The organism is Pseudoxanthomonas sp. F11, assembly GCF_037046485.1.
GTDB lineage: Bacteria > Pseudomonadota > Gammaproteobacteria > Xanthomonadales > Xanthomonadaceae > Pseudoxanthomonas_A.
Window position 1 is genome coordinate 446,122 of record NZ_JBANLZ010000001.1, and the last position, 113,716, is coordinate 559,837.

Here is a 113,716-nt window from a genome sequence, read left to right on the forward strand (position 1 = left end):
CACCCGCGGGCACGCATGGCTTCGATGAAGCGGCAGGCGTCGTCGAGGTTGGCGATCACCGCGGTTTCGGTGATCTCGAAGCACAGCCGCGCCGCCACACCCGGATGGCGGTCCAGCAGCGCGCCGGCATGCTCGAGGAAGGCCGGATCCGCGACGGACTGGGCGGAGACATTGATGTGGCAGAGTTCCACGCTGGCCAGACGGCCCGGATTGCGCGCGAAATGCCGGCACACGGCCATCAGGACGAACCGGTCGACCGCCATGCCCTGGCCGTAACGCTCCATGGCCGGCAGGAACACGCCCGGCGCATGCAGCCCCCCCTCGCGGTCGCGCAGGCGGACCAGCACCTCGTACTGCAGGCGCGGCGGACCGGCGAGCGGCACGATGCGCTGCGCGTACAGCACCAGCCGGTCTTCGGCGATCGCCAGCTGCGTGTGCGCCACCCATTCAAGGTCGTGGCGACGACGCGACAGGCGGGGGTCCGCGTCGCGGTAGCAGCGGATGCGGTTGCGCCCCTCTTCCTTGGCCACGTAACACGCCGCATCGGCCGCCCTCAGCAACCAGTCGGCATCGATCGCCCCGTCGTTGATCTCCACGACGCCGATGCAGCAGTTCAGGCCGAACGCGCGTCCGTTCCATCGGAAGGCCTGCTCGGCCAATGCCGCGTGCACGCGCGCCATCGCCGCTTCCGCTTCGTCCAGCGTGGTGTCGTGCAGCAGCACGGCGAACTCGTCGCCCCCCAACCGTCCCAGCCAGTCCCCGCGGCGCAGCTGCGACGCCAGGCGGGTGGCGAAATGGCACAGGTAACGGTCGCCGGCCTCGTGACCGCAGGTGTCGTTGACCAGCTTGAACTGGTCCAGGTCGATGAAGCACAGCGCATGCCGCTGCCCGCCGCCCTGTGCGGTTTCCAGGGCGCCATCCAGCCTGCGCGATATCTCGCGTCGGTTGATCAAGCCGGTCAGTTCGTCATGGCTGGCCTGGTGGGCGATCTCGCAGGCCAGTTCGTGCGCTTCGGACACGTCCTCGGCCAGCGCGAACAGCTGCTCGCCACGCCCACCACGCACGCCGACCCACGAAGCACTCCAGCGCACCCAGCGCACCGTGCCATCGCGGCGCAGCAGGCGGCGCTCGCCCGGCTCCTGCAACCGCGCCCAGTCGATGGCACCGCGCTCGTCCACGGGCAGGTCATCGGCGTGGAGCACATCGGCCAGACGCTGCATCCGCAGCTCCGTGAGCGACATGCCCAGGATCCGGCCCAGCGCCTCGTTGGCCTGGGTGAAACGTCCCTGGCGATCCAGCTTGAGCATGCCGACCATCGACCGGTGGAAGGCCAGGCGGAACTCGCTTTCCGTGTCGCGCACGCGACGCAGGGTGCTGCGCATCACGTGCAGGGCGTATGCACACAGCAGGACGAAGGCGGCCGCACTGAGCGCCAGCAGCATGCGTCGAAGGAAGTGCGCGCCCTCGGCCAGCGAGCGCGAGAAGGCCAGTTCCTTCGGTCGCAGACGCGCATCGAGGGCGGTCAGCTGCCGCTTGTAGGCGAGCACGCTGGCCTCATCGGGCACGCGCCGCGCCCGATGGGCTTCCAGCGTATCGGCCAGCACGACCAGCTGGTCGATTTCGGCCTCCGCCTCCCGCCACAGGCGCACCGAGTCGCGGAAGTACGGCGCATCGTGCAGCAGGCGGTACATCCAGATCAGCCGTTCGATGTCCTGCGGCGCATTGCCGCCCTGCAGGAATCCCGCGCGCGCCGCCGCGAGATCGACCGGGTCGCGCTCCAGGGCCTGGCGGCCGGCGCGATCGCCCAGCGGAACACGCAGCGCTTCCCGCGCGTCGGCCAGGTCCGCCGGGTCGCCATGGCCGGCATAGCGGTAGAGGCTGTGCACGGCGCGCTGTTGTGCCTTGGACCAGTGGCCCTCGCCCACGATGTACGCCGTCGCGCCCGCCTGCGTCTCCAGGATCGCGGCGATCAGCAGCGCGCCCAGCGCCGACAGGGCGATGAGCACGGCCACGCGGGCCGGCAGCCGCCGCAGGTTGCGGTCGGCCGGTGACGGGGCGGCTTCGGTCGTGGGGACGTCCGTATGGGTCACACCTGGCTCCTTTCGGTCCCGGCGCAGAAAAGACCTCTGCGCTGGGTTCCACTCCGCTTGATCGGCCTGCCTTTGACGCACTTGAGGCCCCGGCCGACGTTGCGCGAGGAGGACCGGACCCTCAGCCTTCGCCGTCGGGCGTGGACCCAGCTTCCACCACCCGGTCGCGACCGGCGCGCTTGGCCCGGTACATCGCTTCGTCGGCACGCCGCAGCAGGGACGCCGCGTCGGCGTCGTCGGGCGTCAGGCTGGCCAGGCCGATGCTGGCGGTGACCGCCAGCCCTTCGATGCCGAGGGCGGCCCCCGCGGCCCCCACCCCGGTCCGCATCGCGTCAAGGCGCGCCCGCGCGGTCGCACCGCCGATCCCGGGCAACAGCACCAGAAACTCCTCGCCGCCCATGCGGATGACGTCGGCGGGATCGCGCACCGCCGAGGTCAGCGTGGCCGCCACGGCCACCAGCACGCGGTCGCCGACGGCATGGCCATGGACATCGTTGATGCGCTTGAACAGGTCGATGTCGAGGAAGCCGACCGCCAGCAGCCCGCCGTCGGCGCGGGCCGCGTCCATGTGCTGTTCCAGCCGCTTCAGGCCGGCGCGACGGTTAGGCAGGCCGGTCAGTCCATCCGTATCGGCCAGCGCGCGCATCTCGTCGCGCTGGCGCCGCAGCTGGCCCAGGCGCAGGTTCAGCACGTAGGCGCTGACGGTCAGGAACCAGGTGATCGAAAGCTGGATCGCTTCCACCCGGTATTCGATCAGGATCCGGTTGTCGGCCATGTCCATGAGCGTCATCGCCAGGAACGGCAGCACGGCGGCGATCGCGGCCAGCGCGTCCCCCCGGCGACGGCGCAGTCCCACCAGGCTCAGGACCAGGATCGCCACGCAGCCCACCGCGAACCCTGCATCCATGCCCGTGGCCAGCCGCGACAGCGCGCCCTGCGGCAACCACACCGCCAGCAGTGCCGTCGCGCAGAACGCCACCGTCGCGCGGGCCAGCCAGCGGCCCGCTGCCCGCCATGCACGTGCGGCACCGGTCAGCAGCCACATCACGTACAGCAGCACGGGCAGGCCCAGGCACGAGAGCACCACCAGCCAGCGCGATTCCTGGTCGCCGATCGGCAGCCAGGGTTCCGGATAACCGCTCAGGCCGCTGAGCACGGCCTGGCCCAGCACCGTGAGCGTGCACAGCAGCGTGTAGCCCAGGAAAACGCGGTCGCGCGTGCTCAAAAAACCCATCAGCGCCATGAAGGCCAGCGCGATGGCGATGGCCACGCAGGCCGTGCGTACCAGCAGCCGCGCGGTATCGAACTGCTGGATCGGGCTGGGCGCGCCGATGCGAACGGTCGGGATCCAGCCGGCTTTCAGCGGCGTGGCCCAGGCGACCTGGATCGGCTCACGGCTGCCCGCTGGAGGTACGGCCACCATGCCGACGCCGGCGCGGAAGCGGGAATCGCGCGTGCGGGCATCATGCATGCGTCCGCAGACCTCACGATCGCCATGATGCACCCGGACTTCGCCGGCGAAGATGTTGAAGACATTGACCGCCTGCGGCGCGCCCGACCAGCCTTCCGGTGGCGCGGGAATCTCGACCCGCTCGGTCAGTTCGGCCTGCATGGCGGGCGTACAGTGACGCTGCGGGGCCTGTTCGGACGTAGGGGCGCCGGTGACCAGGTAGTCGCGGCCGACCTGGGGGGTGGCCGGGGCCACGCACGGCCAAGCACAAAGCAGCATCAGCCACCCTGCGATCGCGCCCCGTTGCCTGCCCCATCCCCTCACAAACACTCCGGTACGTCGCCGCTTCCCGACATCCGGTGCGCTGGCCCGCCTCTACGAAATGCAAACTCCGTGCCACCTGCCGGCGTCCCCGCGCCGGCCGGCCGTCATCCCTCGCGGGGAGGGCCCTTGCGGTGCGGCCTGGGACCGGGCTTGCCGGCGCCGAACGGCTTGTCGCCCCGCGGCTTGCCCTTGCCGGCACCCGGCCCGCCGAAGCGGCGAGGCGGCGCATCACCGCCGCTCTCGCCCGGCTTGTGGATGCGGAGCTGCTGGCCGGACACCCAGACCTTCTTCAGATGCATCAGCACCTCGCGCGGCATGCCCTCGGGCAGGTCCAGCGTGGTGTGGTCGTGCTGGATGTCGATGCGGCCGATGTAGCGGCTTTCCAGTCCTGCCTCGTTGGCGATGGCGCCGACGATGTTGGCCGGCTTCACCCCGTGCATGTGGCCCACCTCGATGCGGTAGGTCTCCATGCCCACCTCGGGCTTGTCGCTGCGCGGCGGCTTGTCGGCGCGCGGACGGTCGGTGTCGGGGCGTTCGATCCTCGAACGCTCGGGCTTGTCGACACTGCGTGCCGGACGCTCGCCATGGCTGTCGTCACGGCGTGGACGCTCCTCGCGCTCACGACGGGGCGCGTTGCCGTAGGTCTCGCTGCGCGCCGGGCGCGCCTCGCGCGGCGTGCGCTCCTGCGAGAGAAGCAGCGGCGTATCGCCCTGCACCAGCTGTGCCAGCGCGGCGGCGATGTCCACCGCCGGCACGTTCTGCTCGCGCTCGTAGCGCTCGATCAGCGCGCGGAACTCGCCCGCCCTGCCGGAGGCCAGCGTGTCGGTGATGCGGGCCAGGAACTTCTCCACGCGGCGGTCGTTCACCGCTTCCACGCTGGGCAGCTGCATCTCTTCGATCGGCTGGCGCGTGGCGCGCTCGATCGCGCGCAGCATGCCCTTCTCGCGCGGCGTGACGAACAGGATGGCGTCGCCCGTGCGGCCGGCGCGGCCGGTGCGGCCGATGCGGTGGACGTAGCTCTCGGTGTCGTACGGGATGTCGTAGTTCAGCACGTGGCTGATCCGCTCTACGTCCAGGCCGCGCGCGGCCACGTCGGTGGCCACCAGGATGTCCAGCTTGCCGTCCTTGAGTTGCTGGATGGTCTTCTCGCGCGCCGCCTGCTGCATGTCGCCGTTGATCGCGGCGGCCGCCAGTCCTCGCGCCTGCAGCTTGTCGGCCAGCTCCTCGGTCGCCGCCTTGGTGCGGGCGAAGACGATCATCCCGTCGAACGGTTCCACTTCCAGGATGCGGGTCAGCGCATCCAGCTTATGCATGCCGCTGACCCACCAGTAGCGCTGGCGGATGTTGGCCGAGGTGGTGGTCTTGGCCGCGATGGTGACTTCCACCGGCTGCTTCAGGTAGGTCTGCGCGATGCGCCGGATCGCCGGCGGCATGGTCGCCGAGAACAGCGCCACCTGGCGCGTTTCCGGGGTCTTCTTCAGCACGGTCTCGACATCGTCGATGAAGCCCATGCGCAGCATCTCGTCGGCTTCGTCCAGCACCAGCGTGGTCAGGCCGGACAGATCCAGCGAACCGCGCTCCAGGTGATCGATCACGCGGCCGGGCGTGCCGACGACGACGTGCACGCCGCGCTTCAGCGCCTGCAGCTGCGGGTAGTAGCTCTGGCCGCCGTAGATCGGCAACACGTGAAAGCCCGGGATCTTGGCCGCGTACTTCTGGAACGCCTCGGCCACCTGGATGGCCAGCTCGCGCGTGGGCGCCAGCACCAGCGCCTGCGGGCGCTCGGCATTCAGATCGATGTTCGACAGCACCGGCAGCGCGAACGCTGCGGTCTTGCCGGTACCGGTCTGCGCCGTGCCCAGCACGTCGCGGCCGGCCAGCATGGCGGGAATGGTGGCCGCCTGGATCGGCGACGGGCTTTCATAGCCCACCGCGGTGACGGCGGCCATGACCGACGCGGACAGGCCGAGATCGGCGAACAGCAGGGGGGCGGACGAAGGGGATTCGGTGGACATGCGAGAGACTCCGGGGCGTCGCGGAGCCGCACGCCGAGCCGCGTATTGTGCGCCTTCGGGGGGCTCCTGTCGCGCTGCAGCAGACCAGGGCCGGAATTCTGCCGGGAGCGGCGTGATTTTCCCGCCACGGCGGCGAATCACCTTCTGACCGCACAATCGACCCGGTGCCGGAATGGAAACGACGCTCGCCATGACTACTCCCACGGACACGGACGCCCGCGCGGGCTTCCAGGCCCTGCTGCAGGCCCATCGCGGCATCGTCGCCAAAGTGGCCGGCACCTACGCCTGGCACCCGGACGATCGCGACGACCTGATGCAGGAGATCGCCACCCAGCTGTGGCGTGCCTGGCCCGGCTACGACCCGCAGCGTCCTGCCGCCACGTGGATGTACCGGATCGCGCTGAACGTGGCGATTTCCTATGTGCGCGGCCGGACCCGGGGCGTGCAGCCGGAGCCCTTCGGCGACCACCACGGCGAGGTGGCCGATCCGCACGCCCACGACCACGAAGCGGTGCAGCAGGTGGACCAGCTGCACCGCTTCATCCACGCACAACCCCCGCTCGACCGCGCGCTGCTGCTGCTCTATCTGGAAGACCGCAGTTACCGCGAGATGGCCGACGTGCTCGGCCTCAGCGAGACCAACGTCGCCACCAAGATCAGCCGGCTGAAGCAGCGCGTCCGCAACGAACTCTGACCGCACCCGTTACAGGAACCTCCTCATGGAACTCGACGAACTCAAAGCCGCCTGGCAGGTGCTGGGCGATCGCCTGGAGCGGCAGGAAGCCATCCAGTGGCAGCTGCTGCGCGACCGCAAGCTGGACCGGGTGCGCGCGAGCGTGCGCCCGCTGTTCTGGGGCCAGGCGCTGCAGGCGATGCTGGGCATCGGCCTGCTGGTGTTGGGCGTGGCCTGCTGGGGACGCAATACGGATGTGCCGGGCCTGTTCGCCACGGGCATCGTGCTGCATGCATTCGGCGTGGTCACGATGGTGATGGCGTTCATCACCATGGGGCTGATCGGCACCATGGACTACACCGCGCCGGTGCTGAAGATCCAGAAACGGTTCGCCTTGCTGCGGCGCTTCCATGCGATCAATGCGACCGTCTGCGGCGCGCCCTGGTGGGTCATGTGGGTGCTGGTGGTGGTGGGTTTCGCGGGCTTGAGCAAGGTCGACCCGGCGGCTGGCACGCCGGCATGGATCACCTGGAGCCTGGTGCTGGGCATCGTCGGCTTCCTGGGGACGGTGGGCGTGCTCCACTGGCGGCGCGCCCGCCGGCCGCCGACGGCCACCGGCTGGGAGGAAAGCGGGGGTATCCGCCGTGCGCGCACACAGTTGGAGGAGATCGCACGCTTCGAGCACGAGTGAGCGTGGCCTGTCTTACACTGCCCGCATGCACACCATCGACTTCGACCTGGACCGCGAGCACGTGGAACTCAACCAGCTGCTGAAACTGGTCGGCCTTGCCGACAGCGGCGGTCAGGGCAAGGCCATCGTCGCCAGCGGTGAGGTGACGGTGGACGGCGCGGTGGAACTGCGCAAGACGGCAAAGATCCGTGCGGGCCAGATCGTCCGCGTCGGCGATGCCGAGATCCGGGTGCTGGCCGCCCACGGCTGAGCCGGCCGCAGCCTTCCGCACAGCGCAGCCCCTCGGGCGATGCGCGCGAAGCCGGTACTACTCACACAAAGACCTGGCATTGAGGTTTTTCCCGACGCTTGAGCAGAAAAACTTCGCCGGCGCCATGCGTCCGAACAGATTGCGCCGGCTCAGGGTGCGGTGCCCGCCTCTGACCCGGGGGCGCCGGCGGCGTCCTCCGGTGTGGCTTCCACATCGGCCATGCGGTCGAACTCCGACAGCGGGCTGTCGGCCGGGCAATTCGCGTCGGGGAAGCGGAACTGCTCACGCAATGCCAGGCCGCAGGCCTGCATCTCGTCCAGCCCGGCGCCGGCGGTCTTGCACTGGCTGTCGAAACTGCGCATGAAGGCGTCGCGGCGCAGCACGAAATCCTCGCCGCATCGGCGCATCAACTGCAGGCGGTCCAGATCGTCCTGCGCCGCGTTGGTGCCGTCCAGGCCGTACTCCTGCAGTTCGTCCTTGTCGAGCAGGCGCAGCCGGCGATTGGGCACGGTCATCATCAGATCGGCCACCGCCACCGCCACGCCGTTGCGCGACAGGTAGTCCTTCACCCGGTCGTAGACGCCACGCAGTTCCTCATTCAGCTCGCTGCGCGTGGTGGCGGTGGAACTCATCCGGATGATGCGGTGCACGCCGACCTTGCCGGAGATCATCCGGTTGTCGCCGGCCCCCAGCACGAACACGCACGCACTGTGGCAGATCGAACCTTCGCGCACCCAGATGGTCCAGCCGCTGGCACCGATGGCGTCGCCGGCACGGATGGCGTCCTCGACCTGGCCGCCGGCCGAATCCAGGTCCAGGATGCGCTTGTGGATGCCCATGCGGTCGGCAATGTCGGCCACCCGCGTGACCAGGTCGGTGAAATCGGCGGCGATCTTGCCCTGGTAGCGCAGGCGCAGCACGCCGCCCTTCTGGCACGGCGACAGCGCGTCCACCACGCTGAAGAAGGCCAGCGACTCCAGCGGTACGCCGTCGCCCTCCTCGGTGGTGTAGTCGGCCTGGCAACTGACCTGTGCGGTGCCGGAGGTGACCCGTGCGGTGGGCCAATCGGTCGGCAGTGCCCTGTCCTCCCCACGGGTACCGGTGGGAACGGGTCCGCTGGAGACCGCGCCATCCCCACGCTCGGCCTGCTGCGCGGGCGTGTCCTTCGGCGGCTCCACCGGTGCCTGCGCCAGCGCATCGGGCGCCATGCCGGGTGAGTCCATGCGGCAGCCGGCCAAGGCCAGGACGGCCAGCAGCACCAGGGAGATCAGGGATGAAGGGCGGGACAGCATCGTTCGGTCGCACAACGCCCGCGCGCACGCACGCGGATCTGAGGGGGGCGCCCTAGTCTAGTGTCAATCCGGCGACACAGGCCTGCCCGGCGATGAACCCGCGCCCAGCGTGGTCACAGCAGCGCCCACAACAGCTGCAGCAGGCCCCACAGCGACACGCCCCATACCACCGTGCGCAGGTATGGCACTCCGGCCGCATACAGCGGCACGTACGCCAGGCGTGCCCAGAAATAGCATTGCGCGCCCAGCGCGGTGCTGGCGTCGCCCCGCTCCAGCACGACGACCGCCAGCACGGCGGCGGCGAAGAACGGGAAGGTCTCCAGGAAGTTGCGCAGCGCCCGGTCCACGCGGGCGGCCACGCCGGTCAACGGCGGCAGCACCGCATCGCGTGCGCCCACGTTCCAGCGCAGCCCGCGCTGCCGCGTGGTCAACGCCGCACCGAGCAATACGTGCGCCAGGCCCAGGGCCACGGACCAGGCCAGCATCTTCAGTTCGATCGGCATGACAGGCGCTCCCATGAAGGTACTCGGACTCTAGCGCACCTGCGCGCCGACGGCGCCTGCGCCTGCGCCTGCGCCTGCGCGCCAAGAGCATGAAGCCGCATCTGCGCACGCCGGTGCAATCGGCAAGTGAACGCGGATGGGAAGGTGGACGCCGTCCCACCCGCCCGGATCCTCGTCATGCCGGATATCCCCCGCGACATCGACCTGCAACGACGGCAGCTGATGCTGGCGGGCGCCGCCCTTACCGGCGCCGCCTTCCTGCCGCTGTCCGCCTGCGGACGTACCGAACCGCCCGCCCCCACCGCATCGCCGCTTCCTTCCCCCTCCTCCACCGTAGAGAGAACCACCATGGGCCTGTTCACCACGAAAGACGACGTACAGATCTATTTCAAGGACTGGGGTCCGAAGGACGGTCCGGTCGTCACCCTCAGCCACGGCTGGCCCCTGAATGCCGACAGCTGGGAGTCGCAGATGTACCACCTGGCCGCGAACGGCTGCCGCGTGATCGCGCACGACCGTCGCGGCCACGGACGCTCCAGCCAGCCGTGGGACGGCAACGACATGGACCACTATGCCGACGACCTGGCGCAGCTGATCGAGCACCTGGACCTGAAGGACATCGCGATGTTCGGCTTCTCCACCGGCGGCGGCGAAGTGGCGCGCTACATCGGCCGCCATGGCACGAAGCGTGTGAAGAAGGCCGGCCTGGTCTCGGCGGTGCCGCCGCTGATGCTGAAGACCGCCGCCAACCCCGGCGGGCTGCCGATCGAGGTGTTCGACGGCATCCGCGCCGGCCTGCTGGCCAATCGCGCGCAGCTGTTCAAGGACATCCCCAGCGGCCCGTTCTTCGGCTACAACCGTCCGGGCGCGAAGCCGTTGCAGGGCGTCATCGACGCGTGGTGGCTGCAGGGCATGATGGGCGGCCACAAGAACACCTATGACAGCATCAAGGCATTCTCGGAGACCGATTTCACCGAGGACCTGAAGAAATTCGACGTGCCGACCATCATCATCCACGGTGACGACGACCAGGTCGTGCCGATCGACGCGGCGGCGCGCGCGTCGGCCAAGCTGGTGAAGAACAGCCAGCTGGTGGTCTATCCGGGCGCCCCGCACGGCATCACCGACACCCACAAGGACAAGCTCAACGCCGACATGCTGGCGTTCGTCAAGGGCTGATGCGCGACCGCCGCCGGCGCGCGTGACGGCGCGCCGGTTCTGCCCGTCCTGTTCACCGATTGCGCCGCCCGCGCTTGCGGGGCGGCGGCGATTTGGGTATCACAGGGGCACGGGGTGTCGGCCCCGCAGGGGATGGCATTGGCGATACACCAGGACCTATGGCGGCCCGTCCAGTGGGCGCAGCGTTTCGCCGCCGCGCTGGCATGGGCGATGGCGGCCGGCTTCATGCTGGCGAACATGGGCAGTGGCCGCTTCGTCGACGAAAGCGTGCCGCTGGTGGGGGTCCTGGTGGCCATCGCCACCTGGCGCAGCGAATACCGCCAGGTGCGCGGCGCGGTGGCGGGCCTGCTGTCGCTGATGTTCGTGTTGCATCTATGGCAGTTCCACGGCCTGGGCACCTGCCTGGTGCTGGCGGCCGCGGCGGTGATCGCCTGGGCCCGCCTTTGGCGGGGGTACTGGCCGGAGTTCGTCATGCGCGTGTCGGCGGCGGCGTTGCTGCTGCTCGCCGTGCAGCCGGTCCTGGGCGCACTGCAACCCGATGCCCCGCCGGCCGATATCGGCTGGTCGCTGGCGCTCTCGGCGCTGGCGATCTTCTTGCTGGTATACACGCCGTCGCTGCGGGCGGGACAGACCCTGGACACCAGTGCCGAACTGATCGCCTTCGTGCTGGCGTTCGCGGTGCTGGCGCTGGTGGGCTGGCACCTGCCTGGCAGTCTGGTGGGCAGGATGGGCGTGGACTATCCGCCCATGCGCCCGGTTTCGACGCTGGCCGTCGCCCTGCTCGCGCTGGCGCTGCTGCTGCGCCAGCGCGATCGCGATCGCGCGGCTTGGTTCCTGATGGCCATCGTGGCCGTGCCACTGCTGCTCACGCTGCTGCAGACGCTGGGTCAGGTCACCACCCCGCTCAACGCCTTGTTGCACCGGCTGGGGTGGCTGCCCCGCGCCGGTTCGCCCCTGATCGGCGGCTATACCGACTACGGCGTGCTGACCACCTGGGTGGCGGTCGCGCTGCTGCCGCAGGCGCTGCAGCGCTGGGAGAACGTGCGCTGGGGGATCGTGCGCGGGCTGGGCATCGCAATGGCATCGGTGGCGGGGATGGCCGCGCTGGGCCTGCTGATCCAGCTGCCTTACCCCCGCGAGGGCATGTCGGTCTACCAGATCTCGCTGACCGCCACGGCGCAGCTGGTCGCCATGGGCCTGGCACTGGCGGTCGCCGGCGAGAACTCCCTGCGCGAGCGCCTGTTCGGCGTGTTGCCGATGGCCGCCGCGCTGGCGCTGGGCGGCATGTTCTGGCTGGCCGCCAGTGCGGACCGCGATGCGATGGCACGCCGGGTGATGGAAACGCAGACGGCGAGCGCGTCGGCGACGTTCCTGCGCGGCGTGGAACTCCGCCGCGGCGCGTTGCGGCAGTTGTCGTCGTCGCTGGTGGCCGCGCGCCCCGAGGCGGCGGAGGCGCTGTTCGATCACCACGTCGCCGACATGGTCCGCGCGTTCGCCGCGTTCCGGGTGGTGCGCAGCGTGGGCGATGCGGGCGAGTTCCGCTGGGTCGAGCCCGGGTTCGATGCGCCTGCCGCGCCGTCGCCACCATCGCCGGTCGCCGACGAAGGCCTGCTGCAACCGGTGCCGGGCGGCTGGTGGCTGACGGTGGACGAAGCCGGGCGGCGCACGCAGGCCTTCATCGCGTTGGACGGCTTCGTCATGACGCTCAACAGGGCGGTGTTCTCCGATCGCCCGGTCCGCGCGACCGCCGACGGTATGGCGACGGTGGAACAGGGCGAGCCGTTCGGCGAGCCGCTGTCGGTGCAGACCGTCGCCCTGCCCGGCCACGAGGTGGAGCTGTCGTTGTGGGCACCGCCCTCGCTGACCTCGTTCGCGTTGCCGCGCGCGCTCGTCGTCGGCGGCCTGAGCAGCGGCCTGCTGATCGCGTTCGTGCTGTTCCTGCTCGACCTGTCGCGGCGCCGCTCCACCGAGGCGGCGGAAACCGCGCGCTCGCTGCTGACCGAGACCGAACGCCGGCTCGATGCGCAGCGGCGGCTCAACGATGCGGCCGCGATGGACAGTGCCACCGGCCTGCCGCGGTTCTCCGCGCAGGCGACCCTGATCACCGAACAGATCGGGACGCAGGCGCCGTCGGGGCACGGGCTGGCCATCGTCGACCTGGATGGGTTCGGCATGGTCAACGATTCGTTCGGACACGACGGCGGCGACGAAGTGCTGCGCCGCATGGGCCAGCGCATCTCTGGCGCGGTCGGCGGACAGGGCCGCGTGTACCGCTATGGCGGCGAAGGCTTCCTGGTGCACTTCATCGATACCGACATCGACCACCTCAGCCGCTGGGCGGAGGATATCCGGCGCGCGGTGGGACAGCCGATCGCGCTGTACTCCACCCATCCCTCGTTCACCGTCACCGCCAGCATCGGCCTGGCGCATGCGCCCGAACACGGCATCGACCTGCAGAGCCTGCTCCGCAGTGCGGACGACGCGCGCCACCTGGCCAAACGCGCGGGACGCAACCAGGTGCGGCTGCCTTCCGCCGGCGCGCAGCAGGATGCCAACGACCGCCTGAGCCGCGTCACCGCTCTGCGCGAGGCCGTGGCGCGTGGCCAGTTGCGCCTGGCATACCAGCCCGTTGTGGCGGGCGACACCCTGCAACTGATCGGCTTCGAGGCGCTGGCACGCTGGCGCCATCCGGCATGGGGCGAGGTACCGCCTTCGGTCTTCATCCCGCTGGCCGAAAGCGCGGGCCTGATGGAGGACATCGGCCATTTCGTGCTGGAACAGGCCTGCCAGCAACTGGCCCGCTGGCGGGCGATGGGGCTGCGCACGCTGTGCATGGCGGTCAACCTGTCGCCCAGCCAGCTGGGCCAGCCGGCGCTGGCGCCGTGGATCGCCGACTGCCTGCAGCGCCACGCGCTGCCCGCCGATGCGCTGACGCTCGAACTCACCGAGAGCGTGCTGGTGGAGGACATGGGCGCCGCGCAGCGCATCCTGCAGTCGCTGCACGAACTCGGCGTGCGCCTGGCGCTGGACGATTTCGGTACCGGCTATTCCAGCATGTCCTACCTGCAGCGCCTGCCCTTGGACGTCATCAAGATCGACCGCAGCTTCGTGGACGGCATCGCCGCGGAGGACAGCACCGATCGCGCCATCGCCCGTACGATCCTGGTGCTGGCCCACGAAATGGGACTGCGCACCATCGCCGAAGGCGTGGAGACCGTGGAGCAGATGAACGCACTGCAGCAGATGCGGTGCGATGAGATGCAGGGCTACTTCTTCGGCCGGCCGATGGAAGTGGACGAAGCGACCGCGTTGGCGCGCGGGCAGTTGCGCCAGCCCATGGGCTGAGCGGGCGCCGGATTCAGCCCACCCGCAACTGGTCCATGAACGCGCGTCCCGCCGGTCCGGGCGGTGTGTCCTTGCGCCAGACCGCGCGCATCGGCATTTGCGCGTAACGCGGATCGGCATCGGCGATGCGCAGGCGTTTCAGGCGGCCGGCGGCGAGATCTTCCTCGACGATGTGCAGCGGCATGTGGCCCCAGCCCAGGCCCGCGCGCAGGAAGGCGTGCTTCGCACCCAGGTCGGCCAGGCGCCAGGTGAGCGGCGACTGCACCGCGAAATCGCGCCCGGCCGTCAACGGCGTGCGGTCGGTCAGCACGAGTTGCACATGCTTGGCCGCGGTCTTCACCGGCACCGTGCCGCGCTGCGCAGCCATCGCGTGCGTGGGCGCCGCGACAGTGACGAAGGGCACCGCCAGCAGCGGTTCGGCCACCACCTCGGCGGGCAGGTCCGGCAGCGAGCCCACCACGCCGATGCGACACGTGCCCTCCAGTACGGGCTGGATCACGCCCCCCAGTACCTCCACATACAACCGCAGCGGCGTGTGCGGAAACACAGCGCGGCTGTGGGTGGCGGCGCGCGTCAGCGCATCCATGGGGAACATCACGTCCACGGCCACAGAGAGTTCGGGCTCAAGTCCTTCCGCCACGCTGCGGGCGCGCGCCTTGAAGGTATCCATGTGCTCGGCCACCGCGCGCGCCTCCACCAGCAGCACGCGGCCGGCCTCGGTCAGTTGGGGATAGCGACTGCTGCGGTCGAACAGGCCGACACCGAGCTGCAGCTCGAGATTGGCCAGCGTCTGGCTGACCACCGATTGCGCCCGCCGCAGCTTGCGGCCCGCGGCGGAGAAGCTGCCCTGCTCGGCGGCGGCGATGAAGGTACGAAGCTGGTCGAGCGTGACGGCGTCGAGCATGTATCGCTCCAGACGATGGTTTTCATCGAAATATATAGGCTTCCGGGATGCATCGCCACGGCCTAACCTGCGCTCCGTACCCGCTGCACCCACCCCTCATTCCCCGGAGTCCACCATGTCCAGCCTGACCGCTACCCCCAGCACCACCCGAGTTCCCGCCCTGCGTGGCGCCGCCGACCTCGTCGGCCGCAGCCTGCTCGCCTCCCTGTTCGTCATCTCCGGCCTGGGCAAGCTGGCCGCCTACGCCGGCACCGCCGGCTACATGGAATCCGTCGGCGTCCCCGGCGCCCTGCTGCCGCTGGTCATCGCGCTGGAAGTGTTGGGCGGTCTGGCCATCGTTGCCGGTTACAAGACCCGCATCGTCGCCAGCCTGCTGGCCGTGTTCTCGATCGCCAGCGCGGTGCTGTTCCACAGCAACCTGGGCGACCAGATGCAGCAGATCATGTTCCTGAAGAACTTCGCCCTGGCCGGCGGCTTCATCACCCTCGCCGCCCGCGGCGCCGGCGGCTGGAGCATCGACAACCGCTGAAGCAGCATCGCTTCATGCACCATCCGGAACGCCGGCCCATGCCGGCGTTCCTCGTTTCCGGCACGTGCCCGCACGCGGGTACAAGCCAGCCCGCAAGCAGCATGCCAGCGTGCCCCCTGCCCCTTCGGGAGCCCACGCATGCGCCGCCACCTGCTCGCCCTCGTCATCGCCGCCCTGTCGACCGCCGGACCTGCTGTCGCCGCGGATGCCGGTCGCCTGCCGGTGGCACCGTTCGCCACGTTGCCTGCCGACGTGCGGCATCCGGAAAGCCTGGACGTGGACCCCGCGACCGGCGAGGTCTACGTGGGCACCTTCGACGCACGCGCACCGGAGTCGGCGCGCAACAATCAGCTGCTGCGCCTGGCCGCCGACGGCCGCGTGCTGGCGCAGCGCCGCTTCGGACCCACGCCACTGACCGGCGTGGCTTTCCACGACGGCCACGTCTACGTCCTGAACTTCGGCGCGTCCAAACTGCAGCGCTTGCCCGCACGATTCGATGCGGACAGCGCGATCGAGGATGTCGCCACCTTCGCCGCACTGTCGCCCCCCGCGCCGCCAGCGCGGCGCATCGACAATCCCGATGGCAGCCACGACACGATCACGTTCGGGTCGCAAGGCTTCCCTGCCATCAACGGCCTGGTGTTCGACCGCGCCGGCACGCTGTACGTCTCCGACTCGTTCCAGGGCGCGGTCTACCGCATCGCGAATGCGGCGACCTGCCGTCCGTGCAAGGTGGATGTGTTCGCACGCGATCCGCTGCTGGCGACGACCGGCGCATTGCCGTTCGGCGCGAATGGCATGGCCTTCAACGCCAACCAATCCATCCTCTACATCAACAACGCCGGCGACGGGCGCGTGCTGCGCAAGCGGATGCCCGACGGCGCCATCGAGGTGCTGGTCGACAGCGTCTATGGTGCCGATGGCCTGCTGTTCCACGAAGGCCTGCTGTGGGTATCCGCCAACCAGATCGACACGCTGGTGGCACTGGATGAGCGCGGCCGCGTGCGCCATCGTGCGGGCGATTTCCGCGGGATGGATGCGCAGGGCGCACCGCGTGGCCTGCTGTTTCCTGCGGCCAGCGCCGTGCAGGGCCGCCGCATGATCGTCGCCAACCTCGCCCTGCCGCTCAGCGCCGCGACCGGCGACGAGTGGGAAGAAGACGTCACCCGCTGGAACCTCATGCAGTTCGATCTTCCCGATCCTTCGCCTGCCCCTTGAGGAACATCCCATGCTCAATATCACCCCGTTCGGTTGGTTCCATACCGCCATCAGCCTGGTTTCGCTGTTCGGCGGCCTGTACGCGCTGCTGCGCCACCATGAAATCCGTTACGCAACGCCGCTGGGCAAGACGTATACCTGGTTCACCGTCGCCACCTGCCTCACCAGCTTCTTCCTGATGCGGACCGGCAAGCTGAGCGAAGCGCACGGGCTGACCGTACTGACGCTGGTCGTGCTGGCGGCCGCCGTGTTGCTGGGACGCAATACGGTAATCGGCTCCTGGCGGCACGTCGCCTCCGCGCTGGCGTTCACGCTGACCGTGTACTTCCACTTCATCCCCGGCTTCACCGAAACGCTGACCCGCGTGCCGATCGGTGCGCCGCTGGTGTCCGGGCCGCAGGATCCGCTGCTGCAGAAACTGGTCGGCGGCACCCTCCTGATCTTCCTTGTGGGCATGGCGTTGCAGGTGCGTGCATTGCGCCGTGGGCGCACGACGTTGGCCCAGCCTGCGACCTGAGCGGCGGACGCGGCCGTGCTGACCGCGTTGCCCACGCTGGACGCGCTGCTGGAAGCCCACGCGGCGGCGCTGGGCAACGATGCCACCGGATACCGCCACCACGCCTACAGGGTGGCGAATTTCTATTGGTTGCTCGCGCCGGGCGATGCCGATGCGCTGGAGAAACTGAGCATCGCCATCGCCTTCCACGACCTCGGTATCTGGACCGCCGGCACGTTCGACTACCTGCCGCCTTCGCGGGTGCTCGCGAGGGACTACCTGCGCCAGACGGGAAAGGCGGCCTGGATGGTCGACGTGGACGCGATGATCGAATGCCATCACAAAGTCATGCGCACGCCTGCCGGCACGTCGCCCGCGGTGGAAGCCTTCCGCCGCGCCGACTGGATCGACGTCAGCATGGGCGTGCGCCGGTTCGGCCTCGCGCGGCTCGCGGTGCGCGAGGTGATGGCGGCCTTCCCGGACGCGGGCTTTCACCGGCGCCTGGCGATGCTGACCCTGCAGCGACTGCGCCACCATCCACTCGATCCACTGCCGATGGTGCGGTGGTGACATGGTGGGCCTGCCGCATCGTGCCGACGGACGGTCCTTGACATATATCGTTAGGACTCCTAACTTATTTGCCATAATGGATACTCCCTTCCAGCGCAGACAGGCCACGCGCGGCTTGGAACAGCTCACCCACCTGGTGCGCGCCCAATCGTGGCGCCAGGACGGCACGCCCTCGCTGCCGCCGACGCAGGCGGCGGTGCTGCGCATGCTGCAGGGTGTGCAGGAAGGTCTGCGCGCCCGCCATATCGCCGAGCGCCTGGGCGTATCGCCCGCCAGTCTCAGCGACTCCTTGAAGGCGATGGAGGGCAAGCAGTGGATCCGTCGCACACCCGACCCTGACGATGCGCGCGCCGCTCGTGTGAAGCTGACCCCGGCCGGCTCGCGCGTGGCCACGCAGTTGCAGCGCCCCGACCAGGGTATGGGTTCGCTGATCGAATCGCTCGACGAAACCGACCTCGGCGCGCTGTTGCGGGTCACCCAGTTGCTGGTCAACGAAGCGCAGGAACAGGGGCTGGCCACCGGCCTGCGGACCTGCCTGGGCTGCGAGTTCTTCCGGCCGTTCGCCTCGGGCGAACGCACGGCGCCGCATGTCTGCGCCTTCCTGGACAAGGCCTTCGGCGACAGCGAACTGCGCGTGGACTGCGCAGAACAGCAGCCAGCCAACGACGAACAACGGCTTGGAAGCGTGGCCCGCTTCCGCCAACCGACTCCGCCCTAGGCGGAAAAAAGAAGGACGGCGCCCGACTGCAATCGGACGCCGCCCGGTACCTCCCACCCACCCTACGAGAGCAAGCAAGAGGAATTTCATTATGCGCCAGAACACCACCCGACGTTTCGCGTTGGCCGCCGTACTCACGCTGGCCATCGGCGGCGTGCACGCCCACGACGGCAAGGCCCACACCGGCGGCATCCTGTCCACCGCCAACAAGGCAGTGACCGCCGATTTCGACATCGTCCACACCAAGATCAGCACCGACAAGAACGTCGCCACGTTCCACATGGCCGTGTCCGGCAAGGCCGGCAAGAGCACGCCCGCCGCCAGCGGCAAGCTGGCCGGCAGCGATGTGTTCTCCTACGTGTGGCCGACCACCATCGATCCGTACGAAGTCGGCTTCGAGAAAGGCGCCGGCATCCTGGCGATGGCGGTCACCGCGCACCCCGACTTCGACGACACGCCGCTGTACGACGAGAACGGCGACGGCAAGCGCGACAACGATGGCAACCTCTGGCACAGCCACTGGGTCGTACTGAAGCCCAACGAGGCCTGCGGTCCCGGCGCACTGGGCGTGGTCGACATTCCGGAAGGCAGCAAGCCGCGTCTGCCGAAGACCTGGCCGGGCTTCCCCATCCTGCTCGACAGCCCGGGCTGGAGCCCCACGCTCAATGCCGAAACGGTGGAAGTCAAAGTGCCGTTCGAAGACATCGGCGTGGTCACCGCCGGCAGCTTCGACGGCGTCACTGCCGGCTTGCGCGTCAACGCCAGCGTGCATGCGCCACTGTTGTGCGTGGTGGACGTGTTCAAGGTCGCCTCCGGCAACCTGAGCCTGCCCGGCAAGCCGAACCAGTAATCGCACCCTACTCGCTCCGGTCCGCACGGGCCGGCTGCGACCCCACGAGAATATTGCCATGAACGCCATGGATCGCCCGGCGCCACCCTGGCAGGTGGACCGCTGGTTCAACACATCCCGTCCCTTGTCGCTGGAAGCGCTGCGCGGCAAGGTCATCGTGCTGGAGGCCTTTCAGATGCTGTGCCCGGGCTGCGTGTCGCACGGCCTGCCGCAGGCGTCGCGCGTGCACGCGGCGTTCCCAACGGACCAGGTCGCCGTCGTCGGCCTGCATGCCGTATTCGAACACCACGCGGCGATGACGCCGGTGGCGCTGGAAGCCTTCCTGCACGAATACCGCATCTCCTTCCCGGTCGGTGTGGACCGCCCCGGCGCGCGAGGACCTATCCCGCAGACCATGGAGGCCTACGCCATGCGCGGCACGCCGACACTGGTGCTGATCGACGCGCAGGGCCGTCTTCGCCACCAGCATTTCGGCCAGGTCAGCGATTTGGTGCTGGGAGCGCAGATCGCGGCATTAGTACGTGAGACCACGCAGGACCTGCGGGACCATCGGAGGGCAGATGAGTCGACGCCAGACAGCTGCTTTCACGGCTGCCAGGCAGGCCCCTGAATACATAAACAGCCAAGGATGCTGCGCGGGCTTAACGTCAGCGGAAACGCGCGCACCTGGCCAATGGACCATACATCCCTGCAACGGAATGCGTATGTCCCACGGAATGTGGGGCTAGCGCGTTCCTCGTTAGACCGACGGGAGACGTTGGGATCGCCGCTCTTCTCGGCACTCCAAGCCAAGCCTCTGAACGTTCCTTCCATGTCGACACGCGCGCCAACAACGTCCGCACCATGTTGACCGCACGCATTCGCCACCCGAGGAAGGAAGACCGTGCGTTCCGCCGCGTCCCCGCGTCCAGCCTGGCACTCGATATGTCGGAGCGATAACTTGCGCTCCCACCAGTCGGATTATCACTCAAGGAACCGATAAGTGATTGAGGGACGGCGCCTCCAATTCCCGCCGCAGGCGGCAATCGCGGCTGGCTTCCGTTCACCCTGATACCGTCGCGCCGCCCGGTACCGAACAGGAATAGGAGCTTGTCACCGCTGCCTTTGAACACGTCCAGGTACCCATCATTGTTCAGATCACCTACGGCGAACGTACCTGTATCCACCGGATCCGTCGGAAACGCCTGGTAACGGACTTGCGGCGCCAGCCCGCGTCCGTAGCGGTTCTGGTAGTAGCCCAACGACCAATGCTCGACATTCAAGACGAGAAGATCATCCAGCATGTCCCTGTCCAGATCGACGGCAAGCAGTGCCGCGGGCTGAAGCGTGGCGTCCAAGGGCGTAACGGGCTGAAGTCGACCGTACGCGTCCTGATGGAACATATGAATCAAGGTGCCGGCCTGGTACCCGACCCGCGTGACCGCGAGGTCATTCCTGCGGTCGCCATTGAAATCGCCCGATGCCACCGACGCGCGACCGCTTCCGGCCACAGGGTAAAGCTGGACGGGCAGGAAGCCTGCGAGTCCATCGTGGCGTAGAACGGCCGCGCCTGCCGTGCCGCTGGCAGCATCCTCATAACCCATCACCAAGTCGGCACGTCCATCTCCGTTCACGTCTGCCGCGCGGAGGCTCGCCAGATCGAACGGTAAACGGATAAAGCGGAACGATTGTGCCAAGCCGCCGCGAGTCCCCAAATAGATGCCCAGACCGAAGCTCTGCGATCCGGGCGCCTCGATGGTCCATGCCACGACATCGGGGATGCCGTCACCATTCACATCAGTGACGGCCAGTTCATCCGCCGGCTGGTTCCAGATATTGGAGAAACGCCGAGCCCGAAAATCTCGGTTACGACTCCCGGCGACGATCCCGATTCCGCCCGGTCCACCCACCAGAACGTCACTGACCCGATCACCATCCATATCTGCCACGGCCAGGCCGACGCCGCGGAATGTCGCGGAAGGGCGAGGCGGAACAGCGGTCGCGGGCATGTTGATGCAACTACCATCCTCAAAGCCTCCAAGAGTCTGCAGAGCAATGCAGACTGCGTCGCCTGCCCAGCCCTGGTAGTCGTAGAGGCCCGGCTTGGCAACGGAGGCGATGTCATCCAGTCCGTCCCCATTGAAATCGCCAACAACGGTGGCACCGGTTGCAGCGGAATATCTGATCACCGGCGCCCTCAGCGCGAACATGCCGGCGGGCGTTTCCGGTTGCGCAACCGGGGTGATTCTTCGCACTCGGGCATTCCCATTGTCTGCGACGAAGATGTGACCGTCGCCCATAACAGCGATGCCCAGCGCATCCTTGAGCATTGCCTGTACTGCGACACCTCCGTCGCCGGCGTAGCCGCTTTGCATGTTGCCGTAGCCGTCGCGGGTATCCCATGTGCCAGCTACAGCGTGTATCGCTCCGTCCTGCGTGATCATCTTCACCAAAGCACCCTGGCTCAGATAAAGATTACCGCGCGTGTCCGTGGCGACGTCGGTTGCATATGGCAACACGACATTCCTGGCCATGGCATCGGAAGCGAAAAAGCCACCGCCAGCCACGGTCGACACTTTTCCATCGGCCCCTAGACGCATCACGCGCTGGTCATCGCTGACCATCAACAGCGCACCATCCAGGGCAATGCCGAGTCCGACGACCCCAGCGGACATGTCTACTGCCAGACCGCCTTCCTGGAATTCTCCGGCAAAACTGCCATTTCCAGCGACGGTCGAGATGATGCCCCGCGTATCCACTTTACGGACACGGCGATTGCCGCTATCGATGAAGTACAGGTTTCCCTGTGCATCGACCTCCGGGTCGAGCGCGTTACTGATGCTGGCCGACAACGCGCTCCCCCCGTCGCCAGCGAAGCCCCTGATGCCATTACCCACGACGGTGTTTATGGTGCCGCTGGGTGACACTTTGCGAATCCGCGTCGTCTCGGAAATATACAGATTGTCGTAGGTATCCACGGCCAAGCCTGTGGGCGTCACCGAGGCGCTGGCGGCCGGAATTCCATCTCCGTTGTAGCCGCTTGCCCCCGTGCCCGCGAAGGTGCTGATTACGCCCGCCGCGTTCACTTTCCGTACGCGGGCGCGACTCCGGTCGGCAATGAAGAGATTGCCGCGGCTATCCACCGTCACATCCACCGCAGACCCGAGCTGGGCTTGGTTCGCGGGACCGCCGTCGCCTAGTGTTGAACCACCCCCGGCGACCGTGGTTATGGTCTGCAACATTGCTGAAGATGCCGGGCCCAAACACGCCAGCAACATGACAACCGCAGCCGACTGAACGGCGCGCCTGGCACCTAGCCCACCATTTGCCCCCCAAAGGAACCAGCTTGTGGCCAGCTTCGAGCGTCCTTGCAAGATCATATTCACCCCCCGTGAAGACCCGAGTCTAGGCTTTTGCCACGGGCACTGTCCAACGCAGCTGGCCGGTACCTGCCGGACGCGGCGTTAGAGCTGATACAGGGGCTTCACGGCGCGTTCGCGCCACTCAGGTTTGGATAGCACCATGCACCGCGCGCGCGCCCCCTTCTCGCTGCTCCACCGACTGGCTTTCATGGGGCTGGGGATGACGCTGGCGGCGCTCAGTGGGGCCTTGTTTCTCTAGAGGTTCAAGGCGCGGGAGTATGCGGATCGAGTTCCGCAGCCCATGCGAGCGCGAGTACGCGCTCGTCCTGCGCGAACGTACGCACCTGCGTATTCGGCATCAGGTGCGCTGCGAATTCCGTCACGGTCACCAGCCACCGCTTGTCGGTGACGATCGCCGCGCGCGCGAACCGACCGAACTCGCCCAGCTTCGATGCTGCATAGCGCAGGTCCTTCCCGATCGCCCGATCGCCTCCAGCGACACGCCCTGCATGTCGCTGAGGTCGCTCAGCACGGCAATGCGCGGAAACTGCGCCAGCCGCGCTTCCAGGTCGGCGATGCAGGCATCGTAGTCCTCGCTGCTGAGCTGGCCGGTGAACCGGTACGCGGCCAAATATGGCGGGCTGGTCAGGGTTTCGATCATGCAGTCACTCCCTCATGCGGAAGCGGCGACCATAGCCGCCGCCGTGCACGAGGGCGTCAAAACGACTTCACGAAGCTGGATCGCGGGTCAGGTCGCGCCCCATCACCATTTCGATGACGCGTGAAGAGCCGCCTTCGTGGAAGCCCGTCTGCGAAGCGAACTCGCGGGGATTGTGGAAGGTACCGAACAACAGGTCGAACACCGGAAGTTCGGAGTAGTTCTGCCGGTGCAGGCCGCGCGCATGGTGCCAGGAATGCATCTCCGGCCGCTCCACGAACCAGCCCAGCCAACGCGGGGTGCGCACGTTGGTGTGGGTCAGCATCGCCAGCAGCGTGGCCGCCAGCAGCGCCGCCGTCGTGGCCTCCGGACTCAGGCCGACGATCACCGTCAGCGCCAGGCTGCCGACGGCCGTCCAGCCCAACGTGTCCAACGGGCTGAACCAGAAGGCGCTGAAGGTATCGAGCCGCTCGGTGCTGTGGTGCAGCTGGTGGCCGAAGCGCCACAGCCAGTCGTTGCCGTGGATGGCGCGATGCCAGGCGTAGGCGCAAGCCTGGTAGACCAGCAGCCCGACCAGCCCGCCGACAGGCCAGGCCAGATGGCTCAGGTCGAACAGTTGCAACGGCAGCAGGAACTGCGTCCACAGCATCGGCAGATAGGAGGACAGCAGGAAGTAGAACACCGCCGCGAGCAGGCCGCGCGTACGCCAGCGTGCGATGCGCGGCAGGACACGCGCGGGGGCGATCGCCTCCCACAGCATCAGCACGACGTACATGCCGAAGAAGGCGAAGGACAGCGGATGCAGAAGGACTTCAAGGGGCGTTGGCATGGCGGTAACGGCTCTGTTCTACTACGGGGGAGGCGGCACGATACGGGCCGCTGCACCTCGACACCGCAGCCATTTCCGCCGCCAACCTGACATTTCCGTCATGCCGCGCCGTGAACGCCCCACCATCGCCCTGCTCGCCACCCACGGCGCCGCCGCCTCTGTGCTGTACGGCATGTACGATCTGTTCCACTCGGCCGGCCGCGACTGGCCGCCGATGATCGGCCTGCCGCCGGGCGAATCGGCCTTTCATCCGCTGATCGTGGCACGCGACACCGCGCCACTGAACGTCGTCAACGACATCGTGGTCACCCCCCAGGTCGCCCTGCGCGACCTGCCCGCGCCGGACTACATCTGCATCCCCGACCTGGCGATCTATCCCGGCGACATCGCCCTGCATGGCTACGAAGAAGAAGCCCGCTGGCTGCGCGACTGCCACGAACGCGGCAGCGTGATCGCCGCGGCCTGCACCGGTGCCATGCTGCTCGCCGAAACCGGGCTGCTCGATGGCCACGACGCGACCACGCACTGGGCCTACTGCGACGCGCTCGCAACGCGCCACCCCAACGTGCGCGTGCACCCGCAGCGTGTCGTCGTCACCGCCGGCCCTGACCAGCGGCTGGTGATGGGCGGCGGCGGCTCCAGCTGGCACGACCTTTCGCTCTACCTGATCGCGCGCGTGGCCGGGATCGAATGCGCGATGCAGACCGCGCGCGTGTTCCTGATCGACTGGCACCAGACCGGCCAGCAGCCGTTCGCCAGCCTGGCGCGCACGCGGACGACCTCCGACGCGGCCGTCTCGCAGGCGCAGGTGTGGATCGCGCAGCACTACGACACACCCGCGCCCGTCGCCGGCATGCTGCAGGCCAGCGGCCTGGCCGAGCGCACCTTTGCGCGCCGCTTCCAGCAGGCCACCGGATTGTCGCCGCTGGAGTACGTGCACACGCTGCGCCTGGAAGAAGCCAAGCAGCACCTGGAAACCGGCGACGAGGCCGTCGAAGCCATCGCACAGGCCGTGGGTTACGAGGATGCCGCGTACTTCAGCCGGCTGTTCCGGCGGAAGGTGGGCTTGTCGCCGGCCCAGTACCGCCGGCGCTTCGGCGGCATGCGCCGGATGCTGCGGGACGCGGGCGCACGTTAGCCCGCGTCGATCCGGCGCAGCGACCAAAACCCGATGTCGCGCCGCACGCGGTAACCGAGGCGTTCGTACAGACCCAGCGCACGCGGATTCTCGTAGCTGACGTGCAGGAACGGCTGCCGACCTCGCGACAGTGTGTCGTTGGTCAGCCAGGTGGTGAGGTGACCCGCGTAGCCAAGCCCATGGAACTCGGGATGCGTGCAGATCGCGCTCATCTCGCGATGGCCGTCGTCGCCCAGGCGCTCGCCGATCATCGCGGCCAGGCGGCCGTCGCGATAGATGCCGAAGTAGCGCCCCAGGTCCATCGTCTTCACGCGGAAATAGTGCGGGTACACCAAGGCGGTCAGCGCTAGCACGTCGGCCCGCCGTGCATCGCCCAGCGGCACGATCTCCGGACCCTCCACCGATGCCAGCGGTGCGTCGCACACCATCTGCGCGAGCGGGCGGAACGCCTGCAACTGCCATCCCGCCGGCAGCGTGGGTACCACCCCAAGCAGATACACCGACTCTCCCGGCGCCACCAGGGAGCCGAGCGCATCGCCCACGCGCACGGCCGCGTCGGGCACGCCCAGGAAGGGCGCGTAGTCGGTCGGATAGCGTGCCACGTCGCCGGCGCGCAGGGCGATGCTGTTGTGGATCGAAGCGAGGGCGGACCAGAACGGGTTGTCGAGGGGCGTCGTCATCGGCGTGCACGCGGGAGGAATCAAGATTATCCCTGCAGGGGACCCCGGTGCATCCGGCGGGGGCGCTCCGTATGCTGCGCGCATGCCCATATTGCCCGCCTTCCGTTCCCTGCTCCGCGCCGCGGCCTTCACGTCCGTGCTACTGCTGGCCGGCTGCGTCACCGCCCCGCCCACTCCCACGCGCGCCCCGGCCGACACGCGCAGTGAGATCGTGCGGCGCATGCCGGCCAAGGTGTCCGACCGCGAGGGGTGGGCGGCCGACATCGAGACGGCGTTCGCCGCGCAGCGCATCGAACCCACCAGCGAGAACATCTGTGCGGTGCTGGCCATCACCGAACAGGAATCCGGTTACGTCGCCAACCCGTCGGTCGCCAATCTTCCGAAGATCGCCCGTGGCGAGATCGACCGCCGCGCCGCCGCCCTGCATGTACCGAAGTTCATGGTCGACGCGGCACTGGCAGTGCGCTCGCCCGACGGCCGCCGCTATGCCGAGCGCCTGCGCGAGGTGCGCACCGAGCGCGACCTCAGCGACCTCTACGAAGACTTGATCGGCAGCGTGCCGCTGGGCAAGCGGCTGTTCGCCGACTACAACCCGGTGCAGACCGGCGGGCCGATGCAGGTGGGCATCCCGTTCGCCGAAGCCAATGCCTCGCGCTATCCCTATCCGGTCGAAGGCAGCATCCGCGACGAAGTATTCACCCGGCGCGGCGGCCTGTACTTCGGCATCGCCCATCTGCTGGGCTACCAGACGCCGTACACGCGCAAGGTGCACCGCTTCGCCGACTACAACGCCGGCTGGTACGCCAGCCGCAATGCGGCGTTCCAGAACGCCGTGGGCATCGCCGCCGGCGTGACCCTGGCGCTCGACGGCGATCTGCTGAACCCGGGCGCCCCGATGGACAAGCCCGGTCAGACCGAACGCGCCGTGCGCCGCCTGGCCGGCGAGCTGCGCATGGACGAGCGCGAAATCCGTGAGGCGCTGCAGCGCGGTAGTCGCCTCGATTTCGACGACACCCTGCTGTATGCGCGGCTTTACGCGCTGGCGGAAGCACGCGCCGGCAAGCCGCTGCCGCGCGCGATGATCCCGGGCATCACGCTGGAGAGCCCGAAGATCACCCGCGAACTGACCACGGCGTGGTTCGCCACCCGCGTGGACGAACGCTACCGCCGTTGCATGCAGCGATAGATCGCACTCAGCCGCCCAGCGCCGCCCATCCGTGCGCGAACGACTGCCACGCCTGCGTTCCCGGCACGACGTGCATCAGCACGAAGTTCAGCGCGAACACCGCGGCGACGAAGCGGAACACGCCGCGCCCGCGTGGCGCTGCGCGATCGAAGGCGATCAGTACGGCCAGGATCGCGAAGGTCAGCGCATAGCCGCCCCATGACGGATTGAAACGCGCGCCTTCGGGCAGCAACGCCAGCATCAGGCGCGCGGCCGCCGGATCGATCATCACCAGGGCCGTGGCGACCATGTAGCGCGCGTGCAGGGCCGGTTCGCGCCGGTGGACGATGGCCAAACCCCAGAACAGCGCCAGCATCAGCGAGGCGGCGGTGCCCAGATACAGCAGCATCGATTGCAGGCCGAACATCTCCGGCGGGGCGGCCGCGATCCGCAGGTGCGACAGCCACAGTGCCGTCAGCAGTACACCGGGCATCACACCGTATGAGAACTGGCCGATCTGCCGGTGCAGCGCCATCCGCCGCGTGCGGATCAGCCAGGGCTGCACCAGCAGCATCGCCATCCAGACCAGCATCAGGCCGGCGTGCAGATGCGTGACCGCGTCGGCCAGGCCCAGGCGGCTGAAATAGGTCTTCCAGAAGCCCACGCCCACCAAGGCCACCAGGCCCCACATCCACGCGCCGCTGCCGATGCCCCACAGGGCCGCTCGGCGCGGCACCGCGCCCGTTGCAGAAACCGCCATCACGCCACCTTCGTCTTGATCGTGGCAGGTTGAACGCCCCCGTTGGCGGGCACCGGCCAGCCGCCTGTCGAATTCCGTCCTCCCCGTTCGTCATGTTCAGGAAGGCGTCATTCCGGCGCCCTGATTCCGGAGGTTTCCCCATGCCGTACATCGATGGTTTCGTGGCCGCCGTGCCCAGCGCCAACAAGCAGAAGTTCATCGACCACGCCCACCTCGGCGACCCCGTATTCATCGAACAGGGCGCAACCCGCGTGGTCGAGTGCTGGGAGGACGATGTGCCCGATGGCAAGGTCACCGACTTCCGCCGCGCCGTGCAGGCCAAGCCCGAGGAGAGCGTGGTGTTCTCCTGGATCGAATGGCCGGACAAGCCGACCCGCGACGAGGGAATGAAGAAGATGATGGACGACCCGCGCATGTCCCCGGAGAACAATCCCATGCCGTTCGACGGCAAGCGCCTGATCTATGGCGGCTTCGTGCCGACGCTGGAACTGGGCGACGGCGCCACGCCTTCGTCCTACGTGGACGGCTTCGTCCTCGCCGCGCCGACGAAGGCCAAGGCCGCGTTCACCGATTACGCCACCACCTTCGACACGATCTTCATGGGCTTCGGCGCCACGCGCATCATCGAGGGCTGGGGCGACGACGTGCCGCGCGGCACGCAGACGGATTTCTTCCGCGCGGTGGAAGCGAAGGACGACGAGACCGTGGCGTTCTCATGGGTGGAGTGGCCGGACAAGGCCACGCGCGATGCCGGCATGCAGAAGATGATGGAAGACCCGCGCATGGATCCGTCGAACAAGGACAATCCGCCGATGCCCTTCGATGGACAGCGCATGGTGTTCGGCGGATTCACGCCCGTAGTGGAGCTGCGCGCCTAGGCTTCGTCCCCGGCCATCGCCGGCCCCAGGCGGGCGATGGCATGCCGACCCGGCCGTCGCGAGTCTCAGCGATCCTCCGACAGCGCATGCAGGATGTCCACGTAGGACTTCTCGATGTCGGCCAGGCCCGCCGCTTTCACGCCCTGCGCGGGATGGATCAGCATGAACTCGTCCGGCCCGTGCGCGCCCGTGCCGTATCCCAGCCCGCCGAACACGAACGGCAGGCCCAGCGTGCGCGTGAACTGGTAGAACGGCGCGCTGCCTCCCAGCCACGGCGACACCCGCGCAGGCGCCCCGTACTTGTTGAGCACGCCCAGCATGGCCTGCACCAGAGGGGCGTCGACCGACGTGGACGCGGCGGGATATCCGGACAGGGGGCGTATCACGATGTCGTCGAAGCCCTTCGCATCCAGGTGCGCACGGATCATCCGGTAGGCATCCTCCGGCTCGAGACCGGGCGGCAGGCGGGAGTCCATCTTGGCCGTCGCGACGTGCGGCAGGATGGTCTTCATGCCTTCGCCGGTATAACCGCTCCACAGCCCATCCACATTGAGCGTCGGCTCGAACAGGTCGCGCACGATGGCATCGCGTCCGGTCAGCCCATCGATCCAGCGCGATACGCCCAGGCTGCGTTGCTGCGCGGCATCGTCGGAATCGGCTGCCAGCGCATTGACCAGGCGCTGCTGCTCCCGGGTGGGCGGCCTCACCGGCGCGTAATAGCCCGGAATGGCGATGGTGTTGCCGTCCGGCGTGGTCATGGAGGCGATGGCCTGCACCAGCCGCAGCGTGGGCGAATCCACGAGCGATTTCACCGAACCATGCACTTCGGACCGGGCCGGCCCTCCCCAGGCGCCTCCCTTCGATTCGAGTTCGAAGTACACGATGCCCTTCACGCCCAGGTTCAGCGACGCGGAGCCGTCGGGCCGCTGGATATTCATCGGAAAGAACGCGCCATCGGCCTTGCGGAGCCGATCCAGCCACGGCTCGAAGATCCGTCCGACGTTCGGCGAGCCCAGTTCCTCCTCGCCCTCGGCGACGACGTACAGGTTCACCGGCAGCGTGCCTGTGGTCTTGATCATCGCGTCCAGTGCGTTGAGGAACGCCCGCTGCGGTCCTTTCTGGTTGGTCGCGCCGCGCGCCATCAGCACCGTGCCGTGTTCGTTCTCCACCAGCGATCCGGCGAAGGGATCCTCGATGCGCCAGTTCTCCTCCACCGGCTGCACGTCGTACATCATGTATACCACCAGCGTGCGGGCGGCTCCGGCATCGTAGTAGCCCAGCACGCCGGGATGACCGGGCGTCTCTACCTGCCTCACCTCATCGAACCCCAGCGCGCGCAGATCGTCGGCGACCATGGCCGCCATCGCATCGATGCCATCGTCCTGCGCGCTGATGGAGCGTTGCCTTACCCAACGCTGCAGGTGGGCGACATGCGCCTCCAGGTCCGCCTCGATGCGCGCGTACACCGCATCGTGGCGCCCCGCATAGGCCGGCACGCGCGACGCGTCGAAGGCCTCCTCGGTTTGCCATGCGTAGGCGGGGCGCGGGGAATCCGCGGCGCGGGCGGCAAGCGCGGTCGCGCACGACAACGCAAGGACAATACTGGCCGAAAGCGCACGCATGCCGGGCATCACGACTCCCTGTGGGTTGCAATGCCCGGACCTTACACGAGCGAGATCGCACGCGTCGCGACGCAGACGACGTTTCGCGACAGGCCCCGCGACTCAGGGCGGTTCAATCGTGTGGCGCGCCATGCCGCCGGCTTGTGCAGGCCGGCGGCCACGCGGGATCGGCTCCGGGCACGAGATCGACCAGGAAGAACTCGCCCGATGCCGGCCCGTCGGCTTGCGCGAACATCAGGCGCTTCGCATCCGGCGACAACAGGGGGCCGACCTGGAACACGTCCTCGCGCGCGGGTACGCGGCCGCGTTCGCGCCAGCCGTCCGCTTTCAGATCGTAGACGTACAACTGCGAACGTACGCCACGATTGGCCACGACCACCAGCACGCGGCCATCGCGCGACAGGTCGGCCTCGTACTCGTCGCCGGGCGTATTGATTGGCGCTGGCAGCGGTTCGACGTCCCAGCGACCATCGTCACGCGGCGTGGCGAAGTAGAGATCCCTGCCCCCGATCCCGCCGGGCCGGTGCGAGCCGAACAGCAGGCGGCCGTCGGCCAGCGGGCGCGGCAGCAGTTCGGTCTGTGGGGAGTTGACCGGTCCCGGAAGGCGCTCGGGTTCACCCCACTGTCCGTCGGAACCGCGCGCCACGCGCCAGATATCGAGATCGCCCGCATTCGCCCGGTCGCTGGCGTAGTAAAGCCATCCGCCGTCGGGGCTGTAGGCGGGATCGGTCTCCAGCGCGGCGCCGGGGCCGGAGAACGCGGGTTCGCGGTCTTCAATCCACTGCCCGTTTTCGCAACGCGACATGCGCAGCCGGTATCGATCGAACGCCGGGGGCGCCCGGAAGAACATCAGCTCGCGTCCGTCGGGAGAGAACACGGGCGATGACTCGTACTGATCGGTGCTGAGAGCATGAGGCGTCCAGCGCGCCGGCGGCGCCGGCACCTGCAGATCGCCGGCCGACACATCGCGACACCAGAGTCCCAGCACGATCCCGCAGGCGGACGACAACAGGCGCATCCTCATGATCCGTCTCCCTTGAGCCGGCGCCACCCTACCCGGGTTCGCCCCGTGCGCGTAGCGAGCATTCCACAACGCAGCCTTGAGCTCGATTCAACGGACCGCCGCTTCCGCTCAAGCCGGCAGGCCTATACGGTATTCGCTTCCCGAGACGGAGGTGGACCATGAACCGAACAGGTGGCTGCCGCTGCGGCGCAGTGCGCTACACACTGAGCGCGGCGCCCTTTGCGGTGCGGTTGTGCTGGTGCCGCGACTGCCAGTACTGGAGCACCGGCAATGCGGCGGTGAATATGCTCGTCCCGCGCCATGCCGTGCGGGTGGACGGTGAACTGGAAGGCTGGGACAGCATGGCCGAGAGCGGAAACCACATGCGGCGCTCGTTCTGCCCCCGGTGTGGGACCCCGATGTTCAGCGAGGCGCGCGAGAACACCGAACGCATGGTGATCCGCGTGGGCACGCTCGACGATGCCACCGGCATCGTGCCGACCACCGTCATCTGGACCGACTCGGCGCCAGCATGGGCCCCTATCGATCCGGCCCTGCAGGCGTTCCCGCGACAACCCTGAATCAGTCTTCCCGCTTGCGCAGGCGTTCAGGAATGCGCCGCCGCGGCGCCTGCGCCTGGCGCTCGTCCATCTCGCGCACGCGCCGGCCGGCCTCGCGGACCAGGTCCGGCAACAGGTGCGTCTCGGGCAGATGCTTCCAGTATTTCTGCGGCATCTCCTGCCGCATCATCCGCGTATTGAGGCGCGCGGGATTGAAGATGTTGGCGTAGTAGGTGCGCCAGAGCGCATCCTCCGCATCATCGGCCGGCGCGTCGGCGCGCACCGCACCCTCGCCCGCCCACAGATGTTCGCCATCCCACTGCACGCTGCGATAAGGGGTGAGGATGGCCCAGCGCATTCCGGCGAAGCGGCGCATGAAGAACGGCGCCACGCGATCGACGATGTAGTGGTCCGGCTCGAACCAGGCGATGTAGGCATCGTCTTCGCCCTCAACCTGGCGGAAGCGCACGAACGCCTTCATCTTGTGCGTATCGCGACGGACGGCCTGGGCCCAGCGCGCCGCGCGATGCACGTCGGCATCGGTGGCGCGATCCAGCAGCGCGCGCTCCCCGTTGCCGATGCGCCACAGCAGACGGTACAGCAACGCGTGCCGGCCCGGATCGCGATGGCAGAGCACCGAGGCCGCGAACGCCATGAACTCCGCCGGCACCGACAGGCCCTGCCGGCGTGCCGGCTGATCGGTGACGGCGGCGCTGGCAAGTAGTTCTCCCTGCGCATCCGCCTGCCATTCCACAACGTCCGGCGGCAGGCCGGCCTCCCATGCGTGGCGCGCCTGCGCACGCCACGCATCCAGATCCCAGGCCGGGGTGACGGTGGCGCGGAACATCGTGTGCTTCAGCCGAACAGATCGGCCTGGCGCGGCGCCGGGGCCAGCTCGCGACGCAGGCGCCCCGGATCGTCCAGCCGCTGGCGTGGGTGGTGGTCCAGCAGCACCACGAACGGCAGCAGCTTCTGCAGCGGCGCGCGCAAGCGCGCAAGGTCGGCCACGCGCAGCCTGCCCTGGCGGCGCGAATCGACGATGCGCTGGACGTTGCGTGCGCCCAGCCCGGGGACGCGCAGCAGCATCTCGCGCGGCGCCGTGTTGAGATCGACCGGGAAGCGATCCGGATGGCGCAGCGCCCATGCCAGTTTGGGGTCGATGTCCAGATCCAGCATGCCGCCCTGCCCCGGAACGTCCTCGACGATTTCCTTCACGTCGAACCCGTAGAAGCGCAACAGCCAGTCGGCCTGGTAGAGGCGGTGCTCGCGCAGCAGCGGCGGCGCGCGCACAGGCAGTTGGGTGGAGGCATCGGGGATGGGACTGAAGGCGGAGTAATACACCCGACGCATGCGGAACTGGCGGTACAGCGCGTCGCTGCTGACCAGGATCGCGCGGTCGTCCGCGGCATCGGCACCGACGATCATCTGCGTGCTCTGCCCGGCCGGCGCGAATTTCGGCGGTCGGCGGCGTTTCGGCTGCGCTTCCTGCTTGCTGGGCCTGGCCGCGAGGATGCGCGTGTGCAGCTCGCCCATGGCGGCACGGATGCCTGGCGCATCTTTCTGCGGCGCCAGCTGCTTCAGGCCGGCTTCCGTCGGGAGTTCCACGTTGATGCTCAAGCGGTCGGCGTAGCGACCGGCTGCGGCCAGCAGTTCGGGAGACGCCTCGGGAATCGTCTTCAGGTGGATGTAGCCGGCGAACCGGTGGTCCTCGCGCAGGCTCCGCGCCACTTCCACCAGCTGCTCCATGGTGTAGTCGCCATTGCGGATGATGCCGCTGGAGAGGAACAGCCCTTCGATGTAGTTGCGCTTGTAGAACTCCAGCGTCAGTCGCACCACCTCGGCGGTGGCGAAGCGCGCGCGCGGAACGTTGCTGGATACGCGGTTGACGCAGTAGGCGCAGTCGTAGATGCAGAAATTGGTCAGCAGGATCTTGAGCAGCGATACGCAACGCCCGTCCGGCGTATACGAATGGCAGATGCCCATGCCTTCGGTGCTGCCGATGCCGCCCTTGCCCAATGAGTGCCGCTTCCCCGCGCCGCTGGATGCGCAGGAGGCGTCGTACTTGGCCGCATCGGCCAGGATCGCCAGCTTGTCTTTCAGTTGCATGGCGGGATTCTAGCGAGCGACCGCATGCAGGGAGTGAGACGATCCGTCATGACCCTGAAGCCGACGGCACATACCGACGACTTGCGGACAGGACGCGACACGTCCTGTCCGCGAAGCCGTCACAAGCGCGGCGACGCGTTCAGAAGTCGAAGCGTGCCGCGATGGAGATCGGCACCGAGACGCGCTTGCCGGTGTCGTTGATGGAGCCCAGCCCCAGTCCGCCGATGGCGCTGTCGTCGCCTTCCAGGTCGGCGACATAGCGCACGCCCGCCTGCGCGGTGATGCTGAAGGCCTCACTGACCGGGATCAACACGCCCACGTCCACGCCGGCGGTGGCCGCCCACTTCTTCTCGGTGAACGGCGCGTTGGCGATGGTGATGGCGGCATCGGGTATCTCGAATGTCGCGCGGATGTCGTCGGTCTGGGTGGCGCCCAGACGACCGGCGACGAACGGACGCGCCGAACCTGGCTGCATGAAGTAGTAGCGATAGCCGGCTTCCAGGCTGAGCGCCTTGTAATCGCTGAACGTGCCGTACACCGGCAGTTCGGTATTGAGCGCCGGCACGAAGGCGCCGCCTACGCGTACCGTGCCCGGGTCGGCTTCGGTACGGCGCACCTGACCGAAGACTTCCGCACGGTCGCTCAGCCCATAGGAGAACTCCAGACCGTAGGTGAGTGCCTGATCGTAGATGTCCTCATGACTGCGCGGCTGGATACGCAGTTCGGCGCTGACGCCGGCCAGGTCGGGATTGAGCGGCCCCAGGTCGGGCACGGGCGCCACCGCGCCGTCGTGCACGTCGCCGCTGATGGGCGTGTCCGCGCCGCCGAACAGCGACATCGAGAACTTGCCTTGTTCCGGGCCTGCCGCAAACGCCGGAGCGGAAACGGCAAACAGCATCAAGCCAGCCAGCCTTGTGTTCATGGTGATGGTATCCAGAGGTGATGGGTGGAGTTCCGCGGCGATATGCACACGGCCTTTCCCCTACGCGGCATCGCGCCGCTTGGATTCACTCCGATGCAGAAATCGCGGCGAGCACACTGCATTCACGCGTCGTCGACGTGCATTAACAGGCATGTATGGAAGCGGGATGTCCCGCACGCGCAGAGCGCTCCACAACGCCGATGAAGATAACCGCTGTGTGCGCGGCGTCTCCCATCGAGCGGGGAGCACGGAATGGCGCCGACATCCGCGTTGAAACGATGCGCATGCCAACACGGCGACGCCGGACGCGCGATACCGCGAAGGGCGATGGCATGCAAGAATCGCGCACCCCGACCGGAGGCGACCGTGCCGACATTCCCCGCCCTTTCCGAGACGCCCCCGCTGCACGCCACGTTCAATCCGCTGATCCGGTCGTACCTGGTGGCGATGGTGGCGTGGTACCTGCTGTTGTCCATCTTCGGCGCACCGCTGATCCTGGTATGGGTACTGGGGCCCGGACAATGGTGGGCGAGGCACTATTTCGACCGGCTGGGCTGCACGCTGGACGACCGCACGCTGCAGTTCCGCAAGGGCATCCTGTTCCGGGTGGAGAAGACGATCCCGCTGGAGAACATCCAGGATGTGACCTTCATCGAAGGCCCCATCCTTCGGCTTTACCACCTGAGCATCCTGCGGGTGGAAACCGCGGGCCAGAGTCCCGGCCAGGCGCACAGCATGCAGCTGGTCGGCATCGTCGACGCGCATGCGCTGCGCGACGAGATCCTCGCCCGTCGCGAGCGACTGCGGATGCAGCGCGCGATGCCCTCCTTCGATGCGGGAACGCCGCATGAGACGCTGGAGGCGATACGCCTTCGCCTGGATGAAATCGCCGCCATGATGCGGGCGCGCCAGAGAGCCCCGTGAACCCCAGGGCGCCAGCGCGTCCCGCTACAGCTTGAACAGCGGCTGCAGCCGTTGCGCCAGCCAGCCGGGGAAGCGCAGCGGCGCGTCCAGCGCGGATACGCAGATGCAGGCGGTGCCGGGCACGGTGACCGGCTGGTGTTCGACGCCGCTGTCGAGATCGGCGATGTCGCCCGGTGCGAACTGACCCAGCGCATCGTGGTAGGCGCCGCGCAGGATCTGGGTCAGCTCGGTACCGCCGTGGCTGTGCACCGGCATGCTGCGGCCGGGACCGATCTTCAGCATCAGCAGGGTGCCGCTGCGAGTGCCGGCAGCGCGGATGCAGTGCACACCCGGCGCCATCCAGCGCCACTTCAGTGCGCGGTACGAGGCGCCGAAGTACGGATGCAGGGGCGCCGGCAGCCGGTCGTCGTCCTCGTAGGGCGTGCCACGAGGGGCCGCGATGGGTGCCGGCGGCAGCGGTGCGTCCAGCTGTTCCAGCATGGAGGCACGCAGGCCGGCCAGTCGGGACGACGACAGCGCCGGCTGCTGGTGTTCGACCAGCTGCCCGCCGATGCGTTCGGCCTCGTCCACACGCGCGCGGCAGTGCGCGCAGGTCTCCAGATGGGTGGCGGCGACGACGGCCATCTCCACGGCCAGCGCGCCGGCTGCGTAGCTGACCACGGTGGAGGGGTCGAGATGATGGTGCGGGTTCACGGCTGACCTCGTACTTGGCCCTGCAGGCGCAGGAACGCGCGCCGCAGGTGCGACTTCACCGTACCCAGCGGCATCTGCAGCTCGTCGGCGATTTCCTGGTGGCTCTTGGCTTCGAAGTAGGACATGCGCATCAGCCGCGCCTGCACGGCCGGCAGGTCTTCGATGCGGCGCTGCAGGTGCACGTGCTCGGCATAATCCTCGGCCGACGTGAACGGCCGCGCCAGTTCCTCGTCGCTGGCGGGCGCAGCCTCTTCCAGCACCTGCACCCAGCCCGGCTCGCGCCGGATGCGGTCGATGTGCAGGTTGCGGCCGATGCGGAACAGCCAGGTGGAGACCGCACCCTGCTGCGGGTCGTACATGGAGGCGCGCTGCCACACGCGCAGCAGGGCTTCCTGGGCCAGTTCCTCGGCCACGGCCTCGGGACTGCCCAGACCGCGCAGGTACAGGCACAGGCGCGGCATGAAGTGGTCGTACAGGCGCATGAAGGCCGCGCGGTCGCGCGACCGCGCCACCGACAGCATGTCGGCGGTCCAGTCGTGCGCGTCGCGCGTTAGGGGCGTAGGCGTGGACACCGGGGATGCGGCCCGAAGGGGCGGCGGTCTCCTTGTGAAGTCGGTGGGCATGGTATGCCAGGTCCCGGTGCGTGCGTGATGACGGTCTCTACGAAGATGACCGGGGTTCGGATGCAGACCGGGGCCGGTGGCATAGGCATCCGCTGGCCCTCCCCCGCCGTACAGGCCTCCGCCCTACCGTACGGTGCCGCCCATGTCCCGCCAAACCCTGCGCCTGTTGGCCACGCTGCTGCTGATCACGCCCCCCGCCCTCGCCGGCACCGATGTCCTGCGCCAGGAGGCCATCGCCTACGCCCGCAAGGGCGACACCGTGCTCTATCGCGAATCCCACTGGCGCTACCGGCAGGAGGGGGTGGCGCGGCGCCTGGTGCTGTACCGATGCCCCGACGGCCGCGCGTTCGCCCGCAAGACCGTGGTGGAACGGCCTGCCGCGCAGGCGCCCGACTTCGACTTCGAGGATGCGCGCGACGGCTATCGCGAGGGGGTACGCACCGGCCCCGGCGGGCGCGTGGTCTACGTCAGGGACGTCGGGAACGCCCGTCCGAAGGAGCGCACCCTGTCGACGCCGCCAGGTGCCGTCATCGATGCCGGCTTCGACGCCAGCGTGCGCCAGCACTGGGACGCGCTGCGTTCGGGGCGCGGGGTCACCCAGCCCTTCCTGCTGCCGAGCCGCTTCGCGTTCGTCCCGGTCAAGCTGCAGCCGGGCCCGGCCGTGCGCTGGAACGGCGTGCCCGCCCAGCGCCTGTCGATGAAGCTGGACCGCTGGTACGGTTTCGTGGCGCCGACGATGGAACTGACGTATGCCAGCGAGGACCGGCGCCTGCTGGAATTCGCCGGCATCGCGACCATCCGCGACGAAGACGGCCGCCACCAGGACGTGCGCATCGTGTTCCCGCAGGCGGCCGCGCCTGCCGATGCACGTGCGTTGCAGGGCGCGCTGGCGACGCCGCTGGTGCGTCAGTGCCGCGGATGACCAGGCGTCTTCACGCATCCAATACCGCCGCTGCGCCGTAGTGATGAACGACGCAACCGAGACCCCCGCGATGCCGGCCAGCGATTCCTCCCCTTCCATGCCGGTCCGCCGTGCCGCCTCCGTCTTGCGCCGCTGGTTCGACACCCAGGCCCACGGCGACGACGGCGGGCAGCCGGACCGCATCGACTGGCTGCGCGTCGTGCCCTTCATCGGCCTGCACCTGGCGTGCGTCGCCGTGGTCTGGGTCGGGGTGTCGCCGGTCGCCGTGGCCGTGGCGGCGGTGCTGTACGCGGTGCGGATGTTCGCCATCACCGGCTTCTACCACCGGTACTTCTCGCACCGCACCTTCCGCACCTCGCGGGTGCTGCAGTTCGTGTTCGCGCTGATCGGCGCCTCCAGCGTCCAGCGCGGACCGCTGTGGTGGGCCGCGCACCATCGCAACCACCACCGCCACGCCGACACCCCCGCCGACCCGCACTCACCGAATCAGCGCGGGTTCTGGTGGAGCCATGCGGGCTGGTTCCTGACCCGTGAAGGCTTCCGCACCGACTGGTCACGTATCCCCGACCTGGCGCGCTACCCCGAGCTGCGCTGGCTCGACCGCTATGACACGGTGGTACCGGTACTGCTGGCCGCTGCCCTCTACGGGCTGGGCGCACTGCTGGAACGCACATCCCCGCAGCTTGGCACCAGCGGTCCGCAGATGCTGGTGTGGGGCTTCTTCGTCTCCACCGTCGTGCTGTTCCATGCCACGGTGACCATCAATTCGCTGGCCCACCGGTTCGGCCGCCGCCGTTTCGACACCCACGACGACAGCCGCAACAATCTCTGGCTCGCCCTGCTGACCTTCGGCGAGGGCTGGCACAACAACCATCATTTCTTCCCCGGCACCGCACGCCAGGGCTTCCGCTGGTGGGAGATCGACCTGACCTGGTACGGCCTGCGCGCGATGGCGCTGCTCGGGCTGGTGCGCGACCTCAAGCCGGTACCCGAATGGGTATTGGCCAAGGCGAGGCGCTGAGCATGCGCATTGCGGTCATCGGATCCGGCATCGCCGGCCTGGCTTCGGCGTGGTGGCTGTCGCAGCGGCACGAGGTGATGCTGTTCGAAGCCAACGACTACCTCGGCGGCCACACGCATACCCACACCGTCGAACAGGCGGGCCGCGACTACCGCATCGACAGCGGCTTCATCGTGTTCAACCCGGACCACTATCCGCTGCTGTGCGGATTGTTCGACGAACTCGGCGTGGCATCGCAGCCGACCACGATGAGTTTTTCCGTGCACAGCGAACGCAGCGGCGTCGAATACAACGCGACCTCGCTGGATGCGCTGTTCTGCCAGCGCCGCAACCTGGTGTCGCCGCGGTTCTGGGGCATGCTGCGCGACCTGGCGCGTTTCTATCGGGAGGCGCCCGCGCTGCTCGAGGGCGATGCCACCGGACCCACTCTGGGCGACTGGCTGCAGGCCGGCGGCTACGGCGACGCCTTCCGCGACGAGCATCTGGTGCCGATGGCGTCCGCGCTGTGGTCCTCGCCACCGCAGGGCATCCTGGCGTTCCCGGCGCGGTACCTGGTGCAGTTCATGGCCAACCACCACATGCTGACGCTGGGCACCCGTCCGCCCTGGCGCGTGGTGGCCGGCGGCTCGGCGACGTACGTGGAAGCGCTGCGCCGTCGCTGGCACGTACAGGAGCGACTGTACACGCCCGTGCAGGTGGTACGGCGTGATGCCGATGGTGTCGAACTGGATACGCTGCGCGGCCGCGAGCGCTTCGACCACGTGGTGCTGGCCTGCCACAGCGACGATGCGCTGCGGCTGATGCACGACGCCGACGCGCGCGAGCGCGACATCCTCGGAGCGATCCGTTACCAGTCCAACGACACCGTGCTGCACACCGACGCGCGCCTGCTGCCACAGCGCCGCAAGGCCTGGGCCGCATGGAACGCGCACGTGCCGCGCGACCCGTCGGCGCCGTGCACCGTCAGCTACTGCATGAACCTGCTGCAGGGGGTCCAGTCGCCCGAGCCGTTCGTGGTGACCCTCAACCGCAGCGAGGCGATCGATCCGGCGCGCATCTTGCGCCGCATGCATTACCGCCACCCCGTTTACGACCATGCGATGGTGGCCGCGCAGCGCCGCAAGAGGGAGATCCAGGGACGCCGGCGCACCTGGTTCGCAGGCGCCTACTGGGGTTGGGGCTTCCACGAAGACGGCATCCGCAGTGCACGCGAGGTGGTCGATGCCATCGAGGCGGTGCCCGTCGATGCGCCTGCCCCCCGCCACGTTGAAGCGGTGAACGCGTGAACGCGCCCCTGGCGAGCGCCGTGTATGAAGGGTGGGTACGGCATCGCCGACATACACCCCGCCCGCACGCCTTCCGCTATCGCATGGCCCAGCTCTATCTGGACCTGGACGAAATCGACACGCTGTTCGACCGCCGCTGGCTGTGGTCGGTGAATCGCCGCAACCTGGCCGAATTCCGTCGCAGCGATTATCTGGCGCCTCACGACCGGCCGTTGGCCGAGGTCGTGCGGGACCGCGTCGGGCGCGCGTCGGGCCATCGCCCGCAGGGACCGGTCCGCCTGCTGACGCACCTGCGCTACGGTGGCTACGTCTTCAACCCGGTCAGCTTCTACTACTGCTTCCAACCGGACGGCACCACGCTGGATGCCGTACTGGCCGAGATCACCAACACACCGTGGCGCGAGCGGCACAGCTACGTGCTGCCGGTTCGCGATGGCGTGGCGTACGGCGATGGCTGGGAGTGGGGCTTCGACAAGACCTTCCATGTGTCGCCTTTCCTGCCGATGGACTGCGCCTACCGCTGGCGCCTCGCCCGGCCCGACGACGCGCTGCGCGTGCACATGCAGGTCGACCGCGAAGGACGGCGCGCCTTCGACGCCACCCTCACCCTGTTGCGCCAGCCGCTGGACGGCCGTTCGCTGGCGCGTGTGCTGTGGCGCTATCCGCTGATGACGGCGCAGGTGATGACCGGCATCCACTGGCAGGCGCTGCGCCTGTGGCTCAAGCGCACGCCCGTCCACGACCATCCTTCCCTTGCCCGCGAGACCCCATGAACCAGATCGCCGACGTCACTGCCGTTTCCTCGTACGGCGCGCTCGACCGCCTGTTGCGCTCGCAACTGCTTGCGCGACTGGACGCGCTGGATCACGGCCTGCTGGTGGTCCGCGACGCGCTGGGCGAGCATCGCTTCGGACGCACCGGCGGGGACGCGCTGCCCACCGTGCACCTGTGGATCGACGATCCATCGTTCTACCGCGCGGTCGCGGCACAGGGCAGCGTCGGCGCAGGCGAGGCCTACATCGCCGGACAATGGCGATGCGACGACCTGGTGGGCCTGGTGCGCCTGCTGGTACGCAATCGCGAGTTGCTGGACGGCATGGAGGGCGGGCTTGCGCGGCTGGGGGGCTGGGCGCTGCGCAGCTGGCACGCACTCCGCCGCAACACGCGCGAGGGCAGCCGCCGCAACATCGCGGCGCACTACGACCTGGGCAACGATTTCTTCGCACTGTTCCTGTCCGCGGACCTGATGTACTCCTCGGCGATGTTCGCGTCCCCCGACGAGGATCTGGAAACGGCCTCGTACCGCAAGCTCGATGCCGTATGTCGCAAGCTGGCGCTTTCGCCGAGCGACCGGGTGATCGAGATCGGCACCGGCTGGGGCGGTTTCGCCCTGCACGCGGCGCGCCACTACGGTGCGCATGTGACCACCACCACGATCTCGCGCGAACAGCATGCGCTGGCCAGCCAGCGCGTGGCGGACGCCGGCCTGCAGGACCGGGTGACCCTGCTGCTGCAGGACTACCGCGACCTGCAGGGACAGTACGACAAGCTGGTCTCCATCGAGATGATCGAAGCGATCGGCGCGCCTTATCTGGAGACGTTCTTCGGCAAGCTGGGGTCGCTGTTGCGGCCCGGCGGACAGGCGCTGCTGCAGGCCATCACCATCGAGGATCATCGCTACGTGCAGGCGCGCGACTCGGTGGACTACATCAAGCGCTTCGTCTTCCCGGGCAGCTTCATTCCTTCGCTCAATGCCATGTACGGCGCGAAGACCCGCGCCAGCGACCTGCAGGTCGTCCACCAGGAGGACTTCGGCCTGTCGTATGCGTACACCCTGCGCGCGTGGCGACGCCGCTTCATGACCCGGCTGGCGGAGGTGCGCGCGCAGGGCTTCGACGAGCGCTTCATCCGCCTGTGGGAGTTCTACCTGGCCTATTGCGAAGGGGGCTTCCTGGAGCGGTCCATCGGCGTCTCGCATGTGCTGATGGCCCGTCCCGGCCACCCCTCGGGGGCCGCATGAGTCTCCTGCACTCGCTCGGCTGGGTGGCCCTGGTCGCCGCCGCGGTGATGACGCTGGGCTGGCTGTGGCAGCGGCGCCACCAGAACGCGGGCATCGTCGACGTGCTGTGGTCGGCCTGCGTGGGCGGCAGCGCGATCCTGCTTGCTGTGCTGGGCGACGGCGCGTGGCAGGCGCGCGCCACACTGGCGGTGCTCGGCGGCGTGTGGGGTGCGCGACTGGCGTTGCACCTTTGGCATCGCGTGCGCAGCGAGCCCGAGGACGGACGCTACCGCTACCTGCGCGAGCATTGGCAGGGGCATCAGGGCAAGTTCTTTCTGTTCTTCATGGCGCAGGCGCTGTTGGTGGTGCTGTTCGCCTTGCCCTTCGCCGCCGCGGCGCGCAGTCCGGTCGATGCCGCATGGCCGTGGATCGTGCTGGCGGTGGCCATCTGGGTGGGCAGCGTGGCCGGCGAGACCATCGCCGACCGCCAGCTGGCGCGCTTCCGTGCCAATCCGGCCAATCGCGGCAGGACCTGCCGCGAGGGCCTGTGGCGTTACTCGCGCCATCCCAACTATTTCTTCGAATGGCTGCACTGGTTCGCCTATGTCGCGTTGGCCGTCGGATCGCCCTGGCAGGGGTTGTCGTGGTGCGGGCCGGTCGTGATGTACGTATTCCTGCGCTGGATCAGTGGCATTCCCTATACCGAGGCGCAGGCGCTGCGCACCCGCGGTGACGAGTACCGCGAGTACCAGCGCACCACGCCGATGCTGTTCCCCTGGTTTCCCAAATCCGCCACCAAGGAGGCGACACGATGAACGCGATGGTGGAAGAACTGGCGGCCGACCGGGCCGCTCCCGGCCTGCTGGGCCTGGCCGAGCGCGGCCTGTTGCCCGATGCGCTGATCCGTGCCGGCATCCGGCGGCTGTGCGCGCAGCGGCTGCGCGACGAGACCGCGGGCGGCCAACAGGCGCAGTCGGCGCTGCTGGCGCAACGCCTGCGCGCCTTGCGCCAGGGCGCGCTGGCCGTGCACACCGATGCCGCCAACCGGCAGCACTACGAACTGCCGGCCGATTTCTTTCTGCGCTGCCTAGGCCACAGGCTCAAGTACAGCAGTTGCTACTACCCCACGGGCCTGGAAACGCTGGACCAGGCGGAGGACGCGATGCTGGCGCTGTACGGCGAACGCGCTGCGCTCGCCGACGGCCAGGACATCCTGGAGCTGGGCTGCGGCTGGGGTTCGCTGACGCTGTGGATGGCCGAGCGCTATCCGAGCGCGCGCATCACGGCGGTCTCGAACTCGCACTCCCAACGCCAGTTCATCGAGGCACGCTGCGCCGAGCGCGGCCTGCGCAACGTGCGCGTCATCACCTGCGACGTGAACCAGCTGCAGCTGGAACCGCGGGCCTTCGACCGTTGCGTGTCGGTGGAGATGTTCGAGCACGTCAGCAACCACGCCGCCCTGATGCGCCGCATCCATGACGCCCTGCGCCCGGGCGGCGCACTGTTCGTGCACATCTTCGTTCACCGCCACCTGATGTATCCGTTCGAGACCCAGGGCGAGGACAACTGGATGGGCCGGCACTTCTTCACCGGCGGCATGATGCCGTCGGCGGACCTGCTGCTGTTCTTCCAGGACCATCTGCACCTTCAGGAACGCTGGCTGCTCGACGGCACGCACTATCAGCGCACCGCCAACCACTGGCTGGCCAATCATGATGCGCGACGGGGCGAGGTGATGACCGTACTGCGCGCTGCCTACGGCGACGCAGCGCCGTTGTGGAATCAGCGTTGGCGGATGTTCTGGATGGCCTGTGCGGAACTGTTCGGCTATCGCGACGGTCAGGAATGGCTGGTGGCCCACTATCGCTTCCAGCGGCCGGCGCGGGAGCACTGACATGCGTACCCTGCCCTTCGTGCTGCTCGCCCTGATGGTCGCCACCACCACCGCCGCCTGCCGCTCCGGCAACGTCAAGCCGTCCATCCCCACCGCGGCACCGGTCGATGTGGACCGCTTCATGGGCGACTGGTACGTCATCGCGCATATCCCCTCGTTCCCCGAGCGCGACGCCTATGCCGCCGTGGAGTCGTACGCGAAGCTGCCGGACGGCCGCATCCAGACCACGTTCCGCTTCCGCAAGGGCGCATTGGACGGACCGGAGAAGACGATGCATCCGGTCGGCACGGTCACCCCCGGCACGGGCGGTGCGGTGTGGGGCATGCAGTTCATCTGGCCGATCCAGGCCGAGTACGTCATTGCGTACGTGGACGCCGACTACCAGCAGACGATCGTGGGACGCAGCAAGCGCGACTATGTGTGGCTGATGGCGCGCACGCCGCGGATATCCGACGCGGACTATGCGGCACGGATCAGGCAGATACAGGCATTGGGATACGACGTATCGAAGATCCGGCGCGTGCCGCACGCACTGTAAATCCCAACTGTGTAATCAAGCTTACTTGGCCACGGGTCAGCACCCGCTTCCTGCGCCTTGCCGCGCGCGCTAATGTGATGGGACCGCAGCCTGCACCACGCTGCGTCCGTCGCCTCAAGTCGCGCGTCCTCCCGCCGATGCCATGGGGAATGGACTCGACGATGACGGGGTCTGGCAAGGTTGCACTGGGGGCTGCATGGCGACACCACAGATCCACACTGCGGACGCGCTGCGCCAGCGCATCGCCGACGCGGTGTGCCACGAGAAGATCCATCCCGCCTACCAACCCATCGTCTGCCTGCGCACCCGTGCCATCCACGGGTTGGAAGTGCTGGCGCGTTGGCACGATCCCGACTTCGGCGCCGTGCCACCGAAGGATTTCATTCCCATCGCGCTGCAGGCTTCGTTGTTGCCGCTGCTGACCCTGAATCTGGTGCGCCGCGCCTGCGCGGAAGCCAGCGCGTGGCCTGGCCGCTTCTGCCTGGCGTTCAACGTGCCGCCATCGCTGCTGCAGGACGCACCGGCGGTGCGCCTGCTGCTGGAGGCGATGGCCGAGTCGTCGTTCCCGCTGGACCGCATCTGCATCGAGATGACCGAGGACGAGCTGGTCGAGGACGAACCCGCGGCCGAACGGGCTTTCGGCTACCTGAAATCCCACGGCATCCGCGTGGCCCTGGACGATTTCGGCACCGGATTCTCCAGCATGGTGCGGCTGAGCCGCTTCGGCTTCGACGAACTGAAGATCGATGGCAGCCTGATCCAGCGACTGACCACCGACCGCGAGAGCCGCAAGGTGGTCTCGGCCATCATCGGCCTGGGCCACAGCTTGGACGTGCCGGTCGTGGCCGAGTGGGTGGAGACCGATGCACAGGCGGACGTGCTGCGCGAGCTGGGCTGCGATTTCGCCCAGGGTTGGCTGACGGGTCGGCCCATGCCGGGCGACGCCGCGGCCCGTCTGCTGGCCACGGCACCGGTATCCGCCGCGTCGCCCGCATCGCAGCCGCTGTCGCCCTACCTGCGCCAGCACCAGCTGTCCTCGCTCTACAACAGCGCACCGGTGGGCCTGGCGTTCCTGGACCTGGACATGCGCTACGCGGCGGCGAACACGCAGTTCGCGCGCATGGTGGGCCGGCCGCCCTGCGAGATCGTGGGTTCGCATGTCCGACAGGTCTACGCGCCGGACATCGCGGAGTGGATCGTGCAGGCATCGCAACGGATCCTGGACAGCGGCGACACCTCCCGCATCGAGTTCCGCTTTCCGGGCCGCGAAGAGACCTTTCTGGTGGTCGGCTCACGGGTGACCGATGAAACGGCCCAGCCCATCGGCATCTCCGTGGTCAGCATCGACATCACCGACCGCAAGCGTGTCGAGGAAGAGCTGCGCGCCCGCGAAGCGACCTATCGCGCCGTCGTGGAACTGGGGCCCTACGTGCTGTGGGTCAGCGATGCCGCCGGCACCCTCACCTACATCAGCCCCGTCCCGCAAGAGCCGGACGGCTGCTCGATGGAGGCGCGCATGGCCGCCTGGTATGCACGCATGGACGCGAACGACCGCGTGCGCGTGCGCGCCGAATGGCTGGCCGCCGTACACACCCGCGACGCCTTCGAGACCCGCTTCCGCCTGCGCTGGTTCGACGACCGCTGGCGCTGGGTCTCCAGCCGGGCCACGCCCCGGACAGCCCCCGACGGTACCCGCAGCTGGTTCGGCGTGTTTACCGACATTTCGCGGCAGGTGGAACTGGAGCAGCAGTTGGCAAGGCGGGATCAGGTGCCTCCCACACCGGACTGACGGGGCGGACCGTCGTATCCGCCCCCGGGAGGAGGATGAAGGAGGGCTCCTTCCAATGCAGGCGGCAGAGGTACCCTCGCATCTCATCGGGACGCATAGGGGCCGAACACCGCCTTTATCTTCATCGTCTCGTCCGCATCGTCCAGTACGAATACCCGATAGCGCGCGCCCCCCTTCTCCACCCTGATGACGACATGGCCCCGCGTACTGGCTGCGGCGCTCACGCCATAAGTCGTCTTCGCGGTCGCATCCGACAGGTGGGTGATGAAGATGTCGCGCGGTCCGGACCAGACGGCTTGCGAGGTCATCCGCTTGTAGGCATTCACCGCCGGGTGACCGTCGGCGCGCGTGGCGATGACGATCACCCGCGGCTGCAGTGCGGCCAGGAAGGGGATGCTGTTGGCATCCCAACTGCCGTGATGGTTGGCCTTCATCGCATCGACCGGGCCGCAGGCACGCCCCACTTCGGGCTCGACGTTCTTCCACGCCGCAGGCCCGTACGCGACCTCTTCGTCGAGGGAGGAGAGATCGCCACCGGTGTAGTAGTCGAACCCGCCGTAGCGCACGCGGAACGCGATGCTCAGCTTGTTCTCGCCCGGCACGCCTTGCTCCGCCATCCGTTCCGCCGAGGGGAACAGGGCGCGCACGGTTTCTCCCTCGCCCGTCCAGAGCACGCCGTTCGCATAGAGATTGCGGATCTCGAAACCGGGATAGGCGCCGGCGTCGTGCACCGGCACGATCTGGTCCTTGCGGCCCGGCTCGAACCTCTCCACCTTCATGCCGCGGTACCGCGCCTGCCAGTCGAGGAACCGGCGATAGTTGTCCATGGTCGCGCCGTGCAACGGCACCGGGTCGTCGTAGCCGGGCCATCCGCGATCGATGACCTTGGCGATCGGTACGGACTCGGCGACCTGGGTGATGCCGCTGAGCTGGTAGCCCTTCGCCGATGCGGGGGAGTCCGCAGTGATCGCTCCCATGTGGTCGCCGTGGAAGTGGCTGACGACCGCGTAGTCCAGCCCCTTCGCTTCCCCGGGCAATACCCGCCTGACGTAGCGTGCCACCCACTCTCCCGGCGCGCGGGATGCGTCCGGCCGGGTGGGCAGCGAGAACGGCGCCTGCTCGTTCGTCTTGCCGCTCATGTCCACCAGCACGCTGCTGCCATCCGGCAGGATCATGAGCTGGGCCTCGCCGCGTCCGGTGTTGATGTGGTGGATGTCCAGTTCGCCCTCGCGCCATGCGGGCAGCGTCCGGCCAGGTCCGGACGCGGCATCGGAACCGGCCAGCAGGGGAAGTGCCAGCAGGAGCAGCACCGGCGAAAGCAGGCAGGCTGCGTGTCCGTTCGCCCGACCACGATGCCCGCAGAGCCTGTCGTGCGACCGGCCGGAATTCCGGAAGCGGCGGCGTCCGATCGCGGCGGTCATGCCGGCTGGATGCCTGGCTTGCCGTGCTCCACCGCCAGGCGGGCGATCACGGTCTTCGTCCCTCCGGGGGCCGACACCTTGTCCACGCCGATCACCTCCGTACGCCACAGCCGGGGACCGATGTCGAAGACCTGATAGCCACGGCGGTCATTGAGCAGGAGGGTGTGGGGATTCTCGGATGGCACATGCTCCCAGCCGGAAGGGATATCGCTGCCATCGCCGCCGGAGGCGATCGAGGTGGTGACGAACTCGGTCGCCACCGGCGTGCTGAGCAGATCGCCATCCACGGAGGGGATCACGCCGGCATGATGCTTGTGCACGTCGCCCGTCGCGACCACGACATTGCCCCGCCCTCTTTCCCGGAGGGTGTCGACCAGACGCGCGCGCGCCGCCGGGTAGCCGCTCCAGGAGTCGGTATTGGTGGGCCCGGATTTGCGGCTGTCCGGATAGGCGTAGGGCATCACCATCACTTGCTGCGCAAGCAGGTGCCAGTGCACGCCGCTGTCCAGGCCGGCGCCCAGCCACTGTTCCTGCGCGCTGCCCAGCATGTGCTCCGGTCCGGCCAACGCATCGGTGCGGCAGGGCCTGGTCGTCCCCCGTTCGCACCGCTGCTTGCTCCGGTACTGCCGCGTGTCGAGCAGATGCACCCTCAGCGTCCGCCCATAGTCCAGCCGCCGATACAGGGTGATGCCGCCCTGCGGTGAGGGAAACAGCGCGCGCCGCACTGGCATGTTCTCGTACCAGGCCTGCATGGCGGCGAATTTCCGCAATGCGAAGACCTCGGGAGGCGTGCCGTCCTGGTCGAGCGCAGCGGCCCAGTTGTTGTCGAACTCGTGGTCGTCCCAGGTGGACAGGAAGGCGGTGGCGGCGTGGGCGGCCTGCAGGTCGGGATCGCTCTTGTACTGGGCGTAACGCCGGCGGTAGTCGTCCAGCGTGTAGATCTCGCCGCCCACGTGCCTGCGATCCGCTGGGCGTCCGTGGGTGTCGACAAAGGACAGCGCGCCCTCCTTGCCCGCCCCCTCGTAGATGTAGTCGCCGTAATGAAACACCGCATCCAGGTCCTGCTCCTGGCTCAGGTGGCGGTAGGCGGTGAAGAGCCCGGCCTCGTGGTGCTGGCAACCGGCCACGCCGATGCGGACGCGCTCCGGCGAATCCGCTGACGCGGATGCGGTACGCACCGTTCCCACCGGACTCGGCGGCTGCCCCGCGACATGGAAGCGGTACCAGTACGGGCGACGCGGTCGCAGCCCCTGCACATCCACGTGGATGCTGTGGCCAAGCTCGGGACGCGCCAGAGCCTCTCCCTTGCGCACGACGGTGGCAAAGGCCTCATCCTCGGCGACTTCCCAGCGCACGGGAACGGCGACCATGGGCATGCCGGCATGTTCATCCAGCGGGCGCGGTGCCAGGCGCGTCCAGATCACGAAGCCATCCGGCACGGGATCGCCTGACGCGACGCCCAGCAGGAACGGGTACGCGGGAAAGGGCACCGAGGCCCACACGCGCGCGGCCGGAGCCAGTCCCGCGAACAGGGCCAGGTGGCCGGCGGCCTGCAGGAAGGTGCGACGATCGAATCGGGTAGACATGAGAGATCGGTCTGCTGTCTGGAAGTGGAGATGAGGCATGGCGCGACGCCCTGCCGCCGGCGACCCGCACCTGCGGCATGCACAGCCGCCGCCATCGGATGCCTAGAAGCGCGCCCGGATGCCGAGCGAGGCGCGACGGCCGCTGGTGATGTAGATCTGGCTGTGGTGCCCGCCCGCCCCCAGCCCGACGGGGCCATTCGAATAGACGGTGTGGCGGTTCTGGTTGAAGAGGTTGTTCGCGCTGAAGTACACCTCCAGCCCCAGCCAGTTGTCCCGGGTCTTGGGAATGAGGGTGTAACTGCCGGACAGGTTCACCTCCAGGTAGTCGTCGAAGGGTTGCTCCTGGACGACCGAATAGGCGCCATTACCGTTGTTCACGCTCACCGCGCTGGTCGGGCCGCGATCCTTCTCATCGCTCCACACGCTGTTGAGGTTCAGGCGTATGGGCCCGTACTTCCAGCCGAAGCCGAGGCCCGCCACCTGCTGGGCCACGCGCGAAAGCTTCTTGGACGGGTTGGTGTTGGTGAAATGGCCGCGCAGTGTCAGTCCGCTCAATGGACCCGGCAGGTAGTCCATGGCGTGGTTGAACTCGAACTCGTAACCGTTGACGGTGATGTCCGCCGCGCTGTTGGTCGCGGTGCTCACCAGGTCGACGGGCTCGTCGCCGTCGTAGCCGAACTCCTCCGGCGTCAGTGTGGCCGTATCGATCAGGTCCTTGATCCTGTTGTGGAACACGCCGAACGCCACCAACCCGACCGGCTCGAAGTACTGCGTCGCGCGCAGGGAGAAGTTGTCCGAGTATTCCGGCTTCAGGTTGGCGTTGGGCGCACTGAGCACGTTCCCGTCTTCGGTGCCGTAAGCGATGGACCACACGCCGGCCAGGTCGCCGACCTCCGGACGCATGATGGTCTTGCTGTAGCCTGCATGGATGTCCAGGCTGCCGGTCACGCTGTACTTGAGCGACGCGCTGGGAAAGAAGTCGTCGTAGCGGCCCTCGGTTTCCTTCCGCGGGTTGGTCAGATACTGGTACTTCAGGCCGTCGACCGTGGCGGCCCGGCCCGTGGCGGCGGAAACGGCATACCCGGCAGCGCGCACCTGGTCGGGGCTGAGCGGGTCGAAATCGTAGCCGATCTCACGGGTCCTCTCCCAACGCAGGCCGGCCTGGCCCTTCAACCGTTCGGTGAAATCCGCGGTTCCCATGAAATAGAGCGAGGTGATCCGTTCGTCCAGTTCGTTCACGTTCGCGATATGGGCGTTGTACCACTGCGCGGGCGTCTCGCTGCGTATCCACTGCTCGGGGTTGGCCTGCATCATCTGGTGGATCCTGGCCAGGCTGTACAGGTACAGGTCGCCACCGCTCAGCGTCCTGATGTCCATGCCGCTCTCGCCCCCGTGCCATACGTTGTGGCTCTGCACGGCGCGCAAGAACTCCGCGTTGCTCAACGGGCCGTTGTAGGTCCAGATGTTGGCGTCGGAGGTGTTGCCGAACTCGTAGCCGGCACGGGTCGCCTTGACGCCGGTCTTCCATGTGACCGGAATGCGGCCGATGTCCTGGTAGAACTCCACGTTGAGCGCCCCGCCCCGATAGTCCAGCTCGGCCGAACTGCCGCTGGTGGTGCGGATGGACGGCCTGGTGGACGCACCGAGCGCACCGGCATACGAGCCCAGCGTGAATGCGTCGGGGCTGGCCCAGTCGATGCCGTCGATCTGCTGGATCTGCCAGTCCTGGTGCATCCAGTCGCTGCGCGAGGCGCTGTAATTGCCGCGCGCGCTCAGGGTGTTGAGCAGATTCGACACCTGCCCCTTCTTGCCGGAGTCGTACCGGCTGGTGGACGTGGCGGAGAACAGATTGCCATCCACCTTCAGGTTCTCGTTCTGCCAGACGAAGCTCGGCACGAAGTTGCGCGAGTAGCCGACCTTGTAGGTGTAGCTGTGGTTCAACGCCAACGTGTTGGTGCTGGCGGGATACCGCGTCGTCCACTGCAGCGAGGGGTCGCCCTCATGCGGATTGGCGGCGGTCGCGCGGCCGTTGGTGAAGGTGGGCGTGATGGTGTTGGGATCGATGTCGCCGCGGCTCAGGTTGGCCGAGAGCGACAGGATCAGCGTGTCGGTCGCCTTGAAGTCCGCGTTGAAGGACGCGACCCGGCGGTTGTATTCGCGGTCGTAGCCCGACGCGGCGATCGATGTCACGGCATACGGATAGGGACTGGTGGCCGTCGCCACGTAGTTCCGGCCGGCCGTGATCTGCGCCTGTTCCACCAGGTTGGTGATGCTGCTGACGCCGGCGGCGATGCCGAGGCGCTTGTCGAAGAACACGTCCGAATACGTGATTGAGCTGCTGGGCAGCCACTTGGTGTCGTAACCGCCCTCCATCCACCCGGTGTTCCTGCTGTCCCATAGGCCGGAATGCGTCGTGCCGCCGAGGGACACGACGACCCGCCGCCCCTTGGCATCGAACGCCTTCCTGGTCCGGATGTCGATGGTGCCGGCCGGTGCGTTCGCATCCATGTCGGCAGAGGTGGTCTTGTTGATGCTGATCGAATCCACGCCCGCCAGTGCGCTCTGTTCGAAGCTGAAGGTACGCGAGCTAGACGAGTTGGCATCTATCCCGGGAAGACTGACGCCGTTGAGCGTCACTCCCGTGTACTTCGCCGGCAGACCGCGCAGGCTGATATTGCGCGGCGCATCGTCCGCCACGACATCGAAGTCGACACCCGGCATGTACTTGAGGAACTCGCCCGGATTGCCATCGCCGATCTCGCCGAAGCTGTCGGCCGACAGCGTGTTGGTGATGTTCATGGCGGCGCGCTGCTCCATGATCGCCCTGGCATCGCCCTCCCGCACCCCGACCACCTGCAGCGAATCCAGCGTACGCGTGCCGGAGGTGCCTGCCTCCACCGACGTGCTGCGCAACTGGAACTCCAGCCGCTCGCGTTCGCCCGGCTCAAGTTCGATGGTGCGCCGCTCCTCGTGGAAGCCGGTATAGCTCACCGTCACATCCACCGTGCCCACCGGCACGCCGGCCAACTGGAACTCCCCCCGCTCGCCCGAATGGACGACACGCGTGCCGGCGCTGCTGGTGATGCGCACGACGGCGTCCCGGAGATAGCCGCCCGTCGCCGGATCCAGCACGCTGCCCAGTACCGTTCCGCTTCCCGCGCCCGGTTCGCCGGATCGCGAAGGCTGCAGCAGGATCACGCGACCGTCATCGGACTTGATCTCCAGGCCGGTATCGCGCAACAGCGCACGCAACGTCTGCCGCGCATCGCCTTCGCCCACCACCGCCTGCGTGTTGACGCCATCCAGCGCATCCGCGGGTGCGATGATCTGAAGCTGCGCCTGGCGCGCGAATTCCGGGATGCCGGTCACCGCCGGCTGCGTGGGGACGTTGAACTGGCGCCGTTGCGCCATCGCGTGCGGCGCGGAGGTCAGCGCGATCGCGATGGCAGTGGCCAGCAGGAGCTTGTTGCAGCAGTTCATCAGGCGAGCACTCGCATTGTTGGCCGCAGGAATTGCGGACCTCGAATGCTTGAGATGCCGTCGCCCGGCTTCCGCCATGCGTCATGAAAATTTAATCTTCCGGAACGATGACGATCTCGCGACTGGTGTGCTGGCGCACGTCCGCGCCGAACACGTCCGCCACCGCGCGACTGAATCCTGCCGGGTTGTTGGCGGCGAACAAGCCGGTGACGGACGCATTCGCCAGGCGTGGATCGGGAATGACGATCCGGACATCGCTGTAGCGCGCGAAGGCTTCGGCGGCTTCGGCCAAGCGTTGCCCGTGGAAGGCGAGCTTGCCTTCGCGCCACGCCAGTTCGCGATGCATCTGGTCCGCCGACAGCGAGGCCACCTCGACACGGTCAGACGTGGTCTTCCACGATCCGCGCTGGTGCGCAGCCAGCGACTTCACCGATCCATTGGGCGCAGGCAGACCCACTTCGCCGTCCTGCACGACGACCTGGGCCGGCTGGCCATCCAGCTTGCGCACCACGAAGGCCGCGACACCCGCACGCAGCTGCACTCCATCGACTTCCACGAGCAGGGGTTCGCCGCTTCCGGACGCTTCCACGAACACCTCTCCGCGCCGGACCCTCACGCGCAGGCGGTGCTCCTCTTCATAGACGTCGACGCGGCTTTCGGTATTGAGGGTAAGCGTCGACCCATCGATCAGCGGCACCCGGCGCATCTCTCCCTTCGCCGTCGCATAGGCCGCCGGCATCGGCATGCTGGCGACCACCAGGACGAACAGCATGATCGACGCCGCCAGCGCGGCGACCCCTCGACGCAGTGCCGGACCACTGCGCCGTGGTGAGCGATCCGTGCGATTCCCACGAGGACTGGCGGGCGCGGGCACCTCTTCCAATGGGTGCAGAACCGGGGGGGGCGCCATGCTGGCGATGGCGTCCGGGCGGCACCACAAGGCCCGCGCACGGATGAATGCGCCGCGCCTGCGTGCGTCGCCGCTCAGCCAGTGCTGGAGTTCTTCCTGTTCCTGCGCCTCGAGCGGCCTGCGATCCATCCGCGCAACCCATTGCGCCGCCTTCCGCTCAATCGCCTGACTGGTTTCGCGACCGTCCATAGGCCCTCCTGGTATCCCGACCACTTCCCTTGGAGACGTTGAACACCCCGTTTCCGCCATCGGCCAGCCGTTCGCCCAGCCATCGGATGCCACGCGCGATGTGTTTTTCGACGGTGTTCTCGGAAATCCCCATGCGTCGGGCGATCTCCCGCTGGGGCAGTGCATGGACGCGGCGGAGGACGAAGGCCTGGCGGGCCTGTTCGGGCATGCCCGCGATCAGGTCGGCCAGGTGGCGGAGATCGTCCCGGCCCATGGCATTGCGTTCCGGCGTGGCCGCCTTGTCGGCCAGTTCGACGCTGCCCAGCTCCTCGATCGCCAGGATCGGCACGATCCGCGCGCGGCGGATGTTGCGCAACATCAGCGAGTGCGCGACCTGGAACAGATACGCGCGGGGATTGAGGATGTCGTCCAGCCGCTCGCGTTCCAGGAGCAGCGCATAGCTCTCCTGGATGATGTCCAGTGCGTCCGGATCCTGGACCCGAAGCCGTGTCAGCCAGCGCCGCAGGGACACTTCGTGGGGCAGGATGTTGACCGCGAACCAGTGCTCGCGCCCGGCGTCGTCGGGCACGGCCTCTTCGACCGGATGTTGGAGCGACAAGACGGATCCCCGAACGTGCCCTGGGGGAGGACAGGCACGACCGCTCCATTCTGGGCAGCGGGGATGACGCGGATATGACGATGTGCCGCGCCCGAAGGACAGCCCGCCGCGGCGGGCCGTCTTCGATCACGACAGACGATGGTTCACAGCATGGGCAGCTTCAACCCCTGCTCCTTCGCGCACTGCACGGCGATGTCGTAGCCGGCATCCGCATGGCGCATGACGCCGGTGCCCGGGTCGTTCCACAGCACGCGGGCGATGCGCTTGTCGGCCTCTTCTGTGCCGTCGCAGACGATGACGACGCCCGAATGCTGCGAGTAGCCCATGCCGACGCCGCCGCCGTGGTGCAGCGACACCCAGGTGGCGCCGCCGGCGACATTGAGCATGGCGTTGAGCAGAGGCCAATCGGATACGGCATCGGAGCCGTCCTTCATCGCCTCGGTCTCGCGGTTCGGCGAGGCCACGCTGCCGGAATCGAGGTGGTCGCGGCCGATCACCACCGGCGCCTTCAGCTCGCCGTTGCGTACCATTTCGTTGAACGCCAGGCCCAGCTTGTGACGCAGGCCCAAGCCCACCCAGCAGATGCGCGCCGGCAGGCCCTGGAAGCTGATGCGCTCGCGCGCCATGTCCAGCCAGCGATGCAGGTGCGCGTCGTCGGGGATCAGTTCCTTCACCTTGGCGTCGGTCCTGTAGATGTCTTCCGGATCGCCGCTCAGCGCGACCCAGCGGAACGGGCCCACGCCTCGGCAGAACAGCGGACGCACATAGGCCGGGACGAAGCCGGGGAAATCGAACGCGTTCTTCAACCCCTGGTCGAACGCCATCTGCCGGATGTTGTTGCCGTAGTCGAACGTCGGCACGCCCATCTGTTGGAACGCCAGCATCGCTTCCACGTGCACGCGCATGGACTGCTTGGCCGCATCGCGCACGCGCTCGGGTTCGGCCTTCTGTTCGGCCAGCCACTGCTCCACCGTCCAGCCGATCGGCAGGTAGCCGTGCACGGGGTCGTGCGCGCTGGTCTGGTCGGTGACGGCATCCGGGCGCACGCCACGCTTCACCAGTTCCGGCAGGATCTCCGCGGCGTTGCCGAGCAGCGCGATGGATTTGGCTTCGCCCGCCGCGGTGTACTTGGCGATGCGTGCGAGCGCGTCATCCAGGTCGGTGGCCTGTTCGTCCACGTAGCGCGTGCGCAGGCGCATATCGATGCTGGACTGGCGGCATTCGATGTTCAGCGAACTGGCACCGGCCAGCGCCGCCGCCAGCGGCTGCGCCCCACCCATGCCGCCGAGGCCGGCGGTGAGGATCCACTTGCCGGCCAGGTTGCCGCCGTAGTGCTGGCGCCCCATCTCGACGAAGGTTTCGTAGGTGCCCTGCACGATGCCCTGGCTGCCGATGTAGATCCACGAGCCGGCCGTCATCTGGCCGTACATCGCCAGACCCTTGCGGTCGAGTTCGTTGAAGTGCTCCCAGGTGGCCCAGTGCGGCACCAGGTTGGAATTGGCGATCAGCACGCGCGGCGCATCGGGATGCGTGGGGAAGATGCCGACCGGCTTGCCGGACTGCACCAGCAGGGTCTCGTTGTCGTCGAGTTCGCGCAGCGACTTGAGGATGGCGTCGTAGCAGGCCCAGTCGCGCGCAGCGCGGCCGATGCCGCCGTACACCACCAGCGATGTGGGGTCTTCGGCGACTTCCGCGTCCAGGTTGTTCTGCAGCATCCGGTACGGCGCCTCGCTGAGCCAGGACTTGCAGGTCAGCGTGTTGCCACGGGGGGCGCGGATGACGCGGGAAGGGTCGTGGCGGGGATCGGACATGACAGGTTCCAGATGCAGGTATGCAGCCATTATCGGCGGGAGGCCCCGCCCTGCGCGAGCCGCGGCGATGCTGCAGTGCGCGAAGGCATGCGTGGCAGAATCGGGCCATGAATCTTTTCCGCCGCGCTTTCCCGGCCCTGCTGGGGGTCGGCCTGCTGTTCGCCGTGCCCGTGCAGGGCGCCCCACCCGACCGCGTCCTGGTGTTCACCAGGACCGAGGGTTTCCGCCATGACGCCATTCCGGCCGCCGTGGAAGCGCTACGGCGGCTGGCGGCGGACGAGGGCATGGCGCTGGACCACACCGAGGATGCGCAGGCGTTCCGTCCGGCCAACCTGGCGCGCTATCGCGTGATCGTGTTCGCGAGCACCACGGGCGACGTGCTGGATGAAGCACAGCAGGCGGCGATGGAAGGCTTCGTGCGCCAGGGGGGCGGCTTCCTCGGCGTGCATGCGGCCGCGGACACGGAGTACGACTGGCCCTGGTACGGTCGGCTGGTGGGCGCGTACTTCAAAAGCCATCCACCGGGCCTGCAGTCCACCTACGTGCAGCCCGAACGCGATGGCAAACCGGTGGGCGCGCGCTGGTCGATCACGGACGAGTTGTACAACTACCGCACCCATCCGCGCGGACGGGTGCAGGTGATCGCCACGGTGGACGAGCGGCACTACGAGGGCGGCACGATGGGCGCGGACCATCCCATCGCGTGGTGCCATGCCTTCGATGGCGGTCGCGGCTGGTACAGCGGCCTCGGGCACGATGTGGCGGTCTATGCCGACCGCCACTTCATCGCCCAATTACGGGGCGGCTTGCGCTATGTCTCGGGACGTTCGGACGACTGTTGACGCCTTCACCTTGCACGCGCACGGAAAAAGCGACAGGCGACCTCAACGAATCGAGGGGTCCAGGGTACGCAAGGCCTCGGCCAGACTCGGCTGGCCCGTGCGGTCCAGATCGTCCTTCGAGTAAGAACGCCCCGGTTGGCCGTTGCACGCGGTCTTGGCATCGCGCTGGCGGATGCGGCTGCCGGTCTGCCGGATGCAGGTGAGGTCGGACAGGCGCGGCGCGTCCTCGTTCTTCGCCGGCATGGCGGCCGACGTGGCGGCATCCCGCGGCGGGTCGACAACCGGCGCAGGCGTGGGCGCGGGTGACGGCTCCGGCGTCGATGCGGGGGACTGGGCCTGCGCGGTGGTCGCCATCAGGCAGGCAACGAGGGCCAGGAGGGGGAGGTACTTCATGAGGGGGCTCCGGAGGAACGTGGTCTACACGGTACGCCCCGGCGCGCGCCCGCGTCGCACGCTTCCATCCTGCGGTTCAGGTGCTCCTCATGCCGCCGGACACTGTTCCCGGCGCCCCTCGTGGAAGCGCTGGATGGCCGCGGCATCGGCTTTCTGTGGCGACACGCCGTCGTCGAACAGGACGCGCCACACGCCATCGTCGCCGCGATGCCAGACCGAGCCGAAGCGGCCGATGCGGCTTTCCCCGGTCTTGGGATCCTCGTACAGCGCCGGCCCGCTCGAATACGCCGTGCGGCCGTCGCCTCCCAGGGTCACCACGGCAGGGTACCAGCTGAGCTTCAGCGTCGCGCCCTGGATCAGCGGCGTCCACTCGCGGGTGATGGCGTCGCGCCCGCGCGTGGGTGTCCGGCTGACGCCGAAGGCCGCCTCGGGATGCAGGTGCTCGGCGAAGGCCACCGCATCGTGCTCGGCCACGGACCGGGCGAAGCTGAGTTCGCGCTGCCAGACCTGGCATTCGGCCGGCGGGCCAGTCTCCGGCGCAGCGGCCAGCGCGTGGCTCGCCACCAGGCCCAGGACCAGCGTGGACGAAAGTCGCAGGCGCGTTGTCATGCGGAATGTCCCGGAGTCTGCCAAGCTGTCTCCGTTCTAGAGTGATTACGTAGCCTATGCACCTGCCAATCGTCAGGGGGGCGTGGCTGGTCATGCTGGTGTTGCTGGCCGCCTGCAGCTCTCCCGCCCGACGCGCCGCTCCCGCACCTGCCGCCGCTCCCGCTTCGCCGCCCACCCTGCTGCTGGTCTCCATCGATGGCCTGCGCGCCGACATCCCCGGCACCGGCCGCATGCCCACGCTCGATGCGCTGTTCGCACAGGGTGCGCGGGCGGCGTGGGTCAATCCGTCGTATCCCACGCTGACCTTCCCCAACCACTACACGCTGGTGACGGGATTGCGCCCGGATCGGCACGGCATCGTGCACAACGACCTCCAGGACTCGATGCTGGGCCGGTTCGAGTCCAAGAAGGCGTCGGGGCGGGACGGCAGGTTCTGGGGCGGCGAGCCCATCTGGGTGGGCGCGCGTCGTACAGGATTGAAGACGGCCACGATGTTCTGGCCCGGTTCGGAAGCGGAAATCGCGGGTACGCGCCCCGACCACTGGCGGCCGTTCAACGGCAAACTGACGCCCGACCAGCGCGTGGACGAAGTACTGGCATGGCTGGATCTTCCGGCGGGGGAACGCCCGCGGTTCATCACCCTGTACATGGAACAGTACGACGTGGCCGCGCATGCGTCGGGAACCTTCTCGCCCCCGGCCATGGAGGCCATGAAGGCCATCGATGCCGCGCTGGCCAAGCTGCTGGGCGGACTGGATGCTCGCGGCCTTCGCGCCGACACCAACCTGATCGTGCTGTCCGACCACGGCATGGCGGACGTACGCACCTCGGACACGGCCTATCTTGACGATGTGGTGCCGGAATCGCTCTATGCGTGGACATCGTTGGGCCCTGTCGCCCACATCACACCGCGCCCGGGTCAGGAGGCCGAAGTGCGCCGCCGGCTGGTCGGGCGCCATGATCATTACGCCTGCTGGGACAAAGCTTCCCTGCCGCCCGCCTGGCATTACGGCCGCAATCCCCGCATCGGATCGATCGTCTGCCAGGTGGACACGGGCTGGCGCCTGCAACTGCGCCGTCACCCGCTGCCGCATCAACCCCTGAAGGGCGAACACGGCTTCGCGCCCGAAGACCCGCAGATGCGCGCCTTCTTCGTGGCCTCTGGCCCCGATTTCGTCCCGGGCGCGACATTGCCCGCCTTCGACAATGTCGACGTCTATCCGCTGCTGGCCCATCTGCTGCGCATCCGCGCAGTGCCGAACGACGGGACGCTGCAGACGTTCGCTCCGGCGCTAAAACAGCGGGCGGCACCGGCGCATTGATGTCCGGAAACGGTGAGTCGAGGCGTGGATGCGGTGCTAGCCTGCCTCCATGGTCCCGTCCGATGCCACCGCCCTGCCCGACCGCCACGTCTGCGAACAGGCGCGCCTGAGCCGCGACGCGCGCTTCGATGGGCTGTTCTTCACGGCCGTCACCAGCACGCGGATCTACTGCCGGCCGGTGTGCCCGGCACCGGCACCGAAACCGCAGAACATCGTCTACTACCGGAACGCGGCGGCCGCAGAAGCCGCGGGCTTCCGGCCCTGCCTGCGCTGCCGTCCCGAACTGGCACCGGGCGATGGCACGTGGCGGCGTGGCGATGAGGTCGTGGCGCGCGCGTTGAAGCTGATCGACCAGGGTGCATTGACCGAGGCGCCATTGTCGGACCTTGCGCAGCGCGTGGGCCTGGGCGAACGGCACCTGCGTCGGCTGTTCACCGATCGCCTCGGCGCCACCCCGGCCGACGTGCACGGCACCCGCCGTCTGCTGTTCGCCAAGCAACTGCTGAGCGAAACCACCTTGCCGATCACCCAGGTGGCCCTCGCCGCCGGCTTCGGCAGCCTGACCCGCTTCAACACCGCCTTCCGCGAGGAATACCGCATGGCACCGCGCGATCTGCGCAAGCGCGAACTGCCGGTCGCCCGCGACGCGATGACACTGCGGCTCGGTTACCGGCCGCCGTACGATTTCGGCGCCATGCTCGATTTCCTGCGCGGTCGCGCCTTGCCCGGCGTCGAAGCCGTCGACGACATCAGTTATCGGCGCGTGATCGGCACGTCCGATACGCCCGGCTGGTTGCGGGTCAGCGCCTGGGAAGAAGGCGCGCATGCGCTGAAGCTGGAACTGCAGGGCGGTGCGGCGACGGATCTGCTGCAGATCGTCAACCGCCTGCGGCGAATGTTCGACCTGGATGCCGATCCGCAGGCGATTGCGGCGGCGCTGGGCCACGACGACCGCCTGCGCCCCTTGCTGAAGGCGCGGCCGGGCCTGCGCCTGCCCAGCGGCTGGGACGGTTTCGAGATCGCGGTGCGTGCGGTGATCGGCCAGCAGGTCAGCGTGGCCGCCGCGCGCACGCTGACGGCGCGCCTGGCGCAACGGCACGGGACGCCGCTGGCGATCCCGTTCGGGGGGCTGACGCATCTGTTCCCGACGCCGGAGGCGCTGGTGGATGCCGACCTGACCGAGATCGGCCTGACCCGCGCGCGGGCCGAGACAGTCCGGGGGCTGTCGCGCGCCCTGCTCGATGGCCGCGTCGATTTCCGGCCGGAACGCACGCTGGAAGACTTCACCACGCGCTGGGTCGCCTTGCCCGGCATCGGTCCGTGGACGGCGCACTACATGGCGCTGCGCGCACTCGGCCATCCGGATGCGTTCCCGGCCGACGATCTGGTACTGCAGAAGGCCGTGCCCACCGACGGCACGCGGATGACGGCGAAGGCGCTGACCGCGCGCGCGGAGGCCTGGCGCCCATGGCGCGCCTATGCGGTGGTCCACCTGTGGAAGGCCAGTATGCCGGCGCAGAAGGCAATGCCTTCTGTAGGAGCGACGTGAGTCGCGACCGGGATATTTCGGGTCGCAACAGCATTTCAGTCTTGCGGTCGCGACTCACGTCGCTCCTACATCGAACGCTCTTATGCTGCCCACCATGATCCTCTATCGCGAACTCGACAGCCCGGTCGGCACGCTCACCGTCGCCGCAACGGACGCGGGTCTGCATGCCATCGAGTTCCCGCGCAACCGGCACCCGGCAGACCGTGAGGGATGGATGCCCGGCGATCACCGCCTGCTGGATCTGGCGGCACGCCAGCTGGACGACTACTTCGCCGCGAAGCGGTGCGTGTTCGACCTGCCGCTGGCGCCGCGCGGCACCGAGTTCCAGCGCACGGTGTGGATGACGCTCGCAGGCATCGGCTACGGCGAAACGATCAGCTATGCGCAGCTGGCGCAGCGGGTGGGCAAGCCCACCGCGATGCGCGCGGTGGGCGCGGCGAACGGGCGCAACCCGTTGCCCATCGTGTTGCCCTGCCACCGCGTGATCGGCGCGGACGGCGCATTGACGGGATTCGGCGGCGGCCTGCCGACCAAGCAGTTCCTGCTGGAGCTGGAGGGCGCCCTGCCGAAGTCCCGCGACCTGTTCAGCTGAGCGCGGTCACATCCCGCGGAAGCGCTGCTGGAACGCGCCGCTGACCGGCAGCACGTCGTTGCGTCCCTTCACGCTGAGCTGGTGGCGGCCCAGTTCATCCTTGCGCACGCGGTCGATCGCCTGCACGCGCACCAGTACCCCGCGGTGCACCTGCCAGAACACGTCCGGATCCAGGCCGCCGAGCAACTCCTTCAACGACATGCGGATGATGGCTTCGTCTTCGGCGGTCACCACGCGCACGTACTTGTCCTGCGCTTGAAAGAACAGCACCTCGTCGATGGCGATCATGCGCACGCTATCGCCGACGCTGGCGGTGATCCAGCGGATCAGGCGGTCGCCCTGCGGCCGCAGGCGCGCTTCCAGGTCGTCGATCAGCGAGCGCATGTCCGGCGCCCGCGCCTCGGCCAGGCGCGCCCGCATGCGCTGCACCGCCTGCGCCAGCCGCGCATCCTGCACGGGCTTCAGCAGGTAGTCCGCCGCGCCTGCCTCGAAGGCGCGGACCGCGTAGTCCTCGTAGGCCGTGGTGAACACCACCAGGCCTCCATGCGCGACCACCTGCCGGGCGACATCCAGACCGCTGACGCCCGGCATGCGGATGTCGAGGAAGGCGACCTTCGGCCGGTGTTGCGCGACGGCGTCCAGCGCCGAGAGCCCATCCTCGCAGACAGCCACGACCTCCAGCTCCGGCCAAGCCGCGCGCAACTGCTGCTGCAGCGCGCGTCGCTGCGGCGCTTCGTCCTCGGCGATCAGGGCGGTGACGGTGGTCACGCGACCGACCCCAGCGGCACGCGGATTTCCGCACAAACGCCACGACCTTCAGCGGCCGGCGACAGGACGAAGGCCGCGCGCGCGCCGTAGCGTGCCGCCAGCTGTTCGCGCACGTTCGCCAGACCGACGCCGGTACTCAGGCCAGGCTGAAGACCCGCGCCGTCGTCGCGCACCTGCACGCGCAGCGCGTCGCCCTCGCGTACCGCGTCGATCTCGATGCGGCCCGGACCGGGCCGTGGTTCGATGCCGTGCTTGATCGCATTCTCCACCAGCGTGATCAGCAGCGACGGCGGAAACGGCGCCGCACGCAGCGCCTCGTCGACCCGCACGTCATAGGTCAGTCGACCGCCCATGCGCACCTGCATCAGCGCGAGGTAACTGCCGCACAGGTCGAGCTGCTGGCCGAGCGTGGCGTGCAGGCCGCGGTCCTCGCGCAGCTTCGGAATCGTGGCGCGCAGGAAGTCGACCAGCGCATCCAGGGTCGCTTCGGCCTGGGCCGGATCCTGCCGCACCAGCGCACGAACGGAGGCCAGCGTATTGAACAGGAAATGCGGCTCCACCTGCGCCTGCAGCACCCCCAGGCGAAGGTCGGCCTCATGCACGCGGCTTTCGAGCGCGTTCAGTTCGCGCACATGGCGGTGCTCGTCCCAGCGGCGGTGTTCGCTGAAGTAGGCACGCAGGGCGAGGCCGCCACCGAACAGGCCGTAGATCACCACCAGCGCCGCCACGTTGATGGCCAGTCCGATCGCCTTCACCCATGGCGGCGGCGGCGGGGGATTCATGCTCAATCCCGCGGCCTCGAGACCCGGCTTGATGAGTTGTTCGATGTAGGAGGAACCCAGCCGATCGATGAAGAAGCTGAGCACCATGCCGATCAGCACGGCGATCACGACGGCCTTGCGCTCACGGCTCAGCGGCCACGCACGATGACGCACCGCGGTCGCCAGCGCGGGACCGAGCGTGGCCATGGAACTGAAGACGACGAACTCGGTGATGGCCACCTTGATCGCAACGCCGACGTCCTGGGCGACGACGCCCGTACCCATGCCGATGAATGCGGCGACCACCGCGATCACGCCGCAGAACAACAGGCTGCGGCCGAGCAGCCAGCGCAGGCCAAACACCGGGTACTGGCGATAACGGCTCCACACCGCGTTCCCGCCTACCAGCACCTCGGCCGGCAGCTTGTGCCGCAGTGGATAGGTCCGTTCCATGCTTACTTCCTTTCTCCACGCAACTGCTGGCCTGCCTGCTTCAGCGTCAGCGCGATCACCTTGCCGGCCGCATCACGCTCGAAGCGGATCTCCGCGCCCACGGCGTCCATCACGAAGACATCGCGCGCCACCGCCTGCACGGGCAGCGCGGGCTGGCCGGTGCCCTGGATGGTCAAGGTGTCGCCCTGCGCCTTCACCGCGAGCGAGAACGCGGGCATGAGCGGATAGTCGCCCTCATAGTCGCGCAGGGCATCGGCGTCGACCTTCAGCACCGGCGCCGATGCGGCGGCATCGATGCGCTTGGCCGGCAGCGCGGCGCCCATCTGCATCCAGGTGAAGGACTGACCTTCCGCCGTGCGCCGTGGGCGCAGCACGGCATCGAACTCGCGCGGATAGAAATCGCCTGCACTGTCGTAACCCATCGCATACGTGCCCTGCCCGGCCGGCTGGATCTCCAGTGCGTCACCCTGCCTGCGCAACGTCATCTTCAAGCCGCCCGCGAGTTCGTATTCGCCAGCCAGCGCATCCAGCAGCGTGCCGTCCGGCCTGGCTTCGCGCCGCGGCGCGCCCAGCGGAAAACTGGCATCGACCAGGTGCAGTCCCAGGGACCCCAGGCTGCCGATCGAGTTCCAGGTGGTGTCGGACAGGATCACCACGCCACGCTGTTTCTCGATGTCGAAGGACACGAACGACGAAAAACCACCGGTGCCACCCTCGTGCACGTGCACCGTGCGTCCGCCGACGGGCATCAGCATCCAGTTCATCGCCATCGGCGGTGCATCCGACAGCTTCTGCTGCGAGCGCCGCAGCGCCGCCGAGATCGGCGTGGGCTCGGCTCCCAGTTGGCCCTGCACGTAACGCACCATGTCGTCTAGCGTCGCGCGCACGCCGCCGACGCCGGCGAGATTGGTCTGGAAATGCCAGGCCGGCGTGGCACGCATGTTCGGCGTGTGGCCCACGGCCGCACGCACGCCGTCCGGCGCTGTATTGACGTAAGCATGACGCATGCCCAGCGGCGCGAACAGGCGCTGCTTCAGCAGCGTCTCCATGTCGGCGCCCGCGCGGCGGGCGACGGCGTGCGACAGCACCATCGAGGCGAAGTTGGAATACTCGAACTTCGTGCCCGGCGCCGCGGTGAGCGTGACATCGCCCAGCGAGGCGAGCAGTGCCGCTTCGTCCAGTTTCGCGTACGGATCGGTCATGTCGGCCGCGCCCATGCGCGAGGGCAGCGCCGGCAAGCCGGAGGTGTGGGTGACGATGTGGCGCAGCAGGATGGGCGTGCCCTGGTAGTCGGGCAGCTTCGTGCCTGCCGGAAGCCAGGCGGACAGCGGATCGTCCAGCGACCCCTTGCCCTGCGCGATCAGGTCGGCCAACAGCGCCGCCGTCATCGTCTTGCTGACCGAGCCGATCTCGAACGCGCTGTCGGGCCCGATGCGCGCCGCCTCCTTCGGATCCGCGCACTGGTACGTGCGGGCTACGGTACCGGTCTCGATGACCGCCACCGCCATGCAGGCGCCGGTGCGGTCGCCCTGCAGGCGTTGTTTCACTATGCCAGCCAGGGCCTGGTCGCTCATCGCATGGGCGGGCGTGAAGACGGTCAGGCCGGCGGTGGCCAGGGTGAAGGCGAGCGAATGGGCGTAGGCCATGGCGGTTCTCCTGAGGGGGCGGTCGCCATGCTGTCGAAGGACATCGCCACGCGTGCGGGTCTGCGATGGGCGTACCGCTGACGGCGACGAAACCCGCGATCCGGACGACGGCCGGCCCGTCATGAGTCAGTGCTCCAGCAACCGGCGCACCGTCGCACCGTAGCGGCCGGCAATGGCCTCATGGTCGACATGGCGTCCACCGGCCACCACATCGCGCCCGCCGACCCGGACCGACCGGACCAACGGCCGGTTGCCGGCGAACAGCCAGCGATCCACGAGATCCTCCGGGGTGGCGCCGGCCAGCACCGGGGCATCCGCATCCAGCCAGACGGCGTCCTGCGGATCCGGCGCAAGGCCCGTCGCATCCGTGGCGCTGTCCAGCACCCCGGCCAGCAGGGTGCGCCCCACACTGGGCGAGCCCGGCAGTACCGCGATGTTGCGATGTCGCGTGACCAGTCGCTGGCCGTACTCCAGCCAGCGCAGTTCCTCCACCGGCGACACGGACGCATGGGAATCCGAACCGATGCCCCAGCGTCCGCCCGCCTGCAGGTACTCGCGCAATGGAAACAGGCCGTCGCCGAGGTTCGCTTCCGTCGTGGGGCAGATCGCGACGGTGGCGCCGCTGGCGGCGACGCCCCGCGTTTCCTCCGGCGTCAGGTGGGTGGCGTGCACCAGCGTCCAGCGCCGGTCGACCGGGAATTCACGCAGCAGCCACTCCACCGGCCGCGCGTTGCGCAGCGCCAGGCAGTCCTGCACTTCGCCCACCTGCTCGGCGATGTGGATGTGCACGGGCGCATCGCCCGGCAGCGCGGACAGCACCTCGCGCATCGCGGTTTCCGGAACCGCACGCAGACTGTGGAACGCACAGCCCACGCGCAACGACTCATCCTGCTGCGGACACAGGGTTTCGAGCAGGCGTAGGAAGCCGTCCACGTCGTGGCCGAACCGCCGCTGGCGCACCGACAGTTCGCGACCGTCGAAACCACCGGTCATGTACAGCACCGGCAGCAGGGTCATGCGGATGCCGGTGTCGCGTGCGGCAGCGATCAGCGCCTTGGACATGGCCGCAGGGTCCTCATACGGCGTGCCATCGGGCTGGTGGTGCACGTAGTGGAACTCGCACACATGCGTGTAGCCGGATTCCAGCATTTCGGCGTACAGCTGCGCCGCCACCGCGTAAGTGCTCTCGGGCGTCATCCGTGCGGCGAAGCGGTACATGATCTCGCGCCAGGTCCAGAAGCTGTCTTCCGGATGGGTCTGGTGTTCGGCCAGGCCCGCCATCGTCCGCTGGAAGGCGTGCGAATGCAGGTTGGCGATGCCCGGCATGCGCCAGCCGGCGTCGGTGGCGACGATCTGACCGGCGAGGGGATCGGAGTTCGACATGGCAGTGCTTGCGGCGGCGACAGGGTGCGTTAGGCTACCGCGTCGCCCACGCCAAGACACGCCCGCGCAGGTCGCCCCCGTCCATGCTTGCCATCATCCTTTCACTGGCTGCCGTCGCCATCGCGCTGATCGTGGTCTTTGTCGCCGTGCAGGCGAAGAACAAGGGAACCCGCGCCGCCGAGGGTGCCGGCGAGAGCGCCACCGACCCCGCGCTCGCCACGCACGGCGAAGACGGCTGCGCATCCGATGCGGGCGGCTGCGATGGTGGAGGCGACTGACATGGACACGCGCTGGGACGGTCTGCTGGTCAATGCACGCCTGGTCACCCTGGCCGGCGATGCGGGTTACGGCGTGATCGAGGACGGTGCGCTGGGCTGGCGCGACGGCATGCTTGTCTTCGCGGGCTACCGTACGGACCTGCCGGCGCCCCCCGCGTCGCTGGCCGATGACCTGGTGGACGCGCAGGGCGAATGGATCACGCCCGGCCTGATCGACTGCCACACCCACGTGGTGTTCGGCGGCGACCGCGCCGGCGAGTTCGAACAGCGCCTGCAGGGCGCCAGTTATGAAGACATCGCACGCAGCGGCGGTGGCATCGTCTCGACCGTGCGTGCCACCCGCGCCGCCAGCGAAGACGACCTGTTCGCGCAATCGCTTCCGCGCGCGCGCGCCTTGCGCGACGACGGCGTGACCACGCTGGAGATCAAGTCCGGCTACGGCCTGGACTTCGACAACGAACGGAAGATGCTGCGCGTGGCACGCCGCATCGGCGACGCGCTCGGCATCAGGGTGCGCACGACGTATTTGGGCGCGCATGCACTGCCACCGGAATTCGCCGGGCGCGCCGACGATTACATCGACGCCGTATGCCGCTGGCTGCCCGCCCTGCACGCGGAGGGCCTGGTGGATGCGGTGGATGCGTTCTGCGAGCGCATCGGTTTCACGGCCACGCAGACGCAGCGCGTGTTCGAAGCGGCACGCGCACTGGGCATCCCGGTGAAACTGCACGCCGACCAGCTGAGCGACGGCGGCGGCGCGGCGCTGGTGGCCGGCTTCGAAGGCCTGTCGGCCGACCACGTGGAGTACGCGTCCGAAGCGGGCGTTGCAGCGATGGCGCGCGCGGGCAGCGTCGCCGTCCTGCTACCGGGCGCGTTCCACGTGCTTCGGGAAACGAAACTGCCTCCGCTCGACGCGTTCCGCGCCCATGGCGTGCCGATGGCCGTGGCGACGGATTGCAATCCGGGCACGTCGCCCCTGCAGTCGCTGCGGCTGGCGATGTCGCTGGCCTGCACCCACTTCCGCCTGACACCGGAAGAAGCGCTGCGCGGCACGACCGTCCACGCCGCCCGGGCGCTGGGTCTGGAGGATCGCGGCCGCCTGGCGATAGGACAGCGTGCGGACTTCGTGCGCTGGCGCATCGGCCAGCCGGCACAACTGGCGTACTGGCTGGGAGGCGATCTGGTGTCGGCCGTCCACGTCGGCGGCCGCGTCATCGTCGGCGCCTAGAAAACGGAAACCCCGGCCATGGCCGGGGTTTCCTGTCGCAACCGGCCGCGCCGGTGCGGATGGCATCACGCCTTGGCGACAGCCTTCTTGGCCACGGCCTTCTTCGCCGGCGCCTTCACCACCGACTTCTTGGCGGTGGCGGTGGCCGCCACGCCGGCCTTGGCGACGGCGTGCTTGCGCGCATTGCCGTAGCTGGACGAATAGCGCTTGCCCTTGGCCGTCTTGCGATCACCCTTGCCCATCTTTGTTCTCCTGATTCATTGAAAAGTCCGCCCTGGACGGGGCGATGCACGGGCATCCACAGCTCGGGGGCGCCGCGCGCGAGGCCGCAAAGCCTACCACAGCGGGGCCTTTCGGGCCCGCCGCAGGTCGTGCGGGACGGGTCTAGTGGGCGCAGCTGGCGTCGTGGACGTGCCAGTGGTTCAGGCGCAGGTTCAGCAGATGGGCCAGGCCCACCAGGGTGCCGCCCACGGTCATCACGATGGCATGCGGCACCACCGAGGCATGCAGAGGTGGGTACAGCACCCCCACCCACAGCGCCCCCAGACCCGCCAGCAGCATGCCCAGTGCGCGGAAGACGCGATGCCGGCGGTAGCCCCAGATCAGGCTGAAGGCGCCCAGCACCGTGACGAACACCACGAAGATCTCCTCCAGACTCTCTCCCAGCCACAGCGACAGGCCCAGCGACGGCGCCAGCGCCAGCAGCAACGGCACGAGGGCGCAGTGCAGCGCACAGATCAGGGAGCCGGCGGCGCCCAGCCGATCGAGCAGGTGGCGAAACGAAGACTTCATGGCGGCAAGTATGACTTCCGGGAGGGTTATATTGTTGCTATTGGTATAATATAACATCATTCGTTATCCCCACATGAGTGAATCCCTGCCCATGCTCTCCCTGCAACGCCCCGCTCCCAGCCTGCTCGCCACCGCCCTCGCCTTGGCCCTGGCCTCCCCTGCCGCCTTCGCCGAGACCGCCAGCGACAACAAGACCAAGGACCTGGAGGCCGTGGTGGTGACCGCTTCGCCGCTGAAGGGCAATGCGGAATCCGTCGCGACCCCGGTGGACGTGCTGTACGGCGAGGACCTGGACAAGACCAAGGCCGGCACCCTCGGCGAGACCGTCGCCAAGCTGCCGGGCGTGCAGACCACTTACTTCGGCACGGGTGTCGGCCGCCCGATCATCCGCGGCCAGGAAGGCCCGCGCGTGCAGGTGCTGTCCGGCGGCCTCGGCTCGATGGACGCCTCCACCGTCAGTGCCGACCACGCGGTCAGCATCGAGCCCTTCCTCGCCGACCAGATCGAAGTACTGAAGGGACCGGCCACCCTGCTGTTCGGCAGCGGCGCCATCGGCGGTGCGGTCAACGTGGTCGACGGCCGCCTGGCCGAATCCATTCCCGACCAGCCGCTGAGCGGTCGCGCCGAAGTGCGCGGCAACACCGTCAACGACGAGCGCACCGGCATGTTCCGTCTGGACGGCGTGAGCGGGAACTGGGTGCTGCATGTCGACGGCCTGGTCCGCGACACCGACGACTACGACATTCCCGGCGTCGCCATCCTGCACGACCACGAAGAAGGCGAAGAGCACGAGGAAGAACCCCAGCCCAAGGGCACCCTGCCGAACAGTTCGGTGAAAACGCGCGCGGGCGCGGTGGGCGCGACCTATCTGGGCGATCGCGGTTACTTCGGCCTGGCCGCCAGCACCTACCGCAGCAACTACGGCATCCCCGCCGGCGCTCACGTGCACGGCGAGGAAGACCACGATCACGACCACGATGGCGAAGCCGACCACGACGACGAAGCGCACGAGGAAGGCGCCGTGCGCATCGACATGACGCAGAACCGCTTCGACATGAAGGCCGGCGTCTACGAACCGGTCTCGTTCCTGCAGAGCATCAACCTGCGTGCCGCCTGGAACGACTACGAACATGTCGAGCTGGAAGGCAGCGAAGTGGGCACGCGCTTCAGCAACGAGGGCTACGACGCCCGCCTGGAAGCGGTGCAGAAGACGTGGAACGGCTGGCGCGGCGCCTTCGGCCTGCAGTTCGGCAGCACCGATTTCAGCGCGGTGGGCGAAGAGGCCTTCGTGCCGTCCACCGTCACCGACACGCTGGGCCTGTTCGTGGTGCAGGAGAAGGATTTCGGCCCCTGGAAGCTGGAGCTGGGCGGCCGCTACGACCAGGTCAAGCTGAAGCCCGATGACCGCGCTTCCACCGATTTCAGCGCGGTCAACCTGTCGGCCGCCGCTATCTGGCGCCTGAGCGACGGCTTCGACCTGCGCTTCGGCCTGGACCGTTCCGAGCGCGCGCCGACCAACGAGGAACTGTTCGCCGGCGGCACCCACGTGGCCACCCAGTCCATCGAGATCGGCGATGCGTCGCTGGATACGGAAAAGGGCGTGCGCGCCGAGATCGGCGCGCACTGGCACACCGACCGCGTCGACCTGAAGCTGGCCGTCTACCAGACCCGGTTCAAGGACTTCATTTACCTGACCGATACCGGTGTGGAAGAGGAAGGCTATCCGGTGCGCCTGTGGACGCAGGACGACGCCACCTTCACCGGCGCCGAGGCCGAGGCGAAGATCCAGTTGGCCGATACCGCGGCTGGCGCATGGGACCTGCGTCTGTACGGCGACTACGTGCGCGCCAAGCTGGATGGCAGCGGCCTGCGCACGGTCGCGTTCGAGGTGCCGCACGGCGACCACACGCATGGCTACGAGGTCGACATCGCCCAGGGCGGCTACCTGCCCCGCATCTCGCCGATGCGCTTCGGCGCGGACCTGGGCTGGTCGCTGGGCGGCTGGCGCGCCTCGCTGGGCGCGGTGCGCTACAGCAAGCAGGACGACGTGGCGCAGAACGAGGAGCCCAGCGACGGTTACACGCTGGTCGACGCGCACGTGGCCTACCGTTGGGACCGCCCGGCCTCCAGTTGGGAGGTGTTCCTGGACGGCAGCAACCTGACCGACGAGGAAGCCCGGCCGCATACCTCGCTGCTGCGCGACTACGCGCCGCTGCCGGGACGCGGCGTGGCCTTCGGCATCCGCGCGTACTTCTGATCCAGCGCTGAGTCTCTCCCCCGGGCGGCTGGCCGGTACGGCAGCCGCCTTTTTGGTGTCGGAACGCTTCGGCGGCTACGCGTGGATGTGGTGCGTCGACATGGCGCTGGCCGTAGTCGCGGCGATCGCGAACCTGCCGATCCGGGAGTGTTCACCGAGGGCGGTAGCGGCAGCGGCCAGAGAAGCATGTCGATGCGACTGTAGGAGCGACGCAAGTCGCGACCGCAAGGCGTCCGTCGCTAGATATCCGAACCGGCTCGCACACCGTCGCGCGATGGCTCTCCCCCCGCGCGCGACAAGGATTCAGTGCGCTGCAGGTCTGCGGTCGCGACTCACGTCGCTCCTACAACAGCTCAACCTTCACGCCGCCGCGCAGCGTGCGCACAGGCCATGCACTTCCAGCGTCTGTGCCTGCGGCTGGAAGCCCAGCGCCTTGGCGCGCGCATCCAGGGCGGCCACCACGTCGCGATCCTCCAGTTCCACTGCGCTGTGGCAGCGGTCGCAGATGAGGAAGGGCACCGAATGTTGCGCGCTGTTCGGGTGATGGCAGGCGACGAAGGCGTTCACCGATTCCAGCTTGTGAACGAAACCGTTGGCCATCAGGAAGTCCAGCGCGCGGTACACCGTCGGCGGCGCATCGGCGCCGACGCCCTTGGTGGCCCGCACCCATTCCAGCAGTTCGTACGCCTTCACCGGCTTGCCGGCTTCGGCGATCAGCTGCAGCACGCGCGCGCGGATCGGCGTCAGCCGCAGCCCGCGCTCCTGGCACGCATGCTCCACCGCCGCTACGAACGCCTGCGCGTCGTGGACGTGATGGTGCGGGTCGGTGCAGGCGTGGGCGTTGGGCATGGGCGATCCGGAGTCAGGCGGACGTACCGCACTTGATGAGTGCGGCGTCGATGCGTTTCAAGGCTTCCTCGCGACCGGCCAGGTAAACGGTATGCGAAATGTCGGGGCTGACCTGGGTACCGGTGATCGCCACGCGCAGCGGCTGCGCCACTTTGCCCATCCCCAGTTCCAGTGCCGTCGCGGCCTGGTGCAGCGCCGCCGACACGCTTTCGGCACTCCAGTCCGCCAGCGCGGCCAGATGTTCGCGGGCCTTGGCCAGCGGCGCCTGGGCGGCAGCCCCCAGATGCTTGGTCACCGCGGCATCGTCGTATGCAGTCAGTGGCCGGTACCAGACCAGCGCCTTCTCGGCCATCTCCTTCAGTGTCTGCACGCGGTCGCGCAGGGCGACCACCACGTCGGCCGGTGCCGGGCCGGTGGACAGGTCCACGCCCAGTTTCTCCAACTGGTAGACCAGGTGCGGCGCGATGTCCGCGGGCGCGTCCGTCTTCAGGTAGTGCTGGTTCACCCAGCCGAGCTTGGCCATGTCCAGGCGCGCGGCCTTGGAGTTCACGTCCTTCACCTCGAACAGGTCGATCAGCTCCTCCCGCGTGAACAGTTCCTGGTCGCCGTGCGACCAGCCCAGCCGCGCCAGGTAGTTGATCAGCGCGTGCGGCAGGTAGCCCGCGTCCTTGTACTGCATCACGTCGGCCGCGCCGGTGCGCTTGGACAGCTTGGCGCCCTGCTCGTCCAGGATCATCGGCATGTGCGCGAACTTGGGCACCGGCGCGCCCAGCGCTTGGTAAATGTTGATCTGGCGCGGGGTGTTGTTGATGTGGTCGTCGCCGCGGATCACCTCGGTGATGCCCATATCCCAGTCGTCCACCACCACGGCGAAGTTGTACGTGGGGTAGCCGTCCGGGCGGAAGATCACCATGTCGTCCAGCTCGCTGTTGGCGATCTCGATGCGGCCCTTGATCAGGTCGTCGAAGGCGACCACGCCATCGAGCGGATTCTTGAAGCGGATGACGCGGTTCGGGTCGTCGCGGTAAGGCAGGCCCTGCTCGCGCGCGGCGCCGTTGTAGCGCGGCTTCTCCTGCTTGGCCATCGCCGCCTCGCGCATCGCGTCGAGTTCCTCGCGCGTCTCGTAGGCGTAGTAGGCCTTGCCGTCGGCGACCAGTCGTTCGGCCACTTCGCGGTAGCGGTCGATGCGGTGGGTCTGGTAGATCGGGCCCTCGTCGTAGCCCAGGCCCAGCCAGTCCATCGCCTCCAGGATCGCGTCGATGGCGGCCTGGGTGCTGCGCTCGCGGTCGGTGTCCTCGATGCGCAGGATGAACTCGCCGCCGCGGTGGCGCGCTTCCAGCCAGCAGTACAGCGCCGTGCGGGCGCCGCCGATGTGCAGGTAGCCGGTGGGACTGGGAGCGAAACGGGTGCGGCAGGCCATGGGGAACTCGACAGACGGAATACGGCGATTTTAACCCGCGCGCACCGCGTTTCCTCCTGCTCGTTCAGGGGGAGGGCTTAGAATCCCCGCATGACCACGCTCTTCATCTCCGATCTGCACCTGGACGCCGAACGCCCCGCCGTGACCGAGCTGTTCGGGGCCTTCATGCAGGGCGAGGCCCGCCGCGCCGACGCGCTGTACATCCTCGGCGACCTGTTCGAGGCCTGGGTGGGCGATGACGACCCCTCCGAGACCGGCGCCTATGTCGCGGCGCGCATCCGCGAGGTGGCCGATGCCGGCGTGCCGGTGTTCTTCATCCGCGGCAACCGCGATTTCCTGCTGGGCGACACCTTCGCCCGGCGCGCCGGCATGCGTATCCTGCCGGACCCCGCGGTCGTCATGTTGTATGGAAAGCCAGCGATCCTGATGCACGGCGACCTGCTGTGCACGGGTGACACGGCCTACCAGGCGTTCCGGGCGCAGACGCGGAATCCCGCATGGCAAGCGCAGTTCCTGTCGCAGCCCCTGGCCGCGCGACTCGCGTTCGCGGCGCAGGCGCGTGCCGCCAGCGCCGCGCATCAGGGCGGCATGAAGCAGGACAACCAGGCCTCGTTCGAAACGCTCACCGACGTGACGCCGTCAGCCGTGGAGGCGACGCTGGCGCAGTTCGGCATCGATACGCTGATCCACGGCCACACACACCGGCCTGCCCTCCACGATCTCACCCTCGGTGATCATGCGTGCCGGCGCATCGTGCTGGGCGACTGGTACGAGCAAGGCTCCGTGCTGCGCGTGGAGCCCCGTGGAATGGCGCTGGAGAAGCTCCTGTAGGAGCGCCCCATGGGCGCGATGCTCTTCGCTCAGGCGGAGGAACAGCATCGCGGGCATGGCCCGCTCCTACAACCTCGCGGCGAAGGGGCTGCCTACGGGGCTTCCAGCGCCGCCAATTCGTCCGCGTCGAAGCCGGCCAGCAGCCGCGCTTCGATGTTGAACGGGCCATGCAGGTAGCCTCCGGCATACTCCTTCAGCAATTCGCGGAAACGCGCGCGCGGCTCCACGCCACGCTGCTCGCAGTACCAGCGGAACCAGCGCGAACCCGCCGCCACATGCGCGACTTCTTCTTGAAGGATGAGGTCGAGGATCGCGACGGTGGCCTCATCGCCCAGCTCGCGCAGCTTCACGATCATGCCGGGCGTCACATCCAGCCCGCGCGCTTCCAGCACGCGCGGCACCAGCGCCATCCGCGCAAGGCCATCGTGCGCGGTCTTCTCGGTCATCTCCCACAGGCCATTGTGGGCGTCGAAGTCGCCGTAGTCGTGGCCGAACTCGCGCAGCCGGTTTCGCAGCAGCACGAAATGGCGCGATTCGTCGTGCGCCACCTGCACCCAGTCGGCGTAGAACGCTGTGGGCAGGCCGCGGAAGCGGTACACCGCATCCCACGCCAGATCGATGGCATTGAGCTCGATGTGCGCGATGGCGTGGACGAAGGCGGCACGGCCCTGCACGCTGCCCAGTCCGCGGCGCGGCAGGTCGCGCGGGTGCACCAGCGCCGGCTTCGCCGGGCGACCGGGCATACGGATCGGATCGGGCGCCGGCGCGTCGTCGGGCGCATCGAGTTCGCCACGATGGAACGCGTCCGCGTAGTGCTGGGTCAGTCCGACCTTCTCATCGACATCGGCCGCCGCCAGACAGGCGCGCGCGGCCTCGAACAGCGTGGCCATGGGGTGCGCCGGCTCAGCCGACGCGGCGCTTGCGCTTGGCTTCGTCCGAACGCATCTGCTCGATGCGCTCGAAGTAACCGGGCTCGATGCCGGTGACGTAGTTGCCATCGAAGCAGGACGAATCGAAGCGCGGCAGGTTCGGATTGCCCTCGCGCACCGCGGCTTCCAGATCGTCCAGGTCCTGGTAGATCAGCCAGTCGCAGCCGAGCAGCTTCTCGATCTCCTCCACGCTGCGGCCGTGTGCGACCAGTTCGTCGGCGGCCGGCATGTCGATGCCGTAGATGTTGGGGTGGCGCACCGGCGGCGCGGCGCTGGCCAGGTAGACCTTGCGGGCGCCGGCATCGCGCGCCATCTGCACGATCTGCTTGGAGGTGGTGCCACGCACGATGGAGTCGTCCACCAGCAGCACCACGCGGTTGCGGAATTCCAGGTTGATCGGGTTGAGCTTGCGGCGCACCGACTTCACCCGCTCGCCCTGCCCCGGCATGATGAAGGTACGGCCCACGTAACGGTTCTTGATGAACCCTTCCCGGTACTTCACGCCCAGCACGTTGGAGATCTCCAGCGCGGCGTCGCGCGAGGTGTCCGGGATGGGGATGATGGTGTCGATGTCGTGGTCCGGACGCAGGCGCAGGATCTTCTCGCCCAGCTTCACGCCCATGCGCATGCGCGCCTTGTGCACCGACACGTTGTCGATCATCGAGTCCGGTCGCGCGAAGTACACGTATTCGAAGATGCAGGGCGCATGTTCCTGCGGCTCGGCGACGATCTCGCTGAACAGCTCGCCGCGCGCGGTGATGACGATGGCTTCGCCCGGCTGCACGTCGCGCATGCGCGTGAAGCCCAGGATGTCCAGCGCCGCGGATTCGGAGGCGACGATGTACTCGGTGCCCTCACTGTGTTCGCGTTTGCCCAGCACCAGCGGTCGGATGCCATGCGGGTCGCGGAACGCCACCAGGCCCAGGCCCAGCACCACGCTGACGACGGCGTAGCCGCCCTTCACGCGGCGGTGCACGCCGGCCACGGCACGGATCGCGGTCTCGGGGCTGAGGGTGCGCTGCAGGTCCAGTTCGTGGGCGAACACGTTCAGCAGCACTTCGCTGTCCGAATCGGTATTGATGTTGCGGCGGTCCTGCGCGAACACGTCCTGGCGCAGCGCGTCGGTGTTGATCAGGTTGCCGTTGTGCGCCAGCGCGATGCCGTAAGGCGAGTTCACGTAGAACGGCTGCGCTTCGTCCATGCCCTCGGAACCGGCGGTGGGATAGCGGCAATGGGCGATGCCCACGCGGCCTTCCAGCACGCTCATGGCCTTGGCGTTGAACACGTCCCGCACCAGCCCGTTGTCCTTGTGCACGCGCAGGCGCGTGCCGTCGGCGGTGGCGATGCCGGCGGCGTCCTGTCCACGGTGCTGGAGGACGGTCAGCCCGTCATAAAGCTGGCCGGCAACGTTCTGGTTGCCGACGATTCCGACGATGCCGCACATGGTGACCTACTCCGGTTTCGACTCGGGCGAAGCTGCAGGGGGGACGCGCTCCTGCGGGACGCCGGATTCTTCCAGCGGCAGGGGCAAGGGATGCAGGCGCGCATTATCGCCCGCGGGAACGCCGTTGCCAAAGTCCAGTTCCTGCACGGTCCATTCCGGCAACCAGCGTGAAAGCCACTGCGCGCCCGGCAGTAGCACCGGCACGACAGAGGATCGTTTCCATTCAGGTTCGCGCGGCAGATCGGTGAAGGCCGCCAGCAGCAGCACGACGCAGGCGATCAGCGCACCGCGCGCCAGCCCCAGCATCAGGCCCAGCATCCGGTCCACGCCCGACAGCCCGACCGAGGAGACCATCTTGCGTACCAGCCAGCCGGCCACGCCCACCACCACCATGACGACGACGAAACTGAGGGCGTAGCCGCCCAGCAGATCGGCCGAGCCCGGTGGACCGTCATCGGAAAGCCAGGCCGCGACCTCGGCGCCATAGTGGAACGCCGCCCATCCTGCGAGCAGCCAGGCGAGCACCGAGGCGAGCACGCCGATGAAGCCTCGCATCGCACCGAACAAGGCCGACACCCCGACGATACCGAGCAGGGTCAGATCGAGCGCACTCACGCGGTACGCCCTCCGGCCACGGCGACGGGGGCCGGCATCAAGGGTGCGGACGCACCATGCCGTCGATGCCGACCTTCGAGGCCACCTGCGCCTTCAGACGATCGGCGCCGGCGCGGTCGGCCACGGGCCCTACGCGCACGCGGCTGAGCGTGCCTTTATCGGTGCGCACCTGCTCCACGAAGGCGCTGAATCCGGCCGCACGCACCCGGTCGCGCAGGGCATTCGCATCGCCCGCATTGGAGAACGCACCCAGTTGCACCGCGTAGCCCACGGCGGATGCGGCGGGCTTGGACGGCGCTGTCGGTTGGGGTGCGGGCGCGGCGGGCTTGGTGACCGGGGGGGCCGGCTTTGTCTGGGCGGCGACCGGCTTGGTTTCCGTGGGAGCGGGCTTCGCCACTGGCTTGGCTGGCGCGGGCGGGAGCGCCTGCGTGGTCACCGTCGGCGTCGACGGTGTGGCGGTCGGGACGGAGGGCGCCGGGGACGGCACGGGCGTGCCACCGGGCGCCCCCGCGTCTAGCGTGACCACCTGCGCGTTGACGTCGCCGCGCACCTTGATCGCGTCCAGGCGTGCCGCTTCCGCCTGCGCGCGATCCGCATACGGGCCGACCCGCACGCGGAAGGCCGGCTGGCCGTTGATGGTGGCGGGTTCGACGAAGCCCGGCAGCTTCGCCTGCTTCACGCGGGCCAATACGGCGTCCGCATCGGCCTGGGTGGCGTAGGCGCCGAAGCTGACGGCGAAATCGCCGCCTGCTGTCGCTGGCGGCTGCAGCGCGCCCTCGGCGGGCGCAGGTTCGGCAGCAGGCGCGGCCACCCGACCATCCAGTCCGACGGCACCCTGGGCGGGCGCACTGCCCGGCGTGACCAGCGGCAGTTCGCGCGTTTCGTATTCCCCATCGGGCGCGGCGGGCACCTCAAGCGGCACGTCGGACACGCCACTGTCGGGTGCCGGCCCCTTGACCAGCATGGGAAGGAAGATGACGGCCAGCGCGACCAGCACGACGGCGCCGATCAGGCGCTGTTTCAGGGCGGTATCCATCCAGGTCCAGGGCAGCAGCGGCGGGAATGCCGCCGCGATTATACGGCGCGCTTCCGGCCGCTCCCCGTCATCGACCTGAATGCAGCGCCTGTAGCGCCTCGGCGACGGTATGGAACGAACCGAACACCAGCACGCGGTCGCCGGCACGTGCACCGGCCAATGCGGCCGTCAAGGCGTCTTCCACGCGCGGATGGCGGAGTGCCCGTGCGGCGACGGTTCCTTCGAGCCGGGCGGCGAGTTGGTCGGCGGATTGCGACCGCGGCCCGGCATCCAGTCCCGCCAGATGCCAGTGCAATGGCGTGCCCGCGAAGGCGTCCACGACGGACGTCACGTCCTTGTCGGCCAGCGCCGCGAACACGACATGCGTTTCGCCCACGGCGGGATGCGCCTGCAGCCACGCGGCCAGTTCGCGCGCCGCCTGCGGGTTATGACCGACGTCGAGCACCACGTCCACCTCGCCGTGCGGTATGCGCTGCAGGCGCCCCGGGAGCGAGGCATGGGCTACGCCCTGCGCGAAGGCCTCGTCGGGAATCGCGTCGCCCGGCAGCGCGCGCAATGCGGCGATCGCGCTGGCGGCGTTCGCCCGCTGGGCCGGGGCCGACAGCACGGGCATCGGCAACACCAGTTCCGCGCCGACTTCGCGCCAGCGCCAGTGACCGCTGTCGATGGGCTCGTGGAAGAAGTCGCTGCCCAGCCTGAGCGCGTTCGCGCCGATGGCGTAGGCATGGCGCAGGACGCTGGAGGGCGAATCCACTTCGCCCAGCACCAGCGGTTTCCAGGCACGGGCGATGCCGGCCTTCTCGGCACCGATGGCCTCGCGGTCCGCACCCAGCCAGTCGGTGTGGTCGATATCGACCGTGGTGATCACGGCCACGTCGGGATCGATCAGGTTCACGGCATCGAGCCGGCCGCCCAGTCCCACTTCCAGCACCGCCAGCTCCAGGCCGGCCCGCTCGAACAACCACAACGCGGCCAGCGTGCCGAATTCGAAATAGGTCAGCGGCGTTTCGCCGCGCGCGGCTTCGACCGCTTCGAACGCCGCCAGCAGCGACGCGTCGTCGGCTTCCACGCCGTCGATGCGCACGCGTTCGTTGTAGCGCAGCAGGTGCGGCGAGGTGTAGGCGCCCACCTTCCAGCCCGCAGCGCGCGCGATGGCCTCGATGAAGGCGACCGTGGAGCCCTTACCGTTGGTGCCGCCGACGGTGACGACCCGTGCGGCAGGCCTGCCCAGCGTCATCCGCGCGGCGACATCGCGCACGCGTTCCAGGCCCATGTCGATGGACTTGGGGTGCTGCCGCTCGATGTAGGCCAGCCATTGCGGAAGATCGGTAAGCGCCATGCGGGCCTCGGCAGTGTTACAGCGCCCGGTGCTTGGCTTCGCCGAAGAACGGCGTGTGGTGCGCGCAGTCGTTGAGGCGCACGACTTCCAGCTGTTCGACCGAGGGGCCTTCCAGCAGGTTGAGCGTGGTGGGCGCCTGGCGGAACGTCCACAAGCGGGCGATCGGCAGGCCCAGGATGCGGCACAGCAGGACGCGGTTGACGGCGTCGTGGGCGACGACCAGCAGCGTATCGTCCTCGCTCAGGCCTTCCGTGGCGCGGGCCAGGCCACGCCAGGAACGGTCCAGCACTTGGCGCAGCGATTCGCCGCCCGGCATCAGCACGTTTTCGGGCTCCTCGCGCCAGGCCAGCAGGCGGGCCGGGTCCTTCTGCTGGATTTCGCTGGCCAGCAACCCTTCCCATTCGCCGTGGGCGATCTCCTGCAGGTCGGCATCGGTCTGCAGCATGTCGGCCCGCGCATCGCCGAGGGCCAGGCGCGCGGTCAGCTGCGCGCGCGACAGCGGCGATGCCACCGCGCGGTCGATGCGCACATCCCGCAATCGCTGACCCAGCGCCGTCGCCTGACCCTCGCCGACCGGCGAAAGCGGGATGTCGATCTGGCCCTGGTAGCGGCCTTCGGCGTTCCAGGGCGTTTCGCCGTGGCGGGCAAGCAGGATGCGCATGCGTGGTGATGTCCGTTGAAGGTGGGCCGGCGTGGCTTCCATACGCCGGAAACGAAGACGGGAGCGGATGATAACCGCTCCCGTCCGGTCTTCGCCGACGACCCGCGGGTCATCAGACCAATTGGCGACCGCTCATTTGCCGACGTTCATTTCCTTCAGCAGCTGCGGCGCCGGATAGACCTCCTGCATGATCCAGCGCAGGTAGCGGCCATCGACGGCGATCATGCGGGTCATCTTCGGGTCGAACACCCAGTTGGAGCTGACCGATTCCCAGTTGCCGTCGAAGGCCAGGCCCACCAGCTTGCCGTGCGCGTCCAGCACCGGCGAACCGGAGTTGCCGCCGGTGATGTCCAGGTCGGACAGGTAGTTCACCGGCACCGAACCGAGGCGCTTGTCTTCCAGTCCGCCGTAGCGCTTGGCGGCCACGGCGTCGAGCAGCGCCTTGGGCGAATCGAACGGATCCTGTCCGGTTTCCTTCGCCACCACGCCTTCCAGCGTGGTGAACGGGGTGTACTCCACGCCATCCTTCGGCGCGTAGCCCATCACGTTGCCGAAGGTGATGCGCAGCGACAGGTTGGCATCGGGATAGACGAACTCGCCCTGGCTCTTCTTATAGTCGGCGAGCGCCTGCAGGTAGACCGGGCGCGCGGCCAGGTTCTCGCCGGCACGCGTCTTGCGCTCCTGCTCCAGCGTGAGCAGCGTCGGCATCACCGCCACCGCATACTGGATGGCCGGATCGTTGCTGGCTTCGAACGCCTTGCGGTCGGCGGCAAACCACTTCAGCCGCTCTTCCGTGCTGCCGAGCTTCGTGCCGGCCAGCCGGTCGAGCGCGCGCTTCACGGCCGCGGCATCATTGCCGCCCAGCCATGCATCGACCGCAGCGACGCGCTGGTCGGCGGGCAGCTTGATGTACTCGTTCAACCAGTATTCCTGCAGCTGGCGATCCATCGCCGCCACGTAGCGGCGCTCGAGCTGTTTAAGCCCGCCTTCGATGGCCGGCAGGTCGCGCTCCTGGTAGCCGGATTCGCGTTCGGCATTCGGCTTTTCGCGTTCGATCGACAGGCGGTACAGCTGCGTGGCGGAACCCAGCATCGCGGTGTTGTTGAACAGCGCCAGGGTCAGGTCGCGATCGCGCGTGGCCTTGCTCTGCTCCAGCAGGCCGAGCAGCTTGGCGTGCGCGTCCAGCGCCGGCTGGCCCTTGGCGCCCTGCCCCTTCAGCCAGCCCAGTACGGCGGCTTCCTCGCGCTGCTTCTGGCCGGCGGCGTCGATGCGCTTGAAGCCCTCCAGCTGGCCATCGTAGTTCTTGCTGGTGTTGTTCCAGCCGGCCATGGTGGCGGCGTACTTCACCTGGATGTCGGCATTCTGCTTGCCGGCCGCTTCCACCATCGCGATCTGGTTCTTGTAATGGCGCGCGATGGTCGGATAGGTCCACTGTGCGGTGTTGTCGAACTCGGCCGCCAGGGCGTAGCGGTTGGTCGAACCCGGATAGCCCGCCACCATGACGAAGTCGCCCGCACCCAGCGGCTGGTCGGCGAACTTCAGCCAGTGCTTCGGCCGGTAGGGCACGTTGTCCTTGGAGAACGCGGCCGGCTTGCCGTCCTTGCCCACGTAGGCGCGGTAGAACGCGAAGTCGCCGGTGTGGCGCGGCCACATCCAGTTGTCGATGTCGCCGCCGAACTTGCCGACGCTGCCCGGAGGCGCGTACGCCAGGCGCACGTCCTTGATCTCCAGGTTCTTGAACAGGCGATACGTGTTGCCACCGGAGAAGCTGTACAGGCGGCAGCGGAAGCCGGCCTCGGCCTCGCAGTCGGCGATCAGCTTCTTCTCGAAGGCCTCCAGCGCCTTGGTGCGCGCCAGCGCATCGTCGCCGGCGGTGGCGATGGCCGCCTTCGCATCCTTCGTCACGTCGGTGATCTCGTCCAGCACGAACACGCGCGCGTTCGGCCCGGCGCTGACCTCATCGCCGGTCGTGGGCGCGTTGAAGCCGTTCTTGATCAGGTTGTTTTCGGCGGTGGAGTTCAGCTGGATGGCGCCGTACGCGCAGTGGTGGTTGGTGACCACCAGACCGTTCGGCGAAACGAAGCTGGCGGTGCAGCCGCCCAGCGCGACCACCGCGCCCATCGGGTCGCCGGTGAGGTCGGAGATCTGCTGCGGCGACAGCTTCAGGCCGGCCTTCTTCAGCGGTCCGGCAATCTCGGGCAGTTGCTGCGGCACCCACATGCCCTCGCCCGCCTGGGCGATCTGGGCGGCGAGCAGGGACAACGGGACCGCGATGGCGGCGGCGAGCAGGTTCGGACGCATGGAAACCCCGTGAAGGACAGGAAAGTCCCGATTGTAATGAACCTGTCACCGCGGCCGCCCATGACTTTCGTCCTGCCCGCCCGCGCCCCGTGGCCGTCCGCGCTGTCAAGGCGCCCTGCAACAGGGCCGCTCCGGGCCGGGGCGTATAATCCGCGCCCTCATTACCTGGATCGACGTCCGATGGCACAGACGATGAAGGCGCTGGTGAAGCGCGAGGCCGGCAAGGGCATCTGGATGGAGGAGCTGCCGATACCGCAGCCCGGCCCGAACGAAGTGCTGATCAAGCTGGAGAAGACCGCCATCTGCGGCACCGACCTGCACATCTACCTGTGGGACGAGTGGAGCCAGCGCACCATCAAGCCCGGGCTGACCATCGGTCACGAATTCGTGGGACGCATCGCGCAGCTCGGCTCAGCGGTCACCGGTTACGACGTGGGCCAGCGCGTGTCGGCCGAAGGGCACATCGTCTGCGGCCACTGCCGCAACTGCCGTGGCGGCCGCCAGCACCTGTGCCCGAACACCGTGGGCATCGGCGTGAACGTCAACGGCGCTTTCGCCGAGTACATGGTGATGCCGGCCAGCAACCTGTGGCCCATCCCGGACCAGATCCCCAGCGAACTGGCGGCGTTCTTCGACCCTTACGGCAATGCGGCGCACTGCGCGCTGGAGTTCGACGTGGTCGGCGAGGACGTGCTGATCACCGGTGCCGGCCCCATCGGCATCATCGCCGCCGGCATCTGCAAGCACATCGGCGCGCGCAACGTCGTGGTCACCGACGTCAACGACTTCCGTTTGAAGCTGGCTGCGGACATGGGTGCTACCCGCGTGGTCAACGTGGCCAACACGTCGCTCAAGGACGTGATGGCGGACCTGCACATGGAAGGCTTCGACGTGGGCCTGGAGATGAGCGGCAACCCGCGCGCGTTCAACGACATGCTGGACTGCATGTACCACGGCGGCAAGATCGCCCTGCTCGGCATCCTGCCCAAGGGCGCCGGCGTGGACTGGGACCGGATCATCTTCAAGGGCCTCACGGTGCAGGGCATCTACGGCCGCAGGATGTACGAGACCTGGTACAAGATGACGCAACTGGTGCTGAGCGGCTTCCCGTTGGGCAAGGTGCTGACCCACCAGCTGCCGATCGACGATTTCCAGAAGGGCTTCGACCTGATGGAACAGGGCAAGGCCGGCAAGGTGGTGTTGAGCTGGAATTGACTCCATCCGCCGGAGCAGAAAGGGCGCCCGCGAGCGCCCTTTCTATTTCGTGGAACAATCCCGATCAGGGGATGTCGAGCGAAAGCGTGAACACCAAACCCGGCTTGTAGATGTCCGACGCGCGCCGCAGTTCGGAGGCATCGGATCCGAACGTGTCGTAGTAGCCGAGGGTCGCCGTACCGGAGCCGAACCCCTTCGAAACAGTCAGCGAACCATCGTAATAGTCGGCACGGCCGTCACTACCCGCATCAATCGATGTATAGCCAGTGGAAGCTCCCAGCGAGAAGCCGGAGTCGCCGATGTCATAGCTCGCAGACAGGCCCGTGTAGAGCTGCTCGGCACCCGTATTGCCGTAATCGTCGGCGAACGCGACGATGCCCCCGACCGTCACGGGTCCGCTCCAGGTGACCTTGCCGATGAGTTCGTTGTAGTCGATGTCGCCGTAGTCGTTCGACGCGCCCTCGTAGGTATATCGATTGACCCCCAGATCGATGTTCCACGTGTCATTGAGATCCTTGCTCCAACCAATAAAGTAGTCGATCTCGATATCGGGGCCTTCATCGCCGAAATCGACGTTCGATCCCCACGCGCCCACATACAGGCCAAAAGGCGCCGAGTAAGTCACGCCCCCCTGGAGGGCGGGCTTGTTGTCGGTCTGCGATACGCCGCGGAAGACATAGTCGCTGGTTACGGCAAGGGTTCCGCTGAATGCAGACTCCTCCTCTTCAGCCTCCTGGGCGAAGGCGGACAGCGGCAGCGAAAGCAGCAGGGCGGTGGCGAGGGCGGTAGCGAGCTTGACGGGCTTCATCCGGGGTCTCCTGGTCGATGGACGGATGGGGGGTGTGGCGCGGACGTACTCAGATCGCGGCCACGGTTTCACGGTTTTTTAACTGCGCCCTGATAGTGCGCCGCACCAATCGCCGGCGTCAAGTGGCTGCCGGCACTCTATTGAACTGGTTTCTTTTTCAATCAATTCAGCGGGTTACATGGCATCAGCATGGTGCCGTTGCACCCCCTCGGGGAAACCACCCGAACCTTTTTGGTGCCAAGCGCACCACCCGCCCCGGATGCACGCTCCCTTCGTGATCCGCAGGCAGCTCGATCTCCACCTCATCCCCGCCCTGCAACCTGGCGCGCAGCCGCAAGCGCGGTCCATTCCGCTGCGCATCCACGATCGTCGCCACCCATCCCGGCGCATCACCGACCAGGCGCAGGTCTTCCGGGCGCACGAACACGTCGGCTTCGCCCTCTCCCCGGGCGTCCTGCGCCTGCAGCCGAAGGCCAGCGGTATGCAACGCGCCAGCCTCCCAGTGCGCGGTCAGGCGATTGACCGCACCGACGAAGGAATAGACGAACGGCGACGCCGGTGCGTCGTAAGCCTCTGCAGGACTTCCCAATTGTTCGATGCGTCCACGATTGAGGATCGCCACGCGATCCGCCAGTTCCAGGGCTTCTTCCTGGTCGTGGGTGACGAAGATCGTAGTGAGCCCGGTGCGGTCGTGCAGTTGCCGCAGCCATCGGCGCAGGTCGCGGCGCACCTGCGCATCGAGCGCACCGAAAGGCTCGTCCAGCAGCAGCACGCGCGGCTCGATGGCCAGGGCGCGGGCGAGTGCGACGCGTTGGCGCTGGCCGCCCGACAATTGCGCCGGATAGCGTCCGCTCAGACCGTCCAGCTGCACCAGCGAGAGCAACTCGGCGACGCGGGCACGGATCGCCGCGTCGGCCACGCGTTGCTTGCCCCGCCGTACGCGCAGGCCGAAGGCGATGTTTTCTTCCACCGTCAGGTGCCGGAACAATGCGTAGTGCTGGAAGACGAAGCCCGCGCGCCGGGCCTGGACGCTCAACGAAGTGGCGTCTTCGCCATCGAACAGCACGCGTCCGCCATCGGGCTGCTCCAGGCCTGCGATCACGCGCAACAGGGTGGTCTTGCCGGAACCGGAAGGCCCCAGCAGCGCCAGCAGTTCCCCCTCGCGGATATCGAGGGTGACATCGTCCACTGCAGTGAATGTGCCGAACCGCTTCCGCAGATGCTCGATCTTGATGCTCATGATGTCGTCTCAATGCCGATGATTGGCGGCCAGCGCTTCGCCATGGCGCCATTCGAGCCAGGTCTTCAGCGCCAGCGTCAGCAGCGCGGTGAGCGCGAGCAGCGACGCCGCCGCGAAGGCCGCGCTGTACGCGTACTCGTTGTAGAGGATCTCCACGTGCAGCGGTAGCGTGTTGGTGCGGCCGCGGATATGCCCGGAGACCACGGAGACCGCGCCGAACTCTCCGAGCGCACGTGCACTGCACAGCAGCACGCCGTACAGCAATGCCCAGCGGATGTTGGGCAGGGTCACGCGCCAGAAGGTCTGCCATCCGCTGGCGCCCAGGCTGAGTGCCGCCAGTTCCTCGTCCGTTCCCTGCTGCTCCATCAGCGGCATCAGCTCGCGCGCGATGAAGGGAAACGTCACGAAGATCGTCGCCAGTACGATGCCGGGCAGCGCGAAGATGATTTTCGGCAACTGCACATGCAGCTCGCCCAACCATGGCAGCGACAGGCGCCAGCCTTCGTCGACCAACGCGTAGGCCCAGCCTTGCGCACCGAAGATCAGCACGTAGATCAGGCCCGCCACCACGGGCGACACCGCGAAGGGCAGGTCGATCAGCGTCACCAGCCAGCGTTTGCCTCGGAAGTCATGCTTGCTGACGGCCCAAGCTGCGGCCACCCCGAACACCAGGTTGAGCGGCACCACGATCGAGGTCACCAGCAGCGTCAGCTTCACGGCCGCCAGGGCGTCTGCTTCGCTGACGGCGGCGAGGAACGCCGCGGCACCGCCGCGCAGCGCTTCCACGAAGACCAGAACCAGCGGCAGCACGAGGAACGACAGCAGGAACCCCAGCGCGCCCAGCACGAGCAGCACCTGCACCCAGAGGGGCTCGCTGGTCGCGCTGCGTGGGCGCGGCGAAGCGGTGGCACGAAGCTCCACGGATGCGGACCCCGGCGGCATGGCGATGGCGGCCGAGATGGGCTCGCCCATGTCAGCCCCCCGCCCGCTTGCCGGTACGTTGCAGGCGCGCCTGCAACGTATTGATCACCAGCAGAAGCGCGAAGGACAGCAGCAGCATTGCTGCCGCGATGGCGGTGGCGCCCTCGTAGTCGAATTCCTCCAACTTGATCGTGATCAGCAGTGGTGCGATCTCGGACACGCCCGGCAGATTGCCGGCGATGAAGATGACCGAACCGTACTCGCCGACCCCCCGGGCGAACGCGAGTGCGAACCCCGCCAGCACCGCGGGCCACAAGGTCGGCAACACCACGCGTCGCACGGTCTGCCAGCGGCTGGCGCCCAACGTCGCGGCAGCCTCCTCGAGCTCCACTTCCACTTCCGCCAGCACGGGTTGCACCACGCGTACGACGAACGGCAGGCCGATGAAGACCAGCGCCACCGCAATCCCCAGCGGCGTGTAAGCCACCTTGATGCCCGCGGCTTCCAGCCACTGGCCGATCCAACCGGTCGGCCCGTACAACGCCGTCAGCGCGATGCCGGCCACCGCCGTCGGCAATGCGAATGGCAGGTCGATCATCGCGTCGAATACGCGTTTGCCCGGGAAGCGGTAGCGCACGAACACCCACGCGACCAGCGTTCCCATCACCGCGTTGAACGCCGCCGCCACCACCGCGGTGCCGAAGCTGATGCGCAATGCGGCCAGCACGCGCGGCTCGGTCCAGATCGACCACAATCCGGCGACTCCCAGACCGCTGGCCTTGAAGAACACACCGACCAGGGGGATCAGCACGATCAGCCCCAACCACAACAGCGTGTAGCCAAGACTGAGACCGAAACCGGGGATGATGCGCCGGGTACGCGCCCTTTGCGGCAGGGGGGGCGACACGACCGCCATGACTACTTCGCCTGGATCTGGTCGAATACGCCGCCGTCGGCGAAATGCGTGGCCTGCGCCTTCGCCCATGAACCGAAGACGCCGTTGATCGTCACCAGCTCCAGCTTGGGGAAGCGCGCGACGTCCTCCGGCGCGGCGTACTGCGGATAGCGCGGACGGTAGTAGTGCTTGGCCGCAAGCCGCTGTCCAGTCGGCGAATACAGGTACTTCAGGTAGGCCTGCGCGACCTCGCGGGTGCCGTGCTTGTCGACGTTGCGGTCGACCAGCGCCACCGGCGGCTCGGCCAGGATCGACAGCGACGGCACGACGATGTCGAACTTGTCCGGTCCCAGTTCCTCGATCGACAGAAACGCCTCGTTCTCCCACGCCAGCAGCACGTCCCCGATACCGCGCTGGACGAAGGTGGTGGTGGCGCCGCGCGCGCCGGTATCGAGCACGGGCACGTTGCGGAACAGCGCACGCACGAAGTTGCGCGTCTTGGCCTCGTCGCCCTTGAAGATCTTCAGACCGTAGGCCCAGGCGGCGAGGTAGTTCCAGCGCGCGCCGCCGGACGTCTTCGGATTCGGCGTGATCACCGACACACCGGGCTTCAGCAGGTCGTGCCAGTCGCGGATCTTCTTCGGGTTGCCCTTGCGCACCAGGAACACGATGGTCGAGGTATAAGGCGCACTGTTCTCGGGCAGGCGCGACTGCCAGTTCGCCGGCAACAGCTTGGCGCGCTGGGAGATCGAGTCGATGTCGTAGGCCAGCGCCAGGGTCACCACATCGGCCTCGAGACCGTCGATGACCGAGCGGGCCTGCTTGCCGGAACCGCCATGCGAGGTTTCGATGCTGACGTTATGCTGCTTCGTCTTCTGCCAGTCCGCGGCGAAGGCGGTGTTGAACTCGCGGTAGAACTCACGTGTCGGATCGTACGACACGTTCAACAGCTTGACGTCCTTGGCGTCGGCGGCGGCGGCGACGGTCAGGCCGAAGGCCAGCAGGGCGTTGCGAAGATGAGGACGGAGGGAAATCTTCATGGGTTGTCTCCGGGAATCAGAAGGCGACCTGGAGTCGCGAGAACACGGCTTTTTCGTCTTCACGGTCCGCGCCCGCGGCGGCCCCGCCCTCGAACTGCGTGTCGAGATAATTGACGACCAGCTTCAGGTTGCTGGTGAGGTACCAGTTGACGCCTAGCGTCCAGGATCTCGCACGGCGCGCGGACACTGCAGCATCGGCGAACACCGGGAAGGCGCGATCATCGATCTCCAGTGTCCCGTAGCGACCGATCAGTTCCCACGCACCCCAAGCGCCCTTGCCCGGATTGAAGGGATGCGAAGGCTTCACCACGCCGCGATAGCTGGCGTCTTCGCCGGTCAGCACCCAACTGGCGGTCGCCTGCCAGGCGGTGTTCTCAACATCGGCGCGCGTGCCTGCTGCTGCGCCGCTGGTGACCAGCAGTTCCTGCTTGGACGCGATGTATTCGGCAAGTAGACCGAAACGGCCTCGGTAGAGATAGCCCTGCGGCGAGATCCGGCTGTGTTCGCCGTCGGCGGCCACCGCCGTGCGGTAGTTGAAGAACTGGGCCTGCCCCTGCGTGCGGTAGCGCGGCAGGAAGTTATTGCCCGTGCCCTGCTTGTCGCCGATGCTGCCGGCGATGCCGAAGCCGAGCCCCGACCACGAACCACTGGTGTTCTTGAAGGGCTCGAAGAAAATCCGGCCGGCGTATTCGAACTCGTCGTCCGGATTGGTCGTGGCCGCGTCGCGGCCATCCGGCGCACCGTTGTAGACGCCCGCCACGTAACTGACGCGCCCTTCGGCGAACTCGCCCTGCGCCTGGACACCGAGGTCGCGATTGGGCGCCAGTTCGGTCGGGAAGCTGCGCTCGATCAGCGCGATCGCGCCACCCGACTGCAACCGTTCCAGCCCGATCGGCCCCTTCACCTTGCCTGCGCGCAACGTGAACGCGGGGTCGAGCTTCACGTCGACATAGGCATCGACGATGGTGGAGCTGTCGCCGGCGAGCTCGGGCGTCAGCCGGAAGGCGACCAGCTTGCCCAGCGAGCCTTCGATCGTCGGTCGAATGCGGCGGAACAGGAACGTGTCGTTCTGGGACACCGCACTGTCATCGAAGAAGAAGCGCGCATCGCCCTGAACCAGTCCCCGCAGCTTGAACTCGAAATCGCCATTGGCGGACTTCAGCGACACGCCCTTGTCGTTCACCGCGAGCACCGGCGCGTCCTTGGCCTTGATCGCCGTTTCTTCCTGCTGCAATTCGAGGCGGCGCTCCAGGATGCGCAAGCGCTGGTCCAGATCCCCCAACGTGGCCGGCCCGGTTTCGCCCTCGGCCGCTACCGGCGCCGGCGCATCGCCGACGCGCTGCTCCAGAGCCTCCAGGCGTTTCAGCAGCTCCTGTACGGTCGGCTGGCTTTGGGCCGAAGCCGGCATGGCCAGCGAACAGGCCAGCGCACCCAGGATGGCGACGCCCTTGCCCTTCCGCTCGCCGAGCCCTGGAGGTATCCGCATGACCACATGTCCCCGAAATGGCCGCTGTGGGCCGGAGAGGCGATGCTGCGGGCGCACATGCAGGTGGGGAAATGAGGAAACGGCGGACGCTTATTCCCGCGCTGCATAACGGCGGGGGGACGGTCGGAGTGGACGGGTAGAATGGCCGCTTTCCCGGATACCCACCCTCATGTCCCATCCGCTGACCGCCCACTACGCCGCCACCCTGGACGAGATCCGCGCCCAGGGCCTGTTCAAGTCCGAACGCATCATCACCGGCCCCCAGTCGGCCGAGATCACCCTGGAGGACGGCCGCACGGTCCTGAATTTCTGCGCCAACAACTACCTGGGCCTGGCCGACCACCCCGACATCATCCAGGCGGCGATGGATGCCCTGGACACGCACGGCTTCGGCATGGCGTCGGTGCGCTTCATCTGCGGCACCCAGGACCTGCACAAGCAACTGGAGAAGACGATCGCCGACTTCTTCGGCACCGAGGACACGATCCTCTACGCCGCCTGCTTCGACGCCAACGGCGGCCTGTTCGAGCCGCTGCTGGGCGAGGATGACGCGATCATCTCGGACGCGCTGAACCATGCCTCGATCATCGACGGCGTGCGGCTGTGCAAGGCCAAGCGCTTCCGCTACGCCAACTGCGACATGGCCGACCTGGAAGCCCAGTTGCAGGCCGCCGATGCGGCCGGCTGCAGGACCAAGCTGATCACCACCGACGGCGTGTTCTCGATGGACGGCTTCATCGCGCCGCTGGACGAGATCACCGCGCTGGCGAAGAAGTACGGCGCCCTTGTCCACATCGACGAATGCCATGCCACCGGCTTCCTAGGCGCGACGGGCCGCGGCTCGGCCGAAGTGAAAGGCGTGATGGACCGGATCGACATCTTCACCGGCACGCTGGGCAAGGCGATGGGCGGCGCGCTGGGCGGGTTCACGACGGCGCGCAAGGAGGTGGTCGAACTGCTGCGTCAGCGCTCGCGGCCCTACCTGTTCTCCAACTCGTTGCCGCCGCATGTCGTGGCGGCGGGCATCAAGGCCTTCGAAATGCTGTCCTCGGCCGGCGAGCTGCGCGAGCAGTTGCGCGAGAACACGGCGTACTTCCGCGAGCGCATGACGGCGGCGGGTTTCGACATCAAGCCGGGCGTGCATCCCATCAGCCCGGTGATGCTGTACGACGCCCCGCTGGCGCAGCGCTTCGCCGAGCGCCTCTTGGAAGAAGGCATCTACGCGATCGGCTTCTTCTTCCCGGTGGTGCCGAAGGGGCAGGCACGCATCCGCACGCAAATGAGCGCGGCGCACACGCGCGAGCACCTGGATCGCGCCATCGACGCGTTCATCCGCATCGGACGCGAGCTGGGCGTCCTGGCGGCCTGACGGAACGGGCGCGCGCGGGGTTCAGCGCGCGCGCCTGGCGGTGGCCGACGCTTTCGGCCGCGTCGGTGCACCCTTGGCCACGCGGATGCCGCGCGCCTTCATCCAGGCGTCGAACTCTTCGGCCGTCATCTTGCGGCCGTTCTGCTGCATGTCGAAGCGATGGCCATGCGGCCCTGGTGCGACGGTGACAACGGCATCCTTGGGCGCGCTCTTGGCGGTGGTGCCCGGCGCATGGCTGGCGCACCCCGCCAGCAGGCCGAGCGCGAGCAGCAGGGCGCAACGCGCCGGCAGGCGCGCAATCAGATTCGACATGTCATTCCCCAAGTTTCAGCCCGGAACGAGTGTAGGCAGATGCCTGCGTACGGAACCCGGACGGTGGTCGCGCAATCAGCGCCCGCCTGTCGGCGCCAGCGCATCACGTTCATGCGCATCGAGCAGGCGCCAGGCGCCCTTGGCGAGCGCGCCCAGTTCGATGGGGCCGATCGCCACGCGCACCAGCCGCAGCACGCGGACATCGAAGGCTTCGAGCAGGCGCCGGATCTGCCGGTTGCGACCTTCCTCCAGCACGATCTCCAGCCACGCGTTGCGTTCGCCCGCACGCAGCAGTCGCGCATCGCGCGCCGAGAGGTGTTCGCCGCCCACCTCAACCCCCGTCCGCAGCGCTTCCAGCAAGGAGGCGTCCGGCACACGGTCGACCTGGACGTGATAGGTCTTGTCCGCACCCTGGGCCGGGTCGGTGATGCGGGCGGCCCACGCGGGATCGTTGGTGAACAACAGCAACCCTTCACTGGCCTTGTCCAGCCGCCCGACCGGCGCGAGCCATGGCAGGCCTGCGTCCTCCAGGCATCGGTAGACGGTGTCGCGCCCCTGTTCGTCCCGGGTCGTCGTGACCAGGCCACGCGGCTTGTTGAGCATCAGGTAGTGGCGCGGCGCGACGGCCGGCTCGTGGCCATCCACTCGCACGACGGCGCGGCCCGCGATGACGGGAAACTCCGGATCGCGCACGACGCGCCCGTCCACCGAAACGCGTCCTTCCGCGATCCAGCGCGCCGCCTCGGTGCGCGAGCACACGCCCTGCTTGGACAGCACGCGGGCCAGTCCATGCCGGACGCCCGGCTGCGTCCTGTCGCGCATGGGCGCACGCGTGCGCGACGGCACGCGCGAATCACGGGGCGGGCGCGGCGCGGGCATTGCGTGGATGCAAGCGGAACGGCCGGAGTGCCGGCCGTCGCGGGATCAGTTCTTCTTCGCCGGCTCGGCCGGCGCCGGTGCGGCGGCCGGCGCACCCGGCGCCTTGACGACACGGACGCCGCGCGACTTCATCCAGGCATCGAATTCGTCGGCGGTCATGCGCTTGCCGTTCTGGCTCATGTCGAAGCGCCATGGCGTATTGTCGTGCGCCGTCTTGGGCTGGTATGCCGCCGGGCTGTTGGCGACGGCAGCGGCCGGCGCGCCGGTCGGCGCGGGCAGCGCCTTGGCCACGTTGCGGCAGCCTTCGATGCGCAGGCGCAACAGGACGCGATCGACCGATTGGGCTTCATCGAACGCATGCGAGGCCAGCACGCCCGAAGGTGCGCCAAGCTGCGTTGCGACGGCGGTGAATTCGGGCGCGACCGGTGCGATCACCGTGGCCGGTGTCTTCAACGGAGCCGGGACCAGCCCACTCGCGCAGTCCGGTGCGGCGTAGGCCGTGGGAACGGCGGCGATGCACAGCAGGCTGGCGAACACGTGACGGCGCATCGGGCGACTCCTGAATCTTTTCCAAGTGCCGCGAGTGTAGGCAGCGTGTCGGGGCATGGCAAGAAAATGCACGGCCACGCGCGCGCCGGTGCGCAAAGGCGGCGCTCGGTCACGCAAGGCGCGCGAAGCGCGCCAAAAAAGAAGCCCGGCGCGAGGCCGGGCTTCCCACTACTGCGGTTGAGCGTCCGATCAGTTCTGGACGTTCAGTTCCGTACGACGGTTGCGCTCGCTCTTGCAGCCCGGCAGGGTCTGCGCGGTCGGCTCCAGCGGGCGGCTCTCGCCGTAACCGATCGGGCCCACCAGACGCGAAGCGTCCACGCCGTTGCTGGTCAGGTAGTCGTACACGGCCTGCGCACGACGCTGCGACAGCGACTGGTTGTAGGCGTCCGCACCGCACAGGTCGGTGTGGCCGGCCACTTCGACGCGCAGGTCGGGGTAGCGCTTCAGGATCTCGGCGGCTTCGCTCAGGATCGCGACCGCGTCCGGACGCAGCGTCGACTTGTCGAAGTCGAAGTTCACGCCCTTCAGGTCGATCGAGACCTGCACCGGGCAGCCGTCCGGACCGATGGTCTGGCCAGCCTGCGAACCGGGGCACTTGTCGTCGCAGTTGTTGACACCGTCGCCGTCGTCGTCCAGGTCGGCGCAGGTGGTGGTCGGGGCCGGAGCCGGAGCCGGAGCGGCTTCCGCCTTCGGACCCAGCGGGATCACGACGCCGATCGAAGCCAGCACGTCGCCGAAGTAGCTCTCTTCCTGCTGATGGATGCCACCCTCGGCGGTGTAGCTCTGGTCGTCGAAGTCGGCGCGGTAGGCCACTTCGGCGCGCACGGCGACGCGCTTGTCGAAGGTGGTCTGCAGGCCCACGCCCAGCTTGGCGGCCAGGTTGTTGTCACGACGCTGCGCCGGGGAGTCCGGGCTGTTGATCACGTACTCTTCTTCCGAACGCTGCATGCCCAGGCCCGCCACGATGTACGGGTTCCAGCCACGGCCTTCCTGGATGAAGTGGCGACGCAGGTCCATCGAGATGCCGTACTGGCTCCAGTTCAGGTCCTTGTTGAAGTCGAAGCTCGGGTTCTGGTAGTTCAGCTCGCCGTCCAGCGACCAGTTCGGGCTGATGAACTTGCCAAGGCCCAAGGTCAGGAACTGGGTGTCTTCAGTGCGACGGTCGGAATCCTGCTGGTTCCAGCCTGCGGAGCCGGTCAGGTACCAACGGTCGTCGAATTCCTGCGCCATCGCGGTGTTCGCGAGGCTCAGGCCGCCGAGCAGCGCGGCGCAGAGAATCTTCTTGTTCATTTGCAGCTCCTTTCCTTGTAAAAGTTCAGTTGTGAGAAACCGAAGGGCTTCGTGGTGACGCGGATTCCGGCACTTCTAGTTGTTATTCGAGGCGACAGGCACCCGTCGCCTTGCTGAACAGATTATGCGGGGGTACGTGAAGACTGTGTTAACGGTACCATAACAAGTTGGGAAAGGTTAACACTCTTCCCGCGAACTGGCACGGATTCGTGTGGGTTGGAGGCACCCCGTCTTTCAAGTCACATTATGGTGACGCATCGATCCACGCGCGCGCCTTGGCTGGCGCGCCCGCGGACCGCAAGCTGTGGCGATGGACCCGACGCCCACCTCCCCGCCTCCCAGCCTGTTCGTTTCGCATGGCTCGCCCATGCTGGCGGTCGAAGACACCCCCACCGGCCGCTTCCTGGACGGGCTGGGAGAGCGCCTGCCGCGCCCGCGGGCCATCGTGGTGGCGTCCGCTCACTTCACCCATGCACGGCCCACCGTCACCGCCACGCCCTCACCGGAAACGATCCACGATTTCGGCGGGTTCCCGGAGGCGCTTTATCGGATCCAGTACCCGGCGCCGGGCGCTCCGGGTCTGGCGGACGACATCGCGACGCATCTGCGCGACGCCGGCTTTACCGCCCAGGTGGATGGGCATCACGGATTGGATCATGGCGTCTGGGTGCCGCTCCGGCGGATGTATCCCGATGCCGGGATCCCCGTGATCGCACTGTCGGTCGATCCGTCACAGACCGCCGAGTGGCACTACCGACTGGGGCATGCCCTGGCGCCACTGCGCAGGCAGGGTGTGCTGGTGGTCGGGTCCGGCGGGTTTTCGCACAACCTGCGCGCTCTGGACTGGCAGCACGCGCACGCAGCGCCCTACCCCTGGGTGACTGCGTTCACCGATGCGCTGCGTGATCGGCTGCTGGCGGGCGACATCGCCGGCGCGCTGGACTGGACCGCCCTGCCCGAGGCGCACCGCAACCATCCGACGACAGAGCATCTATTCCCCTTGTACGTGGCGCTGGGCGCAGGGGGTGCGCGCGCCAGGGGACGGCTGCTCCACCGCGACGTGGAAATGGGGGGTCTGGCCTTGGACGCCTTCGCCTTCGAAGCCGTCTGATCAACCCGGCAGACCGCGCTCCCACGGCGGGTCGTCGCCGAACTGCTCGATCAGGAAGTCGGTGAAGGCCCGCACGCGCGGTGGCACCAGGCGGCGCTGCGGCATCACCGCACTGATCGCGGTGGTGGCAAGCGGGTAGTCCGGCAGCAGCACCTCGAGCCGGCCGGCGCGCAGATCGTCGGCGACGTGCCACAGCGAATGAATCACGATGCCCTCGCCCGCCAGCGAGGCATCGCGCAGGACTTCTCCGAAGTTGCTCTCGAAGCGTCCCTGCACCCGCACCGCGACTTCGCCGCCCGTCGGCGTGCCCAGCCGCCACACATCCTGCCGGCCGCCGCGGCCGAACAGCAGCAGGCAGTCATGATCGGCGAGTTCGCCGGGCGTGCGCGGCCGTCCACGCCGGCGCAGGTAGTCGGGCGAGGCGCAGACCACGCGGCGATTGGGTGCGATCCGCCGCGCGACCAGACGCGAATCCTCCAGCGCACCAATGCGGATCGCCAGGTCGAAGCCCTCGCTGACCAGGTCCACCACGTTGTCGCTCAGATGGATGCTGAGACGCAGCTTCGGGTGCCGCGCGAGGAAGGCCGGCAGCAGCGGCGACACGTACTGCCGTCCGAACGAGGCGGACATCGTCATCCGCAGGGTGCCGGCGATCTCCTGCGCCGCTTCGCGCAGGCCGGTGCCCAGCGTCTCCAGCTCCTCCACCAGCACCCGTCCCTGCTCGGCGAGCGCGGCGCCCTCCGGCGTGGGATGCAGGCGACGTGTCGTCCGGTGCAGCAGGCGCACGCCCAGCTCCTTCTCCAGTCGTTTCAGGCGCTGGCTGGCCACGGCGACCGAAAGATCCAGGCTGTGGGCTGCTGCGGTGATCGACCCGAGATCGAGCACGCGCAGGAACAGGGCCAAGTCGCCGACACGGTCCATTATCAACAAACCATTGATAGTGATTCGGCATATTCACTGTTTTTCTTCATCAAGGGAAGGCGCACGCTGCGCGCCTCGTTCTTCTACCCAGCCACTCCCATGCCACCCACTCCCTCCTCCCGGCTGCCGTCGGGCCTGTACGCGCTCACCGCCGGCGCCTTCGGCATCGGCACTACCGAGTTCGTCATCATGGGCCTGCTGATGCAGGTCGCCGCCGACCTGCAGGTCTCCATCGCGGCCGCGGGCCTGTTGATCTCCGGCTACGCGCTGGGCGTGTTCGTCGGCGCGCCTGTGCTCACGGCGGCCACTCAACGGATGCCGCGCAAGGCGGTGCTGGTCGCGCTGATGGTCGTGTTCACGCTGGGCAACCTGGCCTGTGCGCTCGCGCCGAACTACGAGTTGCTGATGGCGGCCCGCGTGGTGACCTCGCTGGCGCACGGCACGTTCTTCGGGGTGGGCGCGGTCGTGGCGACCGGCTTGGTCAGCAAAGACCGCAAAGCGTCCGCTATTTCCATCATGTTCACCGGCCTGACCGTCGCCACGCTGCTCGGTGTGCCCGCGGGCGCCTGGCTGGGGCTGGAATACGGCTGGCGCGCCACCTTCTTGGCCGTGACCGCCATCGGCGTGTTCGCCACCGTCATCATCGCCACCCTGGTGCCGGCCGATCACAGCGCGCCCGCGCCGCTTTCGTTCCGCGATGAGTTGCGGGCGGTCGGCCGTCCGCAGGTGCTGCTGGGCCTGTCGATGACCGTGCTGGGTTTCGGTGGCATGTTCACCGTCTACACCTACATCCAGCCACTGCTGACCCAGGTGACCGGCTTCGCCGACGCGGCCGTCTCGCCGATCCTGCTGGTGTTCGGCGTCGGCATGATCCTCGGCAACCTGCTGGGCGGCCGCTTCGCCGATCGTCGCCTGGCCACCGCCCTGCTCGGCACGCTCGCGGCGCTCGCCTTGGTGATGGGTGTGATGAGCTTCGCCCTGCACAGCCGATGGGCGATGATCCTGTTCACCGGCCTGCTGGGTGCCGCGGCGTTCGCGACGGTGTCGCCGCTGCAGCTGTGGGTGCTCCAGAAGGCCCGCGAAGCGCAGAGCCTGGCGTCCAGCCTCAACATCGGTGCCTTCAACCTCGGCAACGCGCTCGGCGCGTGGCTGGGCGGCGTGGTGATCTCGCAGGGCCCGGGCCTGTCGGCGTTGCCGTGGGTCGCCGCGCTGGTGCCGGCCTCCGCTTTCGCCGTCGCCTTATGGGCGCTCGCGCTGGAGCGCCGACAGCGCTTTGCGCTCGCCGCCGACTGCGCCTGATACCCCCATCGTCCCATCGCTCTGCGCGTCGCATCATGGCGGCACGCGTCCTGATTCCCCCACGAGGATCCCTCATGAAAGCCGTCGCCCTGACCCGTTACCTGCCCATCGACGATCCGCAATCGCTGGTGGACGTCGAACTCGAAAAACCCACGGCCACAGGCCACGACATCCTCGTGCGCGTGGAAGCCGTGTCGGTGAACCCGGTCGACACCAAGGTGCGCGCGCCGAAGCCGCAGATCGAGGCGCAACCGAAGGTGCTGGGTTACGACGCCGCCGGCGTGGTGGAAGCCGTCGGCGAGGCGGTGACGCGCTTCAAGTCGGGCGACGCGGTCTACTACGCGGGCGACATCACCCGCCCCGGCAGCAATGCGCAGTTCCAGCTGGTCGACGAACGCATCGTCGGCCGCAAGCCCGCGTCGCTGGACTTCGCGCAGGCCGCTGCTTTGCCGCTGACGACCATCACGGCATGGGAGCTGCTGTTCGACCGCATGCCTTACGCCCTCGAGGGCGGCGGTGCTGGCAAGTCTCTGCTCGTCATCGCCGGCGCGGGTGGCGTGGGCTCGATCGCGATCCAGCTGGCGAAGCGCGCCGGCTTCACCGTGATCGCCACCGCCTCGCGGCAGGACACCATCGACTGGTGCATGTCGCTGGGAGCGGACCATGTGATCAACCATCGCCAGGCGCTGGGTCCGCAGCTGAAGGCGCTGGGCTTCGACAGCATCGATGCCGCCCTGAACCTGGCCGATACCGACCGCTACTGGACCGAACTGGGCGACCTGCTGGCGCCGCTGGGCCACGTCGGCCTGATCGTCGAACCCAAGGGCGAACTGCGGATCGGCGACCCCTACAAGGCCAAGAGCATCGGCATCCACTGGGAAATGATGTTCGCCCGCCCGCGCTTCCGTACCGCCGACATGGGCGAACAGGGCGCACTGCTGGACCGCGTGGCGGACCTGATAGACGCCGGTGATGTGCGCGGCACGCTGACTGGCACGCTGTCGCCGATCAATGCGGCGAACCTGCGCGAAGCCCATCGCCGGCTGGAATCCGGCACCACCATCGGCAAGCTGGTGCTCGCCGGCTGGTAGAGCTGCCGCCGTCGGGCATGGGGGACGGAAAGGGCGCCGGCAGCCGGGTGGGAACAGCTACCGGCGCCCCGGCGACTTGCGATATCGTGGCTGGCCGCAGCGCGCTCCGGCGCGATCCGCCCGCCTTTCCGATCCCGCCATGCCCTTTTCCCCGGCGCTGCCGCGCCCGCTATATCACAATGCCAGTCCACCGCGGCGGTGCGCGCGGCCATGACGCAGGCGCCTGCCCTGTTCCCGTTGCTGCCCAGCGGCCTGTTCGGCCCCCTGGCGTCGCCCAACCGGGAACACTACTGGCTGCTGCTGTGCCGGCTGTTCGATGAGTTCTTCGGGCCGGACGCGCCGGTGCCGCCCAGCATGGGTTTCCAGCGCCGCGAGATCACCGCCGCGCTGGAGCGCTACCTGCTCGCCGACGACCCGTGGGAAGACGAGGACGGCGACACCCCGGACACGCCGCTGCCGGTCAGGGTCGGCAATATCTACGAGCGCTTCCGCGGCGCAGGATGGCTGCGGCAGGAGCGGGTGGGCGCGCGCGAGATGGTCACCATGCCGCCGGTCGTGCATCAGTTCCTCTCGCTGCTGGTCGAATTCGCCGAACACGGCCCGACCTTCGTCTCGGCGAAGATGCGCTCGATCGAGCACCAGTTGCAGCAGGTGGCCGAAGGCAAGGCCGCGGGCGACGCCCTGGACGAGGCCGCCGACCAGGCACGGCGGTTGCTGGTGTCGCTGTCCTCGATGAGCCTGCAGGTCCGCGACCTGATGCCGGAGCTGAGCAAGGCAGAATCCACCGCGCAATTCGCGCGCCAGTGGTTCGAACGCTACGTCAGCGAATTCTTCATCGGCGACTACGCCGAACTGCACAAGGGCGATCACCCGCTGGCGCGACGCAGCGCGATCCTGTCGATGGCGCAGCAGATCGAGACCGGCGAGCGCCGCACGGCGCTGCTGGCGTGGTACCGCGAGCATGTCGGCGGCGGCGACGCCGGGCGCGGCAGCCAGCGCTTTGCGCGCAGCCTGCGACGCCTGCGCGAACTGGACCGCATCGACGAATACCTGGGCCGGCTGGACGACGACATCCGCCAGGCCAACCGTCGCGCGCTCGCGTTCCTCGACTACCGCCTGCGCGCGCCCGACAAGCTGGACATCCTGCTGCGCCGCGCCTGCCGTGGCGTGCAGCATGCGCCGGAAGACGCCCTGCGCCTGCCGGTGGCCCCGGGCGCGCTGATGGACGCCAGCCGACTGCGCCCGCCGCGGCAGAAGCCGCAACCCATCCCGCGCAGCGCCAACGCCACGCAGCCGCCAACGCCGGAACAACTGGCCAGGCTCAGCCTGCTGCGGCGGATGAAGCGCGCACGGCTGGTCACCGCCGAGGACATGGCCCGTTACGTCGGCCCGCACCTGGAGACGACGGACGCCGTCGAATCGGGCGCGTTCTCCATCGCCAGCATCGAGGATCTGCGCGCCTACCAGACCCTGCTCACGCTCGCGCTGCGCAGCCATCGCGCAGGCGGCCTGCGGCGCGAAGACCCGCTGGGCCGCCTGCTGCGCGGCTACCGCGTCGAACTGCTCGACGCCGGCGGGCACGACGACAACGGCTACCTGCGCGCGCCACGCTTCGTCGTGCACCGCATCGGTACGCCCTCACGGAAAACCGCATGAAACGCAGCTGGAACACGCTCAGCCAACTCTCCAACGGCGTCTACGCCGTGCAGGACTTCGAACGCGCCGCCTACCGGCTGGTGGTGGAGCAGGTGCTGTATGCGAGCGATCGTGGCACCCGCCTCGCCTACCACCTGGTGGAAGACCACTTCGACGATTTCATCGCCGCGCTGGCACCGCTCGGCATCCGCCTGGAGCGCAACGCCCACTACCGCTACGTGGTGGCGCTGCCCGCGCACGCCGAAGGCGTACCGGTGACGCTCGCCGAAACCCTGTTGCTGCTGGTGCTGCGGCAGCGCTACGACGAAGCGATGCGGCAGGGCATGGTGGAGGACGAAGGCGTCGTCACCGTCGAATTGCCGGAGCTGCAGGAGGCCTATCAAGCCCTCGCGGGAAGGCCGATGCCCGATGTCGGCACCCTGCGCGAACTGGCCCGCACGCTGAAGCGCTGGGGCACGTGCCGGCTGGTGGAGTCGGAACCGGACGATCCCCAGCCGTTCCACCTGCAGGTGCGGCCGGCCATCGTCGAGATCGTCGGCGAGCAGTGGCTGCAACGGCTGGACCAGCACAACCGCGACGACGATGCCGACGCGAACGACAACGACGACGTCACGGAGGACGGCGATGCAGCAGCTTGAACGCGTGCACCTGGTGCAGTTCTTCCTGTTCGAGGCGCAGACCTTGGAACTGGACCCCACCACCGCCATCATCGCGCCCAACGGCGCGGGCAAGAGCGCATTGCTCGATGCGCTGCAGATCGTGCTGCTGGGCGGCGACCGCAGCCGTATCCGATTCAACGCGCAGGCCGGCGGCAGCCATCGCGCGCGCACCATCCGCGACTACTGCCTGGGCGTGTTCCGCAGCGGCGACGAGGGACGTAAGCGGCGCACCGCCACCACCTACATCTCGCTGGTGTTCCGCGACACCGACACCGGCGAAGTCCTGACTGCCGGCATCGCCCTGGGCGCCTCGGTGGACGAACCCGACCATCGGCTGCACGGGCTGTATCTGCTGCCGGGCGTGGCGCTGGAGCTGGCCGACCACGTGGAACAGGTCAAAGGCAAGGAACTGCCGCTGGCCTGGGCGACCTTCCGCGAGATGGCGCTGCGCCGCTGCAAGGCGGCCGGCGGCACGCCCGAGTTGCACACTGTCGCCGAGCGCTTCGTCAAGGACCTGTTGCTGCGCCTGCGCGCTTCGCCTACCGCCAACCCCGACCTCAATGCCTACCGCAAGGCCTTCCTCAACGCGCTCAACCTGCAGCGCGTGGAGGACGTGGATCTGTTCGTGCGCACGCTGGTCGCCGAGGATCGGCCTACCGACATCGCCCGCTTCCGCGCCTTGCTGGAGAGCTTCCGCCAGATCCGCGACCGCATCGAACAGGTGCGCCAGCGTATCGAGGCCGCCGAGGGCGTCGAGCGGCAGTACGACCGCATCGCCACCCAGGCCGTGCGTGCCGCGTCCTACCGTGCGCTGGCCGCCGAGTACGCGCGGGATCTGTACGGCGAACAGCTGGAGCGCGCCGAAGGCGCGGTCACCACTGCGGAAGACGCCCTGGTCGACACCCGCCGCCGCCTGGTCGACGCGCGCGCCGAGCGCGACACCCTGCGCGATGAGCAGGCACGCGCAACCGCCCGCCTGCAGGGGAGCAGCGGTTATGGCGAACAGGCGCAGCTGGACGAACTGGCCGGCCGCGACCGCGAACGTCTGGCCCAGTTGAACAAAGAACTGCTGCGCGAGATCGGTTTCGTCCGCGACACCTTCCGCCAGCTCGACGCGCTCGCACTCGGCGGTATCGAGGCGGGCGCCGTGGATGCCGCGCACGCGGACTGGGATGCCTGGCACGCGGCACTGTCGTCGTTGGCCGATGGGGACGCGCTGCCGTGGACGCCGGAAGACCTGTTCGCGCGCGCACGCCAGGCGCTGCGCGCGGCAGAACCCTTGCGCGAGAAGGTCGACCAGCACGCCCGCCAGCTGCACGCCGCCCACGACAAGGCACGCGATGCCCTGCTGGCCGCGCGGCAGAACCAGAAGCGACTGGCCGCCGGCCAGGCGGAGCTGCACGCCGATACCGTGCGGCTGATGAGCTATCTGCGCGAGGCCGGCATCGATGCCCGCCCGGTCTGCGACCTGGTGCGGGTCGCCGATGCCGCCTGGCAGCCGGCCATCGAAGCCTACCTGCGCAGCAACGTCGAGGCGCTGCTGATTCCCGCCGCGGATGAGGAGCGCGCGGTCAAGCTGTATCGCAGCCTGTCCGGCGGGCGCTCGGTCTATGGCGTGAAGCTGGCCCTGTCCAGTCAGGCGCGCGATGTGCGCGGCAAGGAGGCGGTGTCAGGCAGCGTCGCCGCGCTGCTGGACGGCGTCAACGCCGACGCCCTGGCGTTCCTGCGCCGGCAACTCGGCGAACTGCGCTGCGTGGACACCGAAGCCGAGCTGGTGCGCAGTCGTCAGGGCCTGACCCGCGATGGCCTGCTGGCCCGCGGCGGCAGCATCGAGCGGCTGCGCCTGCCTGCCGCCGGCGAGCTGCGCATCGGCGCGTCCGACAACCGGGCCCGTTTGCGCGTGCTGCACGAAGAGATCGAAAAAGCCGAACGCGAGGTGCGCGAAATCGAGCCCTTCCTGCGCCGCACCGACGAGAGCCAGCGCAGCCTGGCACGGCTGGCCGATGCCGATGCGGTGGCGCAGGCGCTGCACGAGCGCGCGATCGAGCACCGCCAGGTCGCAGGACGCTACCGCACCGCGCAGGAAAGCCGCCTCGCCGCGCTGGATCCGGACCTGCTGCGCCTGTCCGACGCGGTACGCACGCTCGCCGTGCAACTGGGCGAGTGCGAGACGCGTACCGACGCGCTGGTCGGACAGGAAGCCGTGGCCGTGGCCGACCTGGACCGCAGCCGCCGCCTGCTCGCAGGCCTGCGCGAGCAGGAGGAACGGGTCGCCCGCCGCGCCGTGGACGCCTTCAAGGATCCCGATGTCGACCCCAACCTGATCGAACGGCACCGCGACGAGTTGGACGCGAAGGTCGAGTCCCTGGAGGAGCGCGGGGCCAGCTGCGAACGACGCGCCGACGAGAGCGACCGGCAGCTCGCCAAGCTGCTGCCGGAAGCCTGGAGTGCGCTGGCGCAGTATGCGCGCGACCACAGCCTGGACGTTGACTTCGACGCCAACGCCTGGCGGCCGGCGCTGGCGCTGCTGCAGCGCGAGCTGACCCAGCTGCGCGATACCGACCTGGTGCGCTACGAAGGCGAGGCGCGCCAGGCCTACGACACCGCCGTGGACACCTTCCGCGCCAGCGTCGCCGCCGCGCTCAACGACAACTTCATCCGCCTTCGCCAGCAGATCGCCACGCTCAACCGGACGTTGCGCAGCAGCCCGCCGTTCTCCAACAACGAGCGCTATCAGTTCCACTACGACGTGGTGCCCGAGTTCCGCGAACTGGAGCGCTTCATCCGGCGCGCCGTGGATGTCGGCGGCGAGGACACCCTGTTCGGCACGGCCGGCGAAGTACCGTCGGCGTTCCGCGACCTGATCGAGGACGGGGCCGCGGCGCGTACCGCCACCTCGCCTCTGGACGACTATCGCCGCTTCTTCCGCTTCGAGGTGCAGATCCGTCAGGACGACACCGTGATCGGCACGCTCAGCGAGCGCATGCGCTCCGGTTCCGGTGGTGAGCACCGCGCGCCGCTGTACGTGATCGCCGGTGCCGCACTGGCGGCGGCCTACGGCAAGAGCGAGGCGCATCCGGGCGGCATGGGACTGATCCTGCTGGACGAGTTCGGCGACAAGATCGACGCGCAGAACGCGCGCGCCACCACCAACTACCTGCGCTCGCTGGGGCTACAGCTGGTGCTGGCCGCACCCGACACGGCGCAGGGCACGCTGAGCGGCGTGCTGGACAGCTATATCGAACTGTTCCGCGACGGCGACCTGCTGCAAGCCGAGCGCATCGAAGTGCAGGCCGCCGCGCGCGCGCTGCTGCTGTCCGACCAGTTCGACCTGCATCCGGACCTGCTGACCGAAGAGACCGCGCGCATCGAAAGGCAGCAGGCACCGGCGTGAGCGATGCGCGGCGCGTGCTGGAGCGGCTGCTGCGCAAGGGCGAGCGCGCCCGGCTGCGCGGCGATGCCACTCCCGCCTCGCTGCCGATGACCGAAGCCAGCGCGCGCGACTATGTGTCGCTGCGCACGCTGGCCGAACGCGAGAACTTCCACGCGCAGGTGGCCCTGGCGGAGCGCGCCGGCGCGATCGCCGTCCAGCGCGAACGGCATCGCGGCGACGGCGACCGCCTGCTAAGGCTCACGGTGATCGATCTCGACGTGCTGGCCGGCCATCTGGGCGTAGCCTTGCTGGACGCCCGCGTCCGCGAAGCCGCCGGGGTGCTGTCGCCGTGGCGGCCGCACTTCCCCGTGCTGGACGACGTGCTGGCCGCATGGCGGGCCGACCGCAGGGTGCGCGGCCACGGTCCGGAAGCGGCACCCGATCTGGCCGACGCCGCGCTGGCGGTCCACGCCCGCCGCGCGGACGAATCCCACGAACGCATCCTCCGCCGCGAGAGCGCACGTCTGTTCGCCGGCCGTCCGCTCGCGAGCAAGCGGTTGGAGCAGATCACCCCCTGGTTGGATCTGCTGGCGAGTGGCCAGCTGGCAGCCGACGGTCCGCTGGAGAAAGAGCACGTCTGGGCCTCGCTGGGCCTGCGCCGCGAACCACAACCGCTGCTGGTCGCAGGCACCGGCACGCTGCTGCTAGGCGGCGATGCGGCGCTGCCGCTCGCCACGACCTTCCTCGGCGTACCGCTCGACGCCGTACAGGGCGTGCGGACGGACGCCGCTTGCGTCCTGAGCGTGGAGAACCTGGCCAGCTTCCACGACGCCGCCCGCGCGGCGGGTGCCGACCGCATGCTGGTGGTCTACACCGGCGGCATGCCGTCTCCGGCTTGGCGGCGCGCCTACGCCCGACTGCTGCGTTCGCTGCCCCCGGACATGCCGCTGTGGCACTGGGGGGACGTCGACGAAGGCGGCTTCCGCATCGCCGCCGTGCTGGCGGACACGGTGGCCGCCACCGGACACCGGTTGCGGCCCTGGCGCATGTCGCCGGCCGCACTCGCGCGCGCGGCGCTTCCCGGGGTATATGTGCCGGACGCGGCCGTCCTGGGCGCCATGTGCCGATGGGCCGAGCGCGCGGGCTGGGACGGCATCGCCGCCGAACTGCGTTCGCACCCGCTGTGCCTGGAACAGGAAGCCCTACCCGCCGAACTGCCCCACGCCCCCCACGCACCCTGACCCCACCTCCGCGCATGCGGGTGCTTGCGTGCCCCCGCGATTCGCGGCATCGTGCGTCCTTCCATACGCAAGCGTATCCATCGCCCGCATGACGTCGACCGCCATCGAATCCCCGCCCTACCCCCATCTGTTCACGCCGCTGGACCTGGGTTTCACCACGATCCGCAATCGGGTGCTGATGGGCTCGATGCATACCGGGCTGGAGGACCGGGCGAAGGATTTCCCGCGGCTGGCGGCGTACTTCGCCGAGCGCGCGGCCGGCGGCGTGGGCCTGATCGTCACCGGCGGCTTCTCGCCCAACCTGGTGGGCTGGCTGAAGCCATTCGGCGGCAAGCTGTCCTGGCCCTGGGAAGCCCGGCCGCACAAGTTCGTGACCAAGGCGGTGCATGAACACGGTGCCAAGATCTGCGCGCAGTTGCTGCATGCGGGGCGCTATGGCTACCACCCGCTGACGGTGGCGCCGTCGAAGATCAAGGCGCCCATCAATCCGTTCACCCCGCGCGCGTTGTCGGCGCGCGGCATCGAGCGCCAGATCAACGCCTACGCCAACGCGGCGAAGCTGGCGCGCGACGCCGGCTACGACGGTGTGGAAATCATGGGTTCGGAAGGCTATTTCATCAACGAATTCACCGCGCCGCGCACCAACAAGCGCAACGATGCCTGGGGCGGCACCCCGGAGAAGCGCATGCGCTTCGCGGTGGAGATCGTGCGTCGCGTGCGCGAGGCGGTGGGCCCGGACTTCATCATCATCTACCGCCTGTCGCTGCTGGACCTGGTCGAAGACGGCAACCAGTGGGACGAGATCGTCCAGCAGGCCAAGGCCGTAGAAGCCGCCGGCGCCACGATCATCAACTCCGGCATCGGCTGGCACGAGGCACGCGTGCCGACCATCGTCACCTCGGTCCCGCGCGCGGCCTTCGTGGACGTGACCGCCAAGCTCAAGCCGCACGTGCGTGTGCCTCTGGTGGCGACCAACCGCATCAACATGCCGGAGGTGGCCGAGGGCATCCTCGCCGCCGGCAAGGCCGACATGGTGTCACTGGCGCGCCCGCTGCTGGCCGACCCGCAGTGGGCGGACAAGGCGCGCCGCGGCACTCCGCAGGCCATCAACACCTGCATCGCCTGCAACCAGGCCTGCCTGGACCACGTGTTCGAGAACAAGCTGGCCAGCTGCCTGGTCAATCCGCGCGCCTGCCACGAGACCGACCTCACCTACAAGAAGACCTTCGCGCCCAAGACCGTCGCCGTGGTCGGCGCCGGTCCCGCCGGCCTGGCCTGCGCGACCATCGCCGCCGAGCGCGGCCACCGCGTCACCCTGTTCGACGCGGCCGACGAGATCGGTGGCCAGTTCAACTACGCCAAGCGGATTCCAGGCAAGGAGGAATTCCACGAGACGCTGCGCTACTTCCGCCACCGTCTGGAGGAAACCCGGGTGGAGGTGAAGCTGTCGACCCCGGTGACGGCGGCCGACCTGGCCGGCTTCGACGAGGTGGTGCTGGCCACCGGCATCATCCCGCGCAGGGTCGCTTTCCCCGGCGCCGACCACGCCAAGGTCGTCAGCTACGTGGACGTGCTGTCCGGCCGGGTGACGGTGGGCGCACGCGCCGCACTGATCGGGGCCGGCGGCATCGGCTTCGACGTGGCCGAATACCTGACCCACGAGGGCCATTCGCCCTCGCTGGACCCGGCCCGCTGGATGGCCGAATGGGGCGTGGACCCCACCTTCGAGGCCCGCGGCAGTCTGGTGAAGCCGCAGCCGGAACCGCCGGCCCGCGAGGTCTGGCTGCTGCAGCGCAGCCCCGGCAAGCCGTGCGCCCGCCTGGGCAAGACCAGCGGCTGGGTGCACCGGGCCACGCTGAAGGCCAAGCAGGTGAAGATGCTGGGTGGCGTGGAGTACCTGGGCGTGGACGACGCCGGCCTCCGTATCCGCGTGAACGGCGCCGAGCAGGTGCTGCCGGTCGACCACGTGGTGGTCTGCGCCGGTCAGGAACCGCGCCGCGAGCTGCAGGCCGGCCTCGTCGCGGCGGGCAAGACGCCCCACCTGATCGGCGGCGCCGACGTGGCCGCCGAACTCGACGCCAAGCGCGCCATCGACCAGGGCAGCCGGCTGGCCGCCCGCCTGTAAGGCCCTCGGCCTACCAGGCAGCCGACACACCCGCTCTGTAGGAGCGCCCCATGGGCGCGATGCTCTTCGCGTACCCTGAGCAACGGCATCGCGCCCATGGGGCGCTCCTACAGGGGTTAGACGGCACCGTCAGGCAACGCGCCGGCGCTTGTCGCATCCGTCGCGGGCAGTACAGGTGCGACGCACCTCACAATTTCCAGCCAGATCCCGCCCCCCGCCGTCAAGCCTGCCCGTTCAGGCCAAGTTGGGACGCCCCCCCCTACCTTGCGCGCACTTTCCGGCCCGCCGCCCAGTTCAGGCGGGCTGAGCCCGGCGCTCGGACCCCCTCGGGGTCTGGCCTTGCCGGTCCCCGGGCAGCCCGTGTGAAGGCTGCCTCCCCATAACGCCCTAGCCGCGTCCCCTCGATGTCCTTCCCCGCGTAGTGGGGAGAGGCAGGGGCGCGGGAAAGACGGAGCAAGGAGTTCCCATGAAACTGGCCTGGATCCTATGGCTGTCGCAGATGTTGCCGCAGCCGGCCGCCGATTCGCTTTGCCTCAGCACCACCGTGTACCTGGAAGCCCGCGACCAGACCCTGCGCGGCCAGCAGGCCGTCGCCGAGGTGGCCCTGCGCCGCCGCGACAGCGGCCTGTGGGGCGACTCCGTCTGCTCCGTGGTCACCGCCCGCAAGCAGTTCGCGCCGACCATCGTCGGCCCGAACACCCGCCTCAGGAATTCCGACGCCTGGGCCAAGTCGGTCAGCGTGGCGCTCAACGCCGAGCGCAACTGGGCCCTGCCGCCCGGCCAGCGCAAGGAGATCGTGCCGGGTGCCAGCCACTTCATGGCGCACCAGATCGCCAATCCCAGCTGGCGAAACGCCTACCACGTGGCGACGATCGGCGACCACACGTTCCTGCGCGTGCAGAAGCTCAAGCCCCGCTCCTAGAAACCAACGCTTCCGATTGCAGGGCGCTCCACGCAGCCGTCAGGCCAACGAAGCCGAACCCGCATGGCACCTACTCCCCTCTCCTCCCGGGAGAGGGGAAGGGGTGAGGGTTGGGCCGCCGCGATACTTGTCGTTCGTACGCAACACGATCCGTTGCACCACGCATCACGCTGCACACCTTCAAGGCCCGCGATAATCGCGGGCCTTTCTTTTGCCCACGGGGACACCATGAAGCTCTATACCAAGCCCGGCGCGTGCTCGACCGCCGACCATATCGCGCTGCAGTGGACGGGCCAGCCGTTCGACGTGCAGGTGATGACGGCCGCCGAGATGAAGGAGCCGGCGTACCTGGCGATCAATCCCACCGGCGCGGTGCCCGCCCTCGTCGATGGCGATTTCGTGCTGACCCAGAACGCGGCGATCATGGGCTACATCGCCGACACGTATCCGCAGGCGCATCTGGCCGGCGATGGTTCGCCGCAGCAGCGCGCGCAGGCGGCCAAGTGGCTGGCCTTCGTCAATTCGGACCTGCATCCGGCGTTCCATCCGCTGTTCGGGCCGGGGCGATTCATCGGCGACGAAGCACAGTTCGATGCGGTGAAGGACGCAGCGCGCCGGCGTCTGCGCGGCATGTACGAAACCGCCGACAAGCAGCTCGAAGGCCGCGAGTGGCTGGCCGGCTTCCGCAGCTTCGCCGATCCCTACTTCTACATCACCTTGCGCTGGGCCGAGCGCACCGGCGTGGACCTGTCGGGCATGCCGAACATCGCCGCGTTCAAGCAACGCATGCAGGCCGATGCCGGCGTGCAGACTGCGTTGAAGGCCGAAGGCCTGGCCTGACCTCGAAAGACCCGCGTCAGGCCACCGACGCTCGCACGTCCTCCAGCCAGCGGGTGGCGAAGGTATGGTCGCGCGCCTTCGTCATCGCCGTGGCGATGTCGGGCAGCAGGGCTTCCAGGTCGTCCGCGCTGGCGCAGCGCTCGACCTTGAGCTGCAGGAAGTAGCCCTTCAGGCCGATGTGCGCGCGGATGTCGTCGGTGATGCGCGAATACAGCAGGTTGTAGCGCTCGGCGGGGGTCATGGTCGCCGCGGACGCGCCGTCGTTCGATCTCGTGGCGGTCACCGCGGCCAGCATCGAGGCGGCACCGGAGCGGCGCTCGATCAGGCCGTCCGCCGCCAGTTGGCCCAACGCATCGTCGGGCGCATGCAGGCCGCTCATCATGGCCAGCAGTTCGTCGTCGCTGCGCTGGCCGTCGACCAGCAACAGGATCGAACGCAGTCCCGCCGGCAGCTTGCGCGTGCGCTGCTGCATCTCGTTGCGTCCGGCCTCGGTCTTGCTCCATCTGGTCTGCATGGCATCCCCCCACGCCGCGCGGTGGGCCCCTCCCACGGCTACGGCGTTCCCCTGTCCGCCAGTAGTACCGCGGTGCGGCCGCCCGGGGCTGCCACACGGGTCACACAAACGACACGGGGCCGCCCGACCTTGGTCGAAACGGCCCCGCGGTTCGGCGGCGCGGACCTCAGCGCTGGTCCAACGGAACGAATTCCAGATCCTCAGGACCCGTGTAGTTGGCGCTGGGACGGATGATCTTGCCGTCGATGCGCTGCTCAATGACGTGCGCGCTCCAGCCGCTGGTGCGCGCGATGACGAACAGCGGCGTGAACATCGCCGTCGGCACGCCCATCATGTGGTAGCTGACCGCGCTGAACCAGTCCAGGTTGGGGAACATCTTCTTGATGTCCCACATCACCGACTCCAGCCGTTCGGCGATGTCGTACATCTTCATGTTCGACTGCTCGGCCGACAGGTCCTTCGCCACCTGCTTGATGACCTGATTGCGCGGGTCGCCGACGGTGTAGACCGGGTGACCGAAGCCGATCACCACTTCCTTGCGCTCCACGCGCGCCTTGATGTCGGCTTCCGCTTCGTCGGGCGACTCGTAGCGCTTCTGCACTTCGAAGGCCACTTCGTTCGCACCGCCGTGCTTCGGGCCGCGCAGCGCGCCGATGCCGCCGGCGATGGCCGAATACATGTCGCTGCCGGTGCCGGCGATGACACGGCAGGTGAAGGTGGAGGCGTTGAATTCGTGCTCGGCGTACAGGATCAGCGAAGTGTGCATGGCGCGCACCCAGGACGCGCGCGGCTTCTCGCCATGCAGCAGGTGCAGGAAGTGGCCGCCGATGGAGTCGTCGTCGGTCTCCACGTCGATGGCGCGGCCGTTGTGGCTCCAGTGGTACCAGTACAGCAGCATCGAACCGAGCGAGGCCATCAGCTTGTCGGCGATATCGCGCGCGCCCGGATGATTGTGGTCGTCCTTCTCCGGCGACACACAGCCCAGCACGGACACGCCGGTGCGCATCACGTCCATCGGGTGCGCGGACGGCGGCAGTTCCTCCAGCGCGGCCTTCACCGCCGCCGGGATGCCGCGCAGCGCCTTCAGCTTGGCCTTGTACGCCGCCAGTTCGGCGCGGTTGGGCAACTTGCCGTGCACCAGCAGGTGGGCGATCTCCTCGAACTCGCTGGTCGTGGCGATGTCGAGGATGTCGTAGCCGCGGTAGTGCAGGTCGTTGCCGCTGCGGCCGACCGTGCACAGCGCGGTATTGCCCGCGGCGGTGCCGGACAGGGCGACGGATTTCTTCGGCTTGAAGCCGGGTGCGGGTGTGGTTTCGCTCATGGTGGACTCCCTACGTCACTTCTTTGCGGAAAACAGGGTATCGAGCTTCTGCTCGAAGGCGTGGTAACCGATGCGGTCGTACAGTTCCTCGCGGGTCTGCATGTGGTCGACCACGTTCTTCTGGTGGCCGTCGCGGCGGATCGCTTCGTACACGGTCTCGGCGGCCTTGTTCATCGCGCGGAACGCCGACAGCGGATACAGCTGGATCGCCACGCCGACCGAGGCCAGTTCCTCGCGGGTGAACAGCGGCGTCTTGCCGAATTCGGTGATGTTGGCCAATACCGGCACCTTCACCGCATCGACGAAACGCTGGTAGGTGGGCAGGTCGTAGGCGGCCTCGGCGAAGATGCCGTCGGCCCCGGCCTCGACGCAGGCGATGGCGCGCTCGATGGCGGCGTCCACACCTTCGACCTGAATGGCGTCGGTGCGCGCGATCAGGAAGAAGTCCGGATCGGTCTTCGCATCGGCGGCCGCCTTCACGCGGTCGACCATCTCGCCGGCCGACACGATTTCCTTGCCCGGGCGATGGCCGCAGCGCTTGGCGCCCACCTGGTCCTCGATGTGGCAGGCCGCCGCGCCGGCCTTGATCAGCGACTTCACCGTGCGCTCGATGTTGAACGCGCTGGGACCGAAGCCGGTATCGATGTCGACCATCAGCGGCAGGTCGCAGACATCGGTGATGCGGCGCACGTCGATCAGCACGTCTTCGAGCGTGTTGATGCCCAGGTCGGGCAGCCCGAGCGAACCTGCGGCGACGCCGCCGCCGGACAGGTAGATCGCCCGGTAGCCGGCGCGCTTGGCCAGCAGGGCGTGGTTGGCGTTGATCGCGCCGATCACCTGCAGCGGCGATTCGGCGGCGAGCGCGGTGCGGAATTTCGCGCCAGCGGAAACGGAACTCATGGGAACTCCTCTCGATCTGGCGCCCGCATGTGCCGGCCGCCGGAGGTGCGTGAAGGGTACGCCCCTCTTCGGGAAGCAAATCTGGCACCATCCGCAGGGTTGATCAATCTTGATCGAACGAATCAATATTTCCACATGGCCTCTGCGACCGACCTCCTGTCCGCCCGCGACACCTGCCGGCTGCTGGGTATCAGCCAGGCCACGCTGTACGCCTATGTAAGCCGCGGCCTGCTGGAGTCGCGCCCGGGCAAGGACCACCGCAGCCGCCTGTATCTGCGCCAGGACGTGGAGCGGCTGGCCCAGCGCAAGCAGGTGGGGCGTGGCGCGGCCCGGGGCGCCGCGCAGAGCCTGGACCGAGGCCTGCCGGTGCTGGAGACGCAGATCTCCCTGATCCGGCCGGATGGCCCGTACTACCGGGGCCGGTCGGCCATCGGCATGGTCCACGACGGCGCCACGCTGGAAGATGTCGCCCGCCAGCTCTGGGATTGCGGCGAGGAGGATCCTTTCACCGCGCTCTCGCTGGCCCGGTGGCCGGCCGTGGTCGCGCCGCTCGCGTCCGATGCTTCGCTGCCGCCGCTGGAACGCGCGATGGCGGCCATCCCACTGCTCGCGTTGGACGTGCGCCACTCCTTCAATTCCGCGCCCCGCGTGCGCCACGAGATCGCCGCGGGGCTGCTGCGCCACAACGCGGCGCTGCTGGTGGCCCAGCCGCCGTCCGATGCGCCGGTGCACCGCGTGCTCGCGCAGGCCTGGCATCCGGGCGACGACGGCTTCGCCGACCTCGTGCGCGCCGCGCTGGTGGTCTGCGCCGATCACGAACTGAATGTCTCCGCGTTCGCCGCGCGCGTGGTCGCCTCCACCGGTGCGCACTTGCACGCCACCGTCTGCAGCGGCCTTGCCGCACTCTCGGGGCCGCGCCATGGCGGCGCCACGGCGCGCGCGTACGCGCTGATCGCGGACGCACGCGAGGCCGGGCATGCGCGCCGCTTCATCAGTGA

At 68.3% G+C, this 113,716-nt stretch carries 101 protein-coding genes and 2 pseudogenes (2 of these 103 running past the window's edge); 48 read left to right on the plus strand and 55 right to left on the minus strand.

Annotated elements, in window-relative coordinates; all coding sequences use genetic code 11:
- The 3 genes from V8246_RS02290 to V8246_RS02300 form a co-directional block, all read right to left on the minus strand.
- On the minus strand, positions 1 to 2,090 hold the 5' portion of the coding sequence (locus tag V8246_RS02290) for an EAL domain-containing protein (protein ID WP_336187743.1). Its footprint begins 325 nt before the window's first position; only the first 2,090 of its 2,415 coding nucleotides appear in the window; it begins with the start codon at positions 2,088 to 2,090; its stop codon lies off the left edge, out of view.
- A gap of 121 nt (positions 2,091 to 2,211) precedes the next feature.
- Positions 2,212 to 3,819, minus strand: coding sequence for a diguanylate cyclase (locus V8246_RS02295; RefSeq protein ID WP_336187744.1), 1,608 nt, complete (start codon positions 3,817 to 3,819; stop codon positions 2,212 to 2,214).
- A 149-nt stretch (positions 3,820 to 3,968) separates the two neighbouring features.
- Positions 3,969 to 5,879, minus strand: a complete 1,911-nt coding sequence (locus V8246_RS02300; protein WP_336187745.1) for a DEAD/DEAH box helicase — start codon at positions 5,877 to 5,879, stop codon at positions 3,969 to 3,971.
- A gap of 190 nt (positions 5,880 to 6,069) precedes the next feature.
- Between V8246_RS02300 and V8246_RS02305 the strand changes: the two genes are divergently transcribed.
- The 3 genes from V8246_RS02305 to V8246_RS02315 are packed head-to-tail and all read left to right on the plus strand — an operon-like array spanning position 6,070 to position 7,493.
- Entirely contained in the window at positions 6,070 to 6,573 is a 504-nt protein-coding gene (locus tag V8246_RS02305) for a sigma-70 family RNA polymerase sigma factor (RefSeq protein ID WP_336187746.1), read from the plus strand.
- 25 nt (positions 6,574 to 6,598) lie between these two features.
- Positions 6,599 to 7,243 carry a hypothetical protein gene (locus V8246_RS02310; protein WP_336187747.1) on the plus strand — a complete coding sequence of 215 codons (645 nt, stop codon included), beginning with the start codon at positions 6,599 to 6,601 and terminating at the stop codon, positions 7,241 to 7,243.
- A gap of 25 nt (positions 7,244 to 7,268) precedes the next feature.
- Complete coding sequence (locus V8246_RS02315; protein ID WP_336187748.1) at positions 7,269 to 7,493, plus strand: RNA-binding S4 domain-containing protein; 225 nt, start codon at positions 7,269 to 7,271, stop codon at positions 7,491 to 7,493.
- Positions 7,494 to 7,642: 149 nt separating this feature from the next.
- Here V8246_RS02315 and V8246_RS02320 read toward each other — a convergent pair whose 3' ends face one another.
- Both V8246_RS02320 and V8246_RS02325 read right to left on the minus strand, forming a co-directional pair.
- Positions 7,643 to 8,785 carry a hypothetical protein gene (locus V8246_RS02320; RefSeq protein ID WP_336187749.1) on the minus strand — a complete coding sequence of 381 codons (1,143 nt, stop codon included), beginning with the start codon at positions 8,783 to 8,785 and terminating at the stop codon, positions 7,643 to 7,645.
- A 113-nt stretch (positions 8,786 to 8,898) separates the two neighbouring features.
- Positions 8,899 to 9,288, minus strand: coding sequence for an MAPEG family protein (locus V8246_RS02325; protein ID WP_336187750.1), 390 nt, complete (start codon positions 9,286 to 9,288; stop codon positions 8,899 to 8,901).
- Between the two features lie 348 nt (positions 9,289 to 9,636).
- On the opposite strand from V8246_RS02325, the gene V8246_RS02330 reads away from it, so the two are divergent.
- On the plus strand, positions 9,637 to 10,467 hold the full coding sequence (locus tag V8246_RS02330; protein WP_336188313.1) for an alpha/beta hydrolase: 831 nt from the start codon (positions 9,637 to 9,639) through the stop codon (positions 10,465 to 10,467).
- A 138-nt stretch (positions 10,468 to 10,605) separates the two neighbouring features.
- Complete coding sequence (locus V8246_RS02335; protein WP_336187751.1) at positions 10,606 to 13,812, plus strand: EAL domain-containing protein; 3,207 nt, start codon at positions 10,606 to 10,608, stop codon at positions 13,810 to 13,812.
- A 13-nt stretch (positions 13,813 to 13,825) separates the two neighbouring features.
- Here the strand turns inward: V8246_RS02335 and V8246_RS02340 are convergent, their stop codons facing one another.
- Complete coding sequence (locus V8246_RS02340; RefSeq protein ID WP_336187752.1) at positions 13,826 to 14,716, minus strand: LysR family transcriptional regulator; 891 nt, start codon at positions 14,714 to 14,716, stop codon at positions 13,826 to 13,828.
- Positions 14,717 to 14,831: 115 nt separating this feature from the next.
- On the opposite strand from V8246_RS02340, the gene V8246_RS02345 reads away from it, so the two are divergent.
- From V8246_RS02345 to V8246_RS02375, 7 genes are all read left to right on the plus strand, one after another.
- A complete protein-coding gene (locus tag V8246_RS02345; protein WP_336187753.1) occupies positions 14,832 to 15,245 on the plus strand; it encodes a DoxX family protein in 414 nt (137 codons plus the stop codon).
- 138 nt (positions 15,246 to 15,383) lie between these two features.
- Positions 15,384 to 16,463 carry a hypothetical protein gene (locus V8246_RS02350; RefSeq protein ID WP_336187754.1) on the plus strand — a complete coding sequence of 360 codons (1,080 nt, stop codon included), beginning with the start codon at positions 15,384 to 15,386 and terminating at the stop codon, positions 16,461 to 16,463.
- 10 nt (positions 16,464 to 16,473) lie between these two features.
- Positions 16,474 to 16,980, plus strand: coding sequence for a hypothetical protein (locus V8246_RS02355; RefSeq protein WP_336187755.1), 507 nt, complete (start codon positions 16,474 to 16,476; stop codon positions 16,978 to 16,980).
- Between the two features lie 15 nt (positions 16,981 to 16,995).
- The gene (locus V8246_RS02360) at positions 16,996 to 17,529 is read left to right on the plus strand and encodes a hypothetical protein (protein WP_336187756.1); all 534 of its coding nucleotides are present in this window, start codon (positions 16,996 to 16,998) and stop codon (positions 17,527 to 17,529) included.
- Positions 17,530 to 17,605: 76 nt separating this feature from the next.
- Complete coding sequence (locus V8246_RS02365) at positions 17,606 to 18,247, plus strand: MarR family transcriptional regulator (protein WP_336187757.1); 642 nt, start codon at positions 17,606 to 17,608, stop codon at positions 18,245 to 18,247.
- Between the two features lie 91 nt (positions 18,248 to 18,338).
- Complete coding sequence (locus V8246_RS02370; RefSeq protein WP_336187758.1) at positions 18,339 to 19,097, plus strand: hypothetical protein; 759 nt, start codon at positions 18,339 to 18,341, stop codon at positions 19,095 to 19,097.
- Positions 19,098 to 19,155: 58 nt separating this feature from the next.
- Positions 19,156 to 19,707 carry a redoxin domain-containing protein gene (locus V8246_RS02375; RefSeq protein WP_336187759.1) on the plus strand — a complete coding sequence of 184 codons (552 nt, stop codon included), beginning with the start codon at positions 19,156 to 19,158 and terminating at the stop codon, positions 19,705 to 19,707.
- 37 nt (positions 19,708 to 19,744) lie between these two features.
- Here V8246_RS02375 and V8246_RS02380 read toward each other — a convergent pair whose 3' ends face one another.
- The 3 genes from V8246_RS02380 to V8246_RS02390 all read right to left on the minus strand — a co-directional run bounded on the left by V8246_RS02380 (position 19,745) and on the right by V8246_RS02390 (position 23,925).
- Complete coding sequence (locus V8246_RS02380) at positions 19,745 to 22,219, minus strand: FG-GAP-like repeat-containing protein (protein ID WP_336187760.1); 2,475 nt, start codon at positions 22,217 to 22,219, stop codon at positions 19,745 to 19,747.
- 604 nt (positions 22,220 to 22,823) lie between these two features.
- Complete coding sequence (locus tag V8246_RS02385) at positions 22,824 to 23,099, minus strand: STAS/SEC14 domain-containing protein (protein ID WP_336187761.1); 276 nt, start codon at positions 23,097 to 23,099, stop codon at positions 22,824 to 22,826.
- 67 nt (positions 23,100 to 23,166) lie between these two features.
- Positions 23,167 to 23,925: a sterol desaturase family protein gene (locus V8246_RS02390; RefSeq protein ID WP_336187762.1), complete on the minus strand. Its 759-nt coding sequence runs from the start codon at positions 23,923 to 23,925 to the stop codon at positions 23,167 to 23,169.
- A gap of 100 nt (positions 23,926 to 24,025) precedes the next feature.
- On the opposite strand from V8246_RS02390, the gene V8246_RS02395 reads away from it, so the two are divergent.
- Entirely contained in the window at positions 24,026 to 25,063 is a 1,038-nt protein-coding gene (locus V8246_RS02395) for a helix-turn-helix domain-containing protein (RefSeq protein WP_336187763.1), read from the plus strand.
- Here V8246_RS02395 and V8246_RS02400 read toward each other — a convergent pair.
- Positions 25,060 to 25,743 (minus strand): GNAT family N-acetyltransferase, encoded by a 684-nt coding sequence (locus tag V8246_RS02400; RefSeq protein WP_336187764.1) that lies wholly within the window; start codon positions 25,741 to 25,743, stop codon positions 25,060 to 25,062. The two genes, V8246_RS02395 and V8246_RS02400, sit on opposite strands and share 4 nt — an antisense overlap.
- Positions 25,744 to 25,825: 82 nt before the next feature.
- Between V8246_RS02400 and V8246_RS02405 the strand changes: the two genes are divergently transcribed.
- Complete coding sequence (locus V8246_RS02405; RefSeq protein ID WP_336187765.1) at positions 25,826 to 26,929, plus strand: DUF1615 domain-containing protein; 1,104 nt, start codon at positions 25,826 to 25,828, stop codon at positions 26,927 to 26,929.
- A gap of 7 nt (positions 26,930 to 26,936) precedes the next feature.
- Here V8246_RS02405 and V8246_RS02410 read toward each other — a convergent pair whose 3' ends face one another.
- Complete coding sequence (locus V8246_RS02410; protein WP_336187766.1) at positions 26,937 to 27,668, minus strand: hypothetical protein; 732 nt, start codon at positions 27,666 to 27,668, stop codon at positions 26,937 to 26,939.
- 140 nt (positions 27,669 to 27,808) lie between these two features.
- On the opposite strand from V8246_RS02410, the pseudogene V8246_RS02415 reads away from it, so the two are divergent.
- Positions 27,809 to 28,171, plus strand: a pseudogene (locus tag V8246_RS02415) (DUF1428 domain-containing protein); the annotation flags it as partial.
- The gene (locus V8246_RS02420) at positions 28,157 to 28,546 is read left to right on the plus strand and encodes a DUF1428 domain-containing protein (RefSeq protein WP_336188314.1); all 390 of its coding nucleotides are present in this window, start codon (positions 28,157 to 28,159) and stop codon (positions 28,544 to 28,546) included. The pseudogene V8246_RS02415 and the gene V8246_RS02420, both read left to right, overlap by 15 nt.
- 65 nt (positions 28,547 to 28,611) lie before the next feature.
- Here V8246_RS02420 and V8246_RS02425 read toward each other — a convergent pair whose 3' ends face one another.
- Together V8246_RS02425 and V8246_RS02430 are read right to left on the minus strand one after the other, a co-directional pair.
- The gene (locus V8246_RS02425; RefSeq protein ID WP_336187767.1) at positions 28,612 to 30,177 is read right to left on the minus strand and encodes a M20/M25/M40 family metallo-hydrolase; all 1,566 of its coding nucleotides are present in this window, start codon (positions 30,175 to 30,177) and stop codon (positions 28,612 to 28,614) included.
- Between the two features lie 103 nt (positions 30,178 to 30,280).
- Entirely contained in the window at positions 30,281 to 31,192 is a 912-nt protein-coding gene (locus V8246_RS02430) for a hypothetical protein (protein WP_336187768.1), read from the minus strand.
- A 158-nt stretch (positions 31,193 to 31,350) separates the two neighbouring features.
- Here V8246_RS02430 and V8246_RS02435 point away from each other — a divergent pair, with 158 nt between their 5' ends.
- Positions 31,351 to 31,752, plus strand: a complete 402-nt coding sequence (locus V8246_RS02435) for a GFA family protein (protein ID WP_336187769.1) — start codon at positions 31,351 to 31,353, stop codon at positions 31,750 to 31,752.
- A gap of 28 nt (positions 31,753 to 31,780) precedes the next feature.
- Here the strand turns inward: V8246_RS02435 and V8246_RS02440 are convergent.
- The 3 genes and pseudogenes from V8246_RS02440 to V8246_RS02450 all read right to left on the minus strand — a co-directional run.
- Positions 31,781 to 32,578: pseudogene (locus V8246_RS02440) on the minus strand (TIGR03915 family putative DNA repair protein); the annotation flags it as partial.
- 8 nt (positions 32,579 to 32,586) lie between these two features.
- Entirely contained in the window at positions 32,587 to 33,837 is a 1,251-nt protein-coding gene (locus V8246_RS02445; RefSeq protein WP_336187770.1) for a putative DNA modification/repair radical SAM protein, read from the minus strand.
- Between the two features lie 139 nt (positions 33,838 to 33,976).
- A complete protein-coding gene (locus V8246_RS02450; RefSeq protein WP_336187771.1) occupies positions 33,977 to 34,735 on the minus strand; it encodes a hypothetical protein in 759 nt (252 codons plus the stop codon).
- Positions 34,736 to 35,125: 390 nt separating this feature from the next.
- Here V8246_RS02450 and V8246_RS02455 point away from each other — a divergent pair, with 390 nt between their 5' ends.
- A complete protein-coding gene (locus tag V8246_RS02455; protein WP_336187772.1) occupies positions 35,126 to 35,683 on the plus strand; it encodes a PH domain-containing protein in 558 nt (185 codons plus the stop codon).
- Between the two features lie 24 nt (positions 35,684 to 35,707).
- On the opposite strand, the gene V8246_RS02460 is transcribed toward V8246_RS02455, so the two are convergent.
- Together V8246_RS02460 and V8246_RS02465 are read right to left on the minus strand one after the other, a co-directional pair.
- Entirely contained in the window at positions 35,708 to 36,376 is a 669-nt protein-coding gene (locus V8246_RS02460) for a ChrR family anti-sigma-E factor (RefSeq protein WP_336187773.1), read from the minus strand.
- Positions 36,373 to 36,897: a sigma-70 family RNA polymerase sigma factor gene (locus V8246_RS02465; protein ID WP_336188315.1), complete on the minus strand. Its 525-nt coding sequence runs from the start codon at positions 36,895 to 36,897 to the stop codon at positions 36,373 to 36,375. The genes V8246_RS02460 and V8246_RS02465 overlap by 4 nt, the downstream gene beginning before the upstream one ends.
- 244 nt (positions 36,898 to 37,141) lie before the next feature.
- Between V8246_RS02465 and V8246_RS02470 the strand changes: the two genes are divergently transcribed.
- From V8246_RS02470 to V8246_RS02510, 9 genes are all read left to right on the plus strand, one after another.
- Entirely contained in the window at positions 37,142 to 37,921 is a 780-nt protein-coding gene (locus tag V8246_RS02470; protein ID WP_336187774.1) for a hypothetical protein, read from the plus strand.
- 97 nt (positions 37,922 to 38,018) lie between these two features.
- Positions 38,019 to 38,942: an acyl-CoA desaturase gene (locus V8246_RS02475; protein ID WP_336188316.1), complete on the plus strand. Its 924-nt coding sequence runs from the start codon at positions 38,019 to 38,021 to the stop codon at positions 38,940 to 38,942.
- A 2-nt stretch (positions 38,943 to 38,944) separates the two neighbouring features.
- On the plus strand, positions 38,945 to 40,228 hold the full coding sequence (locus V8246_RS02480) for an FAD-dependent oxidoreductase (RefSeq protein ID WP_336187775.1): 1,284 nt from the start codon (positions 38,945 to 38,947) through the stop codon (positions 40,226 to 40,228).
- Between the two features lie 8 nt (positions 40,229 to 40,236).
- Positions 40,237 to 41,001: a DUF1365 domain-containing protein gene (locus V8246_RS02485; RefSeq protein ID WP_336188317.1), complete on the plus strand. Its 765-nt coding sequence runs from the start codon at positions 40,237 to 40,239 to the stop codon at positions 40,999 to 41,001.
- Positions 40,998 to 42,248 (plus strand): cyclopropane-fatty-acyl-phospholipid synthase family protein, encoded by a 1,251-nt coding sequence (locus V8246_RS02490; protein ID WP_336187776.1) that lies wholly within the window; start codon positions 40,998 to 41,000, stop codon positions 42,246 to 42,248. The genes V8246_RS02485 and V8246_RS02490 overlap by 4 nt, the downstream gene beginning before the upstream one ends.
- 5 nt (positions 42,249 to 42,253) lie before the next feature.
- Positions 42,254 to 43,042: a DUF1295 domain-containing protein gene (locus V8246_RS02495; protein ID WP_336188318.1), complete on the plus strand. Its 789-nt coding sequence runs from the start codon at positions 42,254 to 42,256 to the stop codon at positions 43,040 to 43,042.
- Positions 43,039 to 44,121, plus strand: a complete 1,083-nt coding sequence (locus V8246_RS02500; protein WP_336187777.1) for a cyclopropane-fatty-acyl-phospholipid synthase family protein — start codon at positions 43,039 to 43,041, stop codon at positions 44,119 to 44,121. The genes V8246_RS02495 and V8246_RS02500 overlap by 4 nt, the downstream gene beginning before the upstream one ends.
- 1 nt (position 44,122) lies before the next feature.
- Positions 44,123 to 44,659: a lipocalin family protein gene (locus tag V8246_RS02505; RefSeq protein ID WP_336187778.1), complete on the plus strand. Its 537-nt coding sequence runs from the start codon at positions 44,123 to 44,125 to the stop codon at positions 44,657 to 44,659.
- A 196-nt stretch (positions 44,660 to 44,855) separates the two neighbouring features.
- Entirely contained in the window at positions 44,856 to 46,448 is a 1,593-nt protein-coding gene (locus tag V8246_RS02510; RefSeq protein WP_336187779.1) for an EAL domain-containing protein, read from the plus strand.
- Positions 46,449 to 46,531: 83 nt separating this feature from the next.
- On the opposite strand, the gene V8246_RS02515 is transcribed toward V8246_RS02510, so the two are convergent.
- The 6 genes from V8246_RS02515 to hutU all read right to left on the minus strand — a co-directional run bounded on the left by V8246_RS02515 (position 46,532) and on the right by hutU (position 56,443).
- A complete protein-coding gene (locus V8246_RS02515; protein WP_336187780.1) occupies positions 46,532 to 47,869 on the minus strand; it encodes a hypothetical protein in 1,338 nt (445 codons plus the stop codon).
- Positions 47,866 to 49,455 carry an alkaline phosphatase D family protein gene (locus tag V8246_RS02520; RefSeq protein WP_336187781.1) on the minus strand — a complete coding sequence of 530 codons (1,590 nt, stop codon included), beginning with the start codon at positions 49,453 to 49,455 and terminating at the stop codon, positions 47,866 to 47,868. Before V8246_RS02520 ends, V8246_RS02515 begins: the two co-directional genes overlap by 4 nt.
- Before the next feature lie 102 nt (positions 49,456 to 49,557).
- Entirely contained in the window at positions 49,558 to 52,935 is a 3,378-nt protein-coding gene (locus V8246_RS02525; RefSeq protein ID WP_336187782.1) for a TonB-dependent receptor, read from the minus strand.
- A gap of 91 nt (positions 52,936 to 53,026) precedes the next feature.
- A complete protein-coding gene (locus tag V8246_RS02530; RefSeq protein ID WP_336187783.1) occupies positions 53,027 to 53,707 on the minus strand; it encodes a FecR domain-containing protein in 681 nt (226 codons plus the stop codon).
- Between the two features lie 295 nt (positions 53,708 to 54,002).
- A complete protein-coding gene (locus V8246_RS02535; protein ID WP_336187784.1) occupies positions 54,003 to 54,632 on the minus strand; it encodes a sigma-70 family RNA polymerase sigma factor in 630 nt (209 codons plus the stop codon).
- A gap of 143 nt (positions 54,633 to 54,775) precedes the next feature.
- Complete coding sequence (gene hutU, locus V8246_RS02540; RefSeq protein WP_336187785.1) at positions 54,776 to 56,443, minus strand: urocanate hydratase; 1,668 nt, start codon at positions 56,441 to 56,443, stop codon at positions 54,776 to 54,778.
- Positions 56,444 to 56,550: 107 nt separating this feature from the next.
- On the opposite strand from hutU, the gene V8246_RS02545 reads away from it, so the two are divergent.
- On the plus strand, positions 56,551 to 57,285 hold the full coding sequence (locus tag V8246_RS02545) for a ThuA domain-containing protein (protein ID WP_336187786.1): 735 nt from the start codon (positions 56,551 to 56,553) through the stop codon (positions 57,283 to 57,285).
- Between the two features lie 42 nt (positions 57,286 to 57,327).
- Here V8246_RS02545 and V8246_RS02550 read toward each other — a convergent pair whose 3' ends face one another.
- Together V8246_RS02550 and V8246_RS02555 are read right to left on the minus strand one after the other, a co-directional pair.
- Complete coding sequence (locus V8246_RS02550) at positions 57,328 to 57,678, minus strand: hypothetical protein (RefSeq protein ID WP_336187787.1); 351 nt, start codon at positions 57,676 to 57,678, stop codon at positions 57,328 to 57,330.
- Between the two features lie 87 nt (positions 57,679 to 57,765).
- Positions 57,766 to 58,287, minus strand: coding sequence for a DUF4440 domain-containing protein (locus tag V8246_RS02555; RefSeq protein WP_336187788.1), 522 nt, complete (start codon positions 58,285 to 58,287; stop codon positions 57,766 to 57,768).
- A 56-nt stretch (positions 58,288 to 58,343) separates the two neighbouring features.
- On the opposite strand from V8246_RS02555, the gene V8246_RS02560 reads away from it, so the two are divergent.
- From V8246_RS02560 to V8246_RS02570, 3 genes are all read left to right on the plus strand, one after another.
- Positions 58,344 to 59,609: an ectonucleotide pyrophosphatase/phosphodiesterase gene (locus V8246_RS02560; protein ID WP_336187789.1), complete on the plus strand. Its 1,266-nt coding sequence runs from the start codon at positions 58,344 to 58,346 to the stop codon at positions 59,607 to 59,609.
- Between the two features lie 49 nt (positions 59,610 to 59,658).
- The gene (locus tag V8246_RS02565) at positions 59,659 to 61,158 is read left to right on the plus strand and encodes an AlkA N-terminal domain-containing protein (RefSeq protein WP_336187790.1); all 1,500 of its coding nucleotides are present in this window, start codon (positions 59,659 to 59,661) and stop codon (positions 61,156 to 61,158) included.
- Between the two features lie 82 nt (positions 61,159 to 61,240).
- Positions 61,241 to 61,750 carry a methylated-DNA--[protein]-cysteine S-methyltransferase gene (locus tag V8246_RS02570; protein WP_336187791.1) on the plus strand — a complete coding sequence of 170 codons (510 nt, stop codon included), beginning with the start codon at positions 61,241 to 61,243 and terminating at the stop codon, positions 61,748 to 61,750.
- 6 nt (positions 61,751 to 61,756) lie between these two features.
- Here V8246_RS02570 and V8246_RS02575 read toward each other — a convergent pair whose 3' ends face one another.
- From V8246_RS02575 to V8246_RS02590, 4 genes are all read right to left on the minus strand, one after another.
- Positions 61,757 to 62,518, minus strand: coding sequence for a LytTR family DNA-binding domain-containing protein (locus tag V8246_RS02575; protein ID WP_336187792.1), 762 nt, complete (start codon positions 62,516 to 62,518; stop codon positions 61,757 to 61,759).
- Positions 62,515 to 63,732, minus strand: a complete 1,218-nt coding sequence (locus V8246_RS02580) for a histidine kinase (protein WP_336187793.1) — start codon at positions 63,730 to 63,732, stop codon at positions 62,515 to 62,517. The genes V8246_RS02575 and V8246_RS02580 overlap by 4 nt, the downstream gene beginning before the upstream one ends.
- Before the next feature lie 2 nt (positions 63,733 to 63,734).
- The gene (locus tag V8246_RS02585; RefSeq protein ID WP_336187794.1) at positions 63,735 to 65,378 is read right to left on the minus strand and encodes a serine hydrolase; all 1,644 of its coding nucleotides are present in this window, start codon (positions 65,376 to 65,378) and stop codon (positions 63,735 to 63,737) included.
- A 126-nt stretch (positions 65,379 to 65,504) separates the two neighbouring features.
- Positions 65,505 to 66,761, minus strand: a complete 1,257-nt coding sequence (locus tag V8246_RS02590) for a formimidoylglutamate deiminase (protein WP_336187795.1) — start codon at positions 66,759 to 66,761, stop codon at positions 65,505 to 65,507.
- A gap of 83 nt (positions 66,762 to 66,844) precedes the next feature.
- On the opposite strand from V8246_RS02590, the gene V8246_RS02595 reads away from it, so the two are divergent.
- Positions 66,845 to 67,039, plus strand: coding sequence for a hypothetical protein (locus V8246_RS02595; protein ID WP_336187796.1), 195 nt, complete (start codon positions 66,845 to 66,847; stop codon positions 67,037 to 67,039).
- 1 nt (position 67,040) lies between these two features.
- Positions 67,041 to 68,267, plus strand: a complete 1,227-nt coding sequence (gene hutI, locus V8246_RS02600) for an imidazolonepropionase (protein ID WP_336187797.1) — start codon at positions 67,041 to 67,043, stop codon at positions 68,265 to 68,267.
- Between the two features lie 65 nt (positions 68,268 to 68,332).
- Here the strand turns inward: hutI and V8246_RS02605 are convergent, their stop codons facing one another.
- Positions 68,333 to 68,509 (minus strand): 30S ribosomal protein THX, encoded by a 177-nt coding sequence (locus V8246_RS02605; RefSeq protein ID WP_185895485.1) that lies wholly within the window; start codon positions 68,507 to 68,509, stop codon positions 68,333 to 68,335.
- 142 nt (positions 68,510 to 68,651) lie between these two features.
- Positions 68,652 to 69,059 (minus strand): MerC domain-containing protein, encoded by a 408-nt coding sequence (locus tag V8246_RS02610; RefSeq protein ID WP_336187798.1) that lies wholly within the window; start codon positions 69,057 to 69,059, stop codon positions 68,652 to 68,654.
- Positions 69,060 to 69,150: 91 nt separating this feature from the next.
- Between V8246_RS02610 and V8246_RS02615 the strand changes: the two genes are divergently transcribed.
- Entirely contained in the window at positions 69,151 to 71,316 is a 2,166-nt protein-coding gene (locus tag V8246_RS02615; protein ID WP_336187799.1) for a TonB-dependent receptor, read from the plus strand.
- A 360-nt stretch (positions 71,317 to 71,676) separates the two neighbouring features.
- Here V8246_RS02615 and V8246_RS02620 read toward each other — a convergent pair whose 3' ends face one another.
- Both V8246_RS02620 and gltX read right to left on the minus strand, forming a co-directional pair.
- On the minus strand, positions 71,677 to 72,165 hold the full coding sequence (locus tag V8246_RS02620; RefSeq protein WP_336187800.1) for a Fur family transcriptional regulator: 489 nt from the start codon (positions 72,163 to 72,165) through the stop codon (positions 71,677 to 71,679).
- Positions 72,166 to 72,178: 13 nt separating this feature from the next.
- Positions 72,179 to 73,585, minus strand: a complete 1,407-nt coding sequence (gene gltX / locus V8246_RS02625) for a glutamate--tRNA ligase (protein ID WP_336187801.1) — start codon at positions 73,583 to 73,585, stop codon at positions 72,179 to 72,181.
- Between the two features lie 90 nt (positions 73,586 to 73,675).
- Between gltX and lpxH the strand changes: the two genes are divergently transcribed.
- Positions 73,676 to 74,416 carry a UDP-2,3-diacylglucosamine diphosphatase gene (lpxH, locus tag V8246_RS02630; RefSeq protein WP_336187802.1) on the plus strand — a complete coding sequence of 247 codons (741 nt, stop codon included), beginning with the start codon at positions 73,676 to 73,678 and terminating at the stop codon, positions 74,414 to 74,416.
- Between the two features lie 92 nt (positions 74,417 to 74,508).
- Here the strand turns inward: lpxH and V8246_RS02635 are convergent, their stop codons facing one another.
- The 7 genes from V8246_RS02635 to V8246_RS02665 form a co-directional block, all read right to left on the minus strand.
- A complete protein-coding gene (locus V8246_RS02635) occupies positions 74,509 to 75,306 on the minus strand; it encodes a ferritin-like domain-containing protein (protein ID WP_336187803.1) in 798 nt (265 codons plus the stop codon).
- Between the two features lie 13 nt (positions 75,307 to 75,319).
- On the minus strand, positions 75,320 to 76,789 hold the full coding sequence (purF, locus tag V8246_RS02640; RefSeq protein ID WP_336187804.1) for an amidophosphoribosyltransferase: 1,470 nt from the start codon (positions 76,787 to 76,789) through the stop codon (positions 75,320 to 75,322).
- A 6-nt stretch (positions 76,790 to 76,795) separates the two neighbouring features.
- Positions 76,796 to 77,404, minus strand: a complete 609-nt coding sequence (locus V8246_RS02645) for a CvpA family protein (RefSeq protein WP_336187805.1) — start codon at positions 77,402 to 77,404, stop codon at positions 76,796 to 76,798.
- Between the two features lie 37 nt (positions 77,405 to 77,441).
- Positions 77,442 to 78,440 carry an SPOR domain-containing protein gene (locus V8246_RS02650; protein ID WP_336187806.1) on the minus strand — a complete coding sequence of 333 codons (999 nt, stop codon included), beginning with the start codon at positions 78,438 to 78,440 and terminating at the stop codon, positions 77,442 to 77,444.
- A 67-nt stretch (positions 78,441 to 78,507) separates the two neighbouring features.
- A complete protein-coding gene (folC, locus tag V8246_RS02655; RefSeq protein ID WP_336187807.1) occupies positions 78,508 to 79,779 on the minus strand; it encodes a bifunctional tetrahydrofolate synthase/dihydrofolate synthase in 1,272 nt (423 codons plus the stop codon).
- Between the two features lie 16 nt (positions 79,780 to 79,795).
- Entirely contained in the window at positions 79,796 to 80,440 is a 645-nt protein-coding gene (locus tag V8246_RS02660; protein WP_336187808.1) for a histidine phosphatase family protein, read from the minus strand.
- A 132-nt stretch (positions 80,441 to 80,572) separates the two neighbouring features.
- A complete protein-coding gene (locus V8246_RS02665; RefSeq protein ID WP_336187809.1) occupies positions 80,573 to 82,741 on the minus strand; it encodes a S46 family peptidase in 2,169 nt (722 codons plus the stop codon).
- A gap of 180 nt (positions 82,742 to 82,921) precedes the next feature.
- Here V8246_RS02665 and tdh point away from each other — a divergent pair, with 180 nt between their 5' ends.
- A complete protein-coding gene (tdh, locus tag V8246_RS02670) occupies positions 82,922 to 83,956 on the plus strand; it encodes an L-threonine 3-dehydrogenase (protein WP_162110986.1) in 1,035 nt (344 codons plus the stop codon).
- A gap of 64 nt (positions 83,957 to 84,020) precedes the next feature.
- On the opposite strand, the gene V8246_RS02675 is transcribed toward tdh, so the two are convergent.
- From V8246_RS02675 to V8246_RS02700, 6 genes are all read right to left on the minus strand, one after another.
- A complete protein-coding gene (locus V8246_RS02675) occupies positions 84,021 to 84,764 on the minus strand; it encodes a TorF family putative porin (RefSeq protein WP_336187810.1) in 744 nt (247 codons plus the stop codon).
- A gap of 184 nt (positions 84,765 to 84,948) precedes the next feature.
- Positions 84,949 to 86,004: a TOBE-like domain-containing protein gene (locus V8246_RS02680; protein WP_336187811.1), complete on the minus strand. Its 1,056-nt coding sequence runs from the start codon at positions 86,002 to 86,004 to the stop codon at positions 84,949 to 84,951.
- A 9-nt stretch (positions 86,005 to 86,013) separates the two neighbouring features.
- Positions 86,014 to 86,976 (minus strand): sulfate ABC transporter permease subunit CysW, encoded by a 963-nt coding sequence (cysW, locus tag V8246_RS02685; RefSeq protein ID WP_336187812.1) that lies wholly within the window; start codon positions 86,974 to 86,976, stop codon positions 86,014 to 86,016.
- Between the two features lies 1 nt (position 86,977).
- Complete coding sequence (gene cysT, locus V8246_RS02690; protein ID WP_336187813.1) at positions 86,978 to 87,841, minus strand: sulfate ABC transporter permease subunit CysT; 864 nt, start codon at positions 87,839 to 87,841, stop codon at positions 86,978 to 86,980.
- A 2-nt stretch (positions 87,842 to 87,843) separates the two neighbouring features.
- Positions 87,844 to 88,860, minus strand: a complete 1,017-nt coding sequence (locus tag V8246_RS02695) for a sulfate ABC transporter substrate-binding protein (RefSeq protein WP_336187814.1) — start codon at positions 88,858 to 88,860, stop codon at positions 87,844 to 87,846.
- A 16-nt stretch (positions 88,861 to 88,876) separates the two neighbouring features.
- The gene (locus V8246_RS02700; RefSeq protein ID WP_336187815.1) at positions 88,877 to 90,346 is read right to left on the minus strand and encodes a porin; all 1,470 of its coding nucleotides are present in this window, start codon (positions 90,344 to 90,346) and stop codon (positions 88,877 to 88,879) included.
- Between the two features lie 169 nt (positions 90,347 to 90,515).
- On the opposite strand from V8246_RS02700, the gene kbl reads away from it, so the two are divergent.
- The gene (gene kbl / locus V8246_RS02705; protein ID WP_336187816.1) at positions 90,516 to 91,715 is read left to right on the plus strand and encodes a glycine C-acetyltransferase; all 1,200 of its coding nucleotides are present in this window, start codon (positions 90,516 to 90,518) and stop codon (positions 91,713 to 91,715) included.
- Positions 91,716 to 91,736: 21 nt separating this feature from the next.
- Here the strand turns inward: kbl and V8246_RS02710 are convergent, their stop codons facing one another.
- The 4 genes from V8246_RS02710 to V8246_RS02725 form a co-directional block, all read right to left on the minus strand.
- Positions 91,737 to 92,027, minus strand: coding sequence for a hypothetical protein (locus V8246_RS02710; RefSeq protein ID WP_336188345.1), 291 nt, complete (start codon positions 92,025 to 92,027; stop codon positions 91,737 to 91,739).
- A gap of 75 nt (positions 92,028 to 92,102) precedes the next feature.
- Positions 92,103 to 92,849 (minus strand): pseudouridine synthase, encoded by a 747-nt coding sequence (locus tag V8246_RS02715; RefSeq protein WP_336187817.1) that lies wholly within the window; start codon positions 92,847 to 92,849, stop codon positions 92,103 to 92,105.
- A gap of 102 nt (positions 92,850 to 92,951) precedes the next feature.
- The gene (locus V8246_RS02720; RefSeq protein ID WP_336187818.1) at positions 92,952 to 93,455 is read right to left on the minus strand and encodes a hypothetical protein; all 504 of its coding nucleotides are present in this window, start codon (positions 93,453 to 93,455) and stop codon (positions 92,952 to 92,954) included.
- Between the two features lie 189 nt (positions 93,456 to 93,644).
- Positions 93,645 to 94,745: an OmpA family protein gene (locus tag V8246_RS02725; protein WP_336187819.1), complete on the minus strand. Its 1,101-nt coding sequence runs from the start codon at positions 94,743 to 94,745 to the stop codon at positions 93,645 to 93,647.
- Between the two features lie 310 nt (positions 94,746 to 95,055).
- Between V8246_RS02725 and V8246_RS02730 the strand changes: the two genes are divergently transcribed.
- Positions 95,056 to 95,856, plus strand: a complete 801-nt coding sequence (locus tag V8246_RS02730; RefSeq protein ID WP_336187820.1) for a class III extradiol ring-cleavage dioxygenase — start codon at positions 95,056 to 95,058, stop codon at positions 95,854 to 95,856.
- Here V8246_RS02730 and V8246_RS02735 read toward each other — a convergent pair whose 3' ends face one another.
- Positions 95,857 to 96,777, minus strand: coding sequence for a LysR substrate-binding domain-containing protein (locus V8246_RS02735; protein WP_336188319.1), 921 nt, complete (start codon positions 96,775 to 96,777; stop codon positions 95,857 to 95,859). It lies immediately after the preceding gene.
- Between the two features lie 99 nt (positions 96,778 to 96,876).
- On the opposite strand from V8246_RS02735, the gene V8246_RS02740 reads away from it, so the two are divergent.
- The 9 genes from V8246_RS02740 to V8246_RS02780 all read left to right on the plus strand — a co-directional run bounded on the left by V8246_RS02740 (position 96,877) and on the right by V8246_RS02780 (position 109,983).
- On the plus strand, positions 96,877 to 98,076 hold the full coding sequence (locus V8246_RS02740) for an MFS transporter (protein WP_336187821.1): 1,200 nt from the start codon (positions 96,877 to 96,879) through the stop codon (positions 98,074 to 98,076).
- A 74-nt stretch (positions 98,077 to 98,150) separates the two neighbouring features.
- Complete coding sequence (locus V8246_RS02745; RefSeq protein WP_336187822.1) at positions 98,151 to 99,167, plus strand: zinc-binding alcohol dehydrogenase family protein; 1,017 nt, start codon at positions 98,151 to 98,153, stop codon at positions 99,165 to 99,167.
- A 210-nt stretch (positions 99,168 to 99,377) separates the two neighbouring features.
- On the plus strand, positions 99,378 to 100,823 hold the full coding sequence (locus V8246_RS02750) for a Wadjet anti-phage system protein JetA family protein (RefSeq protein ID WP_336187823.1): 1,446 nt from the start codon (positions 99,378 to 99,380) through the stop codon (positions 100,821 to 100,823).
- Entirely contained in the window at positions 100,820 to 101,461 is a 642-nt protein-coding gene (locus V8246_RS02755) for a DUF4194 domain-containing protein (RefSeq protein ID WP_336187824.1), read from the plus strand. Before V8246_RS02750 ends, V8246_RS02755 begins: the two co-directional genes overlap by 4 nt.
- On the plus strand, positions 101,448 to 104,876 hold the full coding sequence (locus V8246_RS02760; protein ID WP_336187825.1) for an SbcC/MukB-like Walker B domain-containing protein: 3,429 nt from the start codon (positions 101,448 to 101,450) through the stop codon (positions 104,874 to 104,876). Before V8246_RS02755 ends, V8246_RS02760 begins: the two co-directional genes overlap by 14 nt.
- On the plus strand, positions 104,873 to 106,096 hold the full coding sequence (locus tag V8246_RS02765; protein WP_336187826.1) for a Wadjet anti-phage system protein JetD domain-containing protein: 1,224 nt from the start codon (positions 104,873 to 104,875) through the stop codon (positions 106,094 to 106,096). The genes V8246_RS02760 and V8246_RS02765 overlap by 4 nt, the downstream gene beginning before the upstream one ends.
- A gap of 88 nt (positions 106,097 to 106,184) precedes the next feature.
- Positions 106,185 to 108,221, plus strand: coding sequence for an NADPH-dependent 2,4-dienoyl-CoA reductase (locus V8246_RS02770; protein ID WP_336187827.1), 2,037 nt, complete (start codon positions 106,185 to 106,187; stop codon positions 108,219 to 108,221).
- A gap of 466 nt (positions 108,222 to 108,687) precedes the next feature.
- Positions 108,688 to 109,143 (plus strand): cell wall hydrolase, encoded by a 456-nt coding sequence (locus tag V8246_RS02775; RefSeq protein ID WP_162109763.1) that lies wholly within the window; start codon positions 108,688 to 108,690, stop codon positions 109,141 to 109,143.
- A gap of 228 nt (positions 109,144 to 109,371) precedes the next feature.
- Positions 109,372 to 109,983 carry a glutathione S-transferase N-terminal domain-containing protein gene (locus V8246_RS02780; protein WP_336187828.1) on the plus strand — a complete coding sequence of 204 codons (612 nt, stop codon included), beginning with the start codon at positions 109,372 to 109,374 and terminating at the stop codon, positions 109,981 to 109,983.
- Positions 109,984 to 109,999: 16 nt separating this feature from the next.
- On the opposite strand, the gene V8246_RS02785 is transcribed toward V8246_RS02780, so the two are convergent.
- The 3 genes from V8246_RS02785 to prpB form a co-directional block, all read right to left on the minus strand.
- Complete coding sequence (locus tag V8246_RS02785) at positions 110,000 to 110,497, minus strand: hypothetical protein (RefSeq protein ID WP_336187829.1); 498 nt, start codon at positions 110,495 to 110,497, stop codon at positions 110,000 to 110,002.
- Positions 110,498 to 110,663: 166 nt separating this feature from the next.
- Entirely contained in the window at positions 110,664 to 111,818 is a 1,155-nt protein-coding gene (gene prpC / locus V8246_RS02790) for a 2-methylcitrate synthase (RefSeq protein ID WP_336187830.1), read from the minus strand.
- A 15-nt stretch (positions 111,819 to 111,833) separates the two neighbouring features.
- Complete coding sequence (prpB, locus tag V8246_RS02795) at positions 111,834 to 112,718, minus strand: methylisocitrate lyase (RefSeq protein WP_336187831.1); 885 nt, start codon at positions 112,716 to 112,718, stop codon at positions 111,834 to 111,836.
- A 135-nt stretch (positions 112,719 to 112,853) separates the two neighbouring features.
- Between prpB and V8246_RS02800 the strand changes: the two genes are divergently transcribed.
- Positions 112,854 to 113,716, plus strand: the 5' portion of a protein-coding gene (locus V8246_RS02800; RefSeq protein WP_336187832.1) for a citrate synthase family protein. The gene runs 355 nt beyond the window's last position; only the first 863 of its 1,218 coding nucleotides appear in the window; it begins with the start codon at positions 112,854 to 112,856; its stop codon lies off the right edge, out of view.

What these genes read in the sequence shown, in the direction of transcription:
- V8246_RS02295 (WP_336187744.1), bottom strand. Translation starts at nt 3,819, where the DNA reads ATGCTGCTTTGTGCTTGGCCGTGCGTGGCCCCGGCCACCCCCCAGGTC.
- V8246_RS02300 (WP_336187745.1), bottom strand. Translation starts at nt 5,879, where the DNA reads ATGTCCACCGAATCCCCTTCGTCCGCCCCCCTGCTGTTCGCCGATCTC.
- V8246_RS02305 (WP_336187746.1), top strand. Translation starts at nt 6,070, where the DNA reads ATGACTACTCCCACGGACACGGACGCCCGCGCGGGCTTCCAGGCCCTG.
- V8246_RS02310 (WP_336187747.1), top strand. Translation starts at nt 6,599, where the DNA reads ATGGAACTCGACGAACTCAAAGCCGCCTGGCAGGTGCTGGGCGATCGC.
- V8246_RS02315 (WP_336187748.1), top strand. Translation starts at nt 7,269, where the DNA reads ATGCACACCATCGACTTCGACCTGGACCGCGAGCACGTGGAACTCAAC.
- V8246_RS02320 (WP_336187749.1), bottom strand. Translation starts at nt 8,785, where the DNA reads ATGCTGTCCCGCCCTTCATCCCTGATCTCCCTGGTGCTGCTGGCCGTC.
- V8246_RS02325 (WP_336187750.1), bottom strand. Translation starts at nt 9,288, where the DNA reads ATGCCGATCGAACTGAAGATGCTGGCCTGGTCCGTGGCCCTGGGCCTG.
- V8246_RS02330 (WP_336188313.1), top strand. Translation starts at nt 9,637, where the DNA reads ATGGGCCTGTTCACCACGAAAGACGACGTACAGATCTATTTCAAGGAC.
- V8246_RS02340 (WP_336187752.1), bottom strand. Translation starts at nt 14,716, where the DNA reads ATGCTCGACGCCGTCACGCTCGACCAGCTTCGTACCTTCATCGCCGCC.
- V8246_RS02345 (WP_336187753.1), top strand. Translation starts at nt 14,832, where the DNA reads ATGTCCAGCCTGACCGCTACCCCCAGCACCACCCGAGTTCCCGCCCTG.
- V8246_RS02350 (WP_336187754.1), top strand. Translation starts at nt 15,384, where the DNA reads ATGCGCCGCCACCTGCTCGCCCTCGTCATCGCCGCCCTGTCGACCGCC.
- V8246_RS02355 (WP_336187755.1), top strand. Translation starts at nt 16,474, where the DNA reads ATGCTCAATATCACCCCGTTCGGTTGGTTCCATACCGCCATCAGCCTG.
- V8246_RS02365 (WP_336187757.1), top strand. Translation starts at nt 17,606, where the DNA reads ATGGATACTCCCTTCCAGCGCAGACAGGCCACGCGCGGCTTGGAACAG.
- V8246_RS02370 (WP_336187758.1), top strand. Translation starts at nt 18,339, where the DNA reads ATGCGCCAGAACACCACCCGACGTTTCGCGTTGGCCGCCGTACTCACG.
- V8246_RS02375 (WP_336187759.1), top strand. Translation starts at nt 19,156, where the DNA reads ATGAACGCCATGGATCGCCCGGCGCCACCCTGGCAGGTGGACCGCTGG.
- V8246_RS02385 (WP_336187761.1), bottom strand. Translation starts at nt 23,099, where the DNA reads ATGATCGAAACCCTGACCAGCCCGCCATATTTGGCCGCGTACCGGTTC.
- V8246_RS02390 (WP_336187762.1), bottom strand. Translation starts at nt 23,925, where the DNA reads ATGCCAACGCCCCTTGAAGTCCTTCTGCATCCGCTGTCCTTCGCCTTC.
- V8246_RS02395 (WP_336187763.1), top strand. Translation starts at nt 24,026, where the DNA reads ATGCCGCGCCGTGAACGCCCCACCATCGCCCTGCTCGCCACCCACGGC.
- V8246_RS02400 (WP_336187764.1), bottom strand. Translation starts at nt 25,743, where the DNA reads ATGACGACGCCCCTCGACAACCCGTTCTGGTCCGCCCTCGCTTCGATC.
- V8246_RS02405 (WP_336187765.1), top strand. Translation starts at nt 25,826, where the DNA reads ATGCCCATATTGCCCGCCTTCCGTTCCCTGCTCCGCGCCGCGGCCTTC.
- V8246_RS02410 (WP_336187766.1), bottom strand. Translation starts at nt 27,668, where the DNA reads ATGGCGGTTTCTGCAACGGGCGCGGTGCCGCGCCGAGCGGCCCTGTGG.
- V8246_RS02425 (WP_336187767.1), bottom strand. Translation starts at nt 30,177, where the DNA reads ATGCCCGGCATGCGTGCGCTTTCGGCCAGTATTGTCCTTGCGTTGTCG.
- V8246_RS02430 (WP_336187768.1), bottom strand. Translation starts at nt 31,192, where the DNA reads ATGAGGATGCGCCTGTTGTCGTCCGCCTGCGGGATCGTGCTGGGACTC.
- V8246_RS02435 (WP_336187769.1), top strand. Translation starts at nt 31,351, where the DNA reads ATGAACCGAACAGGTGGCTGCCGCTGCGGCGCAGTGCGCTACACACTG.
- V8246_RS02445 (WP_336187770.1), bottom strand. Translation starts at nt 33,837, where the DNA reads ATGCAACTGAAAGACAAGCTGGCGATCCTGGCCGATGCGGCCAAGTAC.
- V8246_RS02450 (WP_336187771.1), bottom strand. Translation starts at nt 34,735, where the DNA reads ATGCTGTTTGCCGTTTCCGCTCCGGCGTTTGCGGCAGGCCCGGAACAA.
- V8246_RS02465 (WP_336188315.1), bottom strand. Translation starts at nt 36,897, where the DNA reads ATGCTGTCGGTGGCGCGGTCGCGCGACCGCGCGGCCTTCATGCGCCTG.
- V8246_RS02470 (WP_336187774.1), top strand. Translation starts at nt 37,142, where the DNA reads ATGTCCCGCCAAACCCTGCGCCTGTTGGCCACGCTGCTGCTGATCACG.
- V8246_RS02475 (WP_336188316.1), top strand. Translation starts at nt 38,019, where the DNA reads ATGCCGGTCCGCCGTGCCGCCTCCGTCTTGCGCCGCTGGTTCGACACC.
- V8246_RS02480 (WP_336187775.1), top strand. Translation starts at nt 38,945, where the DNA reads ATGCGCATTGCGGTCATCGGATCCGGCATCGCCGGCCTGGCTTCGGCG.
- V8246_RS02490 (WP_336187776.1), top strand. Translation starts at nt 40,998, where the DNA reads ATGAACCAGATCGCCGACGTCACTGCCGTTTCCTCGTACGGCGCGCTC.
- V8246_RS02500 (WP_336187777.1), top strand. Translation starts at nt 43,039, where the DNA reads ATGAACGCGATGGTGGAAGAACTGGCGGCCGACCGGGCCGCTCCCGGC.
- V8246_RS02505 (WP_336187778.1), top strand. Translation starts at nt 44,123, where the DNA reads ATGCGTACCCTGCCCTTCGTGCTGCTCGCCCTGATGGTCGCCACCACC.
- V8246_RS02510 (WP_336187779.1), top strand. Translation starts at nt 44,856, where the DNA reads ATGGCGACACCACAGATCCACACTGCGGACGCGCTGCGCCAGCGCATC.
- V8246_RS02515 (WP_336187780.1), bottom strand. Translation starts at nt 47,869, where the DNA reads ATGACCGCCGCGATCGGACGCCGCCGCTTCCGGAATTCCGGCCGGTCG.
- V8246_RS02520 (WP_336187781.1), bottom strand. Translation starts at nt 49,455, where the DNA reads ATGTCTACCCGATTCGATCGTCGCACCTTCCTGCAGGCCGCCGGCCAC.
- V8246_RS02525 (WP_336187782.1), bottom strand. Translation starts at nt 52,935, where the DNA reads ATGAACTGCTGCAACAAGCTCCTGCTGGCCACTGCCATCGCGATCGCG.
- V8246_RS02530 (WP_336187783.1), bottom strand. Translation starts at nt 53,707, where the DNA reads ATGCTGTTCGTCCTGGTGGTCGCCAGCATGCCGATGCCGGCGGCCTAT.
- hutU (WP_336187785.1), bottom strand. Translation starts at nt 56,443, where the DNA reads ATGTCCGATCCCCGCCACGACCCTTCCCGCGTCATCCGCGCCCCCCGT.
- V8246_RS02545 (WP_336187786.1), top strand. Translation starts at nt 56,551, where the DNA reads ATGAATCTTTTCCGCCGCGCTTTCCCGGCCCTGCTGGGGGTCGGCCTG.
- V8246_RS02550 (WP_336187787.1), bottom strand. Translation starts at nt 57,678, where the DNA reads ATGAAGTACCTCCCCCTCCTGGCCCTCGTTGCCTGCCTGATGGCGACC.
- V8246_RS02555 (WP_336187788.1), bottom strand. Translation starts at nt 58,287, where the DNA reads ATGACAACGCGCCTGCGACTTTCGTCCACGCTGGTCCTGGGCCTGGTG.
- V8246_RS02560 (WP_336187789.1), top strand. Translation starts at nt 58,344, where the DNA reads ATGCACCTGCCAATCGTCAGGGGGGCGTGGCTGGTCATGCTGGTGTTG.
- V8246_RS02565 (WP_336187790.1), top strand. Translation starts at nt 59,659, where the DNA reads ATGGTCCCGTCCGATGCCACCGCCCTGCCCGACCGCCACGTCTGCGAA.
- V8246_RS02570 (WP_336187791.1), top strand. Translation starts at nt 61,241, where the DNA reads ATGCTGCCCACCATGATCCTCTATCGCGAACTCGACAGCCCGGTCGGC.
- V8246_RS02580 (WP_336187793.1), bottom strand. Translation starts at nt 63,732, where the DNA reads ATGGAACGGACCTATCCACTGCGGCACAAGCTGCCGGCCGAGGTGCTG.
- V8246_RS02585 (WP_336187794.1), bottom strand. Translation starts at nt 65,378, where the DNA reads ATGGCCTACGCCCATTCGCTCGCCTTCACCCTGGCCACCGCCGGCCTG.
- V8246_RS02590 (WP_336187795.1), bottom strand. Translation starts at nt 66,761, where the DNA reads ATGTCGAACTCCGATCCCCTCGCCGGTCAGATCGTCGCCACCGACGCC.
- V8246_RS02595 (WP_336187796.1), top strand. Translation starts at nt 66,845, where the DNA reads ATGCTTGCCATCATCCTTTCACTGGCTGCCGTCGCCATCGCGCTGATC.
- hutI (WP_336187797.1), top strand. Translation starts at nt 67,041, where the DNA reads ATGGACACGCGCTGGGACGGTCTGCTGGTCAATGCACGCCTGGTCACC.
- V8246_RS02605 (WP_185895485.1), bottom strand. Translation starts at nt 68,509, where the DNA reads ATGGGCAAGGGTGATCGCAAGACGGCCAAGGGCAAGCGCTATTCGTCC.
- V8246_RS02610 (WP_336187798.1), bottom strand. Translation starts at nt 69,059, where the DNA reads ATGAAGTCTTCGTTTCGCCACCTGCTCGATCGGCTGGGCGCCGCCGGC.
- V8246_RS02615 (WP_336187799.1), top strand. Translation starts at nt 69,151, where the DNA reads ATGCTCTCCCTGCAACGCCCCGCTCCCAGCCTGCTCGCCACCGCCCTC.
- V8246_RS02620 (WP_336187800.1), bottom strand. Translation starts at nt 72,165, where the DNA reads ATGCCCAACGCCCACGCCTGCACCGACCCGCACCATCACGTCCACGAC.
- gltX (WP_336187801.1), bottom strand. Translation starts at nt 73,585, where the DNA reads ATGGCCTGCCGCACCCGTTTCGCTCCCAGTCCCACCGGCTACCTGCAC.
- lpxH (WP_336187802.1), top strand. Translation starts at nt 73,676, where the DNA reads ATGACCACGCTCTTCATCTCCGATCTGCACCTGGACGCCGAACGCCCC.
- V8246_RS02635 (WP_336187803.1), bottom strand. Translation starts at nt 75,306, where the DNA reads ATGGCCACGCTGTTCGAGGCCGCGCGCGCCTGTCTGGCGGCGGCCGAT.
- purF (WP_336187804.1), bottom strand. Translation starts at nt 76,789, where the DNA reads ATGTGCGGCATCGTCGGAATCGTCGGCAACCAGAACGTTGCCGGCCAG.
- V8246_RS02650 (WP_336187806.1), bottom strand. Translation starts at nt 78,440, where the DNA reads ATGGATACCGCCCTGAAACAGCGCCTGATCGGCGCCGTCGTGCTGGTC.
- folC (WP_336187807.1), bottom strand. Translation starts at nt 79,779, where the DNA reads ATGGCGCTTACCGATCTTCCGCAATGGCTGGCCTACATCGAGCGGCAG.
- V8246_RS02660 (WP_336187808.1), bottom strand. Translation starts at nt 80,440, where the DNA reads ATGCGCATCCTGCTTGCCCGCCACGGCGAAACGCCCTGGAACGCCGAA.
- V8246_RS02665 (WP_336187809.1), bottom strand. Translation starts at nt 82,741, where the DNA reads ATGCGTCCGAACCTGCTCGCCGCCGCCATCGCGGTCCCGTTGTCCCTG.
- tdh (WP_162110986.1), top strand. Translation starts at nt 82,922, where the DNA reads ATGGCACAGACGATGAAGGCGCTGGTGAAGCGCGAGGCCGGCAAGGGC.
- V8246_RS02675 (WP_336187810.1), bottom strand. Translation starts at nt 84,764, where the DNA reads ATGAAGCCCGTCAAGCTCGCTACCGCCCTCGCCACCGCCCTGCTGCTT.
- V8246_RS02680 (WP_336187811.1), bottom strand. Translation starts at nt 86,004, where the DNA reads ATGAGCATCAAGATCGAGCATCTGCGGAAGCGGTTCGGCACATTCACT.
- cysW (WP_336187812.1), bottom strand. Translation starts at nt 86,976, where the DNA reads ATGGGCGAGCCCATCTCGGCCGCCATCGCCATGCCGCCGGGGTCCGCA.
- cysT (WP_336187813.1), bottom strand. Translation starts at nt 87,841, where the DNA reads ATGGCGGTCGTGTCGCCCCCCCTGCCGCAAAGGGCGCGTACCCGGCGC.
- V8246_RS02695 (WP_336187814.1), bottom strand. Translation starts at nt 88,860, where the DNA reads ATGAAGATTTCCCTCCGTCCTCATCTTCGCAACGCCCTGCTGGCCTTC.
- V8246_RS02700 (WP_336187815.1), bottom strand. Translation starts at nt 90,346, where the DNA reads ATGCGGATACCTCCAGGGCTCGGCGAGCGGAAGGGCAAGGGCGTCGCC.
- kbl (WP_336187816.1), top strand. Translation starts at nt 90,516, where the DNA reads ATGTCCCATCCGCTGACCGCCCACTACGCCGCCACCCTGGACGAGATC.
- V8246_RS02710 (WP_336188345.1), bottom strand. Translation starts at nt 92,027, where the DNA reads ATGTCGAATCTGATTGCGCGCCTGCCGGCGCGTTGCGCCCTGCTGCTC.
- V8246_RS02715 (WP_336187817.1), bottom strand. Translation starts at nt 92,849, where the DNA reads ATGCGCGACAGGACGCAGCCGGGCGTCCGGCATGGACTGGCCCGCGTG.
- V8246_RS02720 (WP_336187818.1), bottom strand. Translation starts at nt 93,455, where the DNA reads ATGCGCCGTCACGTGTTCGCCAGCCTGCTGTGCATCGCCGCCGTTCCC.
- V8246_RS02725 (WP_336187819.1), bottom strand. Translation starts at nt 94,745, where the DNA reads ATGAACAAGAAGATTCTCTGCGCCGCGCTGCTCGGCGGCCTGAGCCTC.
- V8246_RS02730 (WP_336187820.1), top strand. Translation starts at nt 95,056, where the DNA reads ATGGACCCGACGCCCACCTCCCCGCCTCCCAGCCTGTTCGTTTCGCAT.
- V8246_RS02735 (WP_336188319.1), bottom strand. Translation starts at nt 96,777, where the DNA reads ATGGACCGTGTCGGCGACTTGGCCCTGTTCCTGCGCGTGCTCGATCTC.
- V8246_RS02740 (WP_336187821.1), top strand. Translation starts at nt 96,877, where the DNA reads ATGCCACCCACTCCCTCCTCCCGGCTGCCGTCGGGCCTGTACGCGCTC.
- V8246_RS02745 (WP_336187822.1), top strand. Translation starts at nt 98,151, where the DNA reads ATGAAAGCCGTCGCCCTGACCCGTTACCTGCCCATCGACGATCCGCAA.
- V8246_RS02750 (WP_336187823.1), top strand. Translation starts at nt 99,378, where the DNA reads ATGACGCAGGCGCCTGCCCTGTTCCCGTTGCTGCCCAGCGGCCTGTTC.
- V8246_RS02755 (WP_336187824.1), top strand. Translation starts at nt 100,820, where the DNA reads ATGAAACGCAGCTGGAACACGCTCAGCCAACTCTCCAACGGCGTCTAC.
- V8246_RS02760 (WP_336187825.1), top strand. Translation starts at nt 101,448, where the DNA reads ATGCAGCAGCTTGAACGCGTGCACCTGGTGCAGTTCTTCCTGTTCGAG.
- V8246_RS02770 (WP_336187827.1), top strand. Translation starts at nt 106,185, where the DNA reads ATGACGTCGACCGCCATCGAATCCCCGCCCTACCCCCATCTGTTCACG.
- V8246_RS02775 (WP_162109763.1), top strand. Translation starts at nt 108,688, where the DNA reads ATGAAACTGGCCTGGATCCTATGGCTGTCGCAGATGTTGCCGCAGCCG.
- V8246_RS02780 (WP_336187828.1), top strand. Translation starts at nt 109,372, where the DNA reads ATGAAGCTCTATACCAAGCCCGGCGCGTGCTCGACCGCCGACCATATC.
- V8246_RS02785 (WP_336187829.1), bottom strand. Translation starts at nt 110,497, where the DNA reads ATGCAGACCAGATGGAGCAAGACCGAGGCCGGACGCAACGAGATGCAG.
- prpC (WP_336187830.1), bottom strand. Translation starts at nt 111,818, where the DNA reads ATGAGCGAAACCACACCCGCACCCGGCTTCAAGCCGAAGAAATCCGTC.
- prpB (WP_336187831.1), bottom strand. Translation starts at nt 112,718, where the DNA reads ATGAGTTCCGTTTCCGCTGGCGCGAAATTCCGCACCGCGCTCGCCGCC.